Genomic DNA, 110,559 nt, shown 5'->3' with positions numbered 1-110,559 from the left:
TGGAGTCCCACAGGGTCAGCACGGAGCCGTCCCACTGAGCCACGGTGGCGTGTGGTTCCAGCGGATTGTTGTGCTCGGCCGGGGTGGAGTAGGTCTGTTCGATCTTCAGGGCGGCGGTGTCGAAGGCCGCGCCTGCATCGCCCTGGCTGCTGTCCGTCGGGGTGCCGGCGTTCAGCTCCTCCGGGGCGTAGAGGGCGGGATCATCCGTGCGCAGCTGGGCGGCAAAGGGCTCCTCGGAGTAGGTGACCCGGACCGTGTCCGCTGCCTGCCGTGCAATCTCCGGGGTCTCCGCCAGGACCGCTGCCACGATCTGTCCGCGGTAACCGACAGCGTTGTCCTGCAACACGGCCAGTTCCCGGTCCGATCCATCCGCCAGCCGCGGCGTGGTTTCCGCCGTCAGGACGGTCAGCACACCCTCAAGGGCTTCCGCGTCGGCGGTGTCCACGCGTTCCACCGTCCCACGGGCAATGGTGGAGAGCACCGGGTACAGGTGAACCGGGTTGTCCACCGGCTGTTCGTACGCGTACGGAGCCGTTCCGGTGACCTTGAGTTCGCCGTCGAGCCGCTCGAATGCGGTGCCGATGGCCGAAGCAGGCAGCAGGTTGCTCATGAGTCCAGTTCCTCCCAGCCGGCATCCGCGGGTCCGTCCGGGCCCTCGGGGTGATCCGTTCCTTCGGCGCTCGCGTCCGGCGACGGCGACCCGGTGAGGTCCCGCAGTACCGCGGCCAGAGTGTTGCGGACCATCGGGATTTTGAAGCCGTTTTCCCGCAGTGCCTGGGCGTGGAGCAGCTCGGCATCGGCGGCGGCGCGGAAGTTCTCCTCGCTGGCGGGAGCGCCGCGCAGTACCGCTTCGGCCTGCAGCGCCCGCCAGGGTTTGTGCGCCACTCCGCCGAGGGCAATGCGCACGTCCCGGATCACCGGGGGATGGGCGCCGTCGTCCTCCAGGTCCACGGCCGCCGCGACGGAAACCAGTGCAAAGGCGTAGGACGCGCGGTCCCGGACCTTGCGGTAGGCGGACCGGGCCGGCGCCGGGGGGAGTTCGACGGCGGTGATGAGTTCGCCGTGGTCAAGCACGGTGTCCCGGTACGGCTCGCTGCCGGGAAGCCGGTGGAAATCGCTGACCGGGATGGTCCGTTCCCCGTCCGGACCCAGCACCACCACGGAGGCGTCCAGCGCCGCGAGGGCAACTGCCATGTCGGAGGGATGGGTGGCTACGCAGTCCTCCGAGGCGCCGAGGATCGCGTGGTACCGGGTATACCCGTCCAGGGCGGAGCAGCCGGTTCCCGGCTCGCGTTTGTTGCATGGTGTGGTGGGGTTCTGGAAGTAGACGCAGCGGGTGCGCTGGAGCAGGTTGCCGCCTGTGGTGGCGAGGTTGCGGAGCTGCCCGGATGCTCCGGCGAGCAGCGCCTGGGACAGTGCCGGGTAGCGGCGCCGGATGAACGTGTTGGCGGCTAGGTCCGCGTTGCGGACGTTCGTGCCGATCCGCACCCGGCCGTCATCTTCGACCTCGACGGCGTCCAGCGGCAGCCGGCTGATGTCCACGAGCAGGGTCGGTTCAGCCACGCCGAGCTTCATCCGGTCCACCAGATTGGTGCCCCCGGCCAGATAGGCGGCATCCGGGTTGCCGGCAACCAGTGCAACGGCCGATGCGGGGTCCTCGGCCCGCCGGTAATCGAAGGGAATCATGGCCGTTCCTCCGGGTGGGAGGGCATCGATTCCGCGGTGGGCGAGTCCTCGACCGCCGGTTCCCCCGGATCAGCGGCACCGCCGCGCCTCGCTGCCGCTGCCACGGCGGCCTGCCGCACTGCGGACACAATGTTGGCGTAGGCCCCGCAGCGGCAGAGGTTGCCGCTCATGCGCTCGCGGATTTCCGCATCCGTCAGGTCAATTCCACCGTCCGCCTGCAGATCGCCGGTGGCGGCCGACGGGTGCCCGGCGGCGGCTTCCTCAATGATTCCGGCCGCCGAACAGACCTGGCCCGGGGTGCAGTAGCCGCATTGGAAGCCGTCCTGCTCCAGAAAGGCCCGCTGCACCGGGTGCAGTTCCCCGTCCGCCGTGCCGCCCGCCAGCCCCTCCGCCGTGACGATCTCCGCGCCGTCGTGCGCCACCGCCAGCGTGAGGCAGGAATTGGCGCGCCGGCCGTCCAGGAGGACGGTGCAGGCACCGCATTGGCCGTGGTCGCAGCCCTTCTTGGGGCTCGTTACACCCAGCCGGTCCCGCAGGGCGTCCAGGACGGTGGTGCGGGTGTCAACGGTGAGGGTGCGCGGGGCCCCGTCCACCTGCAGGGATATTCGGGCTTCCATGAATCTGGCCACCTCTCCATTGCCGGTTGGTCCTCACAACCTATTGGAGGAAGCATGGAGGAAACAACTAAGCAGGCTGTCAGCCCGCGCTGGAGGGAAGAGGGCGGCATACAAAAAATCCCGATCCGGTGATCCGGATCGGGATTCTTCTACGTGGTTGCGGGGGCAAGATTTGAACTTGCGACCTCTGGGTTATGAGCCCAGCGAGCTACCGAACTGCTCCACCCCGCGGCGTGATTACGACTTTACCGCAGATCTGCCCCACAGTGTAATCCGGTGGCGCCCGTCACAGTTCCGCGGCCCTGTTTCGGTAGGGTGGGCGGATGAACCTGCCAACCGTCGATACCACCGTCACCTATCCTTCCGGCGCCATGGCCGGTACCGGAACGGTGCTTTACACGCAGACGCTTCCGGACGGACGTCTGGCCGTGCTGACCGACAGCACGCCGGTGCATCCGGTGGACGCGGGCTGGCCGGATCAGGGACCGGACCGGGCAACGCTTACCACCCCCGACGGCACCGAAGTGCCCGTCGAAGACTGCGTGGTGGGTGCTACGGACGGCAGCTCGCTCTTCCTGGGCCGGGACATCCCGGTCCGAAAGGGAACGGAGGGCTGGGTTTTCGCCGTGGTGCACATCCTGCCTGCCGGAACCGTCCTGTCCGAGGGGGCCGAGGTGCGGTTCCAGGTGGACGCAGGTTACCGGGCAGCCCTCTCGGCCGGACACACCGCCTGCCACCTGGCATCCCTGGCACTGAACCGGGCGCTGGCTGATGCCTGGAAAAAGGACGTCCAACCGGATGCAGCCGGCAACCCCAACTTCGACGCGCTGGCTATCGAGACGTCCACCATCTCCGAGTTCGGTTCCCGGGACGTCTACCGGCTGGGCAAGTCCCTGCGCCGCAAAGGCTTCCTGCCGGATGCGCTGCTCTCCGAACCGGCTGCGGTTGAAGAGGCCGTGAACCGGACGCTGGCAGGCTGGGTGAATTCCGGGGCTGCTGTCCGCATCGAGCGGGACTCTGAACTGCTGACCGGGATGCGCCGGTGGGTCTGCGACCTGCCGGACGGCGCGGTCAGCATTGCCTGCGGCGGCACCCATGCGGATTCCCTGGCCGGCTTCTCCGCTCTCCGGGTCCGGCTCAGCCTTAAAACCGCAGACGGGGCCGCTGAACTGGTGATGGAGACCGCCGGCACGCCGGCGGGGTAGCTTTCAGAGTGCCTGGTTCTGCTCCTGCACGGTGGCGTTGGCGGACACTTCGAACGTCCGTTCCGCGCCGGGAGTGTTGGCCGGGTCCATCCACATAAACTCCCAAACGTGGCCGTCCGGGTCGGTGGCGGAGCCGCTGTACATGCCGGGCATGCGCTCCTCGGCGGGGGAATAGACCGCTCCGCCGCCCGTTTTACAGGCGGCCAGAAGCCGGTCCACTTCATCCCTGCTTTCACAGCCCAGCGCGTTCAGGACCTCCTTGCCGGAGGATGCCAGATGCGGGGTATCCCCCTCGGGGAGGAACCTCTGGTAAAAGTCCTGCTGCAGGAGCATCACCACAATGCTGTCGGAAATGACCATCGCAGCCGCGTCATCATTGCTGAACTGCGGATCCTTGGTGAAGCCAAGGCCCAGGTAGAACCTTTCGGCCGCTTTCAGGTCCGCAACCGGAAGGTTCGGGAAGATCATGCGTTCCATGGCTGGTCCTTTCAATGACGGATGGTTTTTACGTTCCCACCGCGGCGGGCCGGTGACAACGGGTAGGCGCTGCTCCGTAGAAAGAAAACACGGGGCTGACCGGCCCCAGGTGGTGCCCGCTATGTCCGTTCGTGACGTGGCCCATATTCGCTGTGGCCCGAAAAACTGCTAGCCTCGCTGCTGCGAAGGCGGGCCGGATACGCTCCGGTCATCTACCTGGCATACCTGCAACAACACTGCATCGGGACCAAGGGAGAAGCCAATGAGCACCTCGGATATGGACAGCACCTACCTGGCCCAGGCCATCCGCCTCGCCACTGACAACGTCGCGGCAGACGGCGGACCGTTTGGCGCCGTCGTCGTCACCGCCGAAGGCGCCGCGTTTGAGGGCGTGAACCGCGTGACGGCGAACAATGATCCCACTGCGCACGCCGAAGTGACGGCCATCCGCAACGCCTGCGCCACCCTGGGGACCTTCGACCTCACCGGCGCGGTGCTGTACACCAGCTGCGAACCGTGCCCCATGTGCCTGGCCTCCTCGCTCTGGGCGCGGGTGGACCGGGTGGTGTTCGCCGCCGACCGGCACGACGCCGCCACTGCGGGGTTCGATGACGCCGTCTTCTACGAGTTCTTCGAAACACCGGTGGAAGAGCGGTCCATGCAGGTCACGCAGCTTTCCGTGGAGGGCACCCCGAGCGCCGCGCCGTTTGAGGCCTGGACCTCCGCGGCGAGCCGCATCGACTACTAGGCTTTCCGGCGCCACCGCCTTATAGGGGCAGGGCGGCGCCGATGGTCTTTGAATAGCAGGTGGAACCGGCGGCCAGGATATAGGGGCCGAAATTCGGGACCACCTTGTAGCCGCCGTTCTCGTAAAAGCGGCGCCCGTCCGGCTGCGCGGACCCGGCTTCGGCGGTGAGCACGGCAAAACCCATCTGCCGCGCCCGGGCCTCCAGGGCGGCGAGGATGGCCGTGGCCACTCCGGAGCCCCGGGCATAGGGCAGCACGTACACCCGCTTGATTTCCGCGGTGGAACTATCCAGCCGGAGCAGACCGCCGCAGCCCAGCGGCTGGCCGGTGCTGCGCTCATAGGCGATCAGGAACACGGCGGATTCCTCCGCCTGGGGCGGATGCGGGTCATGGTGCGCCGTCCCGTAGCGCGCATCCAGTTCAGCCTGCTGCGCCTCCCGCAGATCCGCGCCCACGGGATTGCTCCACGGAACTTCGCGGATGATCAGGTGCGGGGTCGAGTACGGACGGAATCCGGAAACTCCCGAAAAATCTCGCAAATCCGACATGCTGCCTCCAGTGGCCCGGGGTGTGCTCCCACGCTACGGGCGGCCGGTTTCGGCGGTGTTTCAGCGGTGTGGCGGTGGCGCAAAAGGAATGTTCCGGACGTGCGAACCGTGCGAGAATAGTGCCGATGTCAACCCTCGATACTCCCCCCGCCAAAAAGCCGCGTACCGCCCGCACGCTTCCGTCCGCCACCGCACCGCAGGTCCGCCCTGCCACGGAGGGGTGGGAGCAGGCCAAGGAACCGGACGGCCGGCCGCTGCTGCAGTTCAAGTCACCGCGGGTGTCCCAGCCGCCGGTCCATCTGGCCGACATGACGCTGGCCGAACGCCAGGAGAAGGTCAAGTCCCTGGGGCTGCCCGCCTTCCGCGCCAAGCAGCTCTCCGTGCATTATTTCCAGCACTACACCACGGATCCCGAGGCCATGAGCGACCTGCCCAAGGAACGCCGTGCAGAGCTGGCCGCAGAGATGTTCCCCACGCTGCTTACCGAGGTCAAGCGCCTGACCACGGATAACGGAGACACCATCAAGTTCCTCTGGCGGCTCTTCGACGGATCCCTCGTGGAGTCCGTGCTGATGCGCTACCCCGGCCGGATCACGCTCTGTGTCTCCAGCCAGTGCGGCTGCGGCATGAACTGCCCCTTCTGCGCCACCGGCCAGGCCGGCCTGACCCGGAACATGTCCGCCGCGGAAATCCTGGACCAGATTGTCCAAGCCAACCGCGTCATCAAGGAAGGCGGCCTGGGCGGCAAGCGGCGCGACGGCGGCCACGACGCCGAGCGCGTCACCAACATCGTTTTTATGGGCATGGGCGAGCCGCTGGCCAACTACAAGCGCGTGATGAACGCCGTGCACCGGATGGCCGCCGAGGTCCCCGAAGGCCTCGGCATGAGCGCCCGCAACATCACCGTCTCCACGGTGGGGCTGGTGCCGGCCATCAAGAAGCTCGCCGAGGAAAACATTCCGGTGACCTTCGCCCTAAGCCTGCACGCACCGGATGATGAGCTGCGCGACGAGCTGATTCCGGTCAACAGCCGCTGGAAGGTGGACGAGGCGCTGGACGCCGCCTACAACTACTACCGGGTCACCGGCCGGCGCGTGTCCATCGAATATGCCCTGATCAAGGACATGAATGACCACGCCTGGCGTGCCGATCTGCTGGCCAAGAAGCTGAACTCCCGCGGCCGCGGCTGGGTGCACGTGAACCCGATCCCGCTGAACCCCACGCCCGGCTCCATCTGGACGTCCCCGGAACCGGAGGTCATCCAGGAATTCATCAACCACCTGATCGACGCCGGTGTGCCCACCACGGTCCGTGACACCCGCGGCAAGGAAATCGACGGCGCCTGCGGCCAGCTCGCCGCCGCGGACTAGTTCCAAACACAGACAACGACGGCGGGAGGCCGGGCTGAATGCCCGCCTCCCGCCGTCGTCGTGCGGCGGTTCTGCCGGCTATTTCAGGTGGTCGACCAGGGCTTCGGCAATGCCGGTGTACTTGGCCGGCGTCAGCGCCTGCAGGCGTGCTTCCGCTTCGGCCGGCAGCCCCAGCCCGGCAATGAATTCCTGCATCCGTGCGGCGTCGACGCGGTGCCCGCGGGTGAGGTCCTTGAGCCGCTCGTAGGGGTTTTCCATCCCGGGGGTGCCGGCGACGGCCTCGGCGCGCATCACCATCTGGATGGCTTCGCCGAGCACTTCCCAGTTGGTGTCCAGATCGGCGGCCAGGACATCGTTGGCCACATCCAGGCGGTCGAGGCCCTTGGCCACGTTGGAGATGGCCAGCAGGGAGTGCCCGAAGGCCACGCCGATGTTGCGCTGGGAAGAGGAATCGGTGAGATCGCGCTGCCACCTGGAAGTCACCAGGGTGGAGGCGAGCGTGTCCAGCAGGCCGTTGGAGATCTCCAGGTTTGCTTCGGCGTTCTCGAACCGGATCGGATTGACCTTGTGCGGCATGGTGGAGGAGCCGGTGGCACCTTCGACGGGGACCTGCGCGAAGTAGCCAATGGAGATGTAGCTCCACACGTCGGTGCAGAAGTTGTGCAGGATCCGGTTGAAGCGGGCCATGTCGGCGTAGAGCTCGGCCTGCCAGTCGTGGGATTCAATCTGCGTGGTGAGCGGGTTCCAGGTCAGGCCCAGCCCCTCCACGAAGCTGCGGGCCACCTGCTGCCAGTCCGCCTGGGGCACTGCCGCGTAATGAGCGGCGTAGGTACCCGTGGCGCCGTTGATCTTGCCCAGGAATTCGGTGTTGCGGATGCGGCGCAGCTGGCGGGAAAGCCGGTGGACGGTGACCGCCAGTTCCTTGCCCAGTGTCGTGGGGGTAGCCGGCTGGCCGTGGGTGCGCGAAAGCATGGGAACGTGGCGGGTCTCCTCCGCCATGGCAGCGATCCTGTCCACGAGATCCTGTGCTGCCGGAAGCCACACGTTCTCCACGGCGCCCTTGATGCCCAGCGCGTAGGAGAGGTTGTTGACGTCTTCAGAGGTGCAGCCGAAGTGGACCAGGGCCTTCAAGTCCCCGATCCCGATGGCGGCCAGCCGGTCCGCGATGTAGTACTCCACGGCCTTCACGTCATGCACCGTGCGCTTCTCAATCTCGCCGAGTTCTGCCACGGAGTTCCCGTCGAAGCTGCTGACGATTTCCCGCAGCTGGTGCTGCTGCTGTTCGCTCAGCGGCTTGGTGCCGGGCAGCACCGAGGTGGAGGTCAGGTGGATCAGCCACTCCACCTCCACGTGGGTCCGGTCCCGGTTCAGGGCGGCTTCGGAGAGGTAGTCCACCAGCGGAGCGGTGGCGCTGCGGTAGCGGCCGTCCAGGGGGCCCAGCGCGATGGCGGGGGTCACGGAGGCGAGGGAGACACGGGGAGCAGATGCGGATTCGGCCATGCGGCAATTCTTTCATGCCGCCGCCCGCCGCAGGGGTGTGTGACTTCCGGGCGGGCCCAGTGTTCCTCCACAGCGGGGCTTCACTGCCGCGGGCGGCACAATCCGTCCACTGATCCCCATCGAAGCCCAACCGTGCGAGGCCCGCCCATGGCTACGTTGACCGGGACAGGGAGCCGCGCCGGAGGGTAGGCAGGCGGGGGCTGGTGGCCCGGCCCCGGTTTGGATGTGGACAGATGAAGTTCCTAGGGAGGAATCCGTGGATCAATTGCTATCCGCTGCACGCGCTGAGCAGATGGAACGGCGCCTTCTGGCGCTGGCTGTGGAAACCGGCGGCATCGAGGCGGAGGTTGCCCTCGCGGCGAATGTCCAGTGGCAGTCCCCGGCCGCCGATGCCTTTCGGCACGGCCTTATCGCAGCGGTAGCGGACCTCCCCGAAGCGGTCCGGCACCTGCACGCCGCGGTAGGGGAAGTGCGGGCAAACCCGCTCCTTTTCACAGCAGAGGGCTGACCCGGTGGGAGCCATAGGCGCGGCTGATAGGGCAGGGGACAGGCCCGTCTACATCGTGGCCGGCGGGTCTGCCGGCCTCCTGGTGCAGTACGAGGACCTGGTCCGGATTGCCGGGAGGATGGACCTGGCCGCAGAGCGTCTTCTCAGCCTGCGGGAACAGGCCACGGAGCTTTGGCGGGATGCCGCCACCGGAAGCGGCCTCTCGGCGGACCGGATCAGGGTGCACCTGGCTGGGGCAGCTGGGAATCTCGCGCTTTGTGCTGCCGCGCTGGACCGGCTGGTGGACGGTGTTCGGGAAAGTGCACGACAGTACGCCGAGACCGAAGGGCGGATCCAACTGCAGCTGCCGTCCCTCGGCCCCATTCCGTTGGCACCCTGGATCATCCCCGGGCACCGGGCCGGAGGGTTTCCCACCCTGCCGCAGACCGAGTCCGCCCTGGCTTCTCCTGCGGATGAGCGGGCCATGGGAGCGGCCATGTGGTGGGTGCGGAAAATCGGGTTCGGGCAACCGCGCCCGGTGAAGGTCACGGCCCTGCCGGACAAACCCGAGCTGGTGCAGGTGGAGGGAACGGCGCGCTCCATCCTGTCCCGGTCCGAAGTCCTGAAAAGGGAGAACCGGGAGGGAGTGGTGGAGATCCTGCGCATCGACGAGGCCGGGAAGAACATCTTTGTCGTCACCATTCCGGGCACCCAGAGCGGCGCGAACGGTTCCAATCCTTTCGGATTCACCGGAAACGGGGAAGCGCGGCTGGAGGAAAGCCGCTACGTCGCAGCGGGGGTGGCGGAGGCGCTGCGCCAGGCGGAGGCGGAGGCCGGGGACTCGGTCATCCTGTCCGGGTACAGCCAGGGCGGTGACCATGCCACCAACGTTGCGGCGGAATTGGCCCGGGACAGTGAATTTGACGTGGATTTCCTGCTGACCGCCGGCAGCCCCACAGGCGCAACCGACCTGCCGCCGGGCCTGCCCGCGCTGCATCTTGAGCATGTGCAGGACTGGGTGCCGGGCATCGACAGCATCGCGAATCCGGACACCGCGGACCGGGTGACGCTGACCCGCCTTGATCCGGTGACTACGCCCGCCGGTGAGGACGTGGGTCTCGGCCCGGGGCACCGGCTGGACCATTACCAGCAGGCCGCGGCGATGGCTGACGCCAGCGACGACGCCTCCCTGCGGACGGTGCTCGGTTCCCTCGGCGCAGCCATCGGTACGGCAACGGTGGCTACCCGGCACCTGTACCGGTTCAGCCGGGAACCGCTGGCGCAGGTGCCGCCGCTGCGCTCGGCCGGCCCCTCAACACCCGCAGCCGCAGCGGCGCCCCCGCTGCCCGTGCCCGGATTCCCACGCGGGGCGGGAGCGGGGGCAACGGACGGTCGGTTGTTGCTACCGCCGGCTTCGGCTGCGGTTGCCGGTGACACCGTCCAGAACCATGGACACGAGACTGATGATCACCGCAGCAATAATGGCCGTCCAAAAGAATGAAGCGACATCAAATTGAATAGGTGTGTAACTGCTGAGCCAGGCAGTGAGCTCCAGCATCGCCGCATTGATAATGATCCGGAACAGCCCCAGCGTCAGAATAGCCAAGGGCAGTGTCAGGCCCTGGGCAATAGGGCGGACCAGAGCGTTGACAATACCGAAAATCAAACCGATAAACAGATATCCGAGGGCGGTATCCAGGGTCGGGTTGCCGGTCATCGACCCCGTGGAGGTAGTCAGGGCAAGACCCGGCAGGAGCCAGGTGGCCACCCAGAGGGCTATGGCGTTGACGGCAATCCGCAGGACGAATGTGAGCATGCTCCCATGCTGGCAGAAACGCGGCGTTTAGTGTTAACACCATGACCACTCCCGTGAATGACACCAACGCAGCTGAAGTTCCCGCACCCGGCATTTCACCCCGGCCCGTCCTGGATGAAATGCCCCGCTACACGGCGGGCAAGCCCCCGGTGGTTATCGACGGCCTGCAAAGCTACAAACTGTCCTCCAATGAGAACCCCTATCCGCCGCTTCCCTCGGTGTTGAAGGCGATTAACGACTCCGCGAACGTCAACCGGTATCCGGATCCGCTGTCCACCGCCCTGCGCAACGAACTGTCGGCCTTCCTGGACGTGCCGGCCGAGGACATTGTCACCGGCGGCGGAAGCCTGGGGGCCCTAAACCAGCTGCTGGCGACCTACGCCGGGCGGCACCCGCACGGAACCGCAGACGAGGTGATTTATCCCTGGCGGTCCTTCGAGGCATATCCCATCAGTGTTGGCCTGGCCGGAGCAGAAAGCGTGCAGGTCCCGCTCCGTGCCGACGGCACCCATGACCTGGATGCCATGGCAGCTGCGGTGACGGAACGGACCAGGGTCATCCTGCTCTGCACGCCGAACAACCCCACCGGGCCGGCGCTGACCACTGCGCAGGTGGAAGATTTCCTGGCAAAGATCCCCTCCCGCGTCATCGTGGTCATCGACGAAGCCTATGAGGACTTTGTCCGCGATCCCGACGCCGTGAACGGCATCGACATGTACCGCAAGCACCCCAACGTGGTGGTCCTGCGTACCTTCTCCAAGGGAGCGGGCCTGGCCGGTCTCCGGGTCGGCTATTCCGTGTCGCACCCCCCGGTCACCCAGTACTTGCGGGTGGCAGCCGTTCCGTTCGCCGTGTCCACGATCGCCGAACAGGCCGCCGTGGCATCCCTGCGCCATCACGATGAACTTGTGGAGAGAATACAAGGACTGGTGGCCGAACGGATCCGCGTGGTGGAGGGGCTCAAGTCGCTGGGCTGGTCTGTGCCGGACGCGCAGGGGAACTTTGTCTGGCTGGCCCTGGGGGAGAACACCCCCGAGTTTGCGGCGCTGGCGGAGCAACAGGCACTGGCGGTCAGGGCCTTCGGCACCGAAGGTGTGAGGGTCACCATTGGCGAAGCGGAAGCGAACAGTCGTTTCCTGTCAATCTGTGCGACTTATACAAAAGGCCCGCGGGTTTCCTAGCGTGTCTTGGGTAGGGCCGGAGGCCGCGCCGTCGTTAGGCTGTGGGAAGTAACTTCCACATATATGCGAAACGGGGAATGTATTCCCCGTGAGGCATATTTCTAGCGCCGGCGCGGCTTTTGGCCGTCCGGGCGAGGAGTAGGCATGGACGTAGGACACCTGCCGGCCAGTGAGTTCGACTCGGCCGGATTCGAGCAGACCCTCATGGGGTCTCCCGAGGCGAACCCTGTCCCCGACATGGTCCAGTTGCTCACCATCGACGGGGAAGTCCGTGAGGACCCCACCTACAGCAGCTACGTCGCGGACCTGACGGCCGATGAACTGCGGGGCTTTTACCGGGACATGTTCCTGGTCCGCCGGTTCGACGAGGAAGCAACCGCGCTGCAGCGCCAGGGCGAACTGGTGATGTGGGTGCCGATGACCGGCCAGGAAGGCGCCCAGATCGCCTCGGGCCGGGCCCTTATGCCGCAGGACTACGTGTTCCCCACCTACCGTGAGCACGGCGTCGCCTACACCCGCGGACTCGAACTCTCGCATCTGCTGCGGCGCTTCCGCGGCATTTCCCACGGCGGCTGGGACCCCCGGGAAGCGAATTTCCACCTCTACACCCTGGTCCTTGCCGCCCAGGTTCCGCACGCCGTCGGATACGCGATGGGGATGGCCCGGGACCGGCTGGTGAACCCGAAGCTTCCGGAAGCCGCCACGGTGGCCTACTTCGGTGACGGTGCAAGCTCCGAAGGCGATGTGCATGAAGCCATGGTCTTCGCCGCCTCCTACAACGCCCCGGTGGTCTTCTTCTGCCAGAACAACCACTGGGCCATCTCCGTTCCCACCGAGGTCCAGTCGAGGGTTCCGCTGGCCAACCGGGCCCGCGGTTACGGTTTTCCCGGAATCCGGGTGGACGGCAATGATGTGCTGGCTGTGCACGCGGTGACCCGGTGGGCGCTCGAACACGCCCGCTCCGGCGGCGGGCCGGTACTCATCGAGGCCTTCACCTACCGGATGAGCGCGCACACCACGGCGGATGACCCCACCAAATACCGGCTCAGCGCCGATGAGGAAGCCTGGCTGGACCGGGATCCGCTGCTCCGGCTGGAAAAACACCTCCGGAGCCGGGACCTGGTGGACGACGCGTTCTTCGAGGACCTTCGCGAGGAAGGCCGCAACATGGCCGTCCGGCTGCGCGAGAACGTTCAGGCCATGGAAGCGCCCGGGTTTGAGGACGCCTTCACGGATGTCTACGCCGAGGCGCACCCGCTGATCCGCGAGGAGCTTGACGCCCACCGCGCGTACGAGGCCGGCTTTGCCGATTCCGACGCCGATACCACCGCCGCTTCCCGGGAGCACACTGCATGAGCACCACCATGACCATGGCCAAGGCCATTAACGCCGGCCTGCGCGCAGCATTGGAGTCCCATCCGAACTCGCTGCTGATGGGCGAGGATATCGGTTCCCTCGGCGGCGTCTACCGGGTCACCGAAGGGCTGAAGGCGGACTTCGGCGCGGACCGCGTGATGGACACGCCGCTGGCCGAATCGGGCATCATTGGAACCGCCATCGGACTGGCGCTGCGCGGCTACCTGCCCGTCTGCGAAATCCAGTTCGACGGCTTCGTCTTCCCGGGCTTCAACCAGATCACCACGCAGCTGGCCAAGATGCACTCGCGCAGTGAAGGCAACCTCAGCGCCCCGGTGGTCATCAGGATTCCCTACGGCGGCGGCATCGGCTCCATCGAACACCATTCCGAATCGCCCGAGGCCCTGTTCGCCCACACCGCAGGCCTGCGCATCATCACGCCGTCGAACCCGCAGGACGCCTACTGGATGATCCAGCAGGCCGTGGCCTGCCAGGACCCGGTCATTGTCTTCGAACCCAAGCGCCGGTACTGGCTCAAGGGCGACGTCGACACCTCGGCACCCGCGTCGGACCCGTTCTCGGCGCAGATTGTTCGCGAAGGCACCGACGCCACCATCGTGACCTACGGCCCGCTGGTGCCCGTGGCCCTGGCGGCCGCAGCTGCCGCGGCGGAGGACGGCCGGTCGGTGGAGGTGGTGGACCTGCGGTCCATTTCCCCCATCGACTTCGACACCGTGACGGCATCGGTGAAGAAGACGGGCCGGTTGATCGTGACCCACGAGGCTCCGACCTTCGGCGGCATCGGCGGCGAGATCGCCGCACGGGTGGGGGAGCGGGCTTTCCTCTCGCTGGAAGCCCCGGTCCTCCGGGTCGGCGGGTTCCACATGCCCTATCCGGTCGCCAAGGTCGAGGAACACTACCTGCCGGACATTGACCGGCTGCTCGAGGCGCTGGACCGCTCCTTCGCCTACTGAGCGCGGCCGTGCCCCTTGCCCACCGTCCCCATCCCTGAAGATCGAGAAGCCATGACTGAAAAGACATTCAACCTGCCGGACGTGGGCGAAGGCCTGACCGAAGCCGACATAGTCGAGTGGAAGGTCAAGGCAGGCGACACCGTTGCCGTCAACGACGTCATCGTTGAAATTGAAACCGCAAAATCCCTGGTTGAGCTGCCCTCTCCCTATGCCGGCACCGTGGCGTCACTCCTGGTCCGCGAAGGGGAAACCGTCGACGTCGGCACGCCCATCATCAGCGTGGCGGTCGACGGCGGGACGCCCGGAGACGGTCGCGGCGGCACCGACCGTGAGGGTGCCGATCCGGTTCCTGCGGCACGGACGCAGGAACAGGCTCCGGCGGACTCCGCGCCCGAAGCGCCGTCCGCGTCCCTGACCGGCACAGGTCCCAAGCCGGACGCCGTCAAACGCCGCCCGCGGCGTCGATCGGCCGTGCCGGCGACCACTGCCTCCAGGGCACCCGCTGCGCCTGCCGCAGCACCACCGGCCACGCCTGCGGCGGCCCACGCCCCTGCCCCTGAACAGCGGACACAGGCATCCCGGACCCCCGAGGCCACTCCGGCAGCAGCCGCCGCAGCCGCTGTCCAGGACCGGGTGAACCGGCTGATTCAGCGGGTGCTGGCCAAGCCGCCGGTGCGGAAAGCCGCCAAGGATCTGGGCATTAACCTGGCCGATGTTCCCGCCACCGGTGCCGGCGGCGAGGTGACCAAGCAGGACCTGATCAGCTACCAGGCCCAGCGCGAGGCGGAGCGGGAGTCGGCGCCGCTGTTCTGGACTCCCGGGGGAGCGCAGGAGTCCCGGATTGAGCGGATTCCGGTGAAGGGTGTCCGCCGGGCCACCGCCAAGGCGATGGTGGCCAGCGCCTTCAGTGCACCGCACGTGAGCATCTTCGTGGATGTGGATGCCTCCCGCACCATGGAGTTCGTCAAGCGCCTGAAGGCCTCCAAGGATTTCGAGGGCATCAGGGTCTCCCCGCTGCTGATCCTCGCCCGGGCGGTCATCTGGGCTGCTGCCCGCAACCCCTCCGTCAACGCCACCTGGGCGGGCGATGAAATCCTGGTCAAGCACTTCATGAACCTTGGCATCGCCGCGGCAACGCCCCGCGGCCTCATGGTGCCCAATATCAAGGACGCACAGGATCTCTCCCTCAAGGAGCTCGCAGTGGCGCTGAATTCCCTGGCCTCCACCGCCCGCGAGGGCAGGACGCCGCCGGCAGACATGCAGGGCGGAACCCTGACCATCACGAACATCGGGTCGCTGGGCATTGATACCGGCACCCCGATCATCAACCCCGGCGAAGTGGCGATTGTCGCCTTTGGCACCATCAAACAGAAGCCGTGGGTGGTCGATGGGGAAGTGGTTCCCCGCTGGATCACCACCCTGGGCGGATCCTTTGACCACCGGGTGGTCGACGGCGACCTCTCGGCACGGTTCATGGCCGACGTGGCGTCAATCCTGGAGGAACCGGCCCTGCTCCTGGATTAGCGGAATCCCTAGCCTGCGGGGTGCACCTGCGCCTTGTCGACGGCGGCCCTCAGGATCGGGGCCAGCCGGCGTACTCCTTCGTGGATGTCCTCCGCGGAGACGGCGCTGAAGGCCAGCCGCAGCTTGTTCGAGGGCCCTTCCCCGGGCGTGAAGGCCGCTCCGGGGATAAAGACCGTGCCGGCGTCGATCGCCTCGTAAAGTAGGGGATAGGTGTCCACGCCCTCGGGCAGGGTCACCCAGATGAAGAATCCGCCATCGGGGCGGGTCCACGAGACATCCTCCGGCAGGTGTTCCTCCAGGGCGGCAAGCATCGTGGCACAGCGTCCGGCATAGAGCTCCCGGGAGTCCCGGATATGGCCCATCCAGTCATACTCGCGCAGGTACGCGGACACCAGCATCTGGGTCAGCGGGGAGGGGCACAGGACCACCGCCTCGCAGGCCAGGTAGAAGCGCCGGTACAGGTGCCGCGGCACCAGGGCCCAACCCAGCCGGACACCGGGAGCGAAGATCTTGGAGAAGGACCCAAGGTACAGAACATCCTGCGGATTGCCCGCACGCAGGGGGCGCAGCGGCCCGCCGTCAAAGCGCAGCAGCCCGTACGGGTTGTCTTCGAGGATGAGAATGTTGTGCCGGCTGCAGATGTCCACCACTGACTGCCGCCGGGCCTCGGTAAGCGTCACGCCGCTGGGGTTGTTGAAGCTGGGGATGGTGTACAGCAGCTTGATGGTCTTGCCCTCCGCGTGCAGCGCGCGGATCTGCTGCTCCAGGGCCTCGGGCACCAGGCCGTCGGCGTCCATCGGGACGGTGCGCACATCCACTTCATAGGCCTCAAAGGCATTGAGGGCACCGACGTACGTGGGATCCTCGCAAAGAATGACGTCCCCGGGATCGCAGAACACCTTGGCTGCAACGTCCTGGGCTGACTGGGAGCCGGTGGTGATGACGATGTCCGCCGGATCGGCGTCCAAAATTCCTTCAGCGGCCATCACCTCGCAGGCCTGCCGGCGCAATTCCTCCATGCCCTGGCCGCCGCCGTACTGCAGCGCCTCCAAGCCGTGGGTGCTGATGATCTGCTGGGCAGTCCTGCCCAGGTCCTCCAACGGCAGCGACTTCAGGTACGGGCTGCCGCCGGCGAGCGAAATAAGGCCGGGCTGGATGGAGATGTCAAAGACGTCCCGGACCGCCGACTGCTTGATGTGGAAGGCCCGGTTTGAAAAAAGCACCTCGTGCCGGTGGGCGTCGGCGGCACGCTCCAGTGCGGCCATGGTGTCAACCGGCAGTTCTGCGGCAGTGGAGAATTCCTCGCGGGTCATGCGCCCAATGCTAACCCTCTTGGTTGACCGTTAGGCAACAGCTGTTGCCTGCCGATACATGGGTGTCGGAAGAGGCGCAGCTCCGGCCCTGACCCATCGGCTGTGCGGGTCAGATCCAGCCCGCTTTGTGCGCCTTGATCCCCGCCTGGAACCGGCTTTCGGCGCCGAGTTCCTCCAGCATCCACGCGATGTGCCGCCGGCAGGTCCGGACGCTGATGCCGACGCGGCGGGCGATCGCCTCGTCCGAATGGCCGGCTGCCAGGGCGGTGAGAACGGAGCGCTGTGTGCTGGTGAGTTCCTCCCTGCCCGGGCTCTCCGTCAGGAACGGCTCCGCCAGTCCCCAGGCAAACTCAAAGAGCAGGCTGAAGATGCGGATCAGGTTGGGATCCCGCACCACCAGCCCGGCCATGTCGCCGGGATGGAGCTGCCGGGCCACCACAGCCACCTTTTCGTCGAAGATCAGGGTGCGCAGAGGCATGTACGGCAGGGTACGAAACTGTCCGCCCGCTTCCGTGATGGTTTCCACGGCCTTGCGCGTGGGGACATGGTCCCGGGTGCTGGAATGGTAAAGCGTCTGGCGCCGGACGCCGCTGCGCAGCAGGTCCAGATCCTTCTGCACGCTGTCCTCGTGAATGTCGGCATTGGCGCCCTGCCCGGGGCGCGCAATCAGGACGCGGTCCGTGGCGCTGCGCCCGTATTCGATCAGCACGCGCTGGACCTTCTCCTGGTCCTCCACCACTTCCACCGAAGCATCCGCGGCCAGGCGCTTGCGGGCCTCGGCATAGGCGGGCGTCAGCGCGGCCATTTCCCGTCTGCGGGCATTGATTCGCCCGCGCAGCTCCAGCAGTGCCCGCTCATCGGGATCCACTAGTTCCGCCAGTGCCACCTCCGGAGAGACTGCCGTGTAGCTGGGACAGTCGGCCTGCTGCTTGAGCAGCAGGCAGCGCGAGGTCAGCTCGGTGATGGCAGCATCGATGACGCGGCTGGTATACCCCAGGGCTTCCGAGGCCTCTTCAGCCGTCCACCCAGGACGGCTGACGGCAAATCGGTAAACATCCAGAGAAGCATGAGACAGCACGGCGGATCCTTTCAATGCAGCAAGCTGACCTCCCCCATCCACACCCTACCCAGCAGGCGGCGCGTGTGGGCCGCTCGTGACAAAAGTGTTTTGTGTCTACAACACACTAGGAAATGACGGACATGGCCGGTTAATGCCACCTATTTGCCTGGCTGCGTCCGGCTGCAGGAAGGCCGCTATCACGCCGCACTGCCACAGGAATCCGGGAAAAGGCGGCCGGCCCCGGGTCCGGAAGCGGACATGTCCGGAACCGGGCACCGGAGGGTATTTACAGTCCGCGTGATGCCGGGGGAAGCTTTCGGAGTCAATCAAGGCGCCGGCTGGGTTTCAGCCAGAAGAGACACAAGGGGGATAGCCATCATGATGAAGAGCTGGGATTGGTTCTAACCGTCGGCCCCCAGCGGGCTGATCACGGATAACAACAATGCAAGGCCGCTCCAGCGGCGGTAACCAATACCCCGAGGGGAAAGACGCTTATGAGTCAGCTAGCTGCAGTTCGACCAGCCTCACGGACGCAAACCGGCACTCATTGGTGGTCTCTCTCCATCCATACCGGGGGCTTCGATGTAGCGGACGGCATCATTGGAGAGCTGGTTACCCCGCTGGCGGCTCAGGCACAGATTCTGGGGGCGCAGCGCTGGTATTTCACCCGGTGCGCGGACCCGGCACACGCCCACGTGAAGTTGAAAGTGTTGGCCGGCATGGACACCCTGGACCGGCTGCAGTCGCTGTTGGCGGCGCTGCAGAACCAGTCCAGTGGTGTCCTCGGCCATCTTGAAACCACTGTGCAGATTACCGAGCCCGCCACCGATCGGTTGAGCCCCGGAGGCGGAGAGCCGCAGGATCCCCGCGTGGAGGCGGACCTGGCCAAGTACGGCGGCGTGGAGGGTCTTTCCCTCGCCGAAGAGGTCTTTGAGCTTTCCTCGGACTTGGCCAGCTGGGCGACAGCCCGCTTTCCCAAGGTCCAGAACCGCTGGGCCCTGGGCTCGCTGCTTCTTTTCGACGCAGCCAGAAGCATGATGAAGGGTCCGCGGGCGTCAGCCTGGCCGGACCGGCGCCGGCTTTCCTGGGACTACTACTGGGACAGCCACCTGCGCAGCTGCACCGCCGGATTCGGGCCGCGTGCAGCGGGTGTCCGGCAGGCAATGTCGGTCCAGGTGGGTGCGAAAGTCATGCCGACACACAGGTTGATGGCGGCGACGGCGGCGGAATCCGCGGTGGAGAACTGGCGGCGCCGCTGGTTCCGCGGGATCGATACGTACCTGTACCGGGCGGATAAGGCCAGGCTCAGCCGAAGCGCACAGCACCTGACTGTCTATCAGGCACACATGCTCTTGAACCGGCTAGGTTTGAGCCTGCGTGAGGAGGCCGCCATGGGACTTTACGCGCGTACATGGAGCCCGGAGCGCGAATCGGTGCTGCTGGACAAACGCTGATCCGGCGGGACAAGGGAAGGGGGCCCGTACAGTGGCCGATCAAGAAGAAGTAGTTGTTGCGCAGGCCCACGAGTTGGGGTCCGTACTCGGATGTTCCGAAGACCTGCTCGCTGATATGAGGGACAGCGGTGTCCTTGAGCCCTTCGGTGAGGCCTGGAACGTCGGACCGGCCCGCGAATATCTTCGGGATGCTGCCTGGGCCGACCAGGTCTGGTACTAGCGCAACAAACGTGCAGAACAGGAAGGGGACGAACCGCAACCGGTTCGTCCCCTTCCTTTTGCGGTGCCTGAGACTGAGGAACTCCTAGGCCACGGAAACGGAGGCGTCTGCCAGCACGCGGACGGCCTCGTTGAGCTGGGCGACGGTCTCGGCGTCATCCCTGGGGTGCAGTTCCGCGTAACGGGTTACTGAACTGCCGATGGCCAGGCGGACCTCTTCGACCACGCGGGCGCCGGCAATACCGACGGACTTGCGGGCGTCATCCTGTGCCCAGACGCCGCCGTACTGGCCGAATGCGGCGCCAATGACGGCAGTCGGCATCCCGGAAATGGGGCTGGCACCGAAAGGCCGGGAGAGCCAGTCGATCGCGTTCTTGAGGACGGCAGGCATGGTGCCGTTGTATTCGGGGCTGATCAGCAGCAGGCCGTCGGATGCGGCGGCAGCGTTGCGGAGGGCCTGTGCGGGCTCGGGAATGGATCCCTCGACGTCAATGTCCTCGTTGTAGAACGGGATCTCGCCAAGCCGGTCAAAGATCTGGACCTCGACGCCTTCCGGAGCACCCGCCGCAGCGGTTTCGGCTAGCTGGCGGTTAACGGAACCGGCGCGCAGGCTGCCGACGAGGGTCAGGATTGTGGTGCTCAAAGTTTGGAACTCCTGTCTTGCCGCGCCGTCTGGCTGTGGCGCGGACGCGAATAACCTTTCAGCCCCAAAACGCACTGGATCCGCTTTTTATTCCCGAACGTCTTGCGTTCGCCTCCGCAAGGGCGTAATGCAGCCGGCGAATGAGCGCGATGCCGGTCTAGCGGTCCCTCTGCCCGGTGCCGTCCGGCCGTTCAATTCCGAGGGAAGTAATCAGGGAACGGAGGGCCCTGCGCAGCTCTTGGCTGTCCTCGGCGTCAAGGGTGATTTCCGCCTCGGCCAGTCTGGCGCACTCAATGACCTGCCGGCCCGCGTCTGTGATGCCCCAGACGCCGGATTCGTTGCACGCGGCGTATCCCGAAGACTGCAGAGCTGCCAGATCCGAGCGCAGGGAACCGGGTTGCCCGGTTGAGCCGGCCAGCGCGGTTTCGTCCGCCGCGGACAGGGCAAGCCGGGTGAGCAGTGAATGCAGGTTCCGCGTGAGGCCAAACCTTTCAAGAGCACAGTCGGAGGCCACATGGGTTACGTGGGCCGCCGCGGAAAGCAGGCGGGGAAAATATCCGGGCGTCGGCGCAGCGTCCTGCGCAGAGTCATTAGTGTCCGGCACACGCGCAACCGTGTCCGGCTCGTCGTCCGGCTCGTTACTCACAGCGCCCGCACCAGGGGGCGGGGGCCGGTGCAACCGGTCGGAGCGGGAAATGTCCCGGGAAGGAACCTACGGGACGCGTCAACAGGGCAGACGTGGGGAAACAGCACGGATTCCTCGGGGGGTGCAGGAGCAGATAGGCAAAAGCCACGGGCCGCGTCTTGACCACAGGAAATGGTAGAGCGGAACCGCTGTTTCCACCAACTGCGCATCCCGGATGGCAGTGCCTGAAGGCGGACATAGATGGACATCGAATCTTTATGTGGCGCTGGTCTCAGTTAGCGTTATCTGATGCACATCAAGGACCGGATCGAAGAAGCCCGGATGAGTCCCCGGCAGGTGGCCATTATTGCCATCTGCACAGCCCTGTACATGATCGACGGTTTTGACGTCCTGGTCATGGCATTCACTGCCAGCCATGTGGAGGCGGAATGGGGGTTGAACGGCGCGCAGCTGGGCTACCTGCTGAGCGCCGCATTGGTGGGAATGGCCATCGGGTCGATCTTCGTCTCTACCGTTGCCGACATCATCGGCCGTCAGAAAACCCTGCTGATCGGCGTCTGCATTGTCGCCCTGGGCATGCTCGCCTCCTTCTTCGCCCCCAGCTACGCCGTACTGATTGCCCTGCGCTTCATAACCGGCATCGCCATTGGCACCCTGCAGGCAACCATCAACGTCTTTGCCTCCGAATTCTCCAACGCCAAACGCCGCTCCACGGCGCTGGCCATCGTGAGCATCGGCCAGCCGGTCGGCGGCGTCCTTGGCGGGATCGCCACCGGGGTGCTGATCAGCCAGTACGGCTGGCGCTCGGCGTTCCTGTTCGGCGCCGTCGTCACCTTCCTGATGATTCCCCTGGTGATGAAGGTCTTCCCGGAATCCGTGGATTACCTGCTGGTGCGCCGGCCCGCCGGTGCGCTGGAACGGGTTAACCGCAGCCTGCGAGCCATCGGCCAGCCCGTTGTGGAGGAGCTGCCGGAACCGGTGCACCAGGAGCACCGCAAATCCCGTTTCGCCGACGTCCTCACCGGTTACAACGCCCGGCGGACCATCCTGCTCGCGCTGGCCTATTTCATCCTGATGGCCAGTTTCTACTTCGCGAACTCCTGGACACCGAAACTGATCACCGCCAGCGGCTTCTCCGCCCAGGACGGGATCAACGCGGGCATCCTCTTCAGCGTGGGCGCGATTGTGGGTGCGGTGATGCTGGGCCTGTTCGGCGCGCGCTTCCCCATGCGGAAGGTCCTGGCGGTCTTCTTCGTCATCGGGGCGGCTACGTTTGTGGTGTTCGCCAACTCCACGACCGGCTCGCTCGGCTGGGCACTGTTTGCCGCGGCATTCGTCGGCTTCGGAGCCAACGCGCCGATCGCCGGCATGCTGGCCATCAGCCCCACCTACTACACCAGCGAGGTGCGCGGCACGGCACTCGGCCTGGTAATCGGTATGGGCCGGGTGGGCGCCATAGTGTCACCGATCCTGGCCGGTGCCCTGATCGACGGCGGCTGGACCCCCGGCGACCTGTACTTCCTGTTCGTGATTCCCATGGCGCTGGGCGCCGTCGTCATCTCGCTTCTGGGCAAGCCGGTGCTGCGCGGACCAGCCGCCAAGGCGGATGTTCCGGTGCACTAGACGGATCCCGCGCGGCTCTGTTCCCGGGACGGAAACAGAGCCGCGCCGGGGACTTACGAGTTGACCAGCTCAGGCCAGTCCGAAGCCAACTCCAGCCCATGGGCCGCGGAGACGGAGGAATGGGTGACCCGGCCGCCGGCGATGTTCAGGCCGTGGGCCAGCTCGGGATACCGCTCGAAAGCGCCGGTGACCCCGCGGTCGGCCAGGGCGACGGCGTAGGGCAGGGTCACATTGGTCAGGGCGTAGGTGGACGTGTTCGGCACAGCGCCGGGCATGTTTGCCACGCAGTAGAACAGCGATCCGTGTACCCGGAACGTCGGATCCTCATGCGTGGTGGGGTGGCTGTCCTCGAAGCAGCCGCCTTGGTCCACAGCGATATCGACCAGGACACTGCCGGGCTTCATCCGCGCCACCATGGCATTGGTGACCAGCTTCGGGGCCTTGGCCCCGGGGATCAGCACGGAACCGATCACCAGGTCAGCGTCCACCACGGCACGTTCAATCTCGAACGCGTTGGAGGCCACCGTCTTGATTCTCCCTGCGTACTGCGCATCCAGTTCCCGCAACCGGTCAATGTTGATGTCCAGGACGGTGACGTCGGCATGGGTGCCGACGGCGGCTGCGGCGGCGTTGGTGCCGGCCACGCCGGCCCCCAGCACCACCACCTTGGCGGGGCGGACTCCCGGTACTCCGCCCAGCAGCAGCCCCGGGCCGCCGGCGGGGGCCATCAGGGACTGCGCTCCCACCTGGACCGAAAGGCGCCCGGCCACTTCGGACATGGGTGCCAGCAGGGGCAGCGCCCGGCCCCGCTGCACGGTTTCATAGGCGATGGCCGTGACGCCGGATTCCACCAGGGCAGAGGTCAGCTCAGCTTCCGCAGCTAGGTGGAGGTAGGTGAAGAGAATGAGGCCGGGCCGGAAATGGCGGTACTCGGAGGCGATGGGTTCCTTCACCTTGAGGATCATGTCGGACTGGGACCAGACATCGTCGGCTGAGTCCAGGATCCGCGCTCCGGCTGCGGCGTACTCCGCGTCGGAGATGTTTGAACCGGTGCCGGCACCGCTTTGTACCAGCACCTGGTGGCCGTGGGTGAGGAGCTCGTGCACTCCGGAGGCGGTGATTGCTACGCGGAATTCATTGTTCTTGATTTCCTTGGGGATACCGATGATCACAGTATTGCTCCGTCAGTAGGGTCAGCCGGCGGGGTGTCCGCCGACACAGCCCCAGCATAGATCCCCGGCCCCTCTTGCGGGCACATGTATCCGCTGCCGGTTGGCGGATCAGCTGTCCGCTGCGGCCTGCCCGCCGGTTTCCCGTGCCGCTTTGGCGGCACTCTGGGATTCCAGCCAGGCCTGGACGTCTTCCATCCGGATGCGGCGGTGCGAACCGCGGTACTGCACCGGGATGATGCCGGCATCGGTCAGGTTCCGCAGGTAGGTGTGCGAGATACCGGCAGCGGCAGCCGCCTGGGAAGTGGTCAGCAGCGGCACCGGACCGGCGGGAAGCGGAGGGTCCGCCGGGGCGGGTGTGGAAATCTTCACGGCCTCGCCCCGGGCCAGGCGGGAGAGCAGGTCCAGCACCGCGTCCCTGCCGGCATCCGGCAGCCGGAGGGCGGTTCCGTCCACGAAGACAGTGACGTCGCCGGCGGCCAGCGCGCGCTTCAAGGCAAGGGTGTCTTTGTCCGGCAGTGCCGGAATGATCCTGGAACTCTCACTCATGACTTCATCTTGCCAAAGGTTTCCCGCACCGAAGCTCACTGGCGGCGTGTTGACGGTCCGGACGTGGTGGAATAGGTGCGGAAACCGCCGGACCGGCGGCGCAAAAGCACAAAACTCAAGGGAGAGTTCATGGGTAAGGGCACCAGATCCATCCGGGGCGCAGTCCTGGAAACCATGGGCGCCCAGCGCCCCTATGCCGGCTCCCGGCCCGTGGCGGTGCGCGAGCTGGAACTGGATCCGCCGGGTCCGGGGGAGATCCTGGTCCGGATCGAGGCGGCCAGCCTCTGCCACTCGGACCTGTCCGTGGTCAACGGAAGCCGGGTACGGCCGTTACCCATGCTGCTCGGGCATGAGGCGGCGGGCAGGGTGCAGGAACTGGGTGAGGGGGTGGAGGACCTCGCTGTTGGCCAGCGGGTGGTGATGGCCTTCCTGCCGCGCTGCGGCGAGTGCGCCGGCTGCCGGACGGACGGCAAAATGCCCTGCATTCCCGGCAGCGCGGCCAATAACGCCGGCACGCTGCTCGGTGGCGGGATGCGGCTGCATTACCCCGACGGCGGGGAGGTGCGCCACCACCTGGGCGTTTCCGGATTCGCGACCCACGCGGTGGTCAACCGGAAGTCGGTGGTGCCGGTGGAGGACGATATCCCGCCGCAGGTGGCCGCCCTGCTGGGCTGTGCCGTCCTGACCGGCGGCGGAGCCGTGCTGAACCCCGCGCGTCCGGGCCGGGACGACGACGTCGCAATTGTCGGGCTCGGAGGTGTGGGCATGGCGGCCCTCCTCACGGCCCTGTCGCTGGACGTGCGCACCGTCATCGGCATCGACGCGCTGCCGGAAAAACTCCTCCGGGCCAAGGAACTGGGCGCGGACGCGGTGTATACTCCGCAGGAGGCGATTGATGCCGGCATCCGTCCCGCACTGGTGATCGAAGCGGCCGGACATCCCGGGGCCTTCGAAACAGCGGTGCGGATCACCGCGCCCGGTGGCACCACCGTGACCGTGGGCCTTCCCGGCCCTGACCAGACCTCGGAAATCACTCCGCTGACGCTCACGGCCGAGGCGCGGACCATCATTGGCAGTTACCTCGGCTCGGCTGTGCCCGCACGCGACATTCCGGTGTACGCGCAGCTCTGGCGGGAGGGAAGGCTCCCGGTGGAGGAACTGGTTTCTTCCACCATCGCGCTGGAGGACATCAACGCTGCGATGGATACCCTGGCGGACGGCCACGCGATCCGCCAGGTGATTCTTTTTGACTAGCGGTACCGGACCCGTCGCAGGAAGGCAGGCGGCACGGGATGAATGAGCCCGCGGACGCGATGCCGGAACCACAGGGGTGGCGTCCGGACATCCTGGGGGAGGGGTTCGAGCAGCTGACCCTGCCGCTCCCCGGCGGCTCGGTGGCCACACTCGTGCGCTATGTTCCCCCGGACCCTCATCCCCGGGAACCGGTTCCGGCGGCGGATTCCGGGCTTCCGGCCGACGTCCCGGCTGACGTGCTGTATGTGCATGGCTGGTCGGACTACTTTTTCCAGACCGAGCTGGCCCGCTACTGGGCAGGACAGGGGGCCCGCTTCTTCGCGGTGGACCTGCATAATTACGGGCGCAGTCTCCGGCCGGGGCAGGAACCCGGCTTTGCCCGGAGCCTCACGGAGTATGACGCCGATCTGGAGGCGGCGCTGCAGGCCATGGGCCAGGACCGGCCGGGGGCGGCCCCGCTGATCCTGCTCGGGCATTCCACCGGGGGACTGACCCTGGCCACCTGGGTATACCGGCATCCGGGACGGACGGCGGCCCTGATCCTGAACAGTCCCTGGCTGGAATTCCAGGCCACCGAACTGGGCCGGCGCATGATGTCTCCGCTGGTCAGCCTCCAGGCGCAGCGCAGGCCCCGCGCCCTGTTCCCTCCGGTTGATCCGGGGATTTACACCAGGACGGTCTCCGCAGCCTTCGGCGGGGAATGGCACTACAACACGGACTGGCGCCCGGTGCGCGGCTTTCCCGTTACGGTGGCTTTCCTTGACGCCGTCTTTTCCGCCCAGGCCACCGTGGCGGCCGGGCTCCGGTTGGAGGTGCCCGTACTGGTGCTGCTCTCGGATAAGAGTTACCTGCACCCGCGGTGGTCTGAGGCCGCGGAGCGCTCCGACGTCGCCCTGGACGTCAATGTGGTGGCCCACCGGGCGCTGTCGCTGGGCTCTACGGTCAGCATTGTGCGGATCACCAACGCCATGCACGACGTGTTCCTGTCCGCACCGGCTGCCCGGGCGAAGGCCTACGCGGCCATGACCCGCTGGGGCAGCGGCTACCTTCGGGTTCCGCCGCAAAGAGCAGCGGAACCCGAAGCGCCGTGACGCTGAAAACCTCCGGACCGAACCGTGCCGATCCGGCCGGCGGCGTGTCCGGTTAGTCGATCAGCTCGTACGCAGGCAGCGTCAGGAAGTCCGGGTAATCCTCGGAAAGGCTGATCTCGCCGATCATGCGGCTGGCCGGTTCGAAGTACGCCGTGAACATTTCCTCCGAGACCTCGCCGCGCAGGCGTTCGGTTTCCTCGGCGAGGATCCGGCTGACCAGTTCCTCCGTCACCGTCTCGCCGGTGTCCTCGAGCACCACGTTGTTGCGTACCTGCTGCCAGACCTGGGACCGGGAGATTTCCGCCGTCGCCGCGTCTTCCATCAGGTTGCGGATGGCCACTGCGCCGTTGCCGGAGAGCCAGATGGCCACGTAGTTGACGGCCACGTAGAGGTTGGACCGCAGCCCGGCCTCGGTGATGGAGCCGCCGGCGGTGCTGACATCCAGCAGGTCCGTGGCGGTCACGGAGACATCGTCGCGCTGGCGGTCCACCTGATTGGGCTTCTCGCCCAGCACGCCGTCGAAAACGTCCTTGCAGGTGGCGACCAGGTCCGGGTGAGCCACCCACGAGCCGTCGAAACCGTCGCCGGCTTCGCGCGTCTTGTCGGCCTTGACCTTCTCCAGGGCGGCGGCAGTGGTTTCCGGTTCGCGGCGGTTCGGGATGAATGCGGCCATGCCGCCCATGGCAAAGGCCCCGCGGCGGTGGCAGGTTTTCACCAGCAGCTCGGTGTAGGCCCGCATAAACGGTGCCGTCATGGTGACGTCGGCGCGGTCCGGCAGCAGGAAGGACTTTCCTGCATCGCGGAAGACCTTGATCATGCTGAACAGGTAATCCCAGCGGCCGGCGTTCAGGCCCGAGGCGTGGTCACGCAGTTCGTAAAGGATCTCGTCCATCTCGAAGGCTGCCGGGATGGTCTCAATCAGCACCGTGGCGCGGACCGACCCGTGGGGTACGCCCACGTACTCCTCGGCGAAGGTGAAGACGTCGTTCCACAGCCGGGCTTCAAGGTGGCTTTCCATCTTGGGCAGGTAGTAGTACGGGCCCTGGCCGTTCTCGAGCAGCTGCTTGGCGTTGGCGAAGAAGTGCAGGCCAAAGTCCACCAGCGCGCCCACGGCGGGTTCGCCGTCGATCAGCACATGCTTCTCGGGCAGGTGCCAGCCGCGCGGGCGCATCACGACGACGGCCAGCGGGGCATCGTCGCGCAGCTTGTATTCCTTGCCCTCGGGGGAGGTGAAGGAAAGGTCCCCGCGGGCAGCGCGGTAGAGGTTCACCTGGGAGTCCACCACGTTGTGCCAGGTGGGGGTGCAGGCATCCTCAAGGTCTGCGAGCCACACCTTCGCGCCGGAGTTCAGCGCATTGATGGCCATCTTCGCGGGGGAGGCCGGGCCGGTCATCTCCACGCGGCGGTCCTGCAGCGCGGCCGGGGCCTGGGCTACCTTCCAGTCGCCGTTGCGCACATCGGCTGTCTCGGGCAGGAAATCCAGCGTGCCGGAGGCCGCAACCTCGCGGCGGCGGACGGTGCGGGCAGCGAGGCGCTCGTCGCGGGTGCTGCGGAAGCGGCGGTGGAGTTCCTCGATGAATTCCAGTGCCTCGGGGGTCAGGATCTGCTCCGCTCCCTCTGCGGGTGAGGGATCGGTTACTTCAATGGCCATGATGATTCTCCCTGTCGACAATGCGTGTGGGGGCTTTCTTCCGTATCGTGGATATTATTATCTGTGGAGTGGAAATACAAGGGAAAATGCGTTCCGTGACCCATGATGACCCGGCCAGCTACTTCCACTCCGTCATGGCCGCCGCCAAATGTTCCCGCGCCCGCGCCAGTCTGCCTCGGACCGCCTGGGGGCTGATCCTCAAGGCGGCACCAATCTCCGCGTAACTCTGGTCATGGACCTCGCGCAACAGCCAGCAGGCCCGCTGGTCCGTGGGGAGCAGGGACAGGGCACGCCGCAGAGTCTCGAGTTCAGCAGAAACTTCGACGGTGCGGTGCGGGTCCGTGCCGGGAAACGAGGCCAGGAAACGCTGGTCATCAGCATCCGGGTCAAGCATGTCCTGCGGATGGGAACTGCGGCGGCGCAGTACATCGAGGCAGCGGTTGGTGGCGGTGCGGTAGACCCACCCGCCGAACGCATCGTCGCGTTCCAGCGACGGAAGCACGCGCCAGCTCGCCGTGAGCGTGTCCTGCACAACGTCTTCGGCATCACCGCGGTCCCGCAGCATCCGGTAGGCCAGCCGGAACAACCGTTCCCGGTAGAGCGCCACGAGATGCTCGAACGCCGTCAGATCGCCGCCCCGGGCCAGCGCGACGACGGAAACCTCGTCCAGGAACCCGGAGTCCTTCCCCGCCGGGCCGCGGCGGAAATCCCTTCGGTAATGTGCCGCCTGCGGCAGCTCGGATCCTGCCATGGTGTCCCTTGTCTGTCCGGCAGTGACCGGATCTGGTCCGATTTTCCCAGAGGTGCGGGCGCGGCGGAATAAGCGGAGGCCGGAGCGCGGGGAACATGGTCAAACTTCAGCTGCGGCCGTGACGATTTCCCTCCCGCCACGTCATTAATCCTGTAAGGGACGTGCGCGGTGACGCCGCAATGATCGCAGGAGAGATGATTCCCATGGCAGATCCATCGAAACCGGCCGGACCCACCCCGGCACCCAGCAGTCCCCGGGGTGCCCAGAGCGTCCCGGGCCCCTCCGGCTCCGGACCCCAGGTCCGGCCCCCGGCTCCGGACCATCCGCAGGGACAGGAACAGGAATCTACGGGGACGGACGCCCAGCGCAGGTCCGGACCGCTGCAGACTCCGCGGGGGGATACCACCATCGAAGAAACCGTGGTGCAGAAGCTGGCGGGCATGGCCACCCGCGAGGTGCCCGGCGTTTACGCCATGGGTAACGCCGCACGGCGGGCTTTCAGTTCCATGACGGAGCGGATCCCGGGTTCGCAGACCAATGTCAGCAATGGCGTCACGGTGGAAAAGGGGGAGCGGCAGGCAGCGGTGGATGTGAGCATCGTAGTGGAGTACGGCTTCTCCGTGGTGGAGGTGAGCCAGAGCATCCGGCGCAATGTCATCCGGTCCGTGGAAAACGCCACCGGACTGGAGGTGCTCGAGGTCAACGTGAACGTCACGGACGTACACCTGCCGGATGAACAGGACGAGGGCGGCGAGAGCGAAAACAAGCCGTCCACGAACCTGCAGTAACGGCAGTACAACAAGTAGAGGGAGGACTCCATGTCCGCAACGCGGTGGTGTCTGGTAATCGGGTTGGTACTGGGGATCGTGCTGGCCTTCGGCGGTTGGCTGGCGCTCCTCATTACGCTTCTCTTTGGTCTGATCGGGCTGCTGGTAGGTCTGGTGGTGGACGGGAAGGTGGACGTTCAGGGGATGCTCGGCAGAGCGTCAAGCCGATGAGCGTTCCAACGGCGCCGGGACGGCTCCGTCCGGCACGGGACATCAATGATCGAGGCGAAACCGTGCTGTCCCGGCGGGTGCTGGAGAAAACCGCCAGCCAGGTCGCCCGGGATGAAACCTTTGCCGGCGGCAGTTCGGGCGGTTTCCTGGGGATCGGTGCCCGGGCCGATCTGTCCGCCAGACCGGATGCCAGTGTGGAGCTGGCGGGAAACATCGCCAGCCTCAAGGTCACGGTGGGGCTGCCGTATCCGATTGCCCTGCGGCAGGCTACCGAACAGCTGCGGCGCCGAATCACCGACCGGGTCAGCGAACTGACGGGTGTAGAGGTGCGGCAGGTGGACATCACCGTCTCCTGGCTGAAGCCCTCCGGGGCGCAGCAGTCACGCCGGAGGCTGCAATGAGCGGGAGAATCCACCCCCCGGTCGCCATGCGGCGCCGGCCCAGCCGGTCCGGCCCTGCCGTCATTACCGCCCTCCTGCTGCTGGCGCTGGGTGTGGCCCTGGTATGGGCGGCGGTGATCCGGCTGGTGGACGGGACGTGGCCGGTTTTCGTCACGGAGCCGCTGAGGTGGCTGGCCGATACCTCCTGGGACAGTCCGCAGGGATGGACTGCCGCGGTGGTGCTGCTGGTCATCGGTGGCATCCTGCTGCTCTGCGGGCTGATACCGGGCGAATACGGCGCCCTTCCGTTGCGGGCCAAAGCGGTGAACATGCCGGGACTGCCGGGGGCGGGGGAATCCGGCGGGGTGCCGTCGGTGCGCGGAGGGGAAACGGTGGTGATGAGCCGGCGTGCCGTGGCGCGACTGGCAGCGTCCACCTGTCACCACATTGACGGGGTTTCCTCCGCCTCCGCGACCACCACCGGCCGAAGGGTCCATCTGGAGGTCACTACCGCACTGCACGGCACCGCGGATCTTCAGCACTGGGTGGTGGACGGGGTGCGGTCCCGTCTTGCGGCAACCGGACTGGATCCGGTGCCGGAAGTCACCGCCTCCATCCGCACCCGGGAATGATTCCGGAACGGCGACGGACGAGCAGAAAGGGCGGCCTCAAATGAGAGAACATGCCGGAGCGGCCAACCGGACCTGGCTGATCATTCTCGGGATACTTTTCCTTGCCGCCGGAGTGCTGGCGGTCCTTATCGCCACCGGAGCGCTCGGCGGCATAGCGGCGGCGTCCGAGCCGATACTGGCGGATGCCGCGGAACTGCTTTCCGGCGAGCCCGCCGCGTGGGCGGTGCTGCTGGCCGGAGTGGTGCTGGGCATTCTTGGGCTCTGGTGGCTCCTGGCCCAGATCCCGCGCAGCCGGAAAGCCGGGACCTTCCGTCTTCAGGAAGACCCGGCGCGCGGGATAACGGTGTGTGATCCCGCCATCCTGGCAGCCGCCGTCAGCAACGAGACGGAACAGCTGCCCGGAGTGGTGTCCTCCAGCGTCCGGCTGCGGGGGACCGCAGATGAACCGGACCTGGCCATGAAGGTGACGGTGAACTCCGACGCGGATGTGCAGGGGGTGATTGCCAGGATCCAGCACGAGGTGGTTCCCCATCTGGTGACGGCCCTGGAGGTGCCGCTCAATACCTTCGGGCTGGAACTGGATGCCAGCGCCAAACCGGGTGCCCGGGCTGACGGGGCAAGGGTCAGCTCGCGGGGCACCGTCGTGTACTAGCGGGGTTCCGCCGCCAGTGCGCGCTCGCGGACCACCTTGTCCTGATGTGCCGCCACGCGCGCCTGGTGCACGGGAGTGCGGCGCAGGACCGCGTAGACCACTCCGAGCAGCACAAACCAGATGGGGGTGACCAGCAGGGCCTGCAGGGTATCCGGTTGGGTGGTGAGCGCCCAGAGGATGAAGGCAAAGAACGCGAACACCACGTACACCATGACGACGCCGCCGGGCAGCTTGAACTTCGAAGCTTCGTGGAGCTGCGGCCGGCGCTTCCGGTAAACCAGGTAGCTGGCCAGGATGATGGACCAGACGAACATGAAGCACAGCGCGGAAATGGTGGTCACCAGCGTGAACGCGGCACTGACCGACTCGCCCGCGTAGAGCAGCACGACGCCGGCGAGCAGGAAGGTGCAGGAGAAGAACAGGGCGTTCTGAGGCACCTTGCGCCGGGACAGGCGGCCGAACGCCTTGGGGGCATCGCCGTCGTGCGCCAGGCCGAAAACCATGCGCGAGGTGGAATATATCCCCGAATTCGCGCTGGACGCCGCGGAAGTAAGCACCACGAAGTTCACTACGGCCGCGGCGGTGCCCAGGCCGGCCAGCGTGAACATTCCTACGAAGGGGCTCTCATTGGCACTGAACTCGTCCCACGGAACGACGGCCATCAGCACCACGAGGGCACCTACGTAGAAGAGCAGGATGCGGATGGGAATGGAGTTCACCGCGCGGGGAAGGTTCTTCTCCGGATCCTTGGTTTCGGCGGCAGCGGTGCCCACCAGCTCAATGCCGACAAAGGCAAACACGGCAATCTGGAACCCGGCGACAAAGCCCATGGGGCCGGTGGGGAAGAAACCGCCGTGCTCCCAGAGGTTGTTGAAGCCTGCGGTGACTCCGTCGCCGTGGGTGAAGCCGGTCAGGACCATGGCCAGGCCCACCACAATCAGGGTAAGAATGGCGATGATCTTGATCAGTGCGAACCAGAACTCGGTCTCGCCGAAGGCCTTGACCGTGGGCAGGTTCAGGGCGAGCAGGAGCAGGATGCAGGCCAGTGCGGGTATCCACAGCGGGGCGTTGCCCCACCAGAACGTCACATAGTGGGCAATGGCAACCACGTCGGCAATGCCGGTGACCACCCAGCAGAACCAGTAGGTCCAGCCGGTGAAGAACCCGGCCCAGGGTCCGAGCAGGTCCGCGGAGAAATCGCTGAAGGACTTGTAGGAAAGATTCGAGAGCAGCAGTTCGCCCATGGCCCGCATAACGAAGAACAGCATGAAGCCGATAATCGCGTAGACGAAGATGACGGACGGGCCTGCGACGGAAATGGTTTTGCCCGAACCCATAAACAGGCCGGTGCCGATGGCACCGCCGATGGCGAGCAGCTGGATGTGGCGGCTGGAGAGTGAGCGGGCAAGATGCGGCTCTTTGGCTGCAGCCTGCTCTGCGGGAACAGCGCTTTTGCTCGGTGGGCGGGTCATTCGCTCTGACATTGCGATCTTTCTATTAGGCACCCGCCGGCAGCTGATCTGCCGTATCGCCTAACGGCCCGCTGGTGGGTAGGCGGCGCCGAGGAAGTTGGCGATGCCGCCGACAACTCAGTTTGGAAGCCAGCCGCAAGCCGCGTCAAATTCGGTCCACGCCGCGGACCGGAGCCGTGGGCTCCGGACGGCTGCGAGCCTGCTTTCGGATCCCCGGACCAGGTCCGGAATTGCCGCGTTTGTGCGCGTGTCACAGGGTTGAGGCGGGGCCGGAGGCGGGTTAGAGTTTGGTTTGTCACATACCCGTGACATCCACAAGTGAACATGCCTTTATCAGCCGTGGCGGGAGAGTTCCGCCGGATGCACATGAGCATCGCGCCGGGCGCCGTAGGAGCAAACCCTCCCCGGGAATCTCTCAGGCCCCTGTACCGCCATGGCGAGGCAACTCTGGAAAGCAGTTCCGGCCCGTCCGGAACTCACCGACGGTGCAAGCGGAAGTACACCCGCGGAATCTCTCAGGTCCAATACAGAGCGGGGAGGAGCCTTCGTTAGTTGGCGTTCCCCCGTCTGCCTTTCCTGGAGCCTCACATGCCTGCAGAACCGTCCTCCTCCACCCTTGCCGCCGCCTTCGCGGACCGGCACATCGGCGCCCGCGGCAATGCCGTGGAGACAATGCTTAAGGCCGTCGGTTACGACTCCCTGGACGGCATGGTGGACATGGCAGTGCCTGCCGCCATCCGCCAGGGCTTCCCGCTGGTCCTGGACCAGGCGAAGTCCGAAGAGGAAACCCTCGCCGAACTGCGCCGCATTGCCGGGAAGAACAAAACGGCCGTCCAGATGATCGGCCAGGGCTACTACTCCACCCACACCCCGCCGGTGATCCAGCGCAATGTGGTGGAGGATCCGGCCTGGTACACCGCCTACACCCCGTACCAGCCCGAAATCTCCCAGGGCCGGCTCGAGGCGCTGCTGAACTTCCAGACCATGGTCCAGGACCTCACCGCCCTGCCCATCGCCAATGCGTCCCTGCTGGATGAAGCCACGGCCGTGGCCGAGGCAGTGCTCCTGATGCGCCGGTCAAACAAGGCCAAAGGCAACGGCGCCATTGTGCTGGACTCCGAAGCCTTCCCGCAGACCATCGCCGTGGTGAAGGGCAGGGCAAAGGCGCTCGGCTTCGAGGTGATCGTCGCGGACCTGGCCAACGGGCTCCCCGAGGGTGAGCTGGCCGGCGTTGTACTGCAGCAGCCGGGTGCTTCCGGCGTGGTGCGCAACCAGGCAGAGCTGATTGCCGAAGCCAAGGAACGCGGCGCGCTGGTCACCGTGGCAGCGGACCTGCTGGCCCTGACCCTGATCACCCCGCCCGGTGAGCAGGGTGCCGACATTGCCGTGGGCTCCGTGCAGCGCTTTGGCGTTCCCCTGTTCTTCGGCGGCCCGCATGCCGCCTACATGGCCGTGCGCAAGGGCCTGGAGCGTTCCCTGCCCGGCCGCCTTGTCGGCGTCTCCAAGGACTCCGCCGGCACTCCCGCCTACCGGCTGGCACTGCAGACCCGCGAGCAGCACATCCGCCGTGAGAAGGCCACTTCCAACATCTGCACCGCACAGGCCCTGCTGGCCATCGTGGCGTCCATGTACGCCGTCTACCACGGCCCCGAAGGCCTGACCGCGATTGCCCGCCGCACCCACAACTCCGCCCGTTCGCTGGCCGCGGCCCTGCAGGCCGCCGGCGTCGAGCTGCTGCATGAGACCTTCTTCGACACCGTGACCGCCCGCGTCCCCGGCAAGGCAGCCGACATTGTGGCCGCCGCCGAAGCCAGGGGCATCAACCTGCGCTTCATCGATGCCGACACCGTGGGCGTTTCCGCCGACGAGACGACGACGCCGGCCGTGATCGCAGATGTCGCCGCCGCCTTCGGTGCCGCCCCGGTTCAGGACGCGGAAGGCTTCGAGCTGCCTGCTGACCTGCTGCGCACCTCGGAGTTCATGACGCACCCCGTCTTTGCCTCCTACCGCTCCGAAACCCAGATGCTGCGCTACCTGCGCCGCCTCTCGGACCGTGACCTGGCCCTGGACCGCACCATGATTCCGCTGGGCTCCTGCACCATGAAGCTCAACGCCACCGCCGAAATGCAGGCCATGACCTGGCCCGAGTTCGCCTCCATTCATCCCTTCGCCCCGGATTCCCAGACTGAAGGCTGGCGGGAACTGATTGCGGACCTGGAGCAGCAGCTGGCAGTCATCACCGGCTACGACACCGTCTCCATCCAGCCCAACGCCGGCTCGCAGGGCGAACTGGCCGGGCTGCTGGCCATCCGCGGCTACCACCACTCCCGCGGCGACGAACAGCGCACCGTGTGCCTCATCCCGGCCTCGGCACACGGCACCAACGCCGCCTCGGCCGTGCTGGCCGGCATGAAGGTGGTGGTGGTTGCCACCGCTGATGACGGTGCCATTGACCACGCGGACCTGCGCGCCAAGATCGATGCGCACCGCGACAACCTCGCCGCAATCATGATCACCTACCCCTCCACCCACGGCGTGTTCGACGACGACGTCCGCGATGTCTGCGACGCCGTGCACGAGGCCGGCGGACAGGTCTACATCGACGGCGCCAACCTCAATGCCCTCGTCGGTCTCGCCCAGCCGGGCGAGTTCGGCGGCGACGTCTCGCACCTGAACCTGCACAAGACCTTCTGCATCCCGCACGGCGGCGGCGGTCCCGGCGTCGGCCCCGTGGCTGCGAAGGCGCACCTGGCACCCTTTATGCCCGGTGACGCGGCCACCTGGACCGACGGCGAGGACATCCCCGTCTCGGCGTCGCGCTTCGGCTCCGCCGGCGTGCTGCCCATCTCCTGGGCCTATGTGAACCTGATGGGCGGCGAGGGCCTGACCAGCGCCACCAAGCACGCCCTGCTCGCGGCGAACTACGTGGCCGCCCGGCTGAACGAGTACTTCCCGGTGCTCTACACCGGCAAGGGCGGACTGGTGGCCCACGAGTGCATCCTGGACCTGCGTGAGCTCACCGCGAAGACCGGCGTCACCGCCGAGGATGTGGCCAAGCGCCTGGTGGACTACGGCTTCCATGCCCCCACGTTGTCCTTCCCGGTGGCCGGCACCCTGATGGTGGAGCCCACCGAGTCCGAAGACCTGGGCGAGATTGACCGGTTCATTGACGCGATGATCGCCATCCGCGCCGAAATTGACCAGGTTGCTGCCGGGGACTTTAGCCTGGAGGGCAGCCCGCTGCGCAACGCCCCGCACACCGCCACCGTGGTGGCCGGCAATGAATGGGACCGTGACTACCCCCGCGAGCAGGCAGCCTTCCCGCTGCGCAGCCTGCGCATGGACAAGTACTTCCCGCCGGTGGGACGCATTGACGGCGCTGCCGGCGACCGGAACCTGATCTGCTCCTGCCCGCCCATCGAAGAGTTTGAGAACTAGGGGTTATTCCAGTGACTGAGAAATACACCGCGCTCTATGAGGCGCACAAACAGCTGGGCGCCTCCTTCACCGACTTCGGTGGCTGGCAGATGCCGCTCAAGTACAGCTCCGAGCTGGCTGAACATAAGGCCGTGCGCAGCGCCGCCGGCCTGTTCGACCTCTCCCACATGGGTGAAGTGGAGGTCTCCGGTCCCGAGGCCGGGGCGTTCCTGGACTACGCCCTGGCGGGCAAGCTTTCCGCCGTGAAGCCGGGCCGCGCCAAGTACTCGCTGATCACCAACGCCGACGGCGGGATCATTGATGATCTGATCAGCTACCGGCTGGCCGAGGACTCCTACCTCGTGGTCCCCAACGCAGGCAACGCGGACACGGTGGCAGCCGAACTGGCTGCCCGCGCCGAGGGTTTCGACGTCACGGTGACCAACGTTTCCGGTGAGACCTCCCTGGTGGCGGTGCAGGGCCCCGCGGCGGAGGCCATTCTCCTGGCTCTGGTTCCTGCAGCGCAGCACGAGGCCGTCACCGGCATGAAGTACTACGCCGCGGACACCGTGGATATCAATGCCGGGGACCGGACGCTGAACCTGCTGGTGGCCCGCACCGGCTACACAGGTGAGGACGGATTCGAGATTTACGTGCCCAATGACGACGCCGCGGTCCTCTGGGATGCGCTGCTCGCCGCCGGTGCGGACTCGGGCCTGATCCCGGCGGGCCTGGCCTGCCGCGACTCGCTGCGGCTGGAAGCCGGCATGCCGCTCTACGGCAACGAGCTCAGCCTGGACACGGACCCCTACGCCGCGGGCCTCGGCCCGGTGGTGGCGCTGTCCAAGGAAGGCAACTTCGTGGGCCGCGACGCCCTGGCCGCCAAGAAGGAAGCGGGCCCGGCACGCAGGCTCGTCGGTCTGAAGGGCTCCGGCCGCCGTTCGGCCCGCTCGCACTACCCGGTCCTCTCCGGGGAAACGGTCATCGGTGAAGTCACCTCCGGTGCTCCCAGCCCCACCCTCGGCTTCCCGATCGCACTGGCCTACGTCGATAAGGACTATGCCGCAGCCGGCACCGAGCTTGCCGTCGACCTTCGTGGCAAACCCGAACCTTTCACCGTCGTCGACCTTCCGTTCTATAAGCGCGAGAAGCGGTAGGAGATACGCGCTGCTGGGGCGGCGAATGCCGCCCCAGCAGCGCCCCGGCCTAAACTTTGAACAACCCAGCAGACCAGCTTCGAGAGGCAAACAGATGAGCAAAGTAAACGCAGGACTCCGTTACTCCGCGGAACACGAATGGGTGGACTCCTCCAGCCCCGTCCGCGTCGGCATTTCCGCCGTCGCCGCCGACGCCCTGGGCGACGTGGTCTACGTTGACCTGCCCGCCGTCGGCGACACGGTCACCGCCGGCGAAACCTGCGGAGAAGTTGAGTCCACGAAGTCCGTTTCGGACCTCTACGCCCCGGTGTCGGGCGAGATCGTGGAGATCAACCAGGAGGCCATCGACAACCCGGCCCTCCTGAACGAGGACCCGTACGGTGCCGGCTGGCTGTTCACCGTCAACGCCACCGCCGAAGGTGAACTGCTCAGCGCCGAGGAGTACGCCGAGAAGAACGGCGGCGAACTGTGAGCGATTACCTCAATTCTTCGCTGGCCGAGGTTGATCCCGAGGTAGCCGAGCAGATCGACAACGAGCGGCGCCGCCAGCAGCAGGGCCTGGAGATGATCGCCTCCGAGAACCACACCGCCGTGGCCATCATGCAGGCGCAGGGTTCGGTGCTGACCAACAAGTACGCCGAGGGATACCCGGGCCGCCGCTACTACGGCGGCTGCGAGTACGTGGACGTTATCGAGCAGCTGGCCATCGACCGTGCCAAGGACCTCTTCGGCGCGAACTTCGCCAACGTCCAGCCGCACTCCGGTGCACAGGCCAACGCCTCCGTGATGCACGCGCTGATCCGCCCGGGCGACACCGTGCTGGGCCTTTCCCTCGCTGACGGCGGCCATCTCACGCACGGCATGAAGATCAACTTCTCCGGCCGGCTTTACAACATCGTTCCCTACGGTGTGGACGAAACCACCCACACCGTGAACATGGACGACGTCGCGCGCCTGGCCCGGGAGCATCAGCCCAAGCTGATCGTGGCCGGCTGGTCCGCCTACGCCCGCCAGTTGGACTTCGCCGAGTTCCGCCGCATCGCTGACGAAGTTGGCGCCTACCTGATGGTGGACATGGCCCACTTCGCCGGCCTGGTGGCCGCCGGACTGCACCCCAGCCCGGTTCCGCACGCCCACGTAGTCACCACCACCACGCACAAGACCCTCGCCGGTCCGCGCGGCGGCATCATCCTCTCCAATGACGCGGACATCGCCAAGAAGATCAACTCGGCGGTGTTCCCGGGCCAGCAGGGCGGACCGCTGGAACACGTCATTGCCGGCAAGGCAACCGCGTTCAAGATTGCCGCGACGCCCGAATTCCGTGAGCGGCAGGAGCGCACGCTGGCCGGTGCGCGGATCCTCGCCGAGCGTCTGCTGGCCGACGACGTCGCCGGGGCAGGGATCTCCGTTGTCTCCGGCGGTACGGACGTGCACCTGGTGCTGGTGGACCTGCGCAATGCCTCCCTCAACGGGCAGGAAGCCGAAGACCGGCTGGCGCAGATCGACATCACCGTGAACCGCAACGCGGTGCCCTTCGACCCGCGTCCGCCGATGGTGACGTCGGGGCTGCGGATCGGCACCCCCGCCCTGGCCACCCGCGGCTTCGGCGAGGCTGCCTTCCGGGAGGTGGCGGACATCATTGCGCAGGCCCTGATTGCCGCTGATGACGCTGATCTGACACCGCTGCGCAACCGCGTCACCGCCCTGGCTGAATCCCACCCGCTGTACACCGATGTCGCGGATCTCTCCGCGGCCCCGGCAGCAGCACACCGTTAGGACACCCGATGGCTGTCGGCGTATTTGACCTGTTTACCGTGGGCATCGGCCCGTCGAGCTCACATACCGTGGGTCCGATGCGTGCCGCCGCCGTGTTCGCGGGTGAACTGGTGGACGCCGGCATCCTGGATTCCGTGGCCGGCCTCCGCGTGGACCTGTACGGGTCTCTCGCGGCGACCGGCCGCGGCCACGGCACCATGACCGCCGTGCTGCTGGGGCTGGAAGGTTTCGCCCCGGAGTTGATCCTGCCGGAACAGGTGGAGGAGCGGCTGGCCGACATCGAGGCCAGCCGGAAACTGCAGCTCTGCAGCGAGGTGCCCGGCGCCGTCGCCCGCCCCCTGGAATACGGGGAAGCGGACATTGTCCTGCACCCGCTGACGGTGCTGCCCCGGCACACCAACGGCATGAAGTTCGCGGCCCTGGCAGACGACGGATCTGTGCTGCACGCCGAAACCTTCTTCTCCGTTGGCGGCGGCTTCATTGTCCGCGAGGGCGAGGAGCGGGCAGCCGCCCTGGAACTGGAAGCGAGCAAATCGGAACTGCCGTATCCGTTCCGCACCGCTGCCGGGCTGCTGCGGCACTGCACCGAAAACGGCCTGAGCATCAGCGAAGTGATGCTGGCCAACGAGAAAGCCTCCCGGACCGAAGAGGACATCCGCGCCGGCCTGCTGCACATCCGCGACGTCATGGAGGAATGCAAAAACTCCGCCATCCGCCGCACTGGTCTGCTTCCCGGCGGGCTGAAGGTCCGCCGTCGGGCACCGGCCTGGCACACACGGCTTCGCGCCGAAGATCCGAACCGGGACCCGAAGTTCTGGCAGGAATGGGTCAACCTGGTGGCACTGGCCGTCAACGAGGAAAACGCGTCTGGCGGCCGGGTGGTCACTGCCCCCACCAACGGTGCGGCGGGCATCATCCCGGCCGTAATGTTCTACGCCACCCACTACGGGCCCGGCATGGACAACGCCACTGCCGAGCAAAAGGACGACGTGGTGGTCCGGTTCCTGCTCGCCGCCGGGGCCGTGGGCGTGCTGTACAAGGAACAGGCGTCCATTTCCGGCGCCGAGGTGGGGTGCCAGGGCGAGGTGGGTTCGGCGTCGTCCATGGCGGCAGCCGGTCTGGCCGAGATCCTCGGCGGCACCCCCGAACAGGTGGAAAACGCCGCAGAAATTGCCATGGAACACAATCTGGGCCTGACCTGTGACCCGATTGGCGGGCTCGTGCAGGTGCCGTGCATTGAACGCAACGCCATCGGTGCGGCCAAGGCTGTGAACGCCGCGAAGATGGCTCTCTGGGGCGACGGCGACCACCGTGTCTCACTGGATGAAGTCATTGTGACCATGCGCGAAACCGGCCGCGACATGAGTTCGAAGTACAAGGAAACCGCCCTCGGCGGACTCGCCGTCAACGTGGTGGAGTGCTGACCGCCGGCGCCCGCCACTTCGTGTGATTTGTCTAACATCCGTGTTTTAAGCAAGGCTATGGTGTCGCTTCGACAGCATGCTTACTGAAACCGGGGGTTCGATTGATGAGTGCAGCAAGTGCAGTTCCTATGGCGCCGACGTCGGAGGAAGTCGGCTGGCTCGGATCTGTTGATGCCGCGGTCAACTCCTTCTTCGAACCGATTACGGCCGTGTTCTCCGGCATTGTCTTTTTCCCGGTGACTATCGGGGACTTCAGCTTTCCCGTGGTGGTCGCCTGGCTGATCGCGGCCGGCATAGTCTTCACCATCTATTTCGGCTTCATCCAGTTCCGCGGCTTGAAGGTCGCGGTGGAAGTAATCCGCGGGAAGTTCTCCTCGAAGGAGGACCCGGGGGAAGTTCCGCATTTCCAGGCACTGACCTCCGCACTGTCCGGCACCGTGGGTTTGGGCAACATTGCCGGCGTCGGGGCGGCGATGGCCCTGGGCGGGCCGGGAGCAACATTCTGGATGATCCTTGCCGGGCTGCTGGGCATGGCATCAAAGTTCGCCGAATGCACCCTGGGCGTGAAATACCGCGAGGTGCACCCCGACGGCTCCATCAGCGGCGGACCGTTCAAATACCTGCCGGTGGCCTTCGCCCGCTTCGGCACCTGGCCGGCGAAAATCCTGACCGGCATCTTTGCCGTGGCTATCCTCATCTTCGGCGTGGCCGGCGGCAACATGTTCCAGGCCAACCAGACGTTTGCGCAGATCCAGAATGTCACGGGCGGTGACGACGGCCTCCTGGGTAGTGCGGGAGCGGCTCTGGTCTTCGGCCTGGTCCTGGCTGTTCTGGTGGCTGTGGTGATTCTGGGCGGCATCAAGTCCATCGGTGCCACCACCTCCAAGCTCGTGCCGGCCATGGCGGCCGTCTACATCCTGGCCTGCCTGTTTGTCATCATCGTGAACTTCGAGAATGTGCCGGCGGCGTTCGGCGCCATCATCGAGGGCGCCTTCCGCCCCGAAGGCTTTGCGGGCGGCGTGATCGGCGTGATGATTGTCGGCTTCCAGCGTGCCTCCTTCTCCAACGAGGCGGGTGTCGGTTCCGCTGCGATTGCGCACTCAGCAGTCAAAACCCGCCGCCCGGTCAGTGAAGGCTTCGTGGCGCTGTTTGAACCGCTGGTGGACACGGTCCTGATCTGCACCATGACCGCCCTGGCCATCATCATGGCCTCCACCCCCAGCCTGCAGGCCGGCATTGATCAGGTCCAGGGCGGCGGTGAGGCTCCCGACGGCGTCATCCTCACCTCGGATGCGTTCGCCACCGTGCTGCCGTGGTTCCCGGTGGTCCTCTCCATTGCCGTAGCCCTGTTTGCCTACTCCACCCTGATCACCTGGTCCTACTACGGACTCAAGTCCTGGGAATACCTCTTCGGCCGAGGCCGTCGCCGGGAAATCACCTACAAGGTCATCTTCCTGACGTTCACCGTTGCCGGCTGCGTGCTGTCCTTTAGCCAGGTCATCACCTTCACCGACGCGGCACTGTTTGTCTGCGCCTTTGTGAACCTGCTCGGTGTCTACCTGCTGCTGCCGGTAATCAAGCGGGAAATGAAGGAGTACCTGGCGGACCGCAAGAGCGGCAAGCTGGAGGTGCTCGGCATTGACGACGAGGACATCGAGGAAGCGGCAGCCACCGCCTAAGCCGTTCGGATCGGGCACCCGGCAGGGGCTTGAGGCATGCGTTTCCGCGGTGATAGAACCGGAAGACCCCTGACAATGACTGACCGGAAGGAAAGCAATCATGGCTGAACGCGGGAACACGCGCCCGGACAGCGCGGAGGTCCGGGATGCCTAAGACAGGCAAGAGCGGCGCACCGATTAAAAACGAACTTCCCTCGACCCTGCAGCGCTCGGACAAAAAGGCGCAGGACACGTTCGCGAAGACCTATGACTCCGCCATGGAGGAGTACGGCGACGCCGAGCGGGCCGCGCGGACGGCCTATGCTGCGCTGAAGCACACCCATGAAAAGGTGGGCGATCACTGGGAGGAAAAGGACGGGAAAGGCCCCTCCGATGCCAGGGCAGCCGAAGGGCGGGGGTCTTCGAAGGACACGGCAGGCGGCGTTGACGCGAATGCCTCCAAGGGCCACCTCTACGAGCTGGCCACAAAGCTGGAGATTTCCGGCCGTTCGAAGATGACCAAGGATGAACTGGTGGACGCCCTGCAGAAGGCCAACGCCCGGGAAACGCGTAAGTCCAAAGGTTGATGCTTTAGCCGCGGCCGCCGAACGGCATCCCCGACGCCGTGATCATCAGGGAACGGACGTTGGCGGACGCGGGCGCAGCAGCCATAAACAGCACTGCGGCAGCGGCTTCCTCCACGGGGAATGACGGCTCCACGGAGGTCGTGCCGTTGGCCTGCAGCGCGCCCTGCCCGCTGCCGATCCCGCTGAGCAGTTCGGTGGCGGCGTTGCCGATGTCGATCTGCCCGCAGGTGATGCCGAAGGGCCGTCCGTCCAGGTCAATGGACTTGGTCAGCCCGGTCACGGCATGCTTGGTGGCTGTGTAGGCCGCGGAAAGCGGGCGGGGAGTGTGGGCGGAAATGGAGCCGTTGTTGATGATCCGGCCGCCCCGCGGCGTCTGAGCCTTCATATGCCGTACCGCCGCGGCGGCGCACAGCATGGTGCCCGTGACATTCACCGCCAGAGTCCGGTTCCAGTCCTCGATGCTCAGCTCGTCAATGCTGCCGGTGGGGCCGAACACCCCGGCGTTATTGAACAGCACATCCACCCGGCCGAAGGTTCCGGCGGCGGCCGCGAACAGCCGCTCGACGTCGTCGGGCACGGTGACGTCGGTGGGCACCACCAGCGAAGCCGGGTGGCCCGCGGCGCTTTCCTGCAGTTCCGCTTCCCGCCGGCCCGCCAGCACCACCCGGTAGCCTGCCGCCAGGAACGCCTGCGCGGTTGCCCGTCCAATGCCGGATCCGGCCCCGGTGACCACAGCGGTGCGGGGTGTGCCGTCAGCGGCTGAAGGGAGGTTGCGCATGTCCTTGTCCATGACTTGATTCTGCCCTGCCGTCGGCAGGCGCGGCACCTCCGGCAGGTTCCGGCGTGCTTTGTCACCGCGCCAATGGCTGCGCACAGGCATGCCCAGGGGGCCGGGGGTCTGGCGGGCAGCCCGCGGCCGCCCTACGATACCAAGCACACGGTCTCGAACCTTTTCTGGCAGGGCAGTACCCAACGGCTGATGGGGATAGATCCATGTCGACAGTGAAATACACCGCGGAACCGGACGGCACCTACGTTGCGCCCCGGGTTGTTCCGGTTTCCAAAGGGCGCATCGTCGTCAACTGGATCACCTCCACTGACCACAAGACCATCGGGTACATGTACCTGATCGCCTCGTTCATCTTCTTCTGCCTCGCGGGCGTGATGGCCCTGCTCATCCGCATGGAGCTCTTCGAACCGGGCATGCAGATCCTGCAGACCAAGGAACAGTACAACCAGCTCTTCACCATGCACGGCACGGCCATGCTGCTGATGTTCGCCACCCCGCTGTTCGCCGGGTTCGCGAACGCCATCATGCCGCTGCAGATCGGTGCCCCCGATGTGGCGTTTCCCCGGTTGAATGCCTTGGCCTTCTGGTTCTTCCTCTTCGGCAGCACCATCGCTCTCGCCGGCTTCATCCTGCCCCAGGGGGCGGCGTCCTTCGGCTGGACGGCTTATGCCCCGCTGTCCAGCACAGCTTTCAGCCCCGGTCTGGGCGGGGACCTGTGGGTCTTTGGCCTGGCACTGTCCGGCTTCGGTACCATCCTCGGCGCGGTCAATTTCGTGACCACGATCATCTGCCTGCGCGCCCCGGGCATGACCATGTGGCGGATGCCGATCTTCACCTGGAACACCCTGGTCACCGCCATCCTGGTCCTGATGGCGTTCCCGCCCCTGGCAGCGGCCCTGTTCGCGCTCGGTGCGGACCGCCGGTTCGGCGCGGATATCTACAATCCGGAACGCGGCGGCTCCATCCTGTGGCAGCACCTGTTCTGGTTCTTCGGCCATCCCGAGGTGTACATCATCGCGCTGCCGTTCTTCGGCATCATCTCCGAAATCCTGCCGGTTTTCAGCCGGAAATCGATCTTCGGCTACAAAGGACTGGTATTTGCCACCATTGCCATCGCTGCCCTGTCCATGACCGTGTGGGCCCACCACATGTACGTCACCGGTGCGGTTATGCTGCCGTTCTTCGCCTTTATGACCATGCTCATTGCGGTACCGACCGGCGTGAAGTTCTTCAACTGGATCGGCACCATGTGGCGGGGCTCCATCACGTTTGAAACCCCGATGCTCTGGAGCATCGGCTTCCTGATCACCTTCCTCTTCGGTGGTTTGACCGGGATTATCCTCTCGGCACCGCCGCTGGACTTCCATGTCTCGGACACCTACTTCGTGGTGGCACACTTCCACTACGTCATCTTCGGCACCGTGGTCTTCGCGATGTTCGCCGGGTTCTACTTCTGGTGGCCCAAGTGGACCGGCAAGATGCTCAACGAACGCCTCGGCAAGATCCACTTCTGGCTCCTGTTCATCGGTTTCCACACCACCTTCCTGATCCAGCACTGGCTGGGCGTGCTCGGCATGCCGCGCCGCTACGCGGACTATCTGGTGGAGGACAACTTCGCCGGGATGAACCAACTGTCCACCATCGGGTCCGGCATTCTTGCCCTGTCCATGATTCCGTTCTTCTGGAACGTGTACATCACCTGGCGCCACGGCAAGAAGGTGGAAGTGGATGACCCGTGGGGCTTCGGCGGCTCGCTCGAGTGGGCCACGTCCTGCCCGCCGCCGCGCCACAACTTCACCTCGCTGCCGCGCATCCGTTCGGAGCGTCCGGCACTGGACCTGCACCATCCGGAACTGATGCCCCGCGCCAATGAGGGCACCAATTCACCTGCGGAAAAGCTGTTTGGCGCCGCGGATATGGGTGGCGAGGAGCCCCGCAACCCGGATCCGCGGCAGTAACCCGGGTGCGGCGCGCCCGCAGCCAAACCGTTGACCCTGCGGGCGGCCCGGGCCTAGTGTCGACTCCATCCTCACTGCGACAGTTCGTGCCGGAAGGTAAGCGGCGCGGGAGAAAGCGGTAGGAAACCACAAGGTGTGGAGACAAAAACAAGGGAGTTTTTGTGAAGACGCATGTAGCTGCCGCATTCCAGCAACCGCTCGATCCCGTAGCCGGGTCCCTGGCCGTTTCGGCCATCCTGGCCGCCCTTCCGCTGCTCATCCTTTTCGTCCTGCTGGGCGTATTCCGGATGAAGGCGTACCAGGCCGCCCTGATCAGCCTGGCCCTGTCCATCATCCTGGCCGTGGTCGGTTGGCAGATGCCGGTGGGGCAGGTCCTCTCGGCAACGGGGCTGGGCGCCTTTTACGCCATCTTCCCGATCCTCTGGATCCTGATCAACGCCCTGTGGATTTACAAACTCACGGTCGCCACCCCGTGGTTCGAAGTCCTGGGCCGCACCATCCGGTCCATCTCGGATGATCTGCGCATCCTCTCCATCCTGATCGCCTTCTGCTTCGGCGCCCTGCTCGAATCCCTCGCCGGATTCGGGGCGCCGGTGGCCATTGCCGCCGCCATGCTGATGGCTGCCGGCATGAAACCGATGAAATCGGCCGTCGTCGCCCTGCTGGCCAACACCGCCCCCGTGGCCTTCGGCGCCATGGCCGCCCCCATCATCGCGCTCAACGGCGTCACGGGCATCCCGCTGCAGGAGCTGTCCTCCATGACCGGCCGGCAGACGCCCTTCATAGCCCTGGTGGTTCCGCTGATCCTCGTGTTCCTGGTGGACGGCAAGCGCGGGCTGCGTCAGACCTGGCCGGTGGCACTGGTGGCCGGGGCGGCCTTCGGGCTGGCACAGTTCGTTGCCTCGAACTTCTTCATCGTGGAGCTGACGGACGTTGTCGCGGCCGTGGTGACCGTGATTGCCGTGCTGCTGATGCTCCGGGTCTGGCAGCCGGCAGAGATTATCGGCATGACCGGCGAGACCAAGGAGGCGGAAAAAGCCGAAGCAGCGGTGGCTGAGTCTGGGGCCGGGACCTCGGAGCAGGCTGGAACGGACACCCTGACCGGATCGGCGCGGGGCGCCGCAACCGGGTCCGGGGGATCAGCCGGCGGTGCCACCGCGTTCGGCGCGGACGGCGGCAGTTCCGGCGATGGCGCGGGTGGCCGGTCGGGCGCCGGAACCGGAACCGCCGGAACCGCCGGAACCGGAACCGGCTCCGGGGGGCAGGGCACCGGCGGCCGTCCCTCCCGGCGTGAGGTCTGGATGGCTATTGCCCCGTACCTGGTGATCATCACCGTCTTCTCCCTCGCCCAGATTCCCGTCATCAAGACCTGGCTGACAAGCATCGGCAGCACCACCTTCCACTGGCCGGGGCTGGACGTGACCGGCGCGAACGGCAAACCGGTAGCGGCCCAGACCCTGCGCTTCGATCACCTTCGGGCGACCGGAACGTTGCTGCTGTTCTCCGGCATCATCACGATGTTCCTGTACCGGATTGCACCGCGCAGCGGTGTCCGCGTCTACGGCGAAACCCTGAAGCAGCTGCGCTGGACCATCCTGACGGTCTGTGCCGTGCTGGCGCTGTCCTTTGTGATGAACCTGTCCGGGCAGACCACCACGCTGGGTGTCGCCCTGGCCTCGGCCGGCGGCTTCTTTGCCCTGCTCTCCCCGCTGCTGGGCTGGATCGGCGTGGCGCTGACCGGCTCCGACACCTCGTCGAACTCCCTCTTCGGTGCCCTGCAGGTGGCCGCAGCCAATGAGACAGGACTCTCGCCCACGCTGATGGCTGCCGCTAATTCATCGGCGGGCGTGATGGGCAAGATGCTGTCGCTGCAAAACCTGGCCATCGCCTCCGCCGCCGTCGGGCTGGAAGGGGCGGAAGGGACGCTGCTGCGCAAACTCATTGGCTGGAGCCTGGGACTGTTGGCGTTTATTACCGTCCTGATCTGGCTGCAGTCCACCTCGATCCTGGGCTGGATGGTGCCCTGAGCATCTCCGCCCGCCCCGTAAGCCCCGATCCCTAAGGAGAGATCCCGTGAGCACGCATTCCCTTGACCCGAAACTGGGTGACGCCCTCGCCGGTTCCGGCAGCACCGTCCTGGCCGGTTTCCCGTCGGTGTCCGTTCTGGAAGAGGACCGGCAGCGGGTCAGCACCGACCGCTCCGGCTTTGTTCCCGAGTCACTGCCCGACGGCGTGGTGGCGGCCCGGTCCGTGGAGGACGTGGTGGACACCCTCCGCCTTGCCAGCCTGCACCGGATCCCCGTGGTTCCGCGCGGAGCAGGCACGGGACTGGCGGCGGCATCGTCCTCCCGGGCCGGTGAACTGGTTCTCGACGTTTCCGGCATGAACCGGATCCTGCGTATCGATCCGGAGGAACAGCTGGCCGTGGTGGAGCCCGGTGTCCTGAATGCGGATCTCAACGCTGCCGCCGCGGAATACGGGCTGTTCTATGCTCCGGATCCGGCCAGCACCGCCATCTGCAGCATCGGCGGGAACATCGCCACAAACGCCGGGGGCATGCGCTGCGCCAAATACGGGGTGACCCGCGAATCCGTGCTGGCGCTGCGGGTGATCCTGGCCGACGGACGGGAGCTGCGCACGGGGCGGGAAACCATCAAGGGGGTTAGCGGCTATGACCTGAACGCCCTGATGATCGGATCGGAGGGAACCCTCGGCGTAGTGGTCGAAGCGACCCTGCGGCTGCGCCCGCAGCCGGTGCATACAGCCACAGTGGCGGCGTTTTTCCCAGACGTCACCGCGGCTGCCCGCGCGGCGTCCGCCGTCGTCGCAGCCCGGATCCAGCCCTCGGTGATGGAGCTGATGGACGGGCCGACCCTGGAAGCCGTGGACATGGCCATGGGGACTGACTACCGCGCGAAGGGTGGAGCGTTCCTCTTGGTGCAGACCGACGGGTACGGGGCCTTCCTGGAACAGGATGTGGTGATGGATGTCGTCTCCCCGCTGGGAAGCTGCGAAAAAGCGGTGGATGACGAGCACGCCGCAGCGCTGATGACCGCCCGCCGCGAAGCTATCCCGTCCCTGGAGAAACTGGGCCGGGTATCCATCGGGGACATCGGTGTGCCGCGCGGCCGGCTGGCCGAAGTGGTCTCCGGGCTGGAGGATATTTCCGCCCGGACCGGAGTGCGGATCTTCACCATTGCGCACGCTTCGGACGGCAACCTGCACCCCATGATCGTGATGGATCCCGAGGACTCGGTCACCACCGGACCGGCCAAGGTTGCGCTGGGGGAGATGTTCCACCTGGCCAAACGGCTGGGCGGCACCCTTACCGGCGAGCACGGGATCGGGCTGCTCAAGCGGGACTGGCTGGAGGAGGAAGTGGGCACGGTTCCCCTGGAGGTTATGAACACCATCCGCACCGCGCTGGATCCGCTGGGCATCCTCAACCCCGGAAAGGGTCTCTGACCGTACCAGGCGGTTCCCCTGGCTTTCTGAGGACTGGTGCCGCCCGCTGGGCGCCTTGCTATGGCGTCCGGCGGCCGGGGCTGCCTACGCTGTGGGGCACCGTCCACGCCCCGTGAGGAGAAGCCATGCACCGTTTGCCGCTGGTCACCGTTGCCGACAAACTCGAAAACGCCGCCTGGCTGGACACCGCCGCCTCGTCGGTGGCCAGGATCGTCAGGACACTGCTGCCCCAGGGCGCCAAAGACGTGCTGCACGGGGTGCCGTTGGGGCACCCGCTGCTGATAGTTATGCCGCTGGGATCCTGGGTGTCCGCCGCGGCGCTGGACCTGCTGCCCGGGACGGAACGCGCGGCGAAAACCCTGGTAGGGCTCGGTGTACTTACCGCAGCACCCACCGCGCTGACCGGAGCCACGGACTTTTCCGAACTGGATACCGAACAACAGCGCACCGGAATCGTCCACCAGGCAGCCAACGCCGCCGCCGTCGTACTCTATGCGGCGTCCTGGCTGGCACGGAGCCGCGGTAGCCACACCCTGGGGAAAGGGCTGGCCTTCGCCGGACTTGCGACGGCGGGTGCAGGCGGATTCCTGGGCGGGCACCTGTCCTACCGGCAGGGAGCCGGCGTCAACCGCAACGAGGACCTCCCCGAGCAGGTGCCGGCGGGATGGCATGCCCTGGGCCCCGTGGATTCCTTCGCCTCCGGGACCCCGCAGCGGGCGAGCCTGGGCGAGGTGGACCTGCTGGTGCTCAGGCGTACGGACGGGGCTGCGGACGGGTCCATTTCCGTCCTCGCGGATACCTGCAGCCATCTGGGCGGGCCGCTGCACGAAGGGGAACTGCGGCAGGACAAAGGCGGACTGTGCATTATCTGCCCGTGGCACGGCAGTACCTTCTCCATGGACTCCGGTGAGGTGGTGCACGGGCCGGCGACCGCCCCGCAGCCGTGTTTCGCCAGCCGGGTCCGGGACGGCGTCCTTGAGGTCAACCTGAACGGCTAGCAGGCCCCAACCGACAGCAAGCGGAAGGAAGCACATGCGCACCACCACGCTGGGTAACCAAGGTCCGGAGGTCGGCGTTATCGGCCTGGGCTGCATGGGAATGAGCTACGCCTATGACATGAACACCGCACGGGATGAGGAAACCTCCGTGTCGGTGATCCGCGGGGCCATTGAACTTGGCGCCACCCTGATCGATACCGCCGATGTGTACGGGCCGTATACCAACGAGGAACTGGTGGGCCGGGCGCTTGGAGACGGCTACCGGGAACGGGCGGTCCTCTCCACCAAAGTGGGGTTGCAGGTCAGCAACGAGGCTCCGGCGGCCGGGACCATGCCCGGGCTGGTCAAAAACGGCAGCCCGGAACACATTCGTGCCTCCATTGATGCCAGCCTGCGGCGGCTGGGCACGGACCACGTGGACCTCTACATCCTGCACCGCGTGGATCCGGACGTACCGCTGGAGGAATCGTGGGAGGCCATGGCGCAGACAGTCCGGGACGGAAAGGCCCGGGCGATCGGCATCTCGGAAGCCGATGTGGGCCAGATCGAGCTGGCACAGTCGGTGCATCCGGTGACGGCAGTGCAGTCCGAACTGTCCCTGTGGACCCGTGACCGTTTGGCCGACGTCGTGCCCTACTGCGAGGAACACGGGCTGGCGTTCCTGCCGTTCTCCCCGCTGGGCCGCGGTTTCCTCACCGGACGGTTCACGTCCTTTGACCAGCTGCCGGCCGATGACATGCGGCGCCGGCTGCCGCGCTTCCAGCAGGAGAACCTGGCGGCAAACCTCGCCATTGTGCAGCGGGTCCGCGAGGTCGCCGAACGGGTCGGGGCCACCCCGGCCCAGGTGGCGCTCGCCTGGGTGGTCGCCCAGGGGCAGCGGGTCATTCCCATTCCCGGAACCAAAACGCCCAAATACCTGCGGGAGAATGTTGCTGCCGGGGATCTGGTGCTCAGCAGTGAGGACCTGGCCCTGCTGGACGGTGCGCCCATGCCGGAAGGCGGACGGTACTAGCCCGGCGGTTCCGGCGGAGCCAGCCGGACCTCTTCCAGATCCAGCTGGAACTGGAGCTCGCGCAGCACGGTGTCATCGATCCGGTGCTCGTTCCGGAGCCGGATGACGGTAGCCCGTTTCTGTCCCAGCAGGGCCAGGCGCAACCGGCGGTACTCCTCCTGATTCGTGACGGCCGGATCCTGTCCGGCATCATCGCGCCCGCGGGAGCGCAGCACGCGCAACTGCTGCTGGTACTCGTGCCGCAGCACAGCGACAACGTCCCGGTTGATGCCGAGGTGTGCGGCCGTCCGCGGCAGGGCGGCCAGCGCCTCTGAGGAGGCCACCGTCTCGGCCAGTTTCCGTTCACTGCGGTACAGGTGTGCATCCGTGGGCAGGCCGGCCCAGCGGGCCACGGCCGGCAGCAGCGGTCCCTGGACCGTCAGGGTCAGGACAATCACACCGGTAGCCACGAAGATAATGAAGCCGCGGTCCGGGAACGCTGCGCCGGATGCCAGGACGGTGGGCGTGGCCAGCACGGCCGCCAAGGAAACGGCACCCCGGAAACCGGCCATGGCACTGACCACATTGGCCCGCGCACCCAGCTCCGGGCGCAGCGCGAGCGGTCCGCGGTAGGTCGCCCGCAGCACCGACGTCATAACGAACAGGAATGCCAGGCGTACCGCCAGCAGCACGGCTGCCACCACTGCCACGGCAACCAGGCCGCGCAGCAGCTCACCGCCACCCGAGATGCCACGGATACTGGCCTGCAGCTCCATGCCCACCAGCACAAAGAGCGCGCCGTTGAGCATGAAGGTGGACAGGGACCAGAAGGATTCAAGGCTGCGCCGGGTCGGGGCCGGAACCAGTCCGGGCCCGGCCTGGCTGATGCCGAGCCCGGCGGTAACCACCGCAAGTACGCCGGACGCGCCAATCAGCTCAGCCAGGACAAATGCGGTAAACGGAGTCAGGATGGACACCACGGAACCCAGAACCGGGTCCCTGACCCGCCGCCGGGCACTGATGCCGGCCCAGACGGTGAGGACACCGGCGGCAATCCCGCCCGCATAGGCCAGCAGGAACATTCCGGAAATCTCGAGCGGGTCCAGTGGCTCCGTGCCCACCGTCAGGGACACGGCCACCCCGTACACCACCAGGGCAGTGCCGTCATTGATCAGCGATTCGGCGCGCAGCAGGGTCACGTTGCGGTGCGGCAGCACCCGGGCCAGCGCCCCCACGGCCGTGGCATCCGTTGGAGCTATGGCGGCACCGAGCACCCAGGCGGGTCCCCACGGCAGTCCCAGTGCATGGGCGACGACGGCGACTGCGGCAGCGGTGGCCGCCACGAGTGCGGTGCTCATCAGCACTATGCCGCGCTGGTAGCGGCGGATGTCCCGCAGCGGCGTCGTCTGGCTTTCCCAATACAGCAGGGCCGGCAGGAACAGGAACAGGACTGCCTCCGGGGGCAGGTGAACCTCCCGCAGGGCCGGGAAAAAGCCCAGCAGAATCCCGGCCACCAGCAGCAGGATGGGCGCCGGCGTCCGCAGCCGGTCCGCCCCCAGGTTGCAGGCGAGCACACACAGACCCAGAATCAGGACCAGTTCGGGACCAAACATGGGCGGTCCTGTCTATTCTGCCGTCAGTACCGGAACGGGGGTCACGGATCCTCCTCGGGGGCGGCCCGTCAGCGGGGCGGCGGCCGTCCTCTTAATGGAACAGGACCGGGTGCCGGTTGGGGAGGGTTTCGCGGTATCCTCGCCCGCCCGGAGTCGTTTGCACCCAGTGCAAACGTGCACGTAGTGTAGAAACGTGTTCACCACGACTAATCCTGACCGCCGCCAGGCGCTCAAGGACCGCCACCGGCAGGCCATTGTGGCTGCCGCGGCGGCGCTGATGCACGAACGGCAGACCACGGACTTCACGGTAGATGAATTGGCTCAGCGGGCCGATGTTTCCCGCCGCACGGTGTTCAATCATTTCGGTTCCGTCCGTGACATCGTCTCCGAGGTGTGCAGCGGCGTCCTCAGCACTGCGGTGGAGAGCCTGACCGCGGTGCCGCAGGCCGGGGACGAGCGTCCGGGCATGTTTGAGGAGATTGCCGAGGCATTCCGCACCGCTGACCTGGTCGCGCCCATGGCCTACCTGACCCGCCTGCTGGGCCCGGGAGTGCTTCCGGCATCCGCGCAGGCGCAGGCCCATCCCATTGCCGTCCGCGCCTTCACCGAGCTGAACGAACGGCTCTCGGCCTCCATGCTCAGCCGCTACCCGGAAGCGGACCGGCTGGGCGTTGACCTTCTCGTGGGCTCCGTGACCAGCGGGATGGGCGTGCTGTACCACCACTGGCACTGTGCCACCGATGCCGCAGACACTCCCGAATCCCGGCAGGTCTGGGCCGAGCTGCTGGACACGCTCCTTGAAAAAGTGCGCAGCGGGCACGCCGCGGACCCTGCATCCCCTGAATCACTCCACCCGTAGTTCCCCATCCATCCCCATAAAAAGGACAGACCCTCACAATGGCTGAATTCCTCTACCGCCTCGGAGCCGCGGCTGCCCGCCGCGCGAAAACCGTGCTGGCGGCATGGATCGGAGTGCTGGTGGCTGCCGGAGCGGCGTTTTTGCTCTTTGGCGGCACGCTTGCCACCGGCTTCTCCATCCCGGATACCCCGACCACTCAGGTCACCAACCACCTGCAGGAGAAACTTCCGGAAGCATCCGGAGGCACAGGTTCCGTGGTGGTCCAGACCGAGGACGGCTCAGCCTTCACGGATGAGCAGAAGCAGGAGATTTCCGCGCTGATCGCCGACGCTTCGGAGATCGACGGCGTGGAAACCGTGGTTGACCCGTTCGCCACCGAAGCGGACCGCGCCGCGCAGGGCCAGCAGCTCCAGGATGGCCAGGCCCAGGTTGATGCCGGACGCCTCCAGATTGAACAGGGACGCGCCCAGCTCGAGGACGGGCAGGCCCAGCTTGACGCCGCCCGGCAGCAGGCCGAAGCGGCCGACGCCCCGGCGGAAATGATGGCACAGCTGGACGCCCAGCAGGCCACCCTGGATGCCAGCCGTGCCGAGCTGGACGCCAAGAGCGCCGAGCTGGAAGCCGGCGCCGTCCAGGCCGAACAGGGCGCTGCCCTGCTGGACATGGCCGCTGAAATCCGCACCGTGTCCGAGGACGGCAGCGCGGCAGTAGTCAACGTTGTCTTCAGCGAGACCCAGATGGAGGTGGAACAGGAAACCAAGGACGCCTTGGTGGCGGCCTTCGAGGATGAACCCATCGACGGCGTCAAGGTGGACTTCTCCGCCGAGGTTTCCGCCGGAGTGCCCAGCATCCTGGGAGTCGGCGAGGTGGTCGGCCTGGCGGTCGCCGCCGTCGTCCTGGTGGTTATGCTGGGCACCTTCATCGGTGCCGGCCTTCCGCTGGTCACCGCCCTGATCGGTGTGGGTATTGGTGCCGCCGGTGCGCTGGCTTTCTCCGGCGTCGTCGAAATGGCTTCCGTTACCCCGATCCTGGGTGTGATGCTCGGACTCGCCGTAGGCATCGACTACGCCCTGTTCATCGTCAACCGGCACCGCCGCCAGCTCAAGGCCGGGTACTCCCTGCAGGAATCCATTGCACTGGCCAACGGCACCTCCGGCAACGCCGTGGTGTTTGCCGGCGCAACGGTCTTCATTGCCCTGCTGGCACTGAACATCACCGGCATTCCCTTCCTGGGCCTGATGGGCACGGTCGGCGCGGCATGCGTGGCCATTGCCGTGCTGGTGGCCACCACGCTGACTCCGGCGCTGCTCAAGCTGGCCGGCATGAAGATCCTCAGCCGCAAGGAGCGGGCCAAGCTGGAGAAGGACCACGGTGCCTCCGCCTCGGCCGGCAAGCCGGAAACTATCCCGGTGAAGCAGATGTCCACGGTACGCGCTGCGCTCACCGTGGTGCTGTCCATCGCTGGCCTGCTGGTCATCGCCATCCCGGCGCTGGATCTGCGCACCAATCTCCCCGACGGCTCCTCGGAGGCCCACGACACCACCCAGTACCGGGCCTACGAGGCTGTCTCGCAGAAGTTCGGCGAGGGCCAGAACGGTTCCCTGCTGGTGGTCGCGGACCTGCCCGGCAACCCGGACGAGGAAGAAATGCTGGTGGCCCAGGGCGAGATTGCCCGCACGCTCTTCGACCAGGAGGATGTTGCGGCCGTAGCCCCGATCGGCAATTCAGAGGACCGCACCGTCACCGCCTTCCAGGTCATCCCGGAAGAGGGCCCCACCAGCGAGTCCACCCAGGAACTGGTGCACACCCTGCGGGATCTCTCCCCGATCAGCACCGAAAACGGTGACGTGGAGCTGGGTGTGGCCGGAACCGCGAGTGGCAACATCGACATCTCGGAGAAGCTCTCCGAAGCGCTGCCGATCTACCTGGGCGTAGTGGTGGGCCTGTCCCTGCTGATCCTGATCCTGGTTTTCCGGTCCATCTTTGTGCCGGTGATCGCGACGCTGGGCTTCATCCTGTCCTACTTCGCGGCCATCGGCGGCGTGGTGGCCATCTACCAGTGGGGCTGGCTCGCCGGCGTCTTCGGTGTGGAGACCCCGGGGCCGGTACTGAACTTCCTGCCGACCATCCTGGTGGGCATCCTGTTCGGCCTGGCCATGGACTACATGCTCTTCCTGGGCTCCGGCATGCGCGAGGCCTTCGTTCACGGTTCCCCGGCCCGCGTGGCCGTGATGCAGGGCTTCCGTGCCGGCCGTTCAGTCGTCACGGCTGCGGCGATCATCATGGTGTCCGTGTTCGGCGGCTTCATCTTCTCGCACAGCACCATGATCCGGCCCATCGGCTTCGCCCTGGCCTTCGGCGTGCTGGTGGATGCCTTCGTGGTCCGGATGCTGCTGATCCCGGCGCTGATGCACCTGGCCGGCGACAAGGCCTGGTGGCTGCCGAAGTGGCTGGATAAGATCCTGCCCGACGTCGACGTCGAGGGCGCGTCCCTGGAACGCCGCCATCCGCACGCGGAGGAACATCCGGCGTCGGACGACGTCGAAACCCCCGTGCGCGGCTAGCGTCCCGCAATATCCACAACGGCAGGTGCCGCTTCCCGCATGGGGAGCGGCACCTGCCGTTTCTGGCTGCCTGACACCCAGGTGACGGCCGGGTCCGCTCACGCGTTTCGGCAACCGGCCGGGGTACCGGGGCTAGCCGCAGGCGCCAAAGCGTCCTAGGCTTCCGGCCATGGCTATTGCGCGCAACCCCACCACTGTCCTCGACTGCCCCGACGCAGTTGCCCTGGCCACCTTTTACGGCGCTCTCCTCGACTGGAAGGTGAACCTGCACGAGGATGACCCGTACGACGACTGGACCGATATCGAGGATGTCACCGGCCAGCGCTACTGCTTCCAGCAGGTGGAGAACTACACCCCGCCGGTCTGGCCGGAGCAGGACGTCCCGCAGCAGATGCACATCGACGTGGATGTTGATGACCTGGACGAGGGCGAAGCAGCCGTGCTGCTGCTCGGTGCAACCAAGCACGCATATCAGCCGGGGGAAAGCTTCCGGGTCTTTCTGGATCCGGCCGGACACCCGTTCTGCCTCTGCCAGGCCTAGCGGCGGAATTTTGCTCCACTTCCAGCTTTTTCGGCCGGTTTGAGCCTTTTCGGCCGGTTGAAACCGGCCGAAAAAGCGCAAACCGGCCGCAGATTCTTCAGAGGCTAGCGAACGCTGCTGAGGTTGCAGCTCTCATCGAGCCGGTCCAGGGCCTTCCTGTCCTCATCGGTAGGCTCACCGCCTTCAGGACCGGCGGAGATAACCCTCCCGGCGGTCTTGATGTCTTCCGTGAGGGTGTCCGAGCTTTTCCGTGCAAGGTCGTTGAACTGCTTGCCGATGTCCGCCAGGACATCATCCGCAGGCTCGCTGTTCGGGAAGTCGGCCACGATGGCACGAAGCTCCATGCAGGTGTCCTCCGTGCTCAGATCCGATGCGCAGGAGCTCAGTCCGAAAGCGGCGAACACGGCCAGCGCAGCGGTTGCAATGGTTTTTCTCATTAGTTCCCCATGGATGGCTGGCGGGAGTTCGGCAGGCACCAGTGTACGGGGGAGGAGGCTTCACACCGGCTAATGCAGGGGCTGCGGTGTCCCGCCCGCCGGTGCGGCCTCCTCCAGCCTCGCGCTGTGCGCGGCCAGCCGGGCATATGCCCCGCCGGAGGACCGCAGCTCGGCCGGAGTGCCGCGCTCCACGATACGGCCGGCGTCGAGCACTGCCACCTGGTCCGCATTCTCCACGGTGGAGAGCCGGTGCGCGATGGTCAGTGTGGTCCGTCCGGCGGCCAGCCGCTCCAGCGCCGCCTGCACCTGCGCCTCGGTGGTGTTGTCCAACGCCGAAGTGGCCTCATCCAGCACCAGCACCGGCGGGTTGCGCAGGATGGTGCGGGCAATGGCCAGGCGCTGCTGCTCGCCGCCGGAAAAGCGGTGGCCCCGCGCGCCCACCATGGTGTCCAGGCCCTCGGGCAGGGCGCCCACGGTGTCCGCCATGCGGGCGGCGGCAAGGGCAGACCAGAGCTGGTCATCGGTGGCCTCGGGATCGGCCAGCAGCAGGTTTTCGCGCACCGAGGCGTGGATCAGGTAAGTCTCCTGGGAGACGACTCCGACAATCCGGGCCAGGTCTTCGGCCGCAATCTCGCGAACGTCCACGCCGTCAATGAGCACCGTTCCGGCGGTGGCGTCATTGAGCCGGGGCAGCAGTGAAGCGAGCGTGCTCTTGCCTGAGCCCGTGGCGCCGACGACGGCGGTGGTGGTCCCGGCGGGAAGCGCGAGGTTGATGCCGTGCAGGACCTCCGTGCCGTCGTCGTACGCGAAGCGCACTCCCTCGAACCGGACATCGCCGCGCACGGTGGCCGGGTCCAGCCGGACCGGGTTTGTTGCGGGCTGGATCTGCGGGACCAGGTCCAGATATTCGAAAATCCGGCTGAAGAACGCCAGCGCGGTCACCCACTGCACACCGATGTTCAGCAGGCCCATCACCGGGCGGAAGATGGCACCCTGCAGCCCGGTGAAGGCCACCAGCGTGCCGATGGTCATGCCGCCGCCGGTGGCAGGAAAGCCTGCAGCCAGGTAGATGACTGCGGGAATGGCGGCGAAGACAATCTGCATGGTCGCCATCCGCCAGCGGCCGGCCAGCTGGCTGCGCATCTCCAGGCCCACCAGCTTCTCCGAACGGTCACGGAACCGGGCGGCGTCGCGCGGACCGGTGCCCAGGGTCTTGGCCAGCCGGACGCCGGAGACGGACAGGCCCTCCTCGACCTGCGTGTGCAGGGCGGCAAGTTCGCGCTGGCGTTCATCGGTGACCTCACGCCGGATCTTCGCGACCCGTCGGGAGAGCCAGATGGCCGGCGGCAGCACCACCAGCGAGATCAGGCTCAGCCCGGGGGAGAGGGCCACCATTGCGACGGCGGTGGCAATCGCCGTCGTGAGATTTGAGGCAACGCCGGTGGCGGTGGTGGTGACCACTGACTGCATGCCGGAGATGTCGTGGGTGAGCCGGGACTGCACCTCCCCGCCGCGGGTGCGGGTGAAAAATCCCAGCGATTGCGCCTGCAGGTGGGTGAAGAGGTTCACGCGCAGGGTGTGCATCACGCGCTGGCCCATACCGGTGGCCAGCCAGGTCTGCACCACGCCAATCGCGGCGGTGACCGCGGCGACCAGCACCATGGAGGCGGTCAGGATCGCGAGCAGCCGGATGTCCTGCTGCGGCAGGGCCTTGTCGATCACCCCGCGGACCAGGAACGGCTGGGCCAGGTTGACCACTGAGGATGCGGTGATCAGCAGGACGACGACGGCGATGGTCCCCTTGTGCGGGGCGAAGAGCGCGGCGATGCGGCGCAGGGAGACGGGATGCTGGGTGAGCTGCTTCTCATCGACGGGGTTGAGTTTCGCGGGGCCGGGCCCGCCTCCGGGTCCGCCGCCTGCTCCGCGCTCGCCGCGGGGACCGCCTGATCCGCTGCCTGTGCGGCCGGTGTCGATGCCGGGTATAGCCATGAATCCTCCTGACGCTGCCGGGAACATATGCCAGCAGCTATTGCAGAGGTTACCTCACTATGTGGTTACCGCGAAATGGGTAGACTGGGGCCATGACTGAATCCCCTGCCGATCCGGCCGCCCTGGGCGAACTGATGCATGCCGCGTTCCGCGGGCTGCGGAAGCGCTGGATGCACCAGTTGGCACCCTTTGAGCTGACGCCGCACCAGTTCCGGGCGCTGAATGTTGTGGGCCGGGCAGCGGATGCGGATGTCTCCGGTGGCGGGGAGCCGGGGCTGCGATTGAAGGAGCTCGCGGAGCAGCTGCATATTGCCCCGCGCTCGGCCACGGAGGTGGTGGACCAGCTCACCGCCAAGGGGCTGGTGGCACGCAGTGCCCATCCCACGGACCGGCGCGCCACCCTGCTCTCGCTGACGGAGGAGGGTGCGCGGCTGCGGGAGCAGGTGCAGGCGGACCGCAGGCGTGAGACTGACGAGTTCTTTTCGGTGCTGGAACCGGGGGATCGAGCAGAGCTCGCCCGAATCCTGGGGGAGCTGACCGGCCGTGGCATGGATGTGGTCCGGTAGGCCGTCCTAAAGCCTCACTGCAGACGGCCGGGTGCGTCATGAATGGCATTTCGCACTACCGGCAATGTGTGTTCTTAGTCATATCTTGAGCGGAAATTGAGCTATATTTTGGCACCCCATGAAAAAATAAGCACACTGTGGGATGTAGAGACCCCGCAGAATTGCGTGCCGTTGATCACAATTGCACGGTGTGGAGAAGGCTCTGTCTGAGAAACGGGGCCTTCTCCGCTAAAATTCGGAGCATTTTTTCCGGCCGGCTCAGGCAAAATCGCCCGAGCCCTCACGGTTCCTGCTTTTTCATCGATTTCTTTATAAACTCAGCGCCCTGTTACATTGCGAGCGGGGATTTCAATGTGTTTCTCAGACGCATCTCCGGCGCCGGCCATCTCACCGGCGACCAATTAATCGATACAAAAGGTCTCTACATCCATGCGCAAAAGTAACCTGTATGTTGCTTGCCCTCGGCCCGATTGCCCGCGTGCCCGGCCGTACCTGCACCCTTTGGCAGGCGCCCTCAGGCGCCGCTAACCGGTATGCGGCGCGCCTAAGCGTGGCGGACCAGGGCAGCGGGCCGCGGATCACTGAGTTCCCGCCAAGCGGGTCCATATCCCTCCCCAGTTGGCCGCGTTCGGCCGTCTTTCCGCGCCTCGCCGCCGCAGCTCCGGCTTTCCCGCCTCCGCGTGGCCACGCCGGATGTTTCTGCAGCATCCATTCGCCCGCCCGGGTAAATATGCCAGCATCCCGGGCGGCAGTAACAATTCACCGCCGTAAAACTATGTGCCGTACGGCACAAAGCGGCAACTAAAGAACATTTATCATTTTGGGGGGGTAGACGAATAATGAACGCGCAGAATGTAATCGATCGCAATAATGTGCAGGTGTTGGGCCGCCCTGAGGGGCCGCCCCTCGTGCTGGTGCAGGGCTTCGGCTGCGACCAGGTGATCTGGGACCGGATGCTTCCGGCCTTTACGGACAAGTACAAAGTCATTCTCTTTGACCATGCAGGCACCGGTGGCGCAGATCCGGCAGCTTATGACCGGGCTAAGTACTCAACGCTGGACGGATACGTCAATGATCTGCAGGAGGTGATGGATGTCCTTGATCTTCAGGACGCCACTGTCCTCGGACACAGCATCGCCGGGGCGATGGCTCTGACCCTGGCGCGTAGTAATCCGCGGATCGGCAGGCTCATCCTGCTGTGCACCTCGGCCCGTTACTTGAATGACGGTTCGTATACCGGCGGTCTTGAACCGCAGGATGTGGAGAGCGTCCTGGCGGCTGCGGAGTTGAATTACCCTTTGTGGGCCGCGTCTGCAGCTCCGGAGCTTACCGGCACACCCTCTGGATCCCCGGTGAGTGCGGAGCTGACGGAACGGCTCTGCCGGTTGAACCCGGAGTATGTCCGCGACTTCCTCCACATGTCCTTCCATACCGATATAAGGCACCTGCTGCCGCAGGTTATGACGCCCGCCCTGATCCTGCAGACCGCGGCTGATCCGCTGGTTCCGTCGGCAGCGTCGGATTACCTGCATACGCATTTGCCCGCCAGTACCTTCAAGCTTTTGGACACTTACGGAAGCATGCCCCATCTTGGGTCCCCCGCAATAACAGCGGCGGCGGTCCTGACCTACCTGAGCCAGGTTTCCCGTGGCTAAACCACTGCGCAGGGCGGTCATCCTGCGGAAGAACACCGAACCCGCGGGCGCCGACGTGGCGGGTATGGATTACGAGGCGAATTTCCATGAGGCGCCGTCCGGTCATCTGATCCTGTCAGCAGACGGGACCATCCTTGACGTTAACCGGACACTGGCGGGATGGACGGGGCGCCGGCGGGAGAAGCTTCTCGGCATTAACGTCATGGAACTGATGCCGGTAGCGGACCGGGTCGTGTTCTCCTCCCATGTGGTGCCCCAGCTCGCGGTGGCGGAAAGCATCAGTGAGGTGGCAGCAGACTTCCTCGGCAAGGGCGGGGAGCCGCTGCCTGTCCTTCTCTCCGGGGTGCGCTGCCGCCGTAAGGGTGACGGTGTCCTGATGGATCGCATCACCGTGGTCAAGGCAGCCGAGCGGAGGCAGCACGAACAGGAATTGCTGGCGGCCCTGCGCAAGGCTGAAGCCGCGGAAGCTGCACGGGCAGTGGTGGAAGCCGAACTGCGGGAAAAGTGCCGGGCCCTGGAGGAAAAAGACCGGCTGCTGCAGGAGGACCTGGCTGCGGTCACTACGGAGCGGGCGCTGCTTGACACCGTGATCAACGCTGCCGATGTAGGGCTGTTGGTTGTCGACATCCAGGGGAAGACCGTTCTGACCAACGAGCATCTCAGGTCCACCTGGCAGGATGTCATGGGCGACGCACCCATGGATGGGGAACGGCCGCGGATGTTCTCTGCCGACCGGGTTACGCCGGTGCCGGACGAAGAAAGCCCGGTGCGGTGGGCTGCGGAGGGCAAGACCTTTTCGGACCGGTTGCTGTGGTTCGGCAGCGGTGATGAGCAGATGGCTGTGAGTGTTTCGGCCCGGCCCATCAAGGCCAACGGTGCACTCGCCGGCTCGGTCATTGTCTTCCATGACGTCACCCGGTTGGCCAGCGCCCTCTCGGCACAGGAGGAATTCGTAGCGAACTTCTCCCACGAGCTCAGAACTCCGCTGACCTCGATCATGGGCTACCTGGATCTGGTGCTGGAAGACAGCGGGCTGCCCCCGCATTTGGCGGGTGCACTCAATGTGGCCGTACGCAACTCCGAACGGCTGCTGGCGTTGGGTACGGACTTGGTGACGGCCGCTCCGGACACCAAAGACCCTCGGAACCGTCCGGTGAATCTCGCTGCAGCCGTCCGCACCGGGATCGCGTCCATCAGCTCAAAGGCCAAGGCGCAGCAGGTGGATTTCCTGACCGATCTGCCGGTATCGATAATCGGCGGCGTCGACCCGGGCGGGTTTTCCCAGGCAGTGGGCCATCTGCTCTCCAACGCCGTGAAGTACTCGCCGGCGGCGGGAACCGTCTACGTGCAGCTGTGGCAGCAGGCGCAGGTGGTGTGCCTCCGGATCGCTGACACCGGCGGCGGTGCCGGTGAGTCTGATGCCGGAAAGCCAGGCAGCAAAGCCACCCGTACACGGCGCTCCCCTGCAGCACCGGATACGGACCGGGACCTCGTGGCTGCTAAAAGCATCCTGGAGGAGCACGGCGGAGGCCTGGCGTTCGTGAGCAGCGCAGGGGAAGGCAGCGTTTATATGGTGACCCTGCCCATTACTGCGGAGCTGGCTGCACTCAACAGCTGACCCATGCTGAACGCCCCGGCATCCATTCGCCGGCGGTGCACGAAGCAGCGGCCGGCAGCCCAAAGGCTGCCGGCCGCTGCCGCATTTAGTGGGGACGTCTAGTCCCGTTCGTTGAGCTTGCTGAGCAGCTCTGCCAGTCGCCCAACCTCATCCGGGTGCCAGGTTTCCAGCCGGCCCCGAATGCGGGAGCGCTTGGCGGTGTGGGCGGACTCGAACCGCGCCCGTCCCTCGGCCGTCAGGGTCAACAGCTGCGCCCTCCCGTCAGCGGGATCAGAGCGCCGGCACACCAGGCCCAGTGCTTCGAGCTGGGAGACCGTCCGGCTCAACAGCGCCTTATCCACCTGCAGCGTTTCCGCCACGGCACCCTGCTGGCATTCCGAACCCTGGTAGAGGGTCATCAGGACGGTGAAGCCGAGCGGCTGCAGCGAAGGATGCACGGCCAGGGCGGATTCCTTGAACGTGCGCCGCGCCGACGCCAGCATGTGCGCGAACTGACGCTCCACCTCCTCGATTGAGGACGTCGCGGCGCCCTCCCAAGGGGCCGGCGTCGTCACGCTAGTTCCCCCGCCTGCCGGCGGGAATGTCCGGGTTCTGTCCCGCGGCGGCCTCGGCGTCGGCGGCTATGCGGGCGGCAGTGTCGCCCGGCGTTTCCTCAGGCGTTTCCAGTGCGGGTGCACCGTTGACTGCCGTGGCCGCTGCCTTGGCGGATTCCTCAGCCTGCATCTTTTCGTGGCGCGTCATGCTGCCCAGCTCCAGGTTCGGGAGAAACAGCACGGCCAGCAGTGTCAGCAGACCCAGCGGGGCGGCGATCATGAAGATATGTGCCACGGAGGAACCGTACACGGATTCCACAATCACGCGCACCGATTCGGGCATGGCACTGACGGCCGGGATGCTGCCCGAAGCCAGCGTGGCGGCAATGTCCTTGCCCTGATCGCCGAGGGCGGCAATGGCACCCATGAGTTCGCCCTGCTTCTCCGCCAGGCGGTCGGTGACCTGGGTGGCCAGCACGGCGCCCAGCGCCGAGACGCCCACGGTGCCGCCGATGGTGCGGAAGAAGTTGATGCTGGAGCTGGCCACACCCAGATCGCGGGTGGGGACATCGTTCTGCACCACCAGCACCAGGTTCTGCATCACCATGCCCACGCCGGCGCCGAGCAGGAACATGTACACCGAAACGAGCCAGAAGTTCGTGTCGTACTCGATGGTGCCCATCAGCACCAGGGCGGCCGTGAGGATGACCGAACCGGAGACCACGTACGCCTTCCACTTGCCGGTCTTGGTGATCAGCTTGCCCACAATGGTGGAGACAATGAGCAGGCCGCCCATCATCGGGATGGTCATCAGGCCGGACATGGTGGCCGAGGCGCCGCGGGCCAGCTGCATGTACTGGGCCAGGAACACCGAGGTGCCGAACATGGCCACGCCGACGGCGAGGGAGCCGATGACGGAGAAGGTGAAGGTCCGGTTGCGGAACAGGGTCAGCGGGATCAGCGGTTCGGCGGCCTTCAGTTCCACGGCGACGAAGGCGGCAAGGCCGACCAGGGAACCGCCGACCATCCAGGCGGTGGCGGCGCTGGCCCAGCCGAACTCGGAGCCGACCAGGGAAACCCAGATCAGCAGGCAGGAGACGGAGGATGCCAGCAGCACAATGCCCGCGTAGTCAATGCTGACCTTGCGCTTCTTCAAGGCGGGCAGGTGCAGGGTCTTCTGGATCATGAACAGCGCGACGGCGGCCAGCGGCACCGCGATGTAGAAGTTCCAGCGCCAGTTGGCGAAGTCGGTGATGACGCCGCCGATCAGCGGCCCGCCGACGGTGGACAGGGCCATCACTGCACCGAACAGGCCCATGTAGCGGCCGCGTTCACGCGGGGAAATGATGTCCGCCATGATGATCTGGGTCAGTGCGCCGAGCCCGCCGGCGCCGATGCCCTGGATGACGCGCATGGCAATCAGCCAGTCGGTGTTCTGTGCAAATCCCGCAGCAGCACTGGCCACGATGAAGATGATCAGGGCCAGCTGCACCAGGACCTTGCGGTTCAGCAGATCCGCCAGTTTGCCCCACACCGGGGTGGAAACCGCGGTGGCCAGCAGGGTGGCGGTCACCACCCAGGTGAAGGCGGCCTGGTCGCCGTCGAGGTCGGAAATGATCACCGGCAGCGACGTGCTCACCACGGTGCTCGCCAGCATCGAGACGAACATGCCCAGCAGCAGACCGGTCAGGGCCTGGAGGACTTCACGGTGTTTGCGTTTGGCCACGGCTGCAGCCTCGGCGCGGGCATCCTGCAGGGCAGGGGGAACGGACATGCATACTCCAAAAGTGGTTGACTCAGGTCAAAGGTTGATCTAAGTCAACTATAGTGCTCCGCGATGCCCGCCCTGCCCGTTTGGGTGGTGCTGTGAGGGATCTAACGGGCGCCGCCCAAGTGGAGCCGCGCCACGAAGCCGGGCAGACTGGGAGCCAGAGTAATCCTGCGTTCAGAGGGGTCCCCATGGTCAAGCCCGTGCACGGTGCAACCACCGTTCCGCCCGATCCCCGCGGTCCGGAGCCGCGGATCCGGTTCTCGCGGGAGGCGCTGCGTGCATCACTGTGGTTCTGGCCCAGCTGCGCCTCGCTTGCAGCGCTCGGGGTGTCCCTGCTGCTGATGCCGGTCCGCCCGGGGCCGGACGCTGCCTGGGCGCAGTGGATCTGGCCCGCGGGCGTGGACGCCGCGTCCAGTCTGCTGCAGACGGTGGCTACCAGCGTGATGACCGCCGCCACCGTGACGTTCTCGCTTACCGTGGTGGCGCTGCAGTTGGCGTCCCAGCAGTTCTCCCCGCGGCTGCTGCGTGATTTTGCCCGGGATGTGCGCACCCAGGCGGTCCTGGGCGTACTGCTGGGTACGTTCCTGGTCAGCATTACCGGGCTGCACGGGATGGATTCCGGCCGGCCGGTGCCCGTGCTGGTGGTGGGCCTGGTCTACGTGCTGGGCATCGCCTCGGGCATTGTGCTGCTGCTGTTCATCGGGCATATTGCCCGCTCCCTGCGCGTGGACACCATGATGCGCAACGCACACCAGGGGTGCCTGACGGTACTGCGGGAAACCTATCCTCTGTCCGAAACGGGTGAGCTGCAGGAGTTTGACCAGCCACAGGGTGGAACGCTGGTGGCCGTGGGCCGCAGCGGCATTGTGCAGGCGGTGGAGTGGAAACCGCTGATGACGGCACTGCAGCAGCACCGGTTGAGCATGCGGGTCATGGTTCAACCCGGCGACCATGTCACCCTCGGGTCACCGGTGGCGCGGGTCTGGGCCGACGACGGCGGGGAGGTGCCGCTGCCGGCTGTGCGCAAGGCGCTGGCGGAGGCACTGGAGATTGGTTATGAGCGGACGCCGGAGCAGGATGCGGCCCTGGGGCTGCGGCAGCTGACGGATATTGCAGTGAAAGCCATCTCGCCCAGCATCAATGACCCCATTACCGCGGCCCATGCCGCCGGTTACTGCGCGGATCTGCTGGTGGATCTGCAGCGCCGCCGGCTGGGTGCGGAAGCGCACCGCGATACCGAGGGGGTGCAGCGGCTGGTCACGGAGGGCCGGGACTACCGCTATTTCCTGGATCTGGTCTGCGGACCGGTGCGCCGCTTTGCCCACTCGGAGCCGATTGTGCTGACCGCGGTGCTGCGCCTGCTGCGGGACTGCGCCGCCACGGCCGTCAATGACGACCAGCGGGAGGAAATCCGGCGGCAGAATTCGCTGGTGCTGGAGACTGTCCGCGGCGAAATGGTGGTGGCGGATGAGGAGGAGATCCGCGACATGGGCCGTCGGGTCGAGGAAGCCCTCGCCGGGAATCTTGACGCTGCCTTCACCGACCGGGCCGGAGAAACCAGGTCGGTGTGAGAAAGGGGCCGGCCGGGGCAAAGGCCCGGCCGGCCCCTTTGCGCTTTACCGGATCAGCGGAGACCCAGCAGCTCCTGGGCCAGGACGAAGACGCCCATCACCAGGACAAAAATGCCGAACCCGCGCCGCAGTGCGGCCTCCGGAATCCGTCCGGCCAGCCGGGCGCCGATAAGGGAGCCCAGAATGGCCGCGATGGTTACCGCGGCAATGAGCGGCCAGTTCAGGGACACGGTGGTGAGGTACCCGCCCAGGCCCGCGAAGGACTTCATCGCGATCACCACCAGGGAGGTACCTACGGCCACCGGCATGGACAGGCCGCCCAGCAGCGCCAGCGCGGGCACCACCAGGAAGCCGCCGCCCGCACCCACCAGGCCGGTGACCAGACCGACCACCAGGCCCTCGATAATCACCTTGCCGACGCGCAGTTCCCCGTCGCCGGCGGCCTTCACGTTCTTGCGTCCGCGGATCATGGCCGCGGAGGTGGCAACCATCATCAGTGCAAAGGCGATCATCAGGATGGTGCCGGGAATCCGTCCGCCCAGCAGCCCGCCGCCGAAGGCGCCCGCCATGCCGGCTGCGCCGAAGATCAGGCCGGTGCGCCATTGCACCCGCCCCTTCCGTGCATGTCCGATGGCGCTGACGGCCGACGTCACGCCGACGACAAACAGGGAGGAGGCAATGGCTTCACGCGGGTTGAGTCCGGCGACGTAGGTCAGGATGGGGACGGTCAGGATAGACCCGCCGCCGCCCAGCAGGCCGAGGGAGACGCCGATCAGTACGGAGAGCAGCAGGGTGGCCGCGAGGGCGAGGGTCATGATGGGTCCTTGGGTTGAAGCGGCGGTCCGCGGCGGCCGCCGCAGAAAACGGCGGCCGCCGCGAGGGGTCTAGCGGGAGGTGGGCAGCTGGCCGATGGCGGACTGTGCGGTGGGTTCCGCAGCGGTCCGGTTCCAGGGCATCTTGGCGAGGACCTGGCCCATGGCGCAGGTGTTGGTCGCGGCCGAGAACGTCAGTCCGGCGCCGATCCCGCCGGCCAGGAAACGCACCTTGGGGGAAACGAACCGGCCACCGGCAAGCCCGGCCACCACGAGGGTGCCGGCTGCCATGCGGACCTGGCGCTCCAGGGACCAGCGCTGCGCGCCGCGGACAACGTCGCCGCCGGCGGAGGCAAAGGCTGGCACGCCGCCCTTGAGGACCATGGCGCTCTCGACGCCGGCCCCGGCCAGGTGCCCGCGGGCCTGTTCTGCGCGGACGCCGGACTGGCAGACCAGCACTACGCGGCCGCCGAGGCGCTCGGCCAGCTGGCCGGTGTGCTCGGAGAGCAGCGGCAGCGGCACATTGTAGGAGCCGCGGATATGCAGGGATTCGAATTCGGCGGCGGAACGGACGTCGATGATGACCAGATCGTCAGAGGTGCCGGTCATTTCCAGCAGCGTTGCGGCGTCGAGTTCGGACACGGAGGGTAGTGCGGAGGCCATGGGGTCTCATTTCTTATGGTTGTGTTGCTGTTGTGGTGCTTTGGGTTTGTGCGGTTCGAGGCGCCCGTCACGGCCCTCCAGTAAACCCCCGGGGGTATACTGGAGGAAGAATCTACCGAGGAGAGTCCATGCAGCTCGACAACACTGAACTTGCCCCCGTCGTCAACCGGCTCAAGCGTGCCCAGGGCCAGCTGGCCGCTGTCACCCGGATGCTTGAAGAAGGCCGGGACTGCAAGGACATCGTCACGCAGCTCGCCGCCGTCTCGAAGGCCTTGGATAAGGCCGGATTCGCGATTATTGCTGCGGGACTGGAGCAGTGCCTGATCAGTGAGGACGGCTCCATGGACAAGAAGGACCTGGAAAAGCTCTTCCTCTCCCTGGCCTGACGGACGGAGGAAAGGGGGTGCTTCGCGATGCGGAGCACCCCCTTTTCCGTGTGCGCCGGGGGTTAGGCAGACTGTCCGGCCTTCCACTGCGACCAGCCGGCGTAGCTGCCATCAAGTTCGACGACGTCGAAGCCGGCCCGGCGCAGAGCGCTCGCAGCCACGGAGTTGCGCACCCCGCTCTGGCAGTAGGTCACGATGGTTCCCTCGGCGGGCAGCTGGTCCTGGTTCCACAGCACCCGGCCGGCGCTGAGCTGGTCCGATCCGGGAATGTGCCCGTCCGCATGCTCGGTCTTGTTGCGGACGTCCAGTACCAGGGCGGCGTCGAAGCTTTCCAGCTCCTCCGGGTTGATCCGCTTCGGTGTGCTCGTCGGCAGTCCGTCCAGGCTGGTGGCGTAACCGGCCACGCGGTCAATGCCCACGCGGACCAGGTGGTCCCACATTTCCCGTGCCGCGGCGGCGTCGTCGGCCAGTAGTACCAGCGGCCGCTCGTCCGTTTCCGGATCCACGGCCCAGGCGCCGAAGCTGGCGGTCTTTTTGCCGGCCGGGATGTTCACGGCCCCGGTCACGGTTCCCTCGTGCACTGCCGTGTGCGGGCGGGTGTCCACAAAAGTGATGCTGTCCTGCTCCAGTCCGCGGACGACGTCGTCGGCAGAGAGCTCTTCCAGCTCGGAACGCTCGCCCATGACGGCCGGGCCCTGCCGGTTTTCGCGCTTCATCCGGCCAAAGTAGGCGTGGGCGTCGGGCTGGCCGTTGAGCAGTTCATCCACAAAGCCCTGCTCGTCGCCGGCTTCAACGTACGGGCCCCACCAGGCGTACAGCCGTTCGTACCCCACCGTGGTGGACGGCAGCGCGCCCAGGGCCTTGCCGCAGGCGCTGCCGGAGCCATGGCCCGGGTAGACCTGCACATGGTCCGGCAGGGTAACGAACTTCTCCTGCAGGCTGCGGAAGATCTGCCGGGCACCCTCGAAGCGGGTGTCGACACCGCCCGCGGCCTCGTCCAGCAGATCCGGACGGCCCAGGTCGCCGGAGAATACGAAGTCGCCGGAGAGCAGGTAGCCGGGGTCCTTGCTGAAGGCTCCGTCGGTGATCAGGAAGGACAGGTGTTCCGGGGTGTGGCCCGGGGTGTGCACCGCCTTCAGCGTGATGTTGCCGATGCTGATGGTGCCGCCGTCGTACAGGCGCTCCGCGGCGAAGCGGTACTGCCAGTCTTCCCCGCCTTCGCCGGAAACGTACATTTCGGCGCCGGTGGCGGCGGCCAGTTCACGCGTGCCGGAGAGGTAATCGGCGTGGATATGGGTTTCCGTAACCGCCACGATGCGCATGCCGTTGGCGGCGGCGAGTTCCAGGTAAGTGTTGATGTCCCGGCGGGCGTCCACCACCACAGCCTCGCCCTTGCGCTGGCAGCCGATGAAGTAGCTCGCCTGGGCCAGGTCCTCGTCATAGATGCGTTCGAGCAGCATGTTGTCTCCTTTGGATTGCGGTTGGACACCCCCGGGGGTATCCGATCTGTTTTCCACGGTAATACCCAAGGGGGTATAGCCGCAACTCGGCGGGACGCGCTTTTGCATACCCCTAGGGGTATCTGTCAGGATGGCGGAAGCAAGAGATTTCCCCGATCCGAAACGGAGTTCGAATATGTGCAGAGCGGCTACATGCAAGAAGTGCGGCAAGACCACCTGGGCCGGCTGCGGCAACCATGTGGATCAGGTGATGCGCAACGTGCCCAAGGGTGAACGCTGTACCTGCAGCGCGAATGCAGGCAAGCCGGCTGTCGGTGCCCAGCCTGCCGGCGGCAGCGGCTGGCTCGGAAAGCTGTTCGGCCGCAAGTAGGGGCCGGTGCCTCCGGGACACGGAGGCGCCGCCATGGCAGGCTGTGCCCATGGAAACCAGCACCGGCATTCCGCCATGGCCCGCGGCGGAACCCGCCAGCGGCAGCATCCGCCTGCGCCCGTTCCGGGATGAGGATGCCGGCATGGCCATGGACCTTGCCCAGGACACCTATATCCCCACGGTCGGCAGTCTCCCGGCAAGGGAAACCTACGAACAGGCATTGGATTGGCTGGAACGCCAGCGGTACATGCACGTGCGGGGGAGCGGTTATTCCTTCGCTATTGCCGACGCCGCGACGGACCGCGCCGTCGGTCAGATCGGCCTGTGGGGATGGGAACTGCAGCAGGGCCGCACCCAAGCGGGCTATGCGGTGGTGCCGGGCGCCCGTGGAGCGGGTCTCGCGGCCCAGGCGCTGACCGCCCTGCTGGACTTCACCTGGAGCATCCCCGAGGTGCACCGGGTGGAGTTGTACATCGAACCCTGGAACGCGGCATCCTTCCGGAGCGCAGAGCACGCGGGTTTTGAGCGGGAAGGGCTGCTGCGCAGCTACATGGAAATCTCCGGGCAGCGCCGCGACATGCTCATCTACGCTGCGGTGCGCAGCCGGGACCCGGCCGCCGGCGCCTAGGCGCCACTACCGTCCACCGGAACCAGGCCTACCTCGGCACAACCCCGGGCCAGCCCCTCCAGTCCGAAGGCCCCCAGGGGGCCGGACACGCCCGGTTTCAGATCCTTCCGGTCCCGCAACTGCTCAGCTCCCCAGGCAATCAGCTCACCCGTCAGCGTGTAGACGTTCGGTCCCGTGAGCTGCACCGCCGACAGCACGCCCCCGTCCGCCCCCGACACGGTAGCCACCACCTGGGTGCGCGTTTTAGCCCGCGTGGCACTGTCCGGTCCGCCGGGTTTCCTAATGATGGGAGAGGTCAGTGTTTCCATCAGACGCCGGCCCCGGGACGACTTTCCAGCCGCGTGGGAGAGGCCGGTAACCAGGCTCAGGGCCCGGCTGAACGGGGAGAACCAGCCGTTGTACACCGATACCGCCTCCAGTTGGGGAAATGCATCCGGTAGGAAAAGCACCTCCGTGCCCGGGACCAGAAATCCCGTTTTATGTGCTCTCTGCGTACCGCTGACCGGGAAGACACGGACGTCGGCCGCCGTCCGCACTTCGACCAGCCGCCCGTCCATGCGGCGGACCGCAGGCAGGAACAAGCCGTCACGCAGGGTTCGCCCCGTGCCCTGGCTCAGTCCCGGGCGCCGTGCACCCGAGGTGAAGTAGCCGACGTCGAGCGTCCGGCCGGGCGCTCCGGCCTGCTGTGCCGCCATGGCTCCGGCCAGGTTTCCCGGCACATAGTCATAGCCGAAGGCCGGCAGAAGCACGGCGCCGGTGTCCTTCGCCTGTTGCTGGAACCGCCCTTGCAGCGTGCGGACAAACCCCACCTCACCGGTGGTGTCGAGATAACGGGCGCCGGCTTGCACCGCGGCCTCGGCGACACCCAGGCCGAAGCGCTCGAAGGGCCCCACGGTGGTGATCAGCACGTCACCCGGATCCAGCAGGCGGCGCACGCTGCCCGTGTCATGGGCGTCTGCGGCGGCGAACTCCAGCCCGCCGTGTTCCTCCGCCAACCCGGCCAGCGCATCAGTGTTGCGTCCGGCCAGGACGGGCCGCAGGCCACGCCGGAACAGTGCCCCCAACACCAGGCCGCCGGTGTATCCGGTGGCGCCGAGCAGGACAATGCGGCCGGTCATTGTTTTCCCTGAGAGGTTGGCTCGTACCCGATCAGCCAGTGCAGCCCGTACTGGTCCACTACCTGTCCGTCGGAAGCGCCCCACGGTTTGGGGCCCAGCGGGTCCACGATCCGGCCGCCTACGGCGAGGCGGTCAAACCACTCGTGCAGGAGGGGCGGCTCGGCGGTTCCCAGCAGGGAGAGCATCACGCCCCGGAGCTGGATACTCTCCTCATGCAGGGCCGCGTCCGCACCGTACAGGGTCACGACGCCGCTGAGGATGCCGTGCGCAATGGCCTTGGGTGCACCGCCGCCGCCGAAATCCGCATTGGTGTGCAGCGACAGCTCCCCGCCAAACACCCTGGCGTAAAACGTGAGGGCCTCGCGTGCAGTGCCGGGGAAAAGGACATAAACCGAAGGGGCCGTCATGGCGCACAGCATACATAGCCGAACCCGCGGCAGGACCCGTGCAGCCGTTGACTCCCCGGCACCACCGGCGGACAGTGGATGCATGCCAGGCATCGGTGCACCGCTGTGGGACGTCCTGTCCAGGACCGTGGAATCGGGCTGGTGCCCCGGGCTGGTGGCCGGTATCCGGATTGACGGACAAACGGAGTTTTTTGCTGCCGGTTCGCTGGATCTCGAGAAGTCCGCACCAATGGAGGAACACACCCCGTTCCGCGTGTCCTCGCTGAGCAAGCTGCTTGGCGGCGCCCTGGCACTGAGCATGGTGGCGGACGGGACGCTGGACCTGGAGGAGGATGTGTCCCGCCTCCTGCCCGCGCTGGGCCACCTGCGTGTACTCGCCACCCCGGATGCGCCGCTGACCGTGTCGGTTCCGGCCCGCGGCCCGATCACCGTTCGGCACCTGCTGACCTTCACGGCCGGGTTAGGCATCGATTTTGCGCCCACACCGTACGCGGCGGCCACCCGGGACCTGTTGTGGGGGCCGAACCCGCCGGACTTTACCCCCGACGAGTATCTCGCCCGGCTGGTTGACCTGCCGCTGGCCCACCAGCCCGGTGACCGCTGGATGTACCATTCCTGCGCGGATCTGCTCTCGGTGGTGCTGGCCAAGGCGGGCGATGCATCGGTGGGTGAGTTGCTGGAGGAGCGCATCAGTATTCCGTTCGGCCTCTCCGGGACGGGGTTCCCGACCGGCGCTGAAGCCTTCCCGGCTGTGTACGAGGCAATTGACGGCAGGCTTCAGGAAGCAGCCCACTACCGGGACGCGATGGCAGCTCCGCCGAAGTTTGAATCCCTGGCCGGCGGCCTGGCATCCACGGTGCCGGACTACCTGCGCTTCCTCGGTGGGCTGGCAGATGACGCCGTGCTCCCCGCGGACCTTCGGGAACAGATGACCGAGGACCAGCTGACCTCCCCGCAGCGGGAAGGCATGCTCGAAATGTCCGGACCGGACGAATCATGGGGCTTTATGACCGCAGTGCAGACCGGGCCGGGTGCGCCATGGACCGAACCGGGGATGTGGGGCTGGGCCGGCGGCTCCGGCACCAGCGCGGCGGTGTATCCCAACGGTGACATCGGTGTCATTTTCACCCAGCGGTTTATGTCCGGCCCACAGGATGACTTCGGGTACTTCTGGAATCCGTTCGGGGCGCTGCGGGAAAACCTGTAGGAACTCACCACGGGCCAAGCAAAGGCGCGGAATCCAGTGTTCCCCGGCCTGCCAGCCACGCCATGAACCGCCTCCGATCCGTCGGCTCCAGCCGGTCCGGGACCGTTGCCAAGAGCACCGGGAGGTCCCATTCCACATACTCTTCCGGCCAGTCCGCGGGCGAGTACCCCACTCCGAGATCGGCGTGATGCATCTCCACTTCGCGCAGCCGGTGGGCAGGGCACGCCACCACTCCGTAGGGTTCGCCGCCGCGAAGGTGCCCGTTGGAGAAGCCGGCTTCGGAATAGCGGCCGAACAACTCTTCGAGCCGCGACTGGCTGGCCTGCAGGTCATCGACAAGTTCCTGCGCGCTCCGGCAGGCCCCCGCCTCGATGTCACCGTTCCGCTGGGTTTCGCCGCCCGGATACTTGGGAAGGTCGAGACCGTCCAGTGCCCCGGCGATCCGCCGGCCCAGCCCGTCGGCGTTGCGGGCCAGATGGGTGAGGACATGTCCTACGCTCCAGCCCGGTAGAAGACTGGGTGCGCGGACGTCGTCGTTGGTCAGGGCCGTCACGCTGCCCATCAGGCGCGCATGGGCCTCGATGCAAAGTTGCGCGGCACGTCCCGGGTTGCTGTCCAGCCCCACTGAAACCACCTGTCCTCTCCTGCCGACCTTGAATGCTCAGGAACGACAGCCTAACGGCAGGGTGGAACTGGCGGTCGGATTCCGGTGCGGCTTAGGCCGACTGCAGGTACGCCAGCACCGCAAGCACCCGGCGATGGTCCCCGGGGCTCTGCTGCAGACCCAGCTTCGCGAAAATTGACGTGATGTTCTTTTCCACGGCCCCGGCGGAGAGGAACAGGGTGCTGCCGACGGCGGCGTTGGTGCGGCCCTGGGCCATCAGGTCCAGCACCTCCGTCTCCCGCGGGGTCAGGCGTTGCAGGTCCGTGCGGTGCCGGGAGGCGCCCATCAGCTGCTGCACCACCTCGGGATCCAGCACGGTCTCACCGCGTGCCAGGCGGGCCAGGGCTGCGAGGAAGTCGGCGACGTCGGCCACCCGGCCCTTGAGCAGGTAGCCGACCCCGGCGGGATGGCCGGCCAGCAACTCAGCGGCATACCGGGTCTCCACATACTGCGAGAGCACCAGCACGCCCGCCTCCGGGTGGGTGCGGCGCAGTGTCAGGGCCGCCTGGATGCCCTCGTTGGTGAAGGTGGGCGGCATCCGGTTATCCAGCACCACAACGTCGGGCAGCTCGCCGTCGTCGGCTGCGTCCAGGGCAGCGAGCAGGTCCGCGGCGTTGTCGACGACGGTGACCACCTCGTGTCCCCGGCTGGTCAGCAGCTCGGTCAGGCCGACACGCAGCAGCGTGGAATCCTCGGCCAGCGCAATTCTCATGCGACGGCAGGGCAGGGAAGGCGGCGCTGGGGAATCATGCCTTCGACGATAGCGGAAGCTCCACGGTGATCCGGGTGGGCCCGCCCGCCGGTGAGACGATGTCCAGCCATCCGTCCACCGCCCCGGCGCGTTCCTGCAGCCCGGCGAGCCCGGTGTGGCGGCCGGCGCGGCGGCCGACGGCGGCGCCTCCCCGTCCGTCGTCGGCGACGGTCAGCAGCAGCCCCTCGCCGTCGTTGTGCGTGCTGACGCTGATGTCGATCCGGCTGGCGCGGGCGTGCCGGACGGCGTTGGTCACCAGCTCGGCGGCGCAGAAGTAGGCAATGGCTTCGATGGCAGGGTCCGGCCGGCGGGCCAGGGTGTAGGTCACCGTGGCGGGCAGGGCGGAACCGGCGGCCAGGGTCTCGAGCGCCGTGTCCAAGCCGTCCTCCAAGGCCGCCGGGCGGATGCCGCGGGCCAGTCCGCGCAGGTCCGTCAGGGCCTCCTTCGCGGTGCCGTTCGCGCTGTCCAGCAGGGCGAGGACCTCGGGTGAGGCATCTGCCGCGGCGAGACGCTCGCGGACATCGCCGACCTTCATGGCGATGGCCACCAGCTGCGCCTGGGTGCCGTCATGCAGGTCCCGCTCAATCCGGCGCAGCCGGGCATCGGCGTCGTCAACGGAGGCGCTGCGGGACTGTTCCAGCGTCCGCACCCGCAGGCTGGACGCCGTCGGGGTCAGCAGGGCCGAAGCCAGCAGCGCCTGCAGCCGGGCCGTCACGTTGTTGACCCAGGGCCAGAGGAAGAAAAGGATGAGCAGTCCGGCGCCGGCGTAGATGGCCTGCCACATGGGGGTGTCGGCATAGACCTCGGGAAAGACCTGTGTGCCGCGGTGCCAGGAACCGTCGGCACTTTGCTGCAGCGGGATGAACCGGTACCAGAACCAGTGCGTGGCCCCGCCGAGTCCAAGCGCCAGGAACGTGGTGCTAAGTGTGAAGGCGATTATCGACAGGACAAAGGAAACCTCCATGTGCACAATCGCCCGCCATCCCGCCCCGTCTGTCAGCCCGCTGCGCAGGAAACCGACAAAACCGCGGCGGGGCGTAAACGGCACCGGGGCCTGGAGATCGGTGCCCAGCAGATGCCGGGCCAGTCCGCGGTTGAGGAGGCCCCAGCCGCGGGCCCCCACAATCATCGCGGCGGGAATCACGAGCCCGGCCCAGGTGAACGCCAGCGAAGCGCCCAGGGAGACGGCGGTCACCGCATATGTGAAGGCGAGCGGCGTGAGCACCAGGGAAATCCAGTGGTAGCCGAACGCCCGCCAGGTTTCCCCGCGGAAGAGGGCGGGAACTCCGGATTGGCGGGAGGCAGCGGGCAGTGATTGCGTCATGATCCAAGTCTGCCGGTGCCGCAGGCGTACCAACACCGGGCTCGCCGCCGTACAGCGGTAGGGAAAACCCCCGTTTTGGAGCGGATCGGAGGCGATACTTGACCCTGACACAGTGGCAGACGGGAGAACTGAAGCATGTTATCCATCGGAGCGTTCGCGCAGATCGGGCAGGTGACCCACCGCATGCTGCGGCACTGGGACACCGCCGGACTGCTCGTGCCCGCCCACGTGGATGGGTTCAGCGGCTACCGTTCCTACGATCCCGCGCAGCTGGAACGGCTGCACCGGATTGTCGCCCTCCGCCAGCTCGGTTTCGGCCTGGAGGACGTTGCCTCCATCCTCGACGCCGGAGTGGACGCAGCCCGGATTGCGCACCTGCTGCGCGCCCGGCGTGCCGAAGTGGAGAACGAACAGCGCACGGCAACCGCCAGGCTCGCCGACGTGGAGCGCAGGCTCCGCCTCATTGAAAAGGAAAATGCCATGTCCCGGATCGAAATCATCTCCAAGCCCCTGCCCGCCGTCCGCCTCGCCGCCCGCACCGCCGTGGTTGCCGAACAGCCGGAAGTCCCCGGCGTCGTCGGCCCCCTCTTTGAGGCAGTGGGCGACGCCGTGGCCTCCGCCGGGGCAACCCCCGGCACTCCCATTGCCCAGTACGAGATGGGGGAGGACGGGATGGACATTGTGGTGGGCTTCACCGTCACCGGGGAGGTGCCCGGGACCCTGCTCACCGTGAACCTGCCCGCGGTGCCTGCAGCCATCTGCGGAGTGCATCTGGGTGCCATGGACCGGATCGGGGACAGCTGGCAGGCGCTGCACGCGGAAATCATCGCCCGCGGCTTCGCGCCGTCGGGACCGTGCCGGGAGGTGTACCTTCGCTCGGACTCCGCAAACCAGCAGGACTGGGTGACTGAGCTGCAGCAACCGGTGGAACGGGCGTAATGCAGCTCGCGGGCCGGCGGGAGCACGCCGGCCCGCGAGAGCCGTCGGCTGGATGACAGCGGGCCAAGCACCTGTGAAAAAATCAAAACCACCCGGACCAGTATGCGCGGATACTCTTTTCCGCTACTTAGGTGCTGCGTAGGCTCGGTTCAGCCACAGCAATTTGACCCGGTTTCTGACACCACTGCCAGGCTGGCGGGTTATCGAACGGCCCCTCCCTGACATGGGTGTTGCGTTCATTCCCCGACGTGCCTGCATCCGGCCATGCCTCCCATCCGGTGGGTACGGCTCACAAGTGCACCCTCGTCGGCAGGAGCTCACCGCCATGAAAAAAGTCCGCCAGATCCGTGTCCTGGGTTTCCTCGCCGTTTTTATGTTTGCTTTTGCAGGAAGTGCCGGAGCGGCACAGGCCGTTAATATGCCAACGCAAACGTCCCCCGACCTGACCGCCGGCAAAGTCACTATTTGCCACCACCCGCCCGGGCAGCCGGAGGACGTCTACAACTACCAATCCGTGAGTACGTCCAGCGTGTTTGGCGGCAACGGCCATGACAGCCACCCGGGCGACGTAGTGCCGCCGTTTGAGGGTTATAGCGGGAGCGCGAAGTGGCGCGAGGACCCTGTCCAAGCTGCGCAGTTCCTGGCCAACGGTTGCTCCAATACGCCGCCCACCACCTCGCCCGCTCCCACCCCCTGTCCCACCACGGATACGCCGGTCCCCACGCCTACCACCGCAACGCCGACGCCGACGCCGACGACCGCGACGCCGACGCCGTCGCCCACCACTGGCGCGCCGACGCCTGACCCAACTACCGGCGCACCGACAACCGGCGCACCGACAACCGGCGCACCGACAACCGGCGCACCAACTACCGGCGCACCAACCACCGGCGCACCGACAACCGGTCCCACTGGCACCTCCTCCCAGGGCGGGGGCGGTGCTGCGGGCGGCGGAGGTGCAGCCAACTGCACCTGTCCGGACGCCGCCGCCGCTATTGCCGCTGCCGAAGCGGCAGGGCTTCCGGTACCCACCGCGGGACCTGACGGCGTTCTGGTAGACCCCGTCAGCGGCAACACCGTTCGGCCCTGCGCACTGGCCTACACCGGCATCGAGGAAGGCGGCTTCCCCGTCGCGCCGGCGGTCCTGGGCCTTGGCACACTCGCGGCCGGTGTTGCGGCCATCGCCCTGACCCTCATACCGCGCGGGCGGCACGGCTAAGCGCTCAGGCCGGCGTTCTCGGCCCTACCTTGGCATGCCTGCCGGTGCAGCGAGGCTTCCCCCTCCCGCATCGCCTGCGGCCCTTGTAGTGTCGAAGGCAGGCTTGCGGCCTGGTCCGGGGGGAATCCCGTCCGGTGCCGCACGAAACCGCCCGGCACGAAACCGCCCGGCGCGAAGCCGTCCGGCGCGAAGCCGCCCGGCGCGAAGCCGCTCACCCATCGGCAGGGAGATGCCATGCAATTGGAACCACGCCAACCCAGTACCAAAGGGCCTGCCGGTATGTTCACCGGCGACGTCTGGTTCGAGGTCATCGCCGCCCCGAAACCGGTCCCCTCACGGATGCGCGTGAATGCCGTGCACTTCGCTCCCGGTGCCCGTACGGCCTGGCATTCCCACGCCGTCGGGCAGACCCTGCACATTACCGAGGGGTATGGGATGGTGCAGGCCCGGGGCGGCCTCGTGGTCCACGTGCAGCCCGGCGACACTGTGTACACCCCGCCGGGGGAATGGCACTGGCACGGTGCCGCCCCGAACAGCCTGATGACGCACCTGGCCATGTGGGAGGCGCCGCCGGTGGGTGAGGAGTCTGAATGGGGAGATCCGGTTACCGACGCGGAATACGACCTGTAACGCGGCATCGCATGTCTGTGCAGCAGGGGGAACTCCTGCAGCAAACCGCCAGCGAAAGGACAACCCGATGGAATACGTCACCCTCAACAACGGCGTGGAAATGCCGATCCTCGGCTTCGGCGTCTATCAGGTCCCGCCGGAGGAAACTGAAGCAGCGGTGACCCAGGCGCTGGACGCCGGTTACCGCTCACTGGATACCGCGGCCGCCTACCGGAATGAGGACGCTGTGGGCCGTGCCGTGCAGAAGAGCGGCATTGCGCGCAACGAACTCTTTATCACCACCAAACTGTGGATCCAGGACAACGGTGAAGCCACCACCAGCCGGGCCTTTGAAACCTCGCTGCAGAACCTCGGCACCGACTACGTGGACCTCTATCTCATCCACCAGCCCTTTGGTGATGTCTACGGCGAGTGGCGGGTCATGGAACAGCTCTTTAACGACGGCGCCGCGCGGGCCATCGGGGTTTCGAACTTCACCTCGGACCGGCTGGTGGACCTCATCATGCACAATGACGTGGTCCCGGCGGTGAACCAGATTGAAACGAACCCCTTCTACCAGCGCGCCGTCGAGAACCAACTGATGGCGGACCGCGGCGTGCGGCATGAATCCTGGGCTCCGTTTGCGGAAGGGAAGAACAACCTCTTCTCTGATCCCACGCTGACGGCCGTGGCATCCGGGCACGGGAAGTCCGTTGCCCAGGTGGTGCTGCGCTGGCTGATCCAGCGCGGAATTGTCGTCATCCCCAAATCAGTGCGGCCGGAGCGGATGGCAGAAAACATGGAGGTCTTCGACTTCGAGCTCAGCCCGCAGGAAATGGCGGCCATCGCCGATCTGGATGCCGGGCACTCGCTGTTCTTCGATCACCGCGACCCGGAAGCCGTGGCCCGGCTCAGCGGTGTCCGGCTGGAGTAGGTTCGGACCATGAAGCCTTCAGTGCTGTCTTTATGGTCATCAGGGTCCGTGCTCTCCATCGGATCGAAGAACTCCGTGCTGTCGATCGGCAGCGTGGGCTCGGCCTGTTCCATTGGCTCCATCGGGTCCTTCGGCTCCGTGCTGGCGGTCGGCTCGGCGTTGTCCGCGCTGGCCGTGATGTCCTGGCTCTCGGCCGTATCCATCATGTCCTCGCGCTCCGTGGCCGGCGTGATGGCCAACGGTAAAGCCTGACCGCACCCCTGCAGCCGCCGATTGAGGGAAGCGCGGCCCTAGCCGGCCGATGCCTCGTCTTCGGCAGGTGCCCAGGCCGTCACGGTCAGGAACCCGGGCTCCGCCAGATCGATATCCGCTTCCAGTTCCTGTCGTTCGGTCCCGGCATAGGGTGCCACCAGCAGCGTGCCGACCCGGACCATGTCTGCCCCGGCGGTACCGCGCCAGCCGATGTCTGCCGTGGCTTCCGCGCCCGGTGCCAGGGTCACCGGAACGGCCGCGGAATCCTCGGTCATCATGGATCCGCCATGGACTGCGGTGATGCCCATGACCCAGCCGTCGCCGCTTTCAAAGTCCAGGTCCGGGTACCCCTGCACGGTGCAGGTCCGGGTGCCGGTGTTTTCCAGCATGATCCGGGCGGCACGGTGTCCGGTGGCGGCATTCCACCCGCCGATGGACAGTGCTACTTCGTCGCCCACGCACCATTGCGGATCAACTTCCGAAACTGCGGCGGCCACGGCCGCAGCACCGTACACCGTGGGTTCCGGTGTGGGGACGGCTTCCGGGACCGGTGCCGGTTGCGAGGAGTCCCGGGCGGTCAGCGGCAGTGCCACCAGCAGCGCCGCCGAGAACAGGGCGAAGGCGCCCAGTGCCCAGGCCCGCTGCCGTCCCGGCACGGTGCCCTCACCCTGGTTCCCGGAACCGCCGTCGTCGGCCGGGCTGCCGACATCCTCAGGCCGGGAACGCAGGTAAACAGCCAGAAGCGCAGGCATCCAGCCCCAGCTCACACCCCAGTACGCGCCGGTCAGCAGCGAGGGTGCCAGCATGTCGAAGATCCACTGCAGCCGGCCCAACGGCCATGCGGCGAGAATGCCGGCTGTGGCCAGCACCCCTGAGCCGGCCACGGCGGCCAGGACCACGCTCATCCAGCTGGCCAGGAAAAGTGTGCCGCGCGGTGGTTTCCCCGTCGTGGTGCCAGGCAGGAAGGCCAGGGTCAATGCCGCCACCGGCAGGGCGGAGAGCGCGGCCACCAGGACCTTGCCCGGCCCATCCAGCATCGAATGAATGCGGACCGGCATGGTGTCCGGGGCGAGCACCGCCGCCAATCCCAGCGGTATTCCGCTGCCGGCGGTCAGCAACAGCTCATACGCCCATCCGGAAATCAGCCAGAGCACAACCACGGCAGCCGGCAAAAGAAGCGGTTTTAGCAATGTTTTCCCCATGGCCGGAGCGTACCCCACGAGGCTCAAGGGCCCTCGCGCCGGAGATGCGGCGCACTCCCCGGAACCAGATACCGCCGCAACTCCGCGCTGACCTCGGCCAGTGCCTGCGGGGCACTGCGGAACAGGCGCGGGAACCCCAGATATCCGTGCGGCATTCCCACGTACGTGGTGCTGCGGACCGGCACGCCGGCGGCGCGGAGCGCGTCGGCATAGCGCAGCCCGTCATCGCGGAGCGGGTCGTGTTCGGCCACCTGGATCAGGGCAGGGGGCAGCCCGCTGTGATCCAGCGCCAGCAGCGGCGAGGCGTAGGGATTGGCGTAATCCTCTGCGTGAGGGAGGTAGAGGCTGCGGTAGCGCTCCATGTCGCGTTTGGTGAGTAACGGTGCACCGGCTTCGTCCTCCATTGAGGCACTGCCCAGGGTCAGGTCGGTGGCGGGATACAGCAGGCCCTGGAAGGCGATTGCGTGCCCGGACCGGTCCCGCGACATCAGCGTCAGCACGGCCGCGAGGTTGCCGCCGGCGCTGTCGCCCACCACCGCCAGCCGGCCGCCGTCGGCGTTCCACTCCGCGGCGCGCCCGGCCAGGTCCGCCAGCGCTGCATAGCAGTCCTCCGCGGCAGCGGGCCAGGGGTGCGTCGGCGCCAGCCGGTAGTCGAGGGACACGACGACGGCGTCCGCGTCCCGGGCAATGGTGCTGGCGATCCCGTCATAGACGTTCAGGGTTCCGAAGGTCCAGCCGCCGCCGTGGATGAACACCACCAGCGGCAGGGTTTCCGCGGTACGCGCCGGACGGTACATCCGGACGGGGATCCGCCCGTCGGCTCCGGCCGCGGTGCCCTCCCGCACCTCCACGCCTGGCACCATTCCGCTGATCAGCCAGTCAGTCACCGGGTTATGGCGGATGGTGAGTTTCTGCTCGGCGAGAATCCGCTTCTCGCTTTTATTGGCCACCGAGAAGCGCTTCAGTACCCTGCCAAGCAGCCGTACCCGCAGATCAAGCTTTGCCATGGCGATGCCCTTTGGTGCCGGAAAAGTGCTCCGCCCGACGCCGGTCCGGCGAGGCGGGTCTTGTTAACACGGTAGAGTCCCGGGAAAGCACCCGCGACTGGAAAGGCCGGAATGGCGAAGGACGAGCCACAGGATCTACCGGGCACAAGGACGGCTGCACTCGGGGCAGCCGTGCCCGCACAGGCGGTGCCTCCGGGAGCCGCGGGCGCATTCGAACCGCCCGGCAGGCTGGGCTGGTCCGGCGGCATCGCGCTGGGGCTGGGCATGACGTGTTTCCTGCTGACCCTGCTGCCGGCATTCGCACTCTTTCAGCTCACGCTGGAGGTCGAGGGCTGGACGGGGGCAGCGGTGTGGATGGGGCCGGGATGGGCTGCGGGGCTGAGCCTGGGCATCATCCTGTTGGTGGTCGGTGCCCGCAGCGGGAGTCCCAAGGCGGGTGCCTGGGGCCTGCTGGGCATGTTCCTGCTCTGGCTGGCGCCCTGGGTGCTCATAGTACTGGGGCAGCAGGCCTGACCCGCGGCGCCCGCCGGCCGCCGTCGTCGTAAAGGCGTTGCCCGGCCACCGTGCGCGGGGCAGAATCGAACCGACGGACGGAGCAGCCATGAGCGCGGGAACCACAAGCAGGGACAGCACGACGGCGGGTCCGGAGCACGTCGCGGACCGCCATGACGTGATCCGGGTGCAGGGCGCCCGGGTGAACAACCTGCGGGACATCAGCATCGAGATACCCAAGCGGCGGCTGACGGTCTTCACCGGGGTGTCCGGTTCAGGGAAAAGCTCGCTGGTGTTCGGCACCATCGCCGCCGAATCTCAGCGGCTGATCAACGAGACCTACAGTGCGTTTGTGCAGGGCTTTATGCCCTCCCTGGCCCGGCCGGAAGTTGACCTGCTGGAGGGGCTGACCACGGCCATCATCGTGGACCAGGAGCGGATGGGCTCCAACCCGCGCTCCACCGTGGGCACCGCCACGGATGCCAACGCCATGCTGCGTATTCTGTTCAGCCGGCTCGGGCAGCCGCAGATCGGCCCGCCCAATGCCTACTCCTTCAACGTGCCCTCCGTCCGCGCCTCCGGAGCCATCACGGTGGAGCGCGGAGACGGGAAAACCCGCGCCGAGAAGGCCGTATATAACCGGCTGGGCGGGATGTGCCCGCGTTGTGAAGGCACCGGGGCGGTCACCGACTTTGACCTCACCGCCCTGTATGACGATTCGAAGTCGCTGGCCGAAGGCGCCATCACCATTCCCGGCTACAGCATGGAGGGGTGGTTCGGCCGGATCTTCGCCGGGTCCGGGTTCTTTAATATGGACAAGCCGATTGCGAAGTTCGGCAAGCGGGAGCTGCATGATCTGCTCTGGAAGGAACCCACCAAGATCAAGGTGGAGGGCATCAACCTCACCTATGAGGGCCTCATTCCGAAGATTCAGAAGTCCATGCTGTCCAAGGATCCCGAATCCATGCAGCCGCACATCCGCGCCTTTGTGGAACGGGCCATCACGTTCAGCACCTGCCCGGACTGCGACGGCACCCGGCTGGCCCCGGAAGCGCGCTCGTCGAAAATCGGTGGCCTGAACATTGCCGATGTGTGCGCCATGCAGATCAGCGACCTGGCCGCGTGGGTCCGCGGCCTGAAGGAACCGTCGGTGGCCCCGCTGCTGGCCGGACTGCAGCAGCTGCTGGACGCCTTCGCGGAGATCGGGCTCGGCTACCTGTCGCTGGACCGGCCTTCGGGAACGCTCTCCGGCGGGGAGTCACAGCGGACCAAGATGATCCGGCACCTGGGGTCCTCGCTGACCGATGTCACCTACGTTTTCGATGAACCCACCATTGGCCTGCACCCGCATGATATTGCCCGGATGAACCGGTTGCTGCTGCAGCTGCGGGACAAGGGCAACACGGTGCTGGTGGTGGAGCACAAGCCCGAGACCATCGCGATTGCCGACCATGTGGTGGATCTGGGACCCGGCGCCGGCAGCGGGGGCGGCACGGTGACCTATGCGGGACCGCTGGAGGGGCTGCGGGAGAGCGGAACCCTGACCGGCCGGCACCTCGGGGACCGGGCGCGGCTGAAGGATTCGGTGCGCACGCCGTCGGCCTTTCTTGAGGTCCGCGGGGCGGACACCAACAACCTGCGCGACGTCGACGTCGACATTCCGCTCGGTGTGCTGACGGTCCTCACCGGTGTGGCTGGTTCGGGCAAAAGCTCGCTGATCTCCGGTTCCGTGTCCGGGCGGGAGGGTGTGGTGACCGTGGACCAAAGCCCCATCCGCGGGTCCCGGCGCAGCAACCCCGCCACCTACACCGGGCTGCTGGAGCCGATCCGCAAGGCCTTCGCCAAGGCCAACAACGTCAAACCCGCACTGTTTTCCTCCAACTCGGAGGGCGCCTGCCCCACCTGCAACGGTGCCGGCGTGATTTACACCGAGCTGGGCGTGATGGCCACGGTGGAGTCGGTCTGTGAGGACTGTGGGGGCCGGCGGTTCCAGGCCTCGGTGCTGGAATACCGGCTGGGCGGCAAGAACATTGCCGAGGTGCTGGCACTTTCGGTTGCCGAAGCCGAAGACTTCTTCGGTGACGGCGAAGCCCGCACCCCGGCGGCGCACAAGATCCTGACCCAGCTGGCCGGCGTCGGGCTGGGCTATCTGCACCTGGGCCAGCCGCTGACCACGCTCTCCGGCGGTGAGCGTCAGCGGCTGAAACTGGCCACGCACATGGGCGGCAAGGGCGGCATCTACGTCCTGGACGAGCCCACCACCGGCCTGCACCTGGCCGACGTCGAACAGCTGCTGGCACTGCTGGACCGGCTTGTGGATTCGGGTAAGTCGGTCATTGTGATCGAGCATCACCAGGCCGTGATGGCACATGCCGACTGGATCATCGACCTGGGTCCCGGTGCGGGGCGCGACGGCGGCACGGTGGTGTTTGAGGGGGCGCCGGCGGATCTGGTGGCGGACGGGTCCACGCTGACCGGGGAGCACCTGGCGGCGTACGTGGGCGGGTAGGTTTCTGCTGCCGGCTGGCGATTCTTCGACCGGTTTGGGAAATTTCGCCCACTTTATGGAAACTCAGCCGGTTTAAACCGTTCGATTCCTTCCAACCTGGCCGGTTTTTCCCAAACTGGTCGATTTCCCGGTGCGGACGGCCGGTCAGGACACCGGGGTGCGCGGGGCGAACATGATCACTGCCACCCCGGCCAGGCAGATCAGCGAGCCGGCGATGTCCCACCGGTCGGGCCGGAACCCGTCAAAGACCATGCCCCAGGCCAGCGAACCGGCCACGAACACGCCGCCGTAGGCCGCCAGGATCCGGCCGAAGTTCGCGTCCGGCTGCAGCGTGGCCACAAAACCGTAGAGGCCCAGGGCCATCACGCCCAGTCCGGCCCACCACCAGGCCCGGTCCTCCCGGACGGCCTGCCAGATCAGCCAGGCACCGCCGATTTCCGCCGCCGCGGCGAGGCCAAACAACAGCACGGTCTTTGCAATGGTCATGGCATCCATCCTGCCGTACCCGCGTTCACGGCAAATTGTCAGACGGGGGAGGCATGATCTGCTGCATGGGGGACAGATCGCGAATTTACGGGGATATTGGACAGCCCGCCGCCGGAGACGGGCCGGCGGACACGGGAAGCCGCAGGGCCGTGCTGCCGGAGCTGGGGCCGGGGCAGGTGTACATCATGAAGTCCGGCTGGGTATTCCACACCCGGGCATGCCAGATTGTCCGGCGGACCTGGGAGTTCAACCCGCCGGGGCTGCTGATTGTGGGTGCAGAGGGGGCCGAGGGGCGCCGGGATTGCGGCTCCTGCCTGGCAGGGCGAAAAGCGTCCGGCTGACGCAGCAACCGTCTGCCCGCGCCGGCAGGCTGAAAGTCAGCGGCCCGCCAGCGGCCCGCCCGTGCCGGCAGGTTGAAAGTCAGCGGCCCGGCACCGACCGGGCCACCGGCCCGTCAGCGGGCCGCCGCCGGCCCACCCGGGACGGACCTCAATGTTGTGAGCTGTGTCATACGTCCCGTAGGGTGTTGACACCGCATGCGCCCGGCTGGCGAACCAGTGTCCATACTGCAACGCCCACCTTCCGAGCCGCGGCACCACCGGCACAACGAAGTGAGGACACGCGTGCAGTTCCACCATCACGGCTACGTATCCGGCGACCCGCGCGTTCAGCCCGCCGCAGGGGTCGGCGTCGACCGTCCGGCCGAGCTGCCCGACGAAATGGATGTGCTCATTGTCGGCACCGGACCGGCCGGCATGCTCACCGCGGCGCAGCTATCCCAGTTCCCGAACATCACCACGCGGATTATCGAGCGCCGGGACAGTCGGCTGGTTATCGGCCAGGCGGACGGCATTCAGGCCCGCAGTGTCGAAACCTTCCAGGCCTTCGGCTTCGCAGCGGAAATCACCGCCGAGGCGTACCGCATCACCGAGATGTGCTTCTGGCGGCCGGACCCCGAGGATCCGTCCCGCATTATCCGCTCCGGGCGTGCCCTGGATGATCCGCACGGGATCAGCGAGTTTCCGCACCTGATCGTCAACCAGGCCCGGGTGCTGGACTACTTCGCCCGGGTCATGGCCAACTCGCCTTCGCGCATGGCGCCGGACTACGGCTTCGAGTTCCTGGGCCTGGAGGTCGACGACGACGCCGAGTACCCGGTCACCGTCACCCTCCGGCGCACCGCCGGCCCGGATGAGGGCACCGAACGCACCGTGAAGGCCAAGTACGTGGTGGGCGCCGACGGTGCGCGCAGCCGGGTCCGCGAGTCCATCGGCTCCACCCTCAAGGGGGACAAGGCCAACCACGCCTGGGGTGTGATGGATATCCTCGCCAACACCGATTTCCCGGATATCCGCACCAAATGCGCCATCCAGTCCTCCAACGGCGGCAGCATCCTGCTGATCCCGCGCGAGGGCGGGCACCTGTTCCGCATGTACGTGGACCTGGGCGTGGTGCCGGAGGATGACAACGGAGCCGTCCGTAAAACCACCATTGACCAGATCATCGCCAAGGCCAACAGCATTCTGGCTCCCTACACGATGGATGTCCGGAACGTGGCCTGGCACAGCGTCTACGAGGTGGGCCACCGCCTCACCGACCGGTTCGACGACGTGCTGCCCGAGGATCTGGGCACCCGCACCCCGCGGGTGTTCATCACCGGGGACGCCTGCCACACGCACAGCGCCAAGGCCGGCCAGGGCATGAACGTGTCCATGCAGGACGGTTTCAACATCGGCTGGAAGCTCGGCCACGTGCTGGACGGCCGCAGCCCGGAGGCCCTGCTCTCCACCTATTCGGCCGAACGCCAGGTGGTGGCGAAGAACCTCATCGATTTCGACAAGGAATGGTCCACCCTCATGGCCAAGAAGCCGGAGGAATTTGAGAACCCCTCGGACCTGGAGGACTTCTACGTACGCACCGCCGAGTTCCCGGCCGGCTTCATGACCCAGTACACGCCGTCGATGCTGATTGCCGACCCCGCGCACCAGGAGCTGGCGTCCGGCTTTCCCCTCGGCAAACGCTTCAAGTCCGCCATGGTCCAGCGGGTCTGCGACACCAACCCGGTGCACCTCGGCCACCAGGCGGCGGCGGACGGCCGCTGGCGGATCTACGTTTTCGCGGACAACGCCTCCGCGGGCAGCACCTCGGCCGTTTCAGAGCTGGCGGACTGGCTGGAGACTGCACCGGACTCGCCGCTGGCCGCCACCCCGGCGGGCCTGGACCGGGATGCCTGGTTCGATGTGAAGGTCATCTACCAGCAGGAACATGCAGGCATTGACCTGATTCAGGTGCCCGCAGTGTTCAAGCCGCAGGTCGGCCCGTTCCAGCTCAATGACCTGTCCAAGGTCTACGGGCTGAATCCGGCCTCGGACATCTTTGCCGAGCGCGGCATTTCCCGCGACGGCGCCGTGGTGGTGGTCCGTCCGGACCAGTACGTGGCCAACGTGCTGCCGCTGACGGCCACCGCGGAGCTGGGGGAGTTCTTCGCCCCGCTGCTACCGGCCCGGCAGGCCCAGCACTAAAGCGGTCTCTCCGGCCGTTGACGACGGCGGCACCCGGGTGCCGCCGCCGTCGTCGTTCAGGGGTAACCCGGACCATGCCCGGAACTGAGAGACTTGCCGGTATGGATACCGCTGAAATTGCCTACGACTACGACGCCGCCGCGCAGCTCTGGGACGCCTATGCCGCCGCCTTTCCGGCCAGGGCGGCCGCCGCCGGGGAGTATACGGTGGAGGCCTTCGGTGATTCCCCGCAGATGGCCGATGAACTGCTGGCGCTGGTCCTGTCCGGCCGCAAGCGGGCCACCTCCTCCGACGTCGCCGGATATGCCGCCGACGGTGAACCGTTGCCGCGGATCGGCGTGCACTGGATTGTGTGTGACGGCGCCGGGGCGCCGCGCGTGATTCTGCGGACCACGGAACTGCGGCTTGGCACCTTTGACGACGCCGATGCGGCGTTTGCCCGCGATGAGGGCGAGGATGATCTCAGCCTGGACTCCTGGCGGCGTGAACACCGGAAGTTCTGGCAGCGCACCTCCGCGGCCCGGGGCGGCACCTGGTCCGAGTCCGACGAACTGGTATTCGAGCGCTTCGAGGTCGTCTGGCCTGCCGGGGGTTAGCTCCGGGTCGCCACCTGTTAGGCCGCCGCCTTCGCAGCGCGCACCCGCCGGCGCCGGTGGCTGTGCATGCGGGCATAGATCCTCGCCCGGCTGCCGGAGAGCGCCAGGATGAGCAGGATGTCGAAGGAATACCCGAAGAGGTTCGAGCCCAGCGGGACATCAGGTCCTGTCGTCACCACCGTGACAATCTGCAGGACAATGGCCACCGCGCTCAGGGACATGGCGGTGACCCGGGCAACGTTGCTGCCGCGCAGGATGAAGAGGGCAAGCACCGCCTCCACACAGGCAAAGACGGTCAGTGAGAAACTGGCGGGCGCATAGGTGCTGCCCATGTCTGCCAGCCCCTGGCTTTGCTCACCCAGCAGCTGCGTCACCCAGGGCGAGTCGGCAAACCGGGTCAGGAACGGCGAGGCCACGGTCAGGGCAGCCACACCGCGCAGGAACACCAGCACTGCGCCGAACACCACCGGCGCCGGCCGGTGGAGCGGAAGCCGGGACAAAGTGCTGATGCCGGTCCGGTTGATCGCGGCCAGTTCCTCCTGCTCACCGGCGGACTCCGGCACTCTGGCCAGGTCCACCACGGGGAGGTCGCCGTCGGTCGCAATGGTATCTCCGCCGCCGTTGCGGGAGTGATATCCGGTGGAGAAGTTCTTGATCACCTCAACGGTCACCTCCGGGGAGGTTTGCCGGAGGGACGAGACGAGATAGTCCCGCTCCGCGTCGATGTTCTTCCCGACCCGGTGGGTGACCTGCAAGGTGAACAGGGACAGCCCGACGGCGCGGTCAAAGGAGGCGGCCGCCAGCCAGTCCGAGGCAATGCCGCCGGGCAGCATCCAGCCTTCCGGGCAGCGCCAGAACCGGACGTGGTGGCGTTGCCGCGGATTGCCGTCCACTTCCTGTTCGTAGGCGAAATCCTGGTGCCGGCCAAAGAGCAGCAGCGGGCTCACCGGCGCGTTGGGGTAGCTGCGGTGCAGCAGGGTGGAGCTCACAATGCCCCAGCTGCTCGCCAGGGACACCGGGTCCGCCAGATGCCAGCCGGCCCGGCCGAGCGCTCCGCGCAGCTGCTCCTCGTTGCCCAGAAACGCGAGGTTGACGGCGTCGCCGAACAGGCCCGCATTGGTGCGGGTCCGGCCCATAAAGTAATCCGGAATGAAGATATGAGTGAGAATCCGGTCGATCCGGGGCAGCACCAGATAGGCCAGGGCCGCCCAGAACACCACCAGGAAGCCAATGTGGCCCAGCTCCAGCGATTCCTCCAGGAGCAGGACGGCAAACCAGATGGCTGCGAGCCCGCTGAAGGCGAAGAAAGCCTGGTCGATGACGGTGGCTGCCGTCGCGGACCCCTGACCGTCCTTTCCGTCCCCGGCGTCCGACTGTGTCATGAATCCACGCTGACCCGCGGCCCGGCCCTCGTCAATGCGCTCGCGCAGGTTCGGCGGTGCTGCCGGGCAAGGCATGCGGCACGGCGCGCTAGCCGGTGGGGATCAGGTACCGCAGCAGCCGGCCGCCGTCGTCGGCGTCCTTACCCTGTGGCACCCCGCCGGCCCGTTCGATGGTCCGCGCCGAGGCGGTATTGTCCGCCGCGCAGATCACCAGCACCTCTGCGAGCCCGAGGCGCCGCGCCTCAGGCAGCACGGCCCGCAGCGCCCACACGCCGTATCCCATGCGCCGGGCGGAGGGGCGGATACCGTAACCGATGTGTCCCGCCCGGAGCACCGCCTCGCCCTCCCCATGCCTCAGGCCGATGCCGCCCAGCACCGCACCGTCCGCCACGATCCAGCGGTAGGTGCACCCGGTGTCGCCGGCGAGCCGCTGCAGCCAGGCCGCGAACCCCTCCGGGGTGCCGGTGTCGTCACCGGGCAGGAGACCAAATCCGTCCTCGTGCAGGCCCGGACCCCACTCAGCATGCGCCTCACGCCACGCGTCCTGCAGCGCGGCCGAGGGGGCGGTCAGCTGGGGCATGCCGCCACTATAACGGCAGCTAGAACGGAAGGTTGGAGGCACTCAGGGGATGGACAATGAGCATCCCGGTGATTTTTCCGGAGCCGTTGTAGGCCACCCGGCCAATCCATTCCCCCGCCTCATGGTTCAGCTGCGTCTGTCCCACCAGGCCGCCGCCCAGCAGCTGGTTGATCTGCTGCAGCACTACGTTGCGGCCGTCGGCGGTCTGGATGACGGTGTCCGAGAGCGATTCCAGTGCACCGGTCTGCTGCACCACGCCGTCCCAGACCTCCATGACCTTCTTTTTGGTGAGCGTGCGCGAACATGTGAACGTCATCAGCGCCTTGACCCCGGCGTAGTCGCCCTTGCTGAGCATCCGGAAGACCTCTTCGGTGCGTTCCTCGAGATTTACCACGGGCTTGGCCATAAGTTCTCCTCCTGTTTCAAGTGCCGCTGCCGAGCCGAACCGTTTGAACGCGGCCTGCCGGGAAACCCCCAGCGCCTCGCCTATGAGCTGCCAGGACACTCCGGCTGCCCGGGCCGCGTTGACGGCGGAGCGCAGGTGCGCCTCGGCTGCCCGCTCAATGCCGACGGCGACGGCGACGGCGGCAGCTGCGTTCGGGGCGGCTGCTGCGTCGGGGGCGTCGTCGTCGTTAGTACCCGTGGCCGTGTCCGGGGCGCCGTCGTCGTCGTTAGGGCCGGCGGTCGTCTCCGTGCTGGCGGCGAGCCCGTGGGCCTGGTCCACCAGGCGCATGAGTTGCGCCAGGGGGTTCTGGTCCGGAAATTCCATGCCCTCAACCTACGGTGTGCATGTGATTTGTCAACCCATAGATGACATCTCACGGGTTTGTGACGGCAGGAGCGGATCGAGTCTGCAATATTTACCGTTTTCGGCTTCAAAACCTGCATATTTTGCAGACTCGATGGCAGGGCGCCGCTGGGCATACCGGAATCTCCTTCGCTGGAGGCGGTCCCGGCCCGAGTTGCCCCCGGCATCCGGGCGTGCGACCGTGGAAGGGAGGCCGCGACACGGTCTCCCGGACGAGGGGTGCCGTACCCGGTGTGCGACAAGACGGCCCGTGGGAGATTGTTATGTCATGGATTGTCCTGGTGCTCTCCGGTGTCCTGGAAGCGGTCTGGGCCACGGCCCTGGACAGGTCGCAGGGATTCAGCCGGTTCTGGCCCTCGGCCATTTTCGTTACCGCCCTGGTGGCCAGCATGGCCGGGCTGGCCTTCGCCATGCGGGAACTACCGCTGGGCACCTCGTATGCCGTCTGGGTGGGGATCGGCGCCACCTTGACCGTCGTTTATGCCATGGCCACCGGTGCGGAATCGGTGTCCCTGCTGAAGATCCTCTTCCTAACGATGATTGTGGGCGGTGTGGTCGGGTTGAAGTCGCTGCACTAGGCAAGTTCCTGCCCTGAGTGGCCCGGGCTGCCGCGGAGCGGCGGGACCCGCAGCAGCCGGCCGGGCAGGTAGATTCTTAGGTGAACCGCAGCCCCACCGCCGAAAGAGGAACAATGTCCGCTTCGAAATCCATGCTTCCCCTGCAGATCGTGACGCTGGCCCTGGTGCTGCTGTCCTGCGTGATGACCGCGATCGTGGGCTACTGGGTGGCTTGCGGCATTCTGGCGCTAACTGCCGTGCTCAATGTCATCAGCATGGTCCTGTACCACCGCTCCCGCGCAGGGGAAGCCGCCCGGGAATCAGCCCGGCCTGCCAAGGAAACAGCGGCCGTCTAGGTCTGAGGGCCCGGTGTTCGCCGGCGTTTCCGCCCGGCACCCCTCGCAGCTTGTGCCTTTGTCCGTAAGAATGAACGGCACACCTGCCCGCCAGCCACCAGGAGCCGACGCCATGACCAAGTATCTGATCTCCTTTCCCAGCAGCGCCATGATTGTTCCGCAGCAGGAGCTGCAGGCCGTGGCGGACGCCGCGCACGCCGTCATGCAGGAAGCCAAGGACGCGGGCGTCTATGTGTTTGGCGGCGGCATCGATGAGAGTGTCCCGCCGGTGATGGTCGACGGCGAAGGGACCGTCATTGACGGCACCTATCCGCAGACACGGCAGATCGAGGGAGGCTATTCGGTGCTGGAAGTGCCGACCCGTGAGGCGGCACTGGAATGGGCCGCGAAGTTCGCCGCTGCCTGCCGGTGTGCGCAGGAAGTGCGCGCCTTCGCTTACGATCCCGCCGCCTGACGTCCGCCGGTCCGCTCCAACCCTTTAACTACCGGCGGAACCGGTGTTAGCTGGAGGAACGGATTGACTGCTGCCGCCCTTGCGCGAAGGAGATCGACATGACGGAGAAGCTCCACAAATTTGCGGATCTGTATCGGGAACAAGGGCCGTGGTGCGCCGCCTACGTTGACGCCGCTGCCGGAACGGTGGAGGCCAAGGAAGCCGCCGAGGTCCGTCCCGGGGATATCCTCGCAGCGCTGGCCGCGCAGGGGGCACCGCAGGAGGACCAGCGGGCGATGGAAAGCGCTGTGGATCCTGCGTACGGGCTGCCCGCCCCGATCTCGCGTTTTGTGCTGGTCCGGCAGGGCGGGGTGGAACTGAACGAGCTGCTTCCCGGCCCGATGGTGTCCCCGCAACAGGTGTCCGTTGGCCCGGTGCCGGATCTGCTGCCGCTGCTCAAGCACCGTCCCGAGGAATTCCCCTACATCGTTGCCGATGTTTCCCGCGAGGGAGGCGAGATCCGCCTCGAGTATGTCGGCCAGCCCGGCCCTCCCTCTGTGGAAGGCGTCGAGGGTTCCACTGAGGACATCCACAAAGTGTCCGGCGGCATCTGGGGGCAGGACAAGATGCAGCGCCGCACGGAAGAAGTCTGGCGCCGCAACGCCGAAGATATGGCCGAACAGATTGACCGGGTGGTGGACAGCAGCGGTGCCCGGCTGATTGTGCTTGCCGGCGATGTCCGCGCCCGGGGGCTGGTGCAGGAACAGTTGGCGGAGGCGCACAAGCCGTTGGTCAGCATGATCGATTCCGAGCCCCGCCCCGAAGACTCCCACCAGCAGGCTTTCCAGGATCGGGTTATGGAGCGCGTTGCCCTGCAGTGGGCGGCCGAACAGGACCAGATCATGGACCGGCTTGCCCTGCAGGAAGGGCAGGCCAACCCGGAATCCGCCTCAGGTGTAGGGGCCGTGGTCACTGCTCTGCAGCAGGCGCAGGTGGAGGTGCTGATCCTCAATGACAGTGCGCTCGCCGACAGGCAGATGCTGGCCCTGGGTGCCGAGCCGTGGCTTGCCACCGCGGAGGAACAGGCCCTCGGCGCCGACGTGCTGGGCCATGTGTCCGCCTCGTCAGCCATGCTGCGCGCGGCGTCACTGACGGACGCCAGCCTGCTGCTGGTGCCCGACGGCGTGCTGCCGAGCGGCACCGATGTCGCCGCGCTGCTGCGCTGGCCCACCGGACCCGCGGCCCCGGGCGCGGCCTGAAGCAAGGACGACGCCGGCGGCCGACGCCGGCCGGCGCCGGCTCCCGGCGTCCGGTTAGGTGCGCCGGACGGCCTGAACGACGACGTCGCGCAGGGTGACCGGCGATCCGTCGGGGGCGGTGAGGGTGCGGGGGTGTTCCTCGGCCAGGTCGATGGTCCATTCGGCCGGATCCAACAGTGCCCGGATGCTGGCCGAGGTGACGACGGCTTCCTCCGGCGGATGATGCCCGTGCGCCGTCGTCGCCTCCGGATCATGGGCATGCCCCACGATAAGCAGGGTGCCGCCCGGAGCCACCCAGTCCGCGACGCGTGCGTAGAAGTCCAGCTGCGGCATCGCCGGGTGGGCATAGTTGGTGGTGACCAGGTCAAAGCCCCGGCCGGGTTCCCAGGACGTCAGGTCTGCCTCCACCCACGCCACGCTCCCGGAGAGGGGCTGCGCCTCGGCCCGCCGGGCCGCCGCTGCGAGGGCCGACGCCGAGACATCCGCACCGGTCACGTCCCAGCCGCGGGCGGCGAGTTCCACGGCCTCGGCGCCGGTCCCGCACCCTGCATCCAGGGCGGTGCCCGCCGGGAGTTCGGCCGCAACGCGGGCCACGTAGGGGTTGGCGGGAGTCTCGTGGCCGGCGGCCGGATCAGCGTCCGGTGCCGCGTGCCAGTGCTGCTCCCAATAGTCCTTATCGAAGCTGTGGTCCATGGTTTCAGCGTAGCCGGGTAAAGCGACTACTTCCCGCTGAACACCGGGAACCGGCTGGACTGTCCGTAGTCGTTGATGCGCAGCCGCCACAGCGCGTTGAGGTCCTCGTCGGAGATGCTGAAGTCCACCTGCGCGTTCTCCTGCATATGGTCAGGATTCGCCGTTTTGGGCAGTGCGACCGTACCCAGCTGCAGGGCATACCGGATGCACAGCTGGGGGACCGTTGCCGAGTAATGCGCGGCTATCTCGGCGACGTCTTCGTTCTCCAGGATCTCCCCGTGGGCGATGGGGGAGTAGGCCTCAATGAGGATGCCCTCCAAGGTGCAGTAGGAAAGGAGATCATCCGGGGTATTGCCCACGTGGAACAGCACCTGGTTTACCTGCGGAGCCACCGTGCAGACCGAGAGGATGTTCGCCACATCGGACTGTTCGAAGTTGGAGACGCCGATGGAGCGGAGCTTGCCCGCCTGCTGGGCTTCCTCCAGCGCCCGCCAGGCCGCCCGGTTGCCCTCGGCATAGCTGCCGCCGCGCCAGTCGTTCCAGGGCTGGGGTGCGTGGATCAGCATCAGGTCCAGGTAGTCCAGGCCCATCGTGGCCAGGGACCCGTCGATGGCGGCCACGGCGTCGTCGTAGTCCTTGATCTCCGCCGCCAGCTTGCTGGAAACAAACAACTCATCGCGGGGAACCCCGCCCGTGCGCACGCCCTCGCCCACCCCGTGCTCGTTGCCGTAGGCCTGGGCAGTGTCAATGTTTCGATAGCCGATCTCGACGGCGTCCCGGACCGCCTGCGCCGCGGCGCCGTCGTCAATAAACCAGGTGCCCAGACCCAGCTTCGGAATGGACCGGCCGTTGGTCAGGGTGTACGTCTCATCCAGGATCATGGTTCCGGCTCCTCGCCGATCAGCGGAACACGCTCTTGACTGCCATGGTCCCGCAGTCCGCGGGGAAGGGGAACGGACGCCGGGAAGTCCGGCCGGAGGTCGGGAACATCAGGTCCCGTGGACCGGAGCGGCCAGCCGGGAGCGCTAGCCGGTGAGATCGCTGCCTGAAGGCAGGAAACGGCGAGATCATCGCCTCCTCCGAGAGCTACAAGTCCAAGGCATCGGCGCTGAAGGGAGTGGAATCCGTCCGCCATAATTCCGGTGCCCCCGTCAGAAGCCGCCGGCCTTGTCCTGGTACACCTCGAATTTTGCTGCCATGACTGCCTCGCTTGAATCGGATTCGTTTCCCGCACGGCGGGGACGGCACGGCGTGCGACCGCCCGACGTCGGGACGCGGCTCATCCAGCGTATTCCGGCACGCGCCGGATGGACCCGGCCTGCGGCAAGTTTTTCCCGGCTGCTGGCGGGCGCTGCTGGCGGGCGCCGCGGCGGAGTGCCTGCGAAGGGCAGGCCACCTGCACCGCTGTGCGCCGACTACCCGTGTGCACTCCGGGTCAGCCAGCAATAATCGCATTCCCGTGCAGGAAACGGGTACCGCCGCCGGGTATTAATTCACCGGCCGCGGTGCACGTTCCCCGCATCGGAAAACCGAAGGCCAGTCAATCTTGGGGATGAAATGAGCCAGACGATACAAACGCAGAGCGGGCGAAGTGACCTGCCCGGCCGGACAGCAGAGCGGCAACCAGAATCGACGCTGTGGTCCATCCTGACCATCGAGTCAACGGCACCCGAACCGGGGTACAGGGACTGGGGTGATGACATCATCCGCCATATTGCCGCCCCGCTGAGCGCCCAGGCACGCAACTGGGGAGGACGGCGGTTCGGATTTACCCGGACCCTGGACCCGGACCGTCCTGCGGTGCATCTGCACGTGAGTGCCGCCGAGGACGTGGTTGGACGCGTGTGGAAGTTTGCCCGCGCGCTGGCGGAGGGGAAGGAGGATATCCCGGGGCTGATCAAGTTCTCCGTGCCCACGAACATCGTGTATCCGCCGCCTCCCGGAGAAGCCGTGCCTGAGCTGATGGAAGCCACGTTTGCCCGGTTCGGCGGGCATCACGGAGTGAAACTGGTGGCGGAGGTGTCCGAGTTGTCTGCTGACCTGGCCATCTGGGCAGTGAACCGCTTTCCACGCCCCAGCATGCGCTCCACCCTGGCCGCGCTGCTGCTCTTCGATACCGCCCACGCCATGATGCGAGGTCCCCGGTCCGCCGTCTGGCCGGACCGCAGAGCCGTCAGCTGGGACTTTTACTGGAATGCCCATCTGCAGTCCTGCATCGGAGCCTCGGGCCAGGCGGCCGAGCACGTTCGAGCGGCGATGGTGGCCCGGATTGCGCCGCGGATCATGCCGGCCCACCGGGTGATGGCCGCCCTTGCTTCCGAGCCGGCCGTGGCTCTGTGGCGCAATCGCTGGATGCAGGCCATCGATCTGTATCTGTACCGGGCGGACAAGCAGCGGATCAGCCGCAGTGCGCAGCGGCTGACCATGGCAGCGAGCGGGCTGCTGCTCAACCGGATGGGCATAGCCGCCCGCGAAGAGGCGAATCTCGGACTCTATGCACGGGCCTGGAGCAAGGAAGCCGAAGCCTACTATTCCGGCGAGAAGTAACCCGTCCCGAAGGCCCGCCGGACTCTTCCGGCGGGCCTTCTACGGGGCACCGGCCGCCGCCGGATAGGTTCCGGCACCGGCGGGAGGTCAGCTTCCGGCGGCTGGCATCTCCTGCTGTGCACCGCGACGCCGAGTTCAACGCCGGACTGGACGTCCTGCTGGACGGGGGCGAGGCCCTGCGTCCCGCCTGGCGGGCCGGGTAACCAAGGCAGAGCCAGCGGGCCCGGAACGATCTCCGGACTACAGCGCATCTTCCGAGGATTTCGGGCGCGGGTCCGGGTTCTTCCATCCGCCCCGGTGCGTCATGGACGGTTCGACCGGTTCCGGTGCTTCCCGTACGACAATCAGGATGGTGGCAAGGGGCCCCAGCAGGATGGATAAGAGGAACCAGATCCAGCGGGAGCGGTTCTTCTGCTCGGCAAGGCCGGCATTGATCAGCGCCACCGTGAACCAGAAGGTGCCGGAAGTAACGTAATTGTCCATCGGCCCACCCTAGCCGCACGTTGCAATGTGCCCGGTCGTGGCCGTCCAGAGCGTTGACCACCAAGGTCGGTCTTGCCCGGTGAAACTGGTTGGCTCCGAGGTGGGATCACACGATCTTGAGCCGGCGCGGCGGCCCGGCCGGAAGCTCAGCGCGGATCGCGTCGTCGACCGTCACCCGTCCGCCGCTCAGTACGATGCCCATGATGCCGGTCTTCCGCACGGTTTTCCCTTTACCGTCGCGGGGCAGCACCCCCTTGAGCAGCCCGGGCTGGAACCGGTCAATCTGCCGGCAGGGGTTCCGCAGGCCGGTGACCTGGACCACGGCGTCGGCTCCGATCCGCAGGAGGGTCCCCTCCGGCAGGTTCAGCAGGTCGATGCCGCGGGTGGTGATGTTTTCCCCGAGGTCCCCGGGACGGACGTGAAAGCCGTCCTGCTCCAGTTCGTCGAACAGTTCCGCCTGGATCAGGTGCACCTGCCGCAGGTTGGGCTCCGCGGGGTGCGACTTCTTCCGAAACACGTGCTGCACCGTGGTCCCGGCATGCGCGTCTCCGTCAACGCCGAGCCCTTCCACCAGCAGCACCGAGTCCACGCGGTCCTTGCTGAAGTTGTGCTTGCTGCTCTGACTGACGGAGAGCACCCTCGAAGCCGTTGTGTTCTCCGCGGCAGCATTCTCCTGGACTGCAGGTTCAGTCGCTGGATTCCGGCTGGACGTCATGCAACTGATCATTCCATGTTTCGGGGCCGCCTCGCCGGTGTTTCCCGGGCCGCGGCCCTGTTGTTGGCGGGCAGTACTGCGGATAATTGACGCTCACCAGAGCGACACCGCATCCGAGCCGGGAGCAGCCATGTACCTTGCGGAGAACAGTGTGGGAATCGGCCCGTGGTCCGCCAATGTGGGACCGTTTGCCATCATCATCCTGATCGCCCTCATCGGGCTGGTTGTCTATTACGTCCGCAAGCGTGACTGACCGCCGCTGTCGGGACAGGCCGAGGCACACAGCCCGCCGGCCGTCACCAAGCGCTCGCCGTCACCAAGGGCTCATTCCTGCAGGTGCGCCTGCAGGTAGCGGCCGGTGGAGCTGGCAGGATCCGCCGCGACGTCCTCGGGGGTGCCGGCGTCGACAATCCGGCCGCCGGCCACCCCGCCGCCGGGACCCAGGTCAATCACGTAATCCGCGTTGGTAATCAGGTCCAGGTCGTGTTCGATGACCACGATCGTTGCGCCCTGTGCCAGCAGCCGGTCCAGCACTCCGATCAGGACCCGGGTGTCCAGCGGATGCAGCCCCACGGACGGTTCGTCCAGGACAAACAGGGTGCCGGACTGGTCCTTCCCCAGCTCACCGGCCAGTTTCAGCCGCTGCGCCTCGCCGCCGGACAGGGCCGGAGTATCCTCGCCCGGGGTCAGGTAGCCCAGTCCCAGATCGATGAGGGTCTGCAGTTTCCGCCGGATCTTCGGCCGCTTCTCCAGTGCCGTCCGCGCCTCCCGGACCGTGAGCCCGAGCAGGGCCGGCAGGGAGAGTTCCCCGCGGGCGGTGTCCAGCAGGATTGCATCGGCGGGGGGGGGCGTACCGTGTCCCGTGGCAGTCGGGGCAGGGGATGTCGACGTCGGGCAGGAACTGGACGTCCAGGACCACCTGGCCGGTGCCCTCGCAGCGCGGGCAGCGCAGGGACCCGGTGTTGTAGGAGAAGTCCCCGGCCGTCAGCCCGCGTTCCCGCGCGGCGTCGGTGGCGGCGTAGGCGCGGCGGAGGTCGTCCAGGATCCCGGAGTAGGTGGCCACTGTGGAGCGGATGTTCACTCCGATGGGGGTGGCATCCACCACGTCCACCCGGGTGATGCCGGCCGGATCGATGGAGCGGACGTGCTCCATCAGCGCGGCGGCATGTTCCGCGGCGGTGAGGGCCGGAACCAGGCTGTCCAGGACCAGGGTGGTTTTGCCGGAACCGGAGACCCCGGTGACCGCCGTGAGGCGGTTCCTGGGGACGGCGACGTCGAGGGCGGAGACGGTGTGCAGCGGGGACGTGGCGAGGCGGAGGGTCCCTTGGCTGTACATGTCCGCGGCGGCGGCGCGCTCGCGCACCACCGCACCGGTTCCGCCGCGCAGGAACGGGCCGATGAGCGACGCCGGGTCGGCCTCGATGTCCGGCAGCGTGCCGGCCGCGATGAGTTCCCCGCCCTCGGCGCCGGAACCGGGCCCCAGCTCGATCAGCCAGTCCGCCTCGCGCAACACCTGCACGTCGTGATCCACCAGCACCACCGAGTTCCCGCCGTCGAGCAGGTCACGCATGACGCCGATGAGTCCTTCCACGTTCACCGGGTGAAGGCCGATGGACGGCTCATCCAGGACGTAGAGGACACCGGTGGTTTCGTTGCGCACCGCACGGGCGAGCTGGACCCGCTGGCGCTCGCCGGTGGAGAGGGTGGCGCCGGCGCGGTCCAGGCTGAGGTAGCCCAGACCGAGCTGGATCAGCCGGCGGGCCATCCCCTGAAACTGGGAAATGATCATCCGCGCCATGGAGTGCATGTCCGCCGGCAGGGTGCCAACGACGCCGGGTACCCAGGTGAGTGCTACGTCCAGGGTTTTGGCGGTGGCTTCGGCCAGGTTGAGGCCGGCCACCTGGGTGCCGAGGGCCGCGGGGGAGAGCCGGGTGCCGTGGCAGGCGGGGCAGGGCCCGGACCGGACGAAGCGGTTGATGCGGGCCAGTCCCTTTTCACTGGTGGCGTTGTTCATCGCCTCCCGGACGGCCAGGCGGGCGTTGCGGTAGGTGAAGTTCAGTTCGAACAGCTTGCCGCTTTTGGACGGGACGCTGATGTGGCGTTTCTCCTCGGGGCCGTCCAGCACAATCTGCCGTTCGCGCTCGGTCAGGTCGGCGTAGGGCACGTCGGTGCGCACGCCGAAGTCCGCCACGACCTGCGGCATCACGCTCAGGCCGAACATGCCCCACGGAGCCACCGCGCCGTCGTTGATGGATTTCGACGGATCCGGGACCAAGGCGGCGTCGTTAATCTCCCGGACGGTGCCGGTGCCCTCGCACACCGGGCACGCGCCGTCGGAGTTAAAGGCCAGCGATTCCGCGCCGGGCGGGCGGAACTCCGCCCCGCAGACCGGGCAGACCAGGGGCTTTCCGCGGCGACGTCGATGGTGGGGTCCAGCCGGTGTCCGTTGGGGCACAGGTGGGAGCCGAGCCGGGAGAACATCACGCGCAGCACGTTCAGCAGTTCGGTGGAGGTGCCGAAGGTGGAACGCACCCCGGGCACGCCGGGCCGCTGGTGCAGGGCCAGGGCGGCGGGGACGTGGCGCACGGAGTCCACGGACGCGCGGGCGGCGTGCGACATCCGCCGGCGGGTGTAGGTGGACAGCGCCTCGATGTACCGGCGGGAGCCTTCCGCGTACAGCACCCCCATGGCGAGCGAGGACTTCCCGGACCCGGAGACCCCGGCGACGGCGACCAGCCGGTCCAGCGGAACGTCGACGTCCACGTCCCGAAGGTTGTGCACCCGGGCGCCGCGGATCTGGACGGCCGACGACGGCGGGGCGGCTGGGTTTGTATCGGCCATGGATCCTCCGTGGGAATCGAAGGGACGCCTACCCGGCTGGCGTTATGGGTCCACGCTACCGGGTTTTGCGGGTTGGCCTGTCGGATGAGCGCGATTCCTGTGGAAGGGCATCACAGGGGTTTGACGTCGGGCAGGACGTGCTCTTTTGCCTTCGCCAGAGCGTGTTTCGCTACACCGAACGATTGCGTTGTGATGAATCCCCTCACCCGGCCAACCACGCCACTGAAGTTCGGTCCGCCGTTGAGCCCTCAACGAGTGGGTACGCCGGCTGCGTCGACGGAGAAGCTCTCAATGACCTTGTCGGTGGCGGTCTCGATGATGACCACCGACTGGCCGGCCATGCCGGGTCCGGCACCATTTTCCTCAGGGCCGTGCAGGTCGCTGACGCCGTGATCCTGCCGGACGAGGATCACCTATCCCACGTGACGGCTCCCGAAGAGCCGCCGCACGCCGTCATCTTCGATGGATTCGTCCGCGCGGTTGGTGGCCGCGGCCAAGCCTGTGTTCAGCAGTACCGGTCCTGGTCATGCTGATGGACTGCTAAAAACGCCGTTCGATCACGCCTTCGCTGTCGGTGCCCTGAAGGTATTTGCGAAGGGCCGAGGCGACGTCAAGCTGTTCACGGGCGGTGAGGATGGAGGCTGTGTGAGCCTCAAGTCCTGCTTCGATGTCCTGTAGGTGTGGAACCAGTTCGGCACCGGCCTCGGTCAGCTCCAGCTGGACGGCGCGCCTGTCGGAGGGGGAGGGACGGCGGTGCACCAGACGCCGCGTGACGAGCATGTCGACGATTCGACTGGGGCTGCCCGCTTCACACACGATCATTTCACCCAGGCTCCTTAGGGTAAGGGGGCCGAACGAGTGAAGTACGAGGAGAATCTCGGCCTGGGCGGGGGTTAGCTCCAGCGGTGCCAGCAGTTTGATCAAGGCTCGGTTACCTTCGCGCTGAGCAGCCAGCACGAGGTAGCGAAGCTCTGAAAAAGCGAGGGCCCTGTCGCTGCCTGTGGCTCGTGAAGCTGGAGGGCTCGTCATTGATTCTCCTGGGGGAAGGTCGCGCATAAGCTTGGACGGCTCAGAAAACGATAACATGTCATCTTTTTCTGCTTCACGCTGTTACACGGGTGCTGGCTCCTTCGCGGCTATGGAAGTCTCCGCTTCGAACTGGCGTGCTTTTCGTGCCCCCAAGACCCGCGGGCCCATGACACGCAGGACACTGGGCATGATGAACATCCGCACAACAACTGCGTCCAGGACAACAGCTATGGCAAGCCCGATTCCGATCTCCCGAACAATGCTGATCTGAGCTGAGGAGAACGAGGCGAAGACGGCGACCATAATGATGGCGGCACTGTTGATCATCGACCGGGTGCCCTGCACCCCTAAGGTGACGGCTTCGGAGAAGGGCTTGCCGTATCCGAAAATCTCAACAATGCGGGAAATGATGATGACCATGTAATCCATGGACAACCCGAACATCACGGCAAACAACAGGATGGGCGTGACCGAGTTCAGCGGCGCTTCGGTGGTCAATCCCAGGAGGCCTGTGAGCAAGCCCAGGCTTGCCAGCACCACTAGCGTGTTGAAAAGCAGCGCCAAGATGGGAAGTATCAAGGAGCGGAAGGCGAAAGCAAGCATTACGAACGTGAGTGCAAACACCAAACCGGCGATCAGGGGGATGGACTCAATAAGCGTGTTGTCGAAGTCCACGCCTTGGGCAGTCGCTCCGGTCACCCCAACCGTGTATCCGGCTGCAGTATCAGCCATGTTGCTGCGCAGATTGCTCACGAGTTCGTGTGCGTCGACGGAGTCAGGACTTCCTGAGGGGTCTACCAAGATGCGGGTGACGTAGCGGCTGTTCTCGTGGGTCCACATCTCTGCGGCGCCGGCGACCCCGGCGGGAGTGAGCAATGCTTTGGAAAGTTGCTCAATTGTTCCGCCGCTGCTCGTTACCGAGGTGACCGTGGAAACACCGGCATGGGATTCGGCATAGTCGCTGATGCGATCCACTTCGGCCAGGACATTCGGCAACGGTTCGGTATCTGGGGCGCTGAGGACAACCTGTAGTGGAAACAGCCCCTTGTGGCCAATGTTCTGCTCGATGGTCTCGAGCCCGGAGCGGGCAGGGTCTCCCACGGGCAGGACCGTTGCGCTTGCCACCGGAGATTGAAGGGAAATTCCCAGAATAGGGAGGGCGGCCAGGAGCATTGCGGCAATTCCGACTGTTGCCAGAATGCCTGGGTGCTTGCCACCGGCCGGGCCGAGGGTCCTGGTAGGCCGGGACCAGGCGGGAACTCGGATGGTGCCCCATCCGATCCGATGCCCGAGGAGGCTCAAAGCCGCGGGCAGGACAGTGATGCTTAGGGCAATCGCGATCAGAGTGACAATCACGCCACCCAGCGCAATGCTCGTGAATGCCATGACATTTGGGATGAACAGTGCCATCAGAGCAACGGCAACGGCAATACCGCTGAAGATCACGCTGCGTCCGGCCGTTGCCGAGGCTGCGGCCAACGCTGCTCCGGCTGAATTACCGCCGTCGACCTCTTCGCGGTAGCGCTTGATGATGAACAGTGAGTAATCGACGGCGACCGCCAATCCGATCATGGACACAATGTTTGAGTACAAGATCGATATATCGGTAAAGAGCGTGGCGATGTAGCCGATGGCGCTGGCCAGGGCTAGGGCCGTTCCAGCCATAAGCAGGGGGACGAGGGCTGAGGCAACGGAACGGAAGACGAGCAGAAGTACGATGATCAAGAGTGGAAAAACGATTAATTCCGCCCGGATCGCGTCCTCTTTTGAGTGCACGTTGAGCTGGTAATCCAAGGCTGCCTGGCCGGTGACATAGACGGAGGCGCCGGGGACTTTGTCCTCAACGGTTTTCTGTAGGTCTGGGACCTTGTTCTGAACTGAGGTGTTGTCTCCCGGGAAGCCTGCCATGATGAGCGCAGTTTTCCCGTCAGCTGAGAGGAAATCCTTGTTCTCGGCGGGTGTCCGAATAGTAGTGGCGCCCGCGTCCTTCAGCGACCGGGTTAGCTGCGGGAGGCTGGAATCGCCAAGCCGATCGGGCGCGTCGACTGCGATCAACAACTGGTTGGGTTCGTCGCCGAACGCTTCTTCCACTATTTCCTGTGTTACCAAGGCCTCCGCTCTTGGATTCGTGAAACCTCCAGCTGACAGTGCTGCATCCAGCTGCAGGGCAAAGGGAGCGGCAGCGGCCAGTATGAGCAACCAGGCAATGAGCACGGACTTGGGGTGTTTCAGTGCAGCGCGGGTAACACGAAGCATGGACGGTCCTTTGAGAGCAGGCAGTGATACATGACGTGACATACATGATGTGTCATGTATATGGGTCTGTCAATGATTCACACCTGAGGAGGGCAGTGGCTGCGCCGGAATGTCAGCAGGAGAGTGCCGCCCGTGGCCGCCTTCCTGCCTGGGTCATCATGGGATGCCTAATTACGGGCAGGTAAAACGTTCCGCTATTTCGTTGACAACCCCCAACTGGCACTGCATTATCCATGTTGGATCAATTATTGAGCCAACATGGATATGCCAGGCGAGACGTAACGTCTGGATCCCATACTCAAGAAGCAGATAAGCCAGGGGGAAAAGATGACCATTGAAGTTCAGCGGGAGAGCGCTTTCTCGTCGCTCGCCACCAGCGCAGAAGCGATCGCAGCTATCGGACGAGGCGAAATAGTCGTCGTTGTTGACGATGAGGACCGAGAAAATGAGGGAGACCTCGTTGTTGCCGCTGAGTACGCGACCCCCGCGGTCGTCAACTTCATGATTACCCACGGCAAAGGCCTCGTTTGCCTGACCCTGACGCCTGAGCGTGCGCGCGATCTCGCGTTGCCGCCAATGGTAGTGAGCAACCAAGACCACATGAAGACGGCCTTCACTGTCAGTATCGACGGCACCCCTGAAAATGGTGTGACTACGGGAATCTCCGCAGCCGAGCGATCCAAGACGATCCAATTGGCAGTGCGGGGATCGGCTACCGATTTGGCCCGCCCGGGGCACATGTTTCCGCTGATCGCCCGCCCAGGCGGAGTCTTGGAACGCAACGGCCATACTGAAGCCTCTGTTGACCTCGCACGTTCCGCCGGGTGCTACCCGGCGGGCGTCATCGTGGAAATCGTGGGGGACAACGGTGAGATGCTGCGCATGGATGACCTCGTGCGATTTGCACGAAAGCACGGGCTCCTCATCACCACCATTGAGATGCTTCGGGATCACCTGCGGGCTGCTGTATGAGAGGTAAGGACCTAGTCCGTGCGACAACTTTTCCATGGGTCCGCCGGCAGGTTCTGAACCATATTGGCACCATCGAGGGGCTCGAGAATATTCCGGCCGAGGGGGCTTTTGTACTCGTACCGAACCATTCGAGTTACTTCGACCATTTCATAGTCGAATTTCTTTTGCACTCAGTGCGGGGCACCCCGACGTGGTTCCTTACGAAACAGGAAAGCTTCGAGAAGCTCCTCATCCGGGTATGGACCGAAGCCTGGTACGGAATTCCGGTGGACCGGGATCGTCCCACGGCCAATACCCTGCGGAGCATCCAGAGCGTTCTGGCCAACGGCCAGGTGCTGTGCGTCTACCCCGAAGGTACCCGGGGCGACGGAGAGACCCTGTTGCCATTCAAATCGGGAGCATTCCGTTTCGCCTTGAACGGCTCGGTTCCAGCCATCCCGGTGGGAATGGTCGGAGCCCACACAGTATTGGCCAAAGGGGAAAAGCGTTTTCGCAACGGTCGCGTCCACGTTGCAATCGGATCTCCCATCCTTCCTCGGGAAGGCGAGTCAAAACGGCGGCAAGCCGAGATCATGGCGGCGGAATCCCGGGATGCCATCGAGCTCCTCCTTGAAAAGGCTAAGCTCAACGCTGACCGTAAAAACGGGGATAGCCTGGGCTTCGGCGGTGCTGCTCTGGTAGATCGCCTCGTCACAGCGAACCTTGACGATAAGTCCAGATTGTCCCGCGACACGGCGGCCCGGCTCAAATACTTGCTGCGCTTGTTCCGGCGCAGTGCGCCCGACAATCAGGACCTGCAGGTTCAATCTCTTCGGCTGCTGGGATTACGTGCCCTTGATGCACCGTTTCTCGTGAAGGCTTTCCACTCGGTAAGGGTAGGCAGAGGTGCCAGGAAAGTCCTCGCTGCAGCCCCAGATCACAGGGACGCACATTACCTCCTGGGCAGATGGCACCTCGCGGCCCCCAAGGTTTTCGGAAGCAGCACTGCGTCCGCCGTTGTGCATTTCAAGGCCTCGGCTGCAAGTTCGGCTCCCGGGGACACGCGGGCCCTATCAGGGCTTGCAGAGGCGGAGGTCAGATCGGGGAACCTTGACGGCGCCGCGGCGGCGTACCACCGAGTGATCGAGGAAACGCCGACCAGCCACGTGCGCGCGCCGGCAAGGCTGCGCAAAGTCCGAGAACAGTTGTCGGCGCTGGACAACGCGAGGCGGTAGCAAAATGCATAGTCAAATGACGACGCCGAACGGCAACATGGTGGCCGTGGAAGGCGCCGCGCGTGCTCGGTGGAGCCGACGTGAGAACGGGTCTTGGAAGCTCTCTCATATCTGGCCTGATGAGGGGGAGCAGTCGCTCGTTCGTAGACATCTGCAGAGAGGTGCCGGACTGCTCATCGTCATAGACTCCGCTCCGGGAACCCTATCCGCATTCCGGGATGAACTCGAAGACCCGGGGCTCTTGGGAGATGCCAATTCCGAGGACTCGATCGTGGACGTGACCATACCTTTTTTGGACTGGCTGCCCACACGTTATGCCGTTTCCGCGCGTCTGTTTCTGGATCAGGTCCATAAACAAACACTTGACCTTCCGGCTGCATTACAGCCGCCTTTTATCCTCAATGATCCATTGCCTTCGGAAGAGAACGTTCGGTTCGCCTTACGAACGCCCGGGTGTTTCCCGGCCACAGCGTCCGGCGAGCAGATGTGCGTCTTGGCCGATTACGTCTTCAGCAGCCAAAAAGGGGGCAATGCTGACGACGCACGCCGTCCGGGCAGTGTCCGCTGGCTCAACCGGCTGGCACGAGTGATTGCCGCTGGCCCAAACGGAGCGGTGGCACCCAGGATTGGAGCTGGCCGTGCGGTATAGCGCATCAGCCATCATGCCCGTGGCCGCATCGACGGTCCATGCCGTACTGGCTGACGTGGGACAGCTGGCTGTCTGGAATCCGGCCTTCAGCAGAATCGAGGCAAGCGGACCTGCCGTGGCCGGACGGGAGTATCGGGCTGTCATCAGAGGGATTGCTCCAGCGAAACTGACTTTCGAACAGTTGACCCCGGAGACTGTCAGCTACGCACTTCGTGGTGCCGGATCAACGGAAACAGGCAAGTGGGTATTGAGACCGGTTCCAGGAGGGACGGAGGTTACTCATGTCTTCGAGCATTCTGGATTCCTGCTGAGTCTCATGCGCAGTGCTTTCACCCGAGTGGCAGAGTGGCGGCTGGGTCGGCTCCATGACCAAGCGCTCAGTGGACGAAACGCCCGGAACTAACGCGGTTATCTGCGACGGACCGGAGGCAGGCCTCCCGCTTCACGCGGAAGGCCTGCCTCCGTCGTTCGCTTTCGCCGGCGACACGGACTACCCGGTGCTCGAACCGGCTTTCCTAACCCGGTTCAACGCGGTACTTGCGGCCATAGCATCAGCGCGCAACTGGCAGCTTTCACCTCCGCTGGCCTCCACGGTCATCACCACCGACTATGAAGGAAAAACGGTCACGGCTCTGGCAAGGGTGGACCGCAGCGAACACACCTGGTCCCTCTCCGACGGAACGAACGGATCAAGCTGCGATCCGGTGTGCGGGGTTGTTTTCTACCCCCTGCGGGCGAGGACCACGTCGGCCTTCAGAAGGTTGACTGGATGCGCAGGGAAATCAAACTCTTCCATCCGCTGCAAATGAGTATCTGGGACGGCGAAATGGACGAAATGCGCGTTGTGGATGCCGAACATGATGCCGCATCCGTTCGGCTTAAGCTCGAACACCGCGAGAACGGCTTGCCGGGTGAAGCGGTCATCGACCGTGAATACGGGGTAATTTCATCGTTCAAGTCTGCTGGCGAAGAAATTACCCTCAAGGATTTGCGACCTGACTATGCGATGAGCTGACCGGATGAAGGCTGGAGATACACCGGCAGAGTGCTCCAAGTACTTTCATCGCCACACGCGAGGCAGGAAAGCCTGCCGGCGCCAGTCTGCAGGCCTCAAGAGTTTTGCTGCTGAATGTTGCCGCATTACAGGTCACGGTTTTGTCACCGCAGCCTGCCAGAATGGCCAGATGTCATCTTCCCGAGGTTTGAACGATCCACGGCTGATCCGCGAAATCCGGCGCAGGCCGGATGCCGATGTTCCGACGTCCGGCTGGCCGGTGACGGTTCCGGCCGTGGCTGCGGTCCTGGAATCCGGATTGGAGCTTCCGCCGGGAGTGACCTTTTTGGTGGGGGAGAACGGCAGCGGCAAGTCCACGCTGGTGGAGGCAGTCGCGGCAGCCTACGGCTTGGGGCCGGAGGGCGGAACGGTGCATTCGGCCCACAGCACGCACCAAACGGAATCCCCGCTGAGCAGTTGGATCAGCCTGGTCCGGCAGCCGGGCGCCCCGAAATGGGGCTTCTTCCTTCGGGCGGAAACGATGCACGGCTACTACACCTTCCAGGACCAGGCCGGCGGCGGAAACTTCCATGCCATGAGCCACGGAGAGTCCTTTATGGCCCTTACGGATACCTACCTCAACACCCGCGGGTTTTACTGCCTGGACGAGCCCGAAGCCGCACTATCTTTCAGCGCCACCCTTGCCCTGATCGGCGTGCTCAGCGATCTCGCAGCGAACGGATCACAGATTCTGTGTGCCACGCATTCCCCCGTGCTGGCCTCGCTTCCCGGGGCCACCATCTATGAGACCGGCGCCCACGGGATAGCCCGCCGCGAGTGGGATGACCTGGACCTGGTGACGAACTGGAGATCGTATCTGAACGAGCCCGGCCGTTACCTGCGGCATATCCTCACCCCCTGACCAGGGTGCCGGTGGTGCTGTGCACCATGCAGCATGAACTCTCCGCCGACGCCGGTGTTCGCGTCCGGGTCGCCCAGCTGGCGGAACCACCCTGGAGTCGTCTCCCATGAGGAGGAGGCAGCAAAGCGCATTGGCAAGAAGTTCTCCAGCAGCTACTTGCGCCTGCGCCTGCGCCCCGAATCGAAGTGGCCCTGCTTTTATTAGCTATGGCCGATTCAAAGACTGTGTACCTGGCGTGCGGGACCCTGGCGGCCCTCGCGGGCCTGACCGGCTGCGTTGTCTTCGCCCTGCAGCCGTGGAGAAGCTGCCCGGAGATTGATGACAGCGCA

At 66.2% G+C, this 110,559-nt stretch carries 111 protein-coding genes, 1 tRNA gene and 2 riboswitches (1 of these 114 running past the window's edge); of the genes, 65 read left to right on the top strand and 47 right to left on the bottom strand.

Annotation, left to right across the window (positions count from 1 at the left end; genetic code table 11):
* From AC5RTS_RS14540 to AC5RTS_RS14525, 4 genes are all read right to left on the bottom strand, one after another.
* A protein-coding gene (locus AC5RTS_RS14540) for a xanthine dehydrogenase family protein molybdopterin-binding subunit (protein WP_493992721.1) crosses the window boundary here: on the bottom strand, positions 1-610 show its beginning. It extends 1,475 nt beyond the left edge of the window; 610 of the gene's 2,085 nt are visible here — the first part of the coding sequence; its start codon is at positions 608-610; its stop codon lies beyond the left edge, outside the window.
* Positions 607-1,686, bottom strand: coding sequence for an FAD binding domain-containing protein (locus AC5RTS_RS14535; protein WP_493992720.1), 1,080 nt, complete (start codon positions 1,684-1,686; stop codon positions 607-609). The genes AC5RTS_RS14540 and AC5RTS_RS14535 overlap by 4 nt, the downstream gene beginning before the upstream one ends.
* Complete coding sequence (locus AC5RTS_RS14530) at positions 1,683-2,303, bottom strand: (2Fe-2S)-binding protein (RefSeq protein WP_493992719.1); 621 nt, start codon at positions 2,301-2,303, stop codon at positions 1,683-1,685. The genes AC5RTS_RS14535 and AC5RTS_RS14530 overlap by 4 nt, the downstream gene beginning before the upstream one ends.
* Positions 2,304-2,457: 154 nt before the next feature.
* A tRNA-Met gene (locus AC5RTS_RS14525) sits at positions 2,458-2,534 on the bottom strand.
* 92 nt (positions 2,535-2,626) lie between these two features.
* Between AC5RTS_RS14525 and AC5RTS_RS14520 the strand changes: the two genes are divergently transcribed.
* Positions 2,627-3,508, top strand: coding sequence for an alanyl-tRNA editing protein (locus AC5RTS_RS14520; protein WP_493992718.1), 882 nt, complete (start codon positions 2,627-2,629; stop codon positions 3,506-3,508).
* Between the two features lie 3 nt (positions 3,509-3,511).
* Here the strand turns inward: AC5RTS_RS14520 and AC5RTS_RS14515 are convergent, their stop codons facing one another.
* A complete protein-coding gene (locus tag AC5RTS_RS14515) occupies positions 3,512-3,985 on the bottom strand; it encodes a VOC family protein (RefSeq protein ID WP_493992717.1) in 474 nt (157 codons plus the stop codon).
* A gap of 262 nt (positions 3,986-4,247) precedes the next feature.
* On the opposite strand from AC5RTS_RS14515, the gene AC5RTS_RS14510 reads away from it, so the two are divergent.
* Positions 4,248-4,733, top strand: coding sequence for a nucleoside deaminase (locus tag AC5RTS_RS14510; protein ID WP_493992716.1), 486 nt, complete (start codon positions 4,248-4,250; stop codon positions 4,731-4,733).
* A gap of 19 nt (positions 4,734-4,752) precedes the next feature.
* Here AC5RTS_RS14510 and AC5RTS_RS14505 read toward each other — a convergent pair whose 3' ends face one another.
* Positions 4,753-5,280: a GNAT family N-acetyltransferase gene (locus AC5RTS_RS14505; protein WP_493992715.1), complete on the bottom strand. Its 528-nt coding sequence runs from the start codon at positions 5,278-5,280 to the stop codon at positions 4,753-4,755.
* Positions 5,281-5,405: 125 nt separating this feature from the next.
* Here AC5RTS_RS14505 and rlmN point away from each other — a divergent pair, with 125 nt between their 5' ends.
* Positions 5,406-6,650, top strand: a complete 1,245-nt coding sequence (gene rlmN, locus AC5RTS_RS14500) for a dual-specificity RNA methyltransferase RlmN (RefSeq protein ID WP_493992714.1) — start codon at positions 5,406-5,408, stop codon at positions 6,648-6,650.
* 78 nt (positions 6,651-6,728) lie between these two features.
* Here rlmN and purB read toward each other — a convergent pair whose 3' ends face one another.
* A complete protein-coding gene (gene purB, locus AC5RTS_RS14495; protein ID WP_493992713.1) occupies positions 6,729-8,150 on the bottom strand; it encodes an adenylosuccinate lyase in 1,422 nt (473 codons plus the stop codon).
* Positions 8,151-8,406: 256 nt separating this feature from the next.
* Here purB and AC5RTS_RS14490 point away from each other — a divergent pair, with 256 nt between their 5' ends.
* Both AC5RTS_RS14490 and AC5RTS_RS14485 read left to right on the top strand, forming a co-directional pair.
* Positions 8,407-8,658 (top strand): hypothetical protein, encoded by a 252-nt coding sequence (locus AC5RTS_RS14490; protein ID WP_493992712.1) that lies wholly within the window; start codon positions 8,407-8,409, stop codon positions 8,656-8,658.
* A 4-nt stretch (positions 8,659-8,662) separates the two neighbouring features.
* Positions 8,663-10,138: a hypothetical protein gene (locus AC5RTS_RS14485; RefSeq protein ID WP_493992711.1), complete on the top strand. Its 1,476-nt coding sequence runs from the start codon at positions 8,663-8,665 to the stop codon at positions 10,136-10,138.
* On the opposite strand, the gene AC5RTS_RS14480 is transcribed toward AC5RTS_RS14485, so the two are convergent.
* On the bottom strand, positions 10,040-10,453 hold the full coding sequence (locus AC5RTS_RS14480; RefSeq protein ID WP_493992710.1) for a phage holin family protein: 414 nt from the start codon (positions 10,451-10,453) through the stop codon (positions 10,040-10,042). The genes AC5RTS_RS14485 and AC5RTS_RS14480 overlap by 99 nt on opposite strands.
* Before the next feature lie 41 nt (positions 10,454-10,494).
* On the opposite strand from AC5RTS_RS14480, the gene AC5RTS_RS14475 reads away from it, so the two are divergent.
* The 4 genes from AC5RTS_RS14475 to AC5RTS_RS14460 all read left to right on the top strand — a co-directional run bounded on the left by AC5RTS_RS14475 (position 10,495) and on the right by AC5RTS_RS14460 (position 15,488).
* A complete protein-coding gene (locus AC5RTS_RS14475) occupies positions 10,495-11,634 on the top strand; it encodes a histidinol-phosphate transaminase (RefSeq protein WP_493992709.1) in 1,140 nt (379 codons plus the stop codon).
* Positions 11,635-11,778: 144 nt separating this feature from the next.
* Positions 11,779-12,990, top strand: a complete 1,212-nt coding sequence (pdhA, locus tag AC5RTS_RS14470; protein WP_493992708.1) for a pyruvate dehydrogenase (acetyl-transferring) E1 component subunit alpha — start codon at positions 11,779-11,781, stop codon at positions 12,988-12,990.
* Positions 12,987-13,964 (top strand): alpha-ketoacid dehydrogenase subunit beta, encoded by a 978-nt coding sequence (locus AC5RTS_RS14465; RefSeq protein WP_493992707.1) that lies wholly within the window; start codon positions 12,987-12,989, stop codon positions 13,962-13,964. The genes pdhA and AC5RTS_RS14465 overlap by 4 nt, the downstream gene beginning before the upstream one ends.
* A gap of 51 nt (positions 13,965-14,015) precedes the next feature.
* Positions 14,016-15,488 (top strand): dihydrolipoamide acetyltransferase family protein, encoded by a 1,473-nt coding sequence (locus AC5RTS_RS14460; protein WP_493992706.1) that lies wholly within the window; start codon positions 14,016-14,018, stop codon positions 15,486-15,488.
* Between the two features lie 8 nt (positions 15,489-15,496).
* Here AC5RTS_RS14460 and AC5RTS_RS14455 read toward each other — a convergent pair whose 3' ends face one another.
* Positions 15,497-16,801 carry an aminotransferase-like domain-containing protein gene (locus tag AC5RTS_RS14455; RefSeq protein WP_493992705.1) on the bottom strand — a complete coding sequence of 435 codons (1,305 nt, stop codon included), beginning with the start codon at positions 16,799-16,801 and terminating at the stop codon, positions 15,497-15,499.
* Between the two features lie 109 nt (positions 16,802-16,910).
* Positions 16,911-17,879: a helix-turn-helix transcriptional regulator gene (locus AC5RTS_RS14450; protein WP_493992704.1), complete on the bottom strand. Its 969-nt coding sequence runs from the start codon at positions 17,877-17,879 to the stop codon at positions 16,911-16,913.
* 476 nt (positions 17,880-18,355) lie between these two features.
* Here AC5RTS_RS14450 and AC5RTS_RS14445 point away from each other — a divergent pair, with 476 nt between their 5' ends.
* Both AC5RTS_RS14445 and AC5RTS_RS14440 read left to right on the top strand, forming a co-directional pair.
* Positions 18,356-19,315, top strand: a complete 960-nt coding sequence (locus tag AC5RTS_RS14445; protein WP_493992703.1) for a lantibiotic dehydratase C-terminal domain-containing protein — start codon at positions 18,356-18,358, stop codon at positions 19,313-19,315.
* A gap of 31 nt (positions 19,316-19,346) precedes the next feature.
* Positions 19,347-19,535, top strand: a complete 189-nt coding sequence (locus AC5RTS_RS14440) for a hypothetical protein (protein WP_493992702.1) — start codon at positions 19,347-19,349, stop codon at positions 19,533-19,535.
* A gap of 84 nt (positions 19,536-19,619) precedes the next feature.
* Here the strand turns inward: AC5RTS_RS14440 and AC5RTS_RS14435 are convergent, their stop codons facing one another.
* Positions 19,620-20,177 carry an NAD(P)H-dependent oxidoreductase gene (locus tag AC5RTS_RS14435; RefSeq protein ID WP_493992701.1) on the bottom strand — a complete coding sequence of 186 codons (558 nt, stop codon included), beginning with the start codon at positions 20,175-20,177 and terminating at the stop codon, positions 19,620-19,622.
* A gap of 157 nt (positions 20,178-20,334) precedes the next feature.
* Positions 20,335-20,823, bottom strand: coding sequence for a hypothetical protein (locus AC5RTS_RS14430; protein WP_493992700.1), 489 nt, complete (start codon positions 20,821-20,823; stop codon positions 20,335-20,337).
* A gap of 288 nt (positions 20,824-21,111) precedes the next feature.
* Between AC5RTS_RS14430 and AC5RTS_RS14425 the strand changes: the two genes are divergently transcribed.
* Positions 21,112-22,446, top strand: coding sequence for an MFS transporter (locus AC5RTS_RS14425; RefSeq protein WP_493992699.1), 1,335 nt, complete (start codon positions 21,112-21,114; stop codon positions 22,444-22,446).
* Between the two features lie 53 nt (positions 22,447-22,499).
* Here AC5RTS_RS14425 and ald read toward each other — a convergent pair whose 3' ends face one another.
* Positions 22,500-23,618, bottom strand: a complete 1,119-nt coding sequence (ald, locus tag AC5RTS_RS14420; RefSeq protein WP_493992698.1) for an alanine dehydrogenase — start codon at positions 23,616-23,618, stop codon at positions 22,500-22,502.
* Positions 23,619-23,726: 108 nt separating this feature from the next.
* Complete coding sequence (locus AC5RTS_RS14415; RefSeq protein WP_493992697.1) at positions 23,727-24,164, bottom strand: helix-turn-helix domain-containing protein; 438 nt, start codon at positions 24,162-24,164, stop codon at positions 23,727-23,729.
* Between the two features lie 129 nt (positions 24,165-24,293).
* Here AC5RTS_RS14415 and AC5RTS_RS14410 point away from each other — a divergent pair, with 129 nt between their 5' ends.
* Positions 24,294-25,418 (top strand): alcohol dehydrogenase catalytic domain-containing protein, encoded by a 1,125-nt coding sequence (locus AC5RTS_RS14410; RefSeq protein ID WP_493992696.1) that lies wholly within the window; start codon positions 24,294-24,296, stop codon positions 25,416-25,418.
* A gap of 38 nt (positions 25,419-25,456) precedes the next feature.
* Entirely contained in the window at positions 25,457-26,509 is a 1,053-nt protein-coding gene (locus tag AC5RTS_RS14405; RefSeq protein ID WP_493992695.1) for an alpha/beta hydrolase, read from the top strand.
* 52 nt (positions 26,510-26,561) lie between these two features.
* Here AC5RTS_RS14405 and aceB read toward each other — a convergent pair whose 3' ends face one another.
* Complete coding sequence (gene aceB, locus AC5RTS_RS14400) at positions 26,562-28,160, bottom strand: malate synthase A (RefSeq protein ID WP_493992694.1); 1,599 nt, start codon at positions 28,158-28,160, stop codon at positions 26,562-26,564.
* Between the two features lie 118 nt (positions 28,161-28,278).
* Positions 28,279-28,911 (bottom strand): RNA polymerase sigma factor, encoded by a 633-nt coding sequence (locus AC5RTS_RS14395; RefSeq protein ID WP_493992693.1) that lies wholly within the window; start codon positions 28,909-28,911, stop codon positions 28,279-28,281.
* 203 nt (positions 28,912-29,114) lie between these two features.
* Here AC5RTS_RS14395 and AC5RTS_RS14390 point away from each other — a divergent pair, with 203 nt between their 5' ends.
* The 5 genes from AC5RTS_RS14390 (at position 29,115) to AC5RTS_RS14370 (ending at position 31,573) form a co-directional block, all read left to right on the top strand.
* Positions 29,115-29,699 (top strand): Asp23/Gls24 family envelope stress response protein, encoded by a 585-nt coding sequence (locus AC5RTS_RS14390; RefSeq protein ID WP_493992692.1) that lies wholly within the window; start codon positions 29,115-29,117, stop codon positions 29,697-29,699.
* Between the two features lie 63 nt (positions 29,700-29,762).
* Positions 29,763-29,909 (top strand): hypothetical protein, encoded by a 147-nt coding sequence (locus tag AC5RTS_RS14385; RefSeq protein WP_493992691.1) that lies wholly within the window; start codon positions 29,763-29,765, stop codon positions 29,907-29,909.
* Positions 29,906-30,310 carry an Asp23/Gls24 family envelope stress response protein gene (locus AC5RTS_RS14380; protein WP_493992690.1) on the top strand — a complete coding sequence of 135 codons (405 nt, stop codon included), beginning with the start codon at positions 29,906-29,908 and terminating at the stop codon, positions 30,308-30,310. Before AC5RTS_RS14385 ends, AC5RTS_RS14380 begins: the two co-directional genes overlap by 4 nt.
* On the top strand, positions 30,307-30,921 hold the full coding sequence (locus AC5RTS_RS14375; protein WP_493992689.1) for a DUF6286 domain-containing protein: 615 nt from the start codon (positions 30,307-30,309) through the stop codon (positions 30,919-30,921). Before AC5RTS_RS14380 ends, AC5RTS_RS14375 begins: the two co-directional genes overlap by 4 nt.
* Positions 30,922-30,961: 40 nt before the next feature.
* On the top strand, positions 30,962-31,573 hold the full coding sequence (locus AC5RTS_RS14370) for an alkaline shock response membrane anchor protein AmaP (RefSeq protein WP_493992688.1): 612 nt from the start codon (positions 30,962-30,964) through the stop codon (positions 31,571-31,573).
* Here the strand turns inward: AC5RTS_RS14370 and cycA are convergent.
* Positions 31,570-33,045 (bottom strand): D-serine/D-alanine/glycine transporter, encoded by a 1,476-nt coding sequence (cycA, locus tag AC5RTS_RS14365; protein ID WP_493992726.1) that lies wholly within the window; start codon positions 33,043-33,045, stop codon positions 31,570-31,572. The genes AC5RTS_RS14370 and cycA overlap by 4 nt on opposite strands.
* Positions 33,046-33,378: 333 nt before the next feature.
* A riboswitch (glycine riboswitch) is annotated at positions 33,379-33,486 on the top strand.
* 147 nt (positions 33,487-33,633) lie between these two features.
* Here cycA and gcvP point away from each other — a divergent pair.
* The 7 genes from gcvP to AC5RTS_RS14330 all read left to right on the top strand — a co-directional run bounded on the left by gcvP (position 33,634) and on the right by AC5RTS_RS14330 (position 43,064).
* The gene (gene gcvP, locus AC5RTS_RS14360; RefSeq protein ID WP_493992687.1) at positions 33,634-36,483 is read left to right on the top strand and encodes an aminomethyl-transferring glycine dehydrogenase; all 2,850 of its coding nucleotides are present in this window, start codon (positions 33,634-33,636) and stop codon (positions 36,481-36,483) included.
* Positions 36,484-36,494: 11 nt separating this feature from the next.
* Entirely contained in the window at positions 36,495-37,619 is a 1,125-nt protein-coding gene (gene gcvT, locus AC5RTS_RS14355) for a glycine cleavage system aminomethyltransferase GcvT (protein ID WP_493992686.1), read from the top strand.
* Positions 37,620-37,713: 94 nt separating this feature from the next.
* Positions 37,714-38,091, top strand: coding sequence for a glycine cleavage system protein GcvH (gene gcvH, locus AC5RTS_RS14350; RefSeq protein WP_227902969.1), 378 nt, complete (start codon positions 37,714-37,716; stop codon positions 38,089-38,091).
* Positions 38,088-39,395 (top strand): serine hydroxymethyltransferase, encoded by a 1,308-nt coding sequence (gene glyA, locus AC5RTS_RS14345; protein ID WP_493992685.1) that lies wholly within the window; start codon positions 38,088-38,090, stop codon positions 39,393-39,395. Before gcvH ends, glyA begins: the two co-directional genes overlap by 4 nt.
* An 8-nt stretch (positions 39,396-39,403) precedes the next feature.
* Entirely contained in the window at positions 39,404-40,819 is a 1,416-nt protein-coding gene (locus AC5RTS_RS14340) for an L-serine ammonia-lyase (protein WP_493992684.1), read from the top strand.
* 104 nt (positions 40,820-40,923) lie between these two features.
* The gene (locus AC5RTS_RS14335; RefSeq protein WP_493992683.1) at positions 40,924-42,498 is read left to right on the top strand and encodes an alanine/glycine:cation symporter family protein; all 1,575 of its coding nucleotides are present in this window, start codon (positions 40,924-40,926) and stop codon (positions 42,496-42,498) included.
* A gap of 146 nt (positions 42,499-42,644) precedes the next feature.
* Positions 42,645-43,064 carry a ChaB family protein gene (locus AC5RTS_RS14330; protein WP_493992682.1) on the top strand — a complete coding sequence of 140 codons (420 nt, stop codon included), beginning with the start codon at positions 42,645-42,647 and terminating at the stop codon, positions 43,062-43,064.
* A 4-nt stretch (positions 43,065-43,068) separates the two neighbouring features.
* On the opposite strand, the gene AC5RTS_RS14325 is transcribed toward AC5RTS_RS14330, so the two are convergent.
* Entirely contained in the window at positions 43,069-43,854 is a 786-nt protein-coding gene (locus AC5RTS_RS14325; RefSeq protein WP_493992681.1) for an SDR family oxidoreductase, read from the bottom strand.
* Between the two features lie 203 nt (positions 43,855-44,057).
* On the opposite strand from AC5RTS_RS14325, the gene ctaD reads away from it, so the two are divergent.
* The 5 genes from ctaD to AC5RTS_RS14300 all read left to right on the top strand — a co-directional run bounded on the left by ctaD (position 44,058) and on the right by AC5RTS_RS14300 (position 51,287).
* A complete protein-coding gene (ctaD, locus tag AC5RTS_RS14320) occupies positions 44,058-45,812 on the top strand; it encodes an aa3-type cytochrome oxidase subunit I (protein WP_493992680.1) in 1,755 nt (584 codons plus the stop codon).
* Between the two features lie 161 nt (positions 45,813-45,973).
* Positions 45,974-47,839, top strand: a complete 1,866-nt coding sequence (locus tag AC5RTS_RS14315) for an L-lactate permease (RefSeq protein WP_493992679.1) — start codon at positions 45,974-45,976, stop codon at positions 47,837-47,839.
* A 46-nt stretch (positions 47,840-47,885) separates the two neighbouring features.
* On the top strand, positions 47,886-49,277 hold the full coding sequence (locus AC5RTS_RS14310; RefSeq protein WP_493992678.1) for an FAD-binding oxidoreductase: 1,392 nt from the start codon (positions 47,886-47,888) through the stop codon (positions 49,275-49,277).
* Between the two features lie 125 nt (positions 49,278-49,402).
* A complete protein-coding gene (locus tag AC5RTS_RS14305; protein WP_493992677.1) occupies positions 49,403-50,275 on the top strand; it encodes a Rieske (2Fe-2S) protein in 873 nt (290 codons plus the stop codon).
* Between the two features lie 34 nt (positions 50,276-50,309).
* The gene (locus AC5RTS_RS14300) at positions 50,310-51,287 is read left to right on the top strand and encodes an aldo/keto reductase (protein WP_493992676.1); all 978 of its coding nucleotides are present in this window, start codon (positions 50,310-50,312) and stop codon (positions 51,285-51,287) included.
* On the opposite strand, the gene AC5RTS_RS14295 is transcribed toward AC5RTS_RS14300, so the two are convergent.
* Entirely contained in the window at positions 51,284-52,879 is a 1,596-nt protein-coding gene (locus AC5RTS_RS14295) for a Na+/H+ antiporter (RefSeq protein ID WP_493992675.1), read from the bottom strand. The two genes, AC5RTS_RS14300 and AC5RTS_RS14295, sit on opposite strands and share 4 nt — an antisense overlap.
* A gap of 193 nt (positions 52,880-53,072) precedes the next feature.
* Here AC5RTS_RS14295 and AC5RTS_RS14290 point away from each other — a divergent pair, with 193 nt between their 5' ends.
* The 3 genes from AC5RTS_RS14290 to AC5RTS_RS14280 all read left to right on the top strand — a co-directional run bounded on the left by AC5RTS_RS14290 (position 53,073) and on the right by AC5RTS_RS14280 (position 56,843).
* Entirely contained in the window at positions 53,073-53,738 is a 666-nt protein-coding gene (locus AC5RTS_RS14290; RefSeq protein ID WP_493992674.1) for a TetR/AcrR family transcriptional regulator, read from the top strand.
* 38 nt (positions 53,739-53,776) lie between these two features.
* The gene (locus AC5RTS_RS14285; protein ID WP_493992673.1) at positions 53,777-56,302 is read left to right on the top strand and encodes an MMPL family transporter; all 2,526 of its coding nucleotides are present in this window, start codon (positions 53,777-53,779) and stop codon (positions 56,300-56,302) included.
* Positions 56,303-56,471: 169 nt separating this feature from the next.
* A complete protein-coding gene (locus tag AC5RTS_RS14280; RefSeq protein WP_493992672.1) occupies positions 56,472-56,843 on the top strand; it encodes a VOC family protein in 372 nt (123 codons plus the stop codon).
* A 104-nt stretch (positions 56,844-56,947) separates the two neighbouring features.
* On the opposite strand, the gene AC5RTS_RS14275 is transcribed toward AC5RTS_RS14280, so the two are convergent.
* Both AC5RTS_RS14275 and AC5RTS_RS14270 read right to left on the bottom strand, forming a co-directional pair.
* Entirely contained in the window at positions 56,948-57,280 is a 333-nt protein-coding gene (locus tag AC5RTS_RS14275; protein ID WP_493992671.1) for a hypothetical protein, read from the bottom strand.
* Positions 57,281-57,349: 69 nt separating this feature from the next.
* On the bottom strand, positions 57,350-59,269 hold the full coding sequence (locus AC5RTS_RS14270) for an ABC transporter ATP-binding protein (RefSeq protein WP_493992670.1): 1,920 nt from the start codon (positions 59,267-59,269) through the stop codon (positions 57,350-57,352).
* A 92-nt stretch (positions 59,270-59,361) separates the two neighbouring features.
* On the opposite strand from AC5RTS_RS14270, the gene AC5RTS_RS14265 reads away from it, so the two are divergent.
* The 3 genes from AC5RTS_RS14265 (at position 59,362) to AC5RTS_RS14255 (ending at position 63,108) form a co-directional block, all read left to right on the top strand.
* Positions 59,362-59,835, top strand: coding sequence for a MarR family winged helix-turn-helix transcriptional regulator (locus tag AC5RTS_RS14265; protein ID WP_493992669.1), 474 nt, complete (start codon positions 59,362-59,364; stop codon positions 59,833-59,835).
* An 878-nt stretch (positions 59,836-60,713) separates the two neighbouring features.
* Entirely contained in the window at positions 60,714-61,490 is a 777-nt protein-coding gene (locus AC5RTS_RS14260; protein WP_493992668.1) for an alpha/beta fold hydrolase, read from the top strand.
* A complete protein-coding gene (locus AC5RTS_RS14255) occupies positions 61,483-63,108 on the top strand; it encodes a histidine kinase dimerization/phospho-acceptor domain-containing protein (RefSeq protein WP_493992667.1) in 1,626 nt (541 codons plus the stop codon). Before AC5RTS_RS14260 ends, AC5RTS_RS14255 begins: the two co-directional genes overlap by 8 nt.
* 98 nt (positions 63,109-63,206) lie before the next feature.
* Here the strand turns inward: AC5RTS_RS14255 and AC5RTS_RS14250 are convergent, their stop codons facing one another.
* Together AC5RTS_RS14250 and AC5RTS_RS14245 are read right to left on the bottom strand one after the other, a co-directional pair.
* Positions 63,207-63,662, bottom strand: coding sequence for a MarR family winged helix-turn-helix transcriptional regulator (locus AC5RTS_RS14250; RefSeq protein ID WP_493992666.1), 456 nt, complete (start codon positions 63,660-63,662; stop codon positions 63,207-63,209).
* 1 nt (position 63,663) lies between these two features.
* Complete coding sequence (locus AC5RTS_RS14245) at positions 63,664-65,415, bottom strand: MDR family MFS transporter (RefSeq protein ID WP_493992665.1); 1,752 nt, start codon at positions 65,413-65,415, stop codon at positions 63,664-63,666.
* Positions 65,416-65,600: 185 nt separating this feature from the next.
* On the opposite strand from AC5RTS_RS14245, the gene AC5RTS_RS14240 reads away from it, so the two are divergent.
* Positions 65,601-66,983 carry a DUF2254 domain-containing protein gene (locus AC5RTS_RS14240; protein WP_493992664.1) on the top strand — a complete coding sequence of 461 codons (1,383 nt, stop codon included), beginning with the start codon at positions 65,601-65,603 and terminating at the stop codon, positions 66,981-66,983.
* 53 nt (positions 66,984-67,036) lie between these two features.
* On the opposite strand, the gene AC5RTS_RS14235 is transcribed toward AC5RTS_RS14240, so the two are convergent.
* Positions 67,037-67,798: a sulfite exporter TauE/SafE family protein gene (locus AC5RTS_RS14235; RefSeq protein WP_493992663.1), complete on the bottom strand. Its 762-nt coding sequence runs from the start codon at positions 67,796-67,798 to the stop codon at positions 67,037-67,039.
* A gap of 69 nt (positions 67,799-67,867) precedes the next feature.
* A complete protein-coding gene (locus AC5RTS_RS14230; RefSeq protein ID WP_493992662.1) occupies positions 67,868-68,458 on the bottom strand; it encodes a rhodanese-like domain-containing protein in 591 nt (196 codons plus the stop codon).
* A gap of 128 nt (positions 68,459-68,586) precedes the next feature.
* Here AC5RTS_RS14230 and AC5RTS_RS14225 point away from each other — a divergent pair, with 128 nt between their 5' ends.
* Positions 68,587-68,844, top strand: coding sequence for a metal-sensitive transcriptional regulator (locus AC5RTS_RS14225; protein WP_493992661.1), 258 nt, complete (start codon positions 68,587-68,589; stop codon positions 68,842-68,844).
* A gap of 62 nt (positions 68,845-68,906) precedes the next feature.
* Here AC5RTS_RS14225 and AC5RTS_RS14220 read toward each other — a convergent pair whose 3' ends face one another.
* The gene (locus AC5RTS_RS14220; RefSeq protein ID WP_493992660.1) at positions 68,907-70,304 is read right to left on the bottom strand and encodes an MBL fold metallo-hydrolase; all 1,398 of its coding nucleotides are present in this window, start codon (positions 70,302-70,304) and stop codon (positions 68,907-68,909) included.
* 175 nt (positions 70,305-70,479) lie between these two features.
* Between AC5RTS_RS14220 and AC5RTS_RS14215 the strand changes: the two genes are divergently transcribed.
* Positions 70,480-70,674 (top strand): DUF8730 family Cys-rich protein, encoded by a 195-nt coding sequence (locus AC5RTS_RS14215; protein WP_493992659.1) that lies wholly within the window; start codon positions 70,480-70,482, stop codon positions 70,672-70,674.
* 49 nt (positions 70,675-70,723) lie between these two features.
* Positions 70,724-71,302 (top strand): GNAT family N-acetyltransferase, encoded by a 579-nt coding sequence (locus AC5RTS_RS14210; RefSeq protein ID WP_493992658.1) that lies wholly within the window; start codon positions 70,724-70,726, stop codon positions 71,300-71,302.
* On the opposite strand, the gene AC5RTS_RS14205 is transcribed toward AC5RTS_RS14210, so the two are convergent.
* Entirely contained in the window at positions 71,299-72,420 is a 1,122-nt protein-coding gene (locus AC5RTS_RS14205; RefSeq protein WP_493992657.1) for a saccharopine dehydrogenase family protein, read from the bottom strand. The genes AC5RTS_RS14210 and AC5RTS_RS14205 overlap by 4 nt on opposite strands.
* Positions 72,417-72,827 (bottom strand): VOC family protein, encoded by a 411-nt coding sequence (locus AC5RTS_RS14200; protein ID WP_493992656.1) that lies wholly within the window; start codon positions 72,825-72,827, stop codon positions 72,417-72,419. Before AC5RTS_RS14200 ends, AC5RTS_RS14205 begins: the two co-directional genes overlap by 4 nt.
* An 82-nt stretch (positions 72,828-72,909) precedes the next feature.
* Between AC5RTS_RS14200 and AC5RTS_RS14195 the strand changes: the two genes are divergently transcribed.
* Positions 72,910-74,034 (top strand): serine hydrolase domain-containing protein, encoded by a 1,125-nt coding sequence (locus tag AC5RTS_RS14195; RefSeq protein ID WP_493992655.1) that lies wholly within the window; start codon positions 72,910-72,912, stop codon positions 74,032-74,034.
* Between the two features lie 4 nt (positions 74,035-74,038).
* Here AC5RTS_RS14195 and AC5RTS_RS14190 read toward each other — a convergent pair whose 3' ends face one another.
* From AC5RTS_RS14190 to AC5RTS_RS14180, 3 genes are all read right to left on the bottom strand, one after another.
* A complete protein-coding gene (locus AC5RTS_RS14190; RefSeq protein WP_493992654.1) occupies positions 74,039-74,668 on the bottom strand; it encodes a maleylpyruvate isomerase N-terminal domain-containing protein in 630 nt (209 codons plus the stop codon).
* An 82-nt stretch (positions 74,669-74,750) separates the two neighbouring features.
* Positions 74,751-75,410 (bottom strand): response regulator, encoded by a 660-nt coding sequence (locus tag AC5RTS_RS14185; RefSeq protein WP_493992653.1) that lies wholly within the window; start codon positions 75,408-75,410, stop codon positions 74,751-74,753.
* A 34-nt stretch (positions 75,411-75,444) separates the two neighbouring features.
* Positions 75,445-76,773, bottom strand: a complete 1,329-nt coding sequence (locus AC5RTS_RS14180; protein ID WP_493992652.1) for a sensor histidine kinase — start codon at positions 76,771-76,773, stop codon at positions 75,445-75,447.
* Between the two features lie 135 nt (positions 76,774-76,908).
* Here AC5RTS_RS14180 and AC5RTS_RS14175 point away from each other — a divergent pair, with 135 nt between their 5' ends.
* From AC5RTS_RS14175 to AC5RTS_RS14155, 5 genes are all read left to right on the top strand, one after another.
* Positions 76,909-77,712, top strand: a complete 804-nt coding sequence (locus tag AC5RTS_RS14175; RefSeq protein WP_493992651.1) for a MerR family transcriptional regulator — start codon at positions 76,909-76,911, stop codon at positions 77,710-77,712.
* Between the two features lie 418 nt (positions 77,713-78,130).
* Positions 78,131-78,931, top strand: a complete 801-nt coding sequence (locus tag AC5RTS_RS14170; protein WP_493992650.1) for a hypothetical protein — start codon at positions 78,131-78,133, stop codon at positions 78,929-78,931.
* Between the two features lie 234 nt (positions 78,932-79,165).
* Positions 79,166-79,561 (top strand): (R)-mandelonitrile lyase, encoded by a 396-nt coding sequence (locus AC5RTS_RS14165; RefSeq protein ID WP_493992649.1) that lies wholly within the window; start codon positions 79,166-79,168, stop codon positions 79,559-79,561.
* A 67-nt stretch (positions 79,562-79,628) separates the two neighbouring features.
* A complete protein-coding gene (locus tag AC5RTS_RS14160) occupies positions 79,629-80,474 on the top strand; it encodes an aldo/keto reductase (protein ID WP_493992648.1) in 846 nt (281 codons plus the stop codon).
* Positions 80,475-80,483: 9 nt separating this feature from the next.
* A complete protein-coding gene (locus AC5RTS_RS14155; RefSeq protein ID WP_493992647.1) occupies positions 80,484-80,726 on the top strand; it encodes a hypothetical protein in 243 nt (80 codons plus the stop codon).
* Between the two features lie 38 nt (positions 80,727-80,764).
* Here the strand turns inward: AC5RTS_RS14155 and AC5RTS_RS14150 are convergent, their stop codons facing one another.
* Both AC5RTS_RS14150 and AC5RTS_RS14145 read right to left on the bottom strand, forming a co-directional pair.
* Positions 80,765-81,928, bottom strand: coding sequence for a DUF4232 domain-containing protein (locus AC5RTS_RS14150; RefSeq protein ID WP_493992646.1), 1,164 nt, complete (start codon positions 81,926-81,928; stop codon positions 80,765-80,767).
* A gap of 23 nt (positions 81,929-81,951) precedes the next feature.
* A complete protein-coding gene (locus AC5RTS_RS14145) occupies positions 81,952-82,935 on the bottom strand; it encodes an alpha/beta hydrolase (protein WP_493992645.1) in 984 nt (327 codons plus the stop codon).
* A 111-nt stretch (positions 82,936-83,046) separates the two neighbouring features.
* On the opposite strand from AC5RTS_RS14145, the gene AC5RTS_RS14140 reads away from it, so the two are divergent.
* Positions 83,047-83,448, top strand: a complete 402-nt coding sequence (locus tag AC5RTS_RS14140; RefSeq protein WP_493992644.1) for a hypothetical protein — start codon at positions 83,047-83,049, stop codon at positions 83,446-83,448.
* 88 nt (positions 83,449-83,536) lie between these two features.
* Positions 83,537-85,936 carry an ATP-binding cassette domain-containing protein gene (locus AC5RTS_RS14135; protein WP_493992643.1) on the top strand — a complete coding sequence of 800 codons (2,400 nt, stop codon included), beginning with the start codon at positions 83,537-83,539 and terminating at the stop codon, positions 85,934-85,936.
* 144 nt (positions 85,937-86,080) lie between these two features.
* On the opposite strand, the gene AC5RTS_RS14130 is transcribed toward AC5RTS_RS14135, so the two are convergent.
* Positions 86,081-86,422 carry a YnfA family protein gene (locus AC5RTS_RS14130; RefSeq protein ID WP_493992642.1) on the bottom strand — a complete coding sequence of 114 codons (342 nt, stop codon included), beginning with the start codon at positions 86,420-86,422 and terminating at the stop codon, positions 86,081-86,083.
* A 65-nt stretch (positions 86,423-86,487) separates the two neighbouring features.
* Between AC5RTS_RS14130 and AC5RTS_RS14125 the strand changes: the two genes are divergently transcribed.
* The 3 genes from AC5RTS_RS14125 (at position 86,488) to AC5RTS_RS14115 (ending at position 89,540) form a co-directional block, all read left to right on the top strand.
* Positions 86,488-86,763: a hypothetical protein gene (locus AC5RTS_RS14125; protein WP_493992641.1), complete on the top strand. Its 276-nt coding sequence runs from the start codon at positions 86,488-86,490 to the stop codon at positions 86,761-86,763.
* 282 nt (positions 86,764-87,045) lie between these two features.
* Complete coding sequence (locus AC5RTS_RS14120; RefSeq protein WP_493992640.1) at positions 87,046-88,944, top strand: FAD-binding monooxygenase; 1,899 nt, start codon at positions 87,046-87,048, stop codon at positions 88,942-88,944.
* 101 nt (positions 88,945-89,045) lie between these two features.
* Positions 89,046-89,540 (top strand): ASCH domain-containing protein, encoded by a 495-nt coding sequence (locus tag AC5RTS_RS14115; RefSeq protein WP_493992639.1) that lies wholly within the window; start codon positions 89,046-89,048, stop codon positions 89,538-89,540.
* A gap of 17 nt (positions 89,541-89,557) precedes the next feature.
* Here the strand turns inward: AC5RTS_RS14115 and AC5RTS_RS14110 are convergent, their stop codons facing one another.
* The 3 genes from AC5RTS_RS14110 to AC5RTS_RS14100 all read right to left on the bottom strand — a co-directional run bounded on the left by AC5RTS_RS14110 (position 89,558) and on the right by AC5RTS_RS14100 (position 92,271).
* Positions 89,558-90,922 (bottom strand): LssY C-terminal domain-containing protein, encoded by a 1,365-nt coding sequence (locus AC5RTS_RS14110; protein WP_493992638.1) that lies wholly within the window; start codon positions 90,920-90,922, stop codon positions 89,558-89,560.
* An 88-nt stretch (positions 90,923-91,010) separates the two neighbouring features.
* Positions 91,011-91,502: a GNAT family N-acetyltransferase gene (locus AC5RTS_RS14105; RefSeq protein WP_493992637.1), complete on the bottom strand. Its 492-nt coding sequence runs from the start codon at positions 91,500-91,502 to the stop codon at positions 91,011-91,013.
* A 19-nt stretch (positions 91,503-91,521) separates the two neighbouring features.
* The gene (locus tag AC5RTS_RS14100) at positions 91,522-92,271 is read right to left on the bottom strand and encodes a hypothetical protein (protein WP_493992636.1); all 750 of its coding nucleotides are present in this window, start codon (positions 92,269-92,271) and stop codon (positions 91,522-91,524) included.
* A gap of 225 nt (positions 92,272-92,496) precedes the next feature.
* Positions 92,497-92,563, top strand: a riboswitch (guanidine-III (ykkC-III) riboswitch).
* 10 nt (positions 92,564-92,573) lie between these two features.
* Between AC5RTS_RS14100 and AC5RTS_RS14095 the strand changes: the two genes are divergently transcribed.
* The 4 genes from AC5RTS_RS14095 to AC5RTS_RS14080 all read left to right on the top strand — a co-directional run bounded on the left by AC5RTS_RS14095 (position 92,574) and on the right by AC5RTS_RS14080 (position 94,915).
* Positions 92,574-92,888 carry a DMT family transporter gene (locus AC5RTS_RS14095; RefSeq protein ID WP_493992635.1) on the top strand — a complete coding sequence of 105 codons (315 nt, stop codon included), beginning with the start codon at positions 92,574-92,576 and terminating at the stop codon, positions 92,886-92,888.
* A 113-nt stretch (positions 92,889-93,001) separates the two neighbouring features.
* Positions 93,002-93,223, top strand: a complete 222-nt coding sequence (locus AC5RTS_RS14090; protein ID WP_493992634.1) for a hypothetical protein — start codon at positions 93,002-93,004, stop codon at positions 93,221-93,223.
* 112 nt (positions 93,224-93,335) lie between these two features.
* Positions 93,336-93,677, top strand: coding sequence for a YciI family protein (locus tag AC5RTS_RS14085; RefSeq protein ID WP_493992633.1), 342 nt, complete (start codon positions 93,336-93,338; stop codon positions 93,675-93,677).
* 98 nt (positions 93,678-93,775) lie between these two features.
* On the top strand, positions 93,776-94,915 hold the full coding sequence (locus tag AC5RTS_RS14080; RefSeq protein WP_493992632.1) for a baeRF2 domain-containing protein: 1,140 nt from the start codon (positions 93,776-93,778) through the stop codon (positions 94,913-94,915).
* Between the two features lie 54 nt (positions 94,916-94,969).
* Here the strand turns inward: AC5RTS_RS14080 and AC5RTS_RS14075 are convergent, their stop codons facing one another.
* Both AC5RTS_RS14075 and AC5RTS_RS14070 read right to left on the bottom strand, forming a co-directional pair.
* Complete coding sequence (locus AC5RTS_RS14075) at positions 94,970-95,608, bottom strand: class I SAM-dependent methyltransferase (RefSeq protein ID WP_493992631.1); 639 nt, start codon at positions 95,606-95,608, stop codon at positions 94,970-94,972.
* 26 nt (positions 95,609-95,634) lie between these two features.
* Complete coding sequence (locus tag AC5RTS_RS14070; protein WP_493992630.1) at positions 95,635-96,489, bottom strand: aldo/keto reductase; 855 nt, start codon at positions 96,487-96,489, stop codon at positions 95,635-95,637.
* 164 nt (positions 96,490-96,653) lie between these two features.
* Between AC5RTS_RS14070 and AC5RTS_RS14065 the strand changes: the two genes are divergently transcribed.
* Positions 96,654-96,809, top strand: a complete 156-nt coding sequence (locus AC5RTS_RS14065) for a YegP family protein (RefSeq protein WP_493992725.1) — start codon at positions 96,654-96,656, stop codon at positions 96,807-96,809.
* A gap of 356 nt (positions 96,810-97,165) precedes the next feature.
* Entirely contained in the window at positions 97,166-98,155 is a 990-nt protein-coding gene (locus tag AC5RTS_RS14060; protein ID WP_493992629.1) for a lantibiotic dehydratase C-terminal domain-containing protein, read from the top strand.
* A gap of 240 nt (positions 98,156-98,395) precedes the next feature.
* Here the strand turns inward: AC5RTS_RS14060 and AC5RTS_RS14055 are convergent, their stop codons facing one another.
* Entirely contained in the window at positions 98,396-98,638 is a 243-nt protein-coding gene (locus AC5RTS_RS14055; protein WP_493992628.1) for a hypothetical protein, read from the bottom strand.
* A gap of 106 nt (positions 98,639-98,744) precedes the next feature.
* A complete protein-coding gene (locus tag AC5RTS_RS14050) occupies positions 98,745-99,353 on the bottom strand; it encodes an MOSC domain-containing protein (protein ID WP_493992627.1) in 609 nt (202 codons plus the stop codon).
* Positions 99,354-99,483: 130 nt separating this feature from the next.
* Here AC5RTS_RS14050 and AC5RTS_RS14045 point away from each other — a divergent pair, with 130 nt between their 5' ends.
* Positions 99,484-99,606 (top strand): hypothetical protein, encoded by a 123-nt coding sequence (locus AC5RTS_RS14045; RefSeq protein WP_493992626.1) that lies wholly within the window; start codon positions 99,484-99,486, stop codon positions 99,604-99,606.
* A 71-nt stretch (positions 99,607-99,677) separates the two neighbouring features.
* Here the strand turns inward: AC5RTS_RS14045 and AC5RTS_RS14040 are convergent, their stop codons facing one another.
* The 6 genes from AC5RTS_RS14040 to AC5RTS_RS14015 form a co-directional block, all read right to left on the bottom strand.
* Positions 99,678-99,926 (bottom strand): hypothetical protein, encoded by a 249-nt coding sequence (locus AC5RTS_RS14040; protein ID WP_493992625.1) that lies wholly within the window; start codon positions 99,924-99,926, stop codon positions 99,678-99,680.
* 49 nt (positions 99,927-99,975) lie between these two features.
* The gene (locus tag AC5RTS_RS14035) at positions 99,976-101,673 is read right to left on the bottom strand and encodes an excinuclease ABC subunit UvrA (RefSeq protein ID WP_493992624.1); all 1,698 of its coding nucleotides are present in this window, start codon (positions 101,671-101,673) and stop codon (positions 99,976-99,978) included.
* On the bottom strand, positions 101,562-102,194 hold the full coding sequence (locus tag AC5RTS_RS14030) for a P-loop NTPase family protein (RefSeq protein ID WP_493992623.1): 633 nt from the start codon (positions 102,192-102,194) through the stop codon (positions 101,562-101,564). The genes AC5RTS_RS14035 and AC5RTS_RS14030 overlap by 112 nt, the downstream gene beginning before the upstream one ends.
* A gap of 248 nt (positions 102,195-102,442) precedes the next feature.
* Positions 102,443-102,607, bottom strand: a complete 165-nt coding sequence (locus tag AC5RTS_RS14025) for a hypothetical protein (protein WP_493992622.1) — start codon at positions 102,605-102,607, stop codon at positions 102,443-102,445.
* Positions 102,608-102,734: 127 nt separating this feature from the next.
* Positions 102,735-103,223 carry a MarR family winged helix-turn-helix transcriptional regulator gene (locus tag AC5RTS_RS14020; RefSeq protein WP_493992621.1) on the bottom strand — a complete coding sequence of 163 codons (489 nt, stop codon included), beginning with the start codon at positions 103,221-103,223 and terminating at the stop codon, positions 102,735-102,737.
* A gap of 81 nt (positions 103,224-103,304) precedes the next feature.
* Complete coding sequence (locus AC5RTS_RS14015) at positions 103,305-105,479, bottom strand: MMPL family transporter (RefSeq protein ID WP_493992620.1); 2,175 nt, start codon at positions 105,477-105,479, stop codon at positions 103,305-103,307.
* A gap of 327 nt (positions 105,480-105,806) precedes the next feature.
* Here AC5RTS_RS14015 and ribB point away from each other — a divergent pair, with 327 nt between their 5' ends.
* The 6 genes from ribB (at position 105,807) to AC5RTS_RS13985 (ending at position 110,230) form a co-directional block, all read left to right on the top strand.
* Positions 105,807-106,451, top strand: a complete 645-nt coding sequence (gene ribB / locus AC5RTS_RS14010; RefSeq protein ID WP_493992619.1) for a 3,4-dihydroxy-2-butanone-4-phosphate synthase — start codon at positions 105,807-105,809, stop codon at positions 106,449-106,451.
* A complete protein-coding gene (locus AC5RTS_RS14005) occupies positions 106,448-107,665 on the top strand; it encodes a 1-acyl-sn-glycerol-3-phosphate acyltransferase (RefSeq protein WP_493992618.1) in 1,218 nt (405 codons plus the stop codon). Before ribB ends, AC5RTS_RS14005 begins: the two co-directional genes overlap by 4 nt.
* A gap of 16 nt (positions 107,666-107,681) precedes the next feature.
* Positions 107,682-108,314, top strand: coding sequence for a hypothetical protein (locus tag AC5RTS_RS14000; RefSeq protein WP_493992617.1), 633 nt, complete (start codon positions 107,682-107,684; stop codon positions 108,312-108,314).
* Between the two features lie 13 nt (positions 108,315-108,327).
* The gene (locus AC5RTS_RS13995; RefSeq protein WP_493992724.1) at positions 108,328-108,717 is read left to right on the top strand and encodes an SRPBCC family protein; all 390 of its coding nucleotides are present in this window, start codon (positions 108,328-108,330) and stop codon (positions 108,715-108,717) included.
* Positions 108,718-109,083: 366 nt separating this feature from the next.
* Positions 109,084-109,329 carry a hypothetical protein gene (locus tag AC5RTS_RS13990; protein WP_493992616.1) on the top strand — a complete coding sequence of 82 codons (246 nt, stop codon included), beginning with the start codon at positions 109,084-109,086 and terminating at the stop codon, positions 109,327-109,329.
* A 169-nt stretch (positions 109,330-109,498) separates the two neighbouring features.
* Positions 109,499-110,230: an AAA family ATPase gene (locus AC5RTS_RS13985; protein WP_493992615.1), complete on the top strand. Its 732-nt coding sequence runs from the start codon at positions 109,499-109,501 to the stop codon at positions 110,228-110,230.
* The last annotated feature ends 329 nt before the right edge of the window (positions 110,231-110,559 follow it).

The organism is Arthrobacter sp. MDT1-49-2 (assembly GCF_059090185.1).
Note: the sequence above shows the minus strand (reverse complement) of the source record. Positions and strands in the feature narration are given on the sequence as shown.

Bases quoted from the DNA above. Each gene is read 5' to 3' on its own strand.
- AC5RTS_RS14375 (WP_493992689.1), top strand. From the start codon at position 30,307: ATGAGCGGGAGAATCCACCCCCCGGTCGCCATGCGGCGCCGGCCCAGC.
- ctaD (WP_493992680.1), top strand. From the start codon at position 44,058: ATGTCGACAGTGAAATACACCGCGGAACCGGACGGCACCTACGTTGCG.
- AC5RTS_RS14390 (WP_493992692.1), top strand. From the start codon at position 29,115: ATGGCAGATCCATCGAAACCGGCCGGACCCACCCCGGCACCCAGCAGT.
- AC5RTS_RS14330 (WP_493992682.1), top strand. From the start codon at position 42,645: ATGCCTAAGACAGGCAAGAGCGGCGCACCGATTAAAAACGAACTTCCC.
- AC5RTS_RS14165 (WP_493992649.1), top strand. From the start codon at position 79,166: ATGCAATTGGAACCACGCCAACCCAGTACCAAAGGGCCTGCCGGTATG.
- AC5RTS_RS14380 (WP_493992690.1), top strand. From the start codon at position 29,906: ATGAGCGTTCCAACGGCGCCGGGACGGCTCCGTCCGGCACGGGACATC.
- AC5RTS_RS14145 (WP_493992645.1), bottom strand. From the start codon at position 82,935: ATGGCAAAGCTTGATCTGCGGGTACGGCTGCTTGGCAGGGTACTGAAG.
- AC5RTS_RS14015 (WP_493992620.1), bottom strand. From the start codon at position 105,479: ATGCTTCGTGTTACCCGCGCTGCACTGAAACACCCCAAGTCCGTGCTC.
- AC5RTS_RS14225 (WP_493992661.1), top strand. From the start codon at position 68,587: ATGCAGCTCGACAACACTGAACTTGCCCCCGTCGTCAACCGGCTCAAG.
- AC5RTS_RS14395 (WP_493992693.1), bottom strand. From the start codon at position 28,911: ATGGCAGGATCCGAGCTGCCGCAGGCGGCACATTACCGAAGGGATTTC.
- AC5RTS_RS14210 (WP_493992658.1), top strand. From the start codon at position 70,724: ATGGAAACCAGCACCGGCATTCCGCCATGGCCCGCGGCGGAACCCGCC.
- AC5RTS_RS14075 (WP_493992631.1), bottom strand. From the start codon at position 95,608: ATGGACCACAGCTTCGATAAGGACTATTGGGAGCAGCACTGGCACGCG.
- AC5RTS_RS14515 (WP_493992717.1), bottom strand. From the start codon at position 3,985: ATGGAACGCATGATCTTCCCGAACCTTCCGGTTGCGGACCTGAAAGCG.
- ribB (WP_493992619.1), top strand. From the start codon at position 105,807: ATGACCATTGAAGTTCAGCGGGAGAGCGCTTTCTCGTCGCTCGCCACC.
- AC5RTS_RS14265 (WP_493992669.1), top strand. From the start codon at position 59,362: ATGACTGAATCCCCTGCCGATCCGGCCGCCCTGGGCGAACTGATGCAT.
- AC5RTS_RS14215 (WP_493992659.1), top strand. From the start codon at position 70,480: ATGTGCAGAGCGGCTACATGCAAGAAGTGCGGCAAGACCACCTGGGCC.
- AC5RTS_RS14150 (WP_493992646.1), bottom strand. From the start codon at position 81,928: ATGGGGAAAACATTGCTAAAACCGCTTCTTTTGCCGGCTGCCGTGGTT.
- AC5RTS_RS14270 (WP_493992670.1), bottom strand. From the start codon at position 59,269: ATGGCTATACCCGGCATCGACACCGGCCGCACAGGCAGCGGATCAGGC.
- AC5RTS_RS14480 (WP_493992710.1), bottom strand. From the start codon at position 10,453: ATGCTCACATTCGTCCTGCGGATTGCCGTCAACGCCATAGCCCTCTGG.
- AC5RTS_RS14060 (WP_493992629.1), top strand. From the start codon at position 97,166: ATGAGCCAGACGATACAAACGCAGAGCGGGCGAAGTGACCTGCCCGGC.
- AC5RTS_RS14200 (WP_493992656.1), bottom strand. From the start codon at position 72,827: ATGACGGCCCCTTCGGTTTATGTCCTTTTCCCCGGCACTGCACGCGAG.
- AC5RTS_RS14195 (WP_493992655.1), top strand. From the start codon at position 72,910: ATGCCAGGCATCGGTGCACCGCTGTGGGACGTCCTGTCCAGGACCGTG.
- cycA (WP_493992726.1), bottom strand. From the start codon at position 33,045: ATGACCCGCCCACCGAGCAAAAGCGCTGTTCCCGCAGAGCAGGCTGCA.
- AC5RTS_RS14460 (WP_493992706.1), top strand. From the start codon at position 14,016: ATGACTGAAAAGACATTCAACCTGCCGGACGTGGGCGAAGGCCTGACC.
- AC5RTS_RS14170 (WP_493992650.1), top strand. From the start codon at position 78,131: ATGCCAACGCAAACGTCCCCCGACCTGACCGCCGGCAAAGTCACTATT.
- AC5RTS_RS14220 (WP_493992660.1), bottom strand. From the start codon at position 70,304: ATGCTGCTCGAACGCATCTATGACGAGGACCTGGCCCAGGCGAGCTAC.
- AC5RTS_RS14125 (WP_493992641.1), top strand. From the start codon at position 86,488: ATGGGGGACAGATCGCGAATTTACGGGGATATTGGACAGCCCGCCGCC.
- AC5RTS_RS14205 (WP_493992657.1), bottom strand. From the start codon at position 72,420: ATGACCGGCCGCATTGTCCTGCTCGGCGCCACCGGATACACCGGCGGC.
- purB (WP_493992713.1), bottom strand. From the start codon at position 8,150: ATGGCCGAATCCGCATCTGCTCCCCGTGTCTCCCTCGCCTCCGTGACC.
- gcvP (WP_493992687.1), top strand. From the start codon at position 33,634: ATGCCTGCAGAACCGTCCTCCTCCACCCTTGCCGCCGCCTTCGCGGAC.
- AC5RTS_RS14020 (WP_493992621.1), bottom strand. From the start codon at position 103,223: ATGACGAGCCCTCCAGCTTCACGAGCCACAGGCAGCGACAGGGCCCTC.
- AC5RTS_RS14055 (WP_493992628.1), bottom strand. From the start codon at position 98,638: ATGGACAATTACGTTACTTCCGGCACCTTCTGGTTCACGGTGGCGCTG.
- AC5RTS_RS14100 (WP_493992636.1), bottom strand. From the start codon at position 92,271: ATGGAATTTCCGGACCAGAACCCCCTGGCGCAACTCATGCGCCTGGTG.
- AC5RTS_RS13985 (WP_493992615.1), top strand. From the start codon at position 109,499: ATGTCATCTTCCCGAGGTTTGAACGATCCACGGCTGATCCGCGAAATC.
- AC5RTS_RS14090 (WP_493992634.1), top strand. From the start codon at position 93,002: ATGTCCGCTTCGAAATCCATGCTTCCCCTGCAGATCGTGACGCTGGCC.
- AC5RTS_RS14235 (WP_493992663.1), bottom strand. From the start codon at position 67,798: ATGACCCTCGCCCTCGCGGCCACCCTGCTGCTCTCCGTACTGATCGGC.
- AC5RTS_RS14340 (WP_493992684.1), top strand. From the start codon at position 39,404: ATGGCTGTCGGCGTATTTGACCTGTTTACCGTGGGCATCGGCCCGTCG.
- AC5RTS_RS14300 (WP_493992676.1), top strand. From the start codon at position 50,310: ATGCGCACCACCACGCTGGGTAACCAAGGTCCGGAGGTCGGCGTTATC.
- AC5RTS_RS13995 (WP_493992724.1), top strand. From the start codon at position 108,328: ATGCCCGTGGCCGCATCGACGGTCCATGCCGTACTGGCTGACGTGGGA.
- AC5RTS_RS14520 (WP_493992718.1), top strand. From the start codon at position 2,627: ATGAACCTGCCAACCGTCGATACCACCGTCACCTATCCTTCCGGCGCC.
- AC5RTS_RS14095 (WP_493992635.1), top strand. From the start codon at position 92,574: ATGTCATGGATTGTCCTGGTGCTCTCCGGTGTCCTGGAAGCGGTCTGG.
- AC5RTS_RS14295 (WP_493992675.1), bottom strand. From the start codon at position 52,879: ATGTTTGGTCCCGAACTGGTCCTGATTCTGGGTCTGTGTGTGCTCGCC.
- AC5RTS_RS14005 (WP_493992618.1), top strand. From the start codon at position 106,448: ATGAGAGGTAAGGACCTAGTCCGTGCGACAACTTTTCCATGGGTCCGC.
- AC5RTS_RS14160 (WP_493992648.1), top strand. From the start codon at position 79,629: ATGGAATACGTCACCCTCAACAACGGCGTGGAAATGCCGATCCTCGGC.
- AC5RTS_RS14410 (WP_493992696.1), top strand. From the start codon at position 24,294: ATGGGTAAGGGCACCAGATCCATCCGGGGCGCAGTCCTGGAAACCATG.
- AC5RTS_RS14085 (WP_493992633.1), top strand. From the start codon at position 93,336: ATGACCAAGTATCTGATCTCCTTTCCCAGCAGCGCCATGATTGTTCCG.
- rlmN (WP_493992714.1), top strand. From the start codon at position 5,406: ATGTCAACCCTCGATACTCCCCCCGCCAAAAAGCCGCGTACCGCCCGC.
- AC5RTS_RS14130 (WP_493992642.1), bottom strand. From the start codon at position 86,422: ATGACCATTGCAAAGACCGTGCTGTTGTTTGGCCTCGCCGCGGCGGCG.
- AC5RTS_RS14185 (WP_493992653.1), bottom strand. From the start codon at position 75,410: ATGAGAATTGCGCTGGCCGAGGATTCCACGCTGCTGCGTGTCGGCCTG.
- AC5RTS_RS14405 (WP_493992695.1), top strand. From the start codon at position 25,457: ATGAATGAGCCCGCGGACGCGATGCCGGAACCACAGGGGTGGCGTCCG.
- AC5RTS_RS14305 (WP_493992677.1), top strand. From the start codon at position 49,403: ATGCACCGTTTGCCGCTGGTCACCGTTGCCGACAAACTCGAAAACGCC.
- AC5RTS_RS14415 (WP_493992697.1), bottom strand. From the start codon at position 24,164: ATGAGTGAGAGTTCCAGGATCATTCCGGCACTGCCGGACAAAGACACC.
- AC5RTS_RS14070 (WP_493992630.1), bottom strand. From the start codon at position 96,489: ATGATCCTGGATGAGACGTACACCCTGACCAACGGCCGGTCCATTCCG.
- AC5RTS_RS14510 (WP_493992716.1), top strand. From the start codon at position 4,248: ATGAGCACCTCGGATATGGACAGCACCTACCTGGCCCAGGCCATCCGC.
- AC5RTS_RS14230 (WP_493992662.1), bottom strand. From the start codon at position 68,458: ATGGCCTCCGCACTACCCTCCGTGTCCGAACTCGACGCCGCAACGCTG.
- AC5RTS_RS14325 (WP_493992681.1), bottom strand. From the start codon at position 43,854: ATGGACAAGGACATGCGCAACCTCCCTTCAGCCGCTGACGGCACACCC.
- gcvH (WP_227902969.1), top strand. From the start codon at position 37,714: ATGAGCAAAGTAAACGCAGGACTCCGTTACTCCGCGGAACACGAATGG.
- AC5RTS_RS14045 (WP_493992626.1), top strand. From the start codon at position 99,484: ATGTACCTTGCGGAGAACAGTGTGGGAATCGGCCCGTGGTCCGCCAAT.
- AC5RTS_RS14280 (WP_493992672.1), top strand. From the start codon at position 56,472: ATGGCTATTGCGCGCAACCCCACCACTGTCCTCGACTGCCCCGACGCA.
- AC5RTS_RS14175 (WP_493992651.1), top strand. From the start codon at position 76,909: ATGTTATCCATCGGAGCGTTCGCGCAGATCGGGCAGGTGACCCACCGC.
- AC5RTS_RS14535 (WP_493992720.1), bottom strand. From the start codon at position 1,686: ATGATTCCCTTCGATTACCGGCGGGCCGAGGACCCCGCATCGGCCGTT.
- AC5RTS_RS14080 (WP_493992632.1), top strand. From the start codon at position 93,776: ATGACGGAGAAGCTCCACAAATTTGCGGATCTGTATCGGGAACAAGGG.
- AC5RTS_RS14135 (WP_493992643.1), top strand. From the start codon at position 83,537: ATGAGCGCGGGAACCACAAGCAGGGACAGCACGACGGCGGGTCCGGAG.
- AC5RTS_RS14000 (WP_493992617.1), top strand. From the start codon at position 107,682: ATGACGACGCCGAACGGCAACATGGTGGCCGTGGAAGGCGCCGCGCGT.
- AC5RTS_RS14030 (WP_493992623.1), bottom strand. From the start codon at position 102,194: ATGGCCGATACAAACCCAGCCGCCCCGCCGTCGTCGGCCGTCCAGATC.
- AC5RTS_RS14475 (WP_493992709.1), top strand. From the start codon at position 10,495: ATGACCACTCCCGTGAATGACACCAACGCAGCTGAAGTTCCCGCACCC.
- AC5RTS_RS14370 (WP_493992688.1), top strand. From the start codon at position 30,962: ATGAGAGAACATGCCGGAGCGGCCAACCGGACCTGGCTGATCATTCTC.
- AC5RTS_RS14240 (WP_493992664.1), top strand. From the start codon at position 65,601: ATGGTCAAGCCCGTGCACGGTGCAACCACCGTTCCGCCCGATCCCCGC.
- AC5RTS_RS14455 (WP_493992705.1), bottom strand. From the start codon at position 16,801: ATGACCCGCGAGGAATTCTCCACTGCCGCAGAACTGCCGGTTGACACC.
- AC5RTS_RS14465 (WP_493992707.1), top strand. From the start codon at position 12,987: ATGAGCACCACCATGACCATGGCCAAGGCCATTAACGCCGGCCTGCGC.
- AC5RTS_RS14050 (WP_493992627.1), bottom strand. From the start codon at position 99,353: ATGACGTCCAGCCGGAATCCAGCGACTGAACCTGCAGTCCAGGAGAAT.
- AC5RTS_RS14180 (WP_493992652.1), bottom strand. From the start codon at position 76,773: ATGACGCAATCACTGCCCGCTGCCTCCCGCCAATCCGGAGTTCCCGCC.
- AC5RTS_RS14140 (WP_493992644.1), top strand. From the start codon at position 83,047: ATGGCGAAGGACGAGCCACAGGATCTACCGGGCACAAGGACGGCTGCA.
- AC5RTS_RS13990 (WP_493992616.1), top strand. From the start codon at position 109,084: ATGCGCAGGGAAATCAAACTCTTCCATCCGCTGCAAATGAGTATCTGG.
- AC5RTS_RS14155 (WP_493992647.1), top strand. From the start codon at position 80,484: ATGAAGCCTTCAGTGCTGTCTTTATGGTCATCAGGGTCCGTGCTCTCC.
- pdhA (WP_493992708.1), top strand. From the start codon at position 11,779: ATGGACGTAGGACACCTGCCGGCCAGTGAGTTCGACTCGGCCGGATTC.
- AC5RTS_RS14110 (WP_493992638.1), bottom strand. From the start codon at position 90,922: ATGACACAGTCGGACGCCGGGGACGGAAAGGACGGTCAGGGGTCCGCG.
- AC5RTS_RS14445 (WP_493992703.1), top strand. From the start codon at position 18,356: ATGAGTCAGCTAGCTGCAGTTCGACCAGCCTCACGGACGCAAACCGGC.
- AC5RTS_RS14530 (WP_493992719.1), bottom strand. From the start codon at position 2,303: ATGGAAGCCCGAATATCCCTGCAGGTGGACGGGGCCCCGCGCACCCTC.
- aceB (WP_493992694.1), bottom strand. From the start codon at position 28,160: ATGGCCATTGAAGTAACCGATCCCTCACCCGCAGAGGGAGCGGAGCAG.
- AC5RTS_RS14505 (WP_493992715.1), bottom strand. From the start codon at position 5,280: ATGTCGGATTTGCGAGATTTTTCGGGAGTTTCCGGATTCCGTCCGTAC.
- AC5RTS_RS14115 (WP_493992639.1), top strand. From the start codon at position 89,046: ATGGATACCGCTGAAATTGCCTACGACTACGACGCCGCCGCGCAGCTC.
- AC5RTS_RS14105 (WP_493992637.1), bottom strand. From the start codon at position 91,502: ATGCCCCAGCTGACCGCCCCCTCGGCCGCGCTGCAGGACGCGTGGCGT.
- AC5RTS_RS14335 (WP_493992683.1), top strand. From the start codon at position 40,924: ATGAGTGCAGCAAGTGCAGTTCCTATGGCGCCGACGTCGGAGGAAGTC.
- AC5RTS_RS14285 (WP_493992673.1), top strand. From the start codon at position 53,777: ATGGCTGAATTCCTCTACCGCCTCGGAGCCGCGGCTGCCCGCCGCGCG.
- AC5RTS_RS14275 (WP_493992671.1), bottom strand. From the start codon at position 57,280: ATGAGAAAAACCATTGCAACCGCTGCGCTGGCCGTGTTCGCCGCTTTC.
- AC5RTS_RS14425 (WP_493992699.1), top strand. From the start codon at position 21,112: ATGCACATCAAGGACCGGATCGAAGAAGCCCGGATGAGTCCCCGGCAG.
- AC5RTS_RS14245 (WP_493992665.1), bottom strand. From the start codon at position 65,415: ATGTCCGTTCCCCCTGCCCTGCAGGATGCCCGCGCCGAGGCTGCAGCC.